The following is a 108,491-nucleotide window of genomic DNA, read 5'->3' on the forward strand; positions in this document are numbered from 1 at the left end:
TCCTGTGGCAACGTCTTTATGACCCACTTCCTCCCAAAAGCTGTCGCATTTAGTCGTGCGATGCTCATGCTGACGAAGCCTTCCTTGTCCTGTGGGCCTCAACTAACAATCAGTGGGGGATAAAGCTCCCCCACTGATTGAAGTTTCACTTTATTCGGGCAAATCCCCTGGAGAGGGGATTGCCCGAAATTTATAATAAGGGAATGATAACGGTGGAAGACCGCAATCAATATCTTAAACTCTTAAAACCGGTAAAAAGACAGCTCCTCATTCAGCTGATCATTAAGGAATTTCAGGTGTTCCTTTTAGCAGCCGCTGTCTTGGCCTGTTGTCTTATGGTTTTAGCAAGAATTTTCGTTATCCCATACTTGCAAAACTATTTTCTGCTGATTATTTTACTCTCAGCTTTTGGCGCTGCTATTCGGATTTGGAAGAAGCGGCCTGACATAATCCAGGCGGCTTCATTATATAACGGGTTTGTAGCGGAAGACAGGGTTATTACAGCCCATTCTTTCCTTTTGGATGATGCTGTTCTGGCAAGATTGCAGCTTGCAGATGCAGTAAAGCATATGAAAAAGGTACACCATCAGGTTTTAGGCAGGAAGAAGGTTTTCATCCACCCTAAACCTGTTTTAATGTGTTTGGCTTTTCTAGGCCTGGCAGTACTTTTATACATGATTCCGGGAGAGAAAATGGAATTGGCTCAAAAATGGGAGAAGGAAAACAAGTTAGTTGAAGAAGCAAAAGAGGAACTTGAGAAAAAAGCTGAAAAAGAAAAGAATCCTGAAGTAAAAAAAGCATTAGAGAAAGCGAAAGAGAAGATTGCAGAAAAAAAGTCTGCTAAGGAAGCTTTGAAGGAGCTTGCGAACCAAACAAAAAGCCTGGAATTAAAGGCAATCAAAGAAAAAGAAAAATCTCTGAGCCTGGAAAACATGAAAAACACCCTTGATAATAGCGGTTTAAAGCAATTAAGCCGAATGCTGGAGGAGAAAGATCTGGCTTCTTTCCGGGAAGAATTAGCAAAACTTGAGAAGCAGAAAAAAGAACTTAATGAAGAACAAAGCAATGCATTGAAACAGCTTACCGGCAGTGAGGGGCAGCTATCTGAAGAGGAGCTGACAAAACTTATTGAACAGATGGAGAACCTATTGCAATCAGAAGAGCTCTTAAAACAGCTGGCTGCAGCTCAAAAAGCTCTTCAGAGTTCTGGGCTATCATTACAGCAGCAAATGGCTGCGAATGGAATGCCGCCGGGGCAGCTTGCATTTGCGCCTCCCGGGAAGCAGGGGAGCGAGGCGAATAATCCTAATACATCGCCGCCTGCGCAGCAGAATAATTCAAATTCGCAAAATAATCAAAATCAGCCTGGCAATAGCCCAAACAACGGAAATGGCAGCGGCTCCGGAAGTGGTTCAGGCAGCGGCTCCGGAAGTGGTTCAGGATCTGGTTCAGGATCTGGTGCAGGCTCAGGCGCAGGGAGTGGTTCGGGCAGCGGTCTTGGTGGAGGTGCCGGACTTGGACAGGGATCCAGGGATCTGCTCACCATTCCATCTGGCATGGAAGGGAAGACGAATATTGAAAATGACAATGGCAGACTTGGTCAAGGGACTCCAGGCCAGCAATTTGACGGGGAAGGTCCTGTATTAAAGGGAACGATCAGACCTTACAGTGAGGTATTTGGAAATTATGAGGCGTCATACAGGCAGAGCACCGACCGGTATAAGCTGCCGGCTGATTTAGAGGAAATCGTTAAAAATTATTTTACAAGTATAGATCCTGACAAGGAGTGACTTCAATGTCCGTAACACAGGAAAAAGAACAGCAATTCGCACAAGCAGCAGATATTATTGCAAGAGTGAGAGATGAAATTCAATCATTTATAGTAGGCCAGGAGGAAGTAGTCGAACAAGTATTATGGAGCATTTTCTCAGGAGGCCATGTTTTGCTTGAAGGTTTGCCTGGGCTTGGTAAAACGATGCTGATTAAGACTATTGCAGAAGTGCTGGACCTGAAATTTTCCCGTATTCAATTTACCCCTGATATTATGCCATCCGATATAACCGGAACGATGCTGCTTCAGCCTGATGAAACAGGCAGGCAAACGTTCAGTTTTCATAAAGGGCCCATATTCGCCAACATCATCCTGGCAGATGAAATTAATAGGGCAACACCTAAGACACAAAGTGCCCTGCTTGAAGCTATGGGAGAAAAAACGGTTACCATTATGGGTGAAACCAAAAGAATGGAAAAGCCATTTTTTGTTCTTGCAACTCAAAACCCGATTGACATGGAAGGAACATATCCTCTGCCGGAGGCGCAAACCGACCGGTTTATTTGTAAGGTAAACGTAGCTTATCCGACGCAGGAAGAATTAAAAGAAATTGCCCGGAGAACTACAGGTGTGCAAAATACTCATTTAAATAAAGCGGCCGGGCTGAATGATGTAGTTGCTCTTCAGGAACTCACAAGAGAAATCCTCGTATCAGAGGATATCCTCGATTATGCTGTATGGCTGATCACTGCCACACACCCGGATTCAGAGGATGCACCGGAAACAGTAAAAGAATACGTCCAATATGGCAGCGGTCCCCGCGGATTCCAGAGTCTGATAAATATGGCAAGAGCAAGAGCATTGTGCTCAGGAAGGTTCCATGTTTCAATAGGTGACCTTAAAAATGTTGCCTATCCCGTTCTGCGCCACCGCCTCATTTTAAACTTTGAAGGAGAAGCAGCGGGGATTACGGCAGATTCGATTATTGAAGGTCTAATAAAAGAAAATTCCCAGGGAGCTAAGAGCTGATGAACAGCCATCAAATCCTTCTTGGAAAGCTGCAGAAGCGTAAAGTTGCGGTAAAGACCAGGAAAAGAGGGTTTCATTCAGGTTCAAGGCAATCCCATAAATTCGGATCTTCCATGGAATTTTCTGACTTCAGAGCATATCAGCCCGGAGACGATATCCGGCAAATAGATTGGAATGTCTATGGCAGAACACAAAAACATTATATTAAACGTTTCCTTGATGAGCAGGAACTGTCTATTGCTGTTTATCTGGATGCCACTTCATCAATGACCAAACTGGAAGCAAAATGGGAGTATGCCAAAGCGCTGGCTGCGGCTTTGAGCTTTATGATTCTTTCTGGTGAAGACCGGCTCCTATTTTCACCTGTTTCTTCTGCTGGCTTACAGCCTATCAAAAGAAAAGGCTCTGTTTACAGCAGGCGAACATTCATGGAAATCCAGAAAATTGAACCTTCAGCTCTGTCCAATAACTTTCTGGGCAGCTTAAAAGACACTCTTTCAAGGCACCAGCAGCTTGCTGTAATAATAGCGGATGGTTTTGAACCGCTTCAGGAATGGGAAAGCCTGTTTAGGAAGCTAAGAGGGCTGAAACAGGAGTTCTGGCTATTTCAGGTGCAGGCTGATGAAGAAATGACACCTTCATATTCTGGAGATGTAAAGTTAATTGATAGTGAAACAGGGACCGCTGTAAATGTGAGCATAAGTCCTGCCGTATTGGCCGAATATGAAAAGCGCCTAAAAAAACATAATGAACAGCTTGAGATTTTATGCAAGCGATATGGCGGCCAATATATCTTTGCCCCTGAAACAAGAGATCTTCAGACTGTTCTTTTCAGGGATCTGTATGCGAAGGGGCTGGTCAGGTGAGAACAACATGCAATTTTTAAATCCTGCTTATTTTATTTTATCCATTTTTATCGGAGCGTTTGTCTTATTTTATTTCTTTCGGAAGCAGTATGCGGAAAAGACCAATTCATCCAATTTGCTCTGGGAACAGGTACTGAATGAATGGCAGGCTTCCCCCTGGCTGAAAAAGCTTCAGCAGAATCTGTTATTTTGGCTGCAATTATTGGCACTTCTATTATTGATGCTGGCCCTTGTGCGTCCATTTTGGCTTGAAGATTCTTTAAAAGGAGAACACATAATCATCATCATTGATCCATCCGCTTCTATGTCAGCTGAAAATAGAGGGAAAAGCCGTTTTGAGATCGCAAAAGAGGAAATGCTTGATCTGGCAGGCAAGCTTAATGGCCAGCAGGTAAGCTTAATTAAAGCAGGTGAGAAAAATGAGATTCTCTTAAGCCGGGAAGATGATCTAAATGCTATTCGAAGAACCATTGAAGGGCTGGAGCTTACTTATGAACATGAGAATATGAAAAAAGCTATCTTATTGGCAGGCTCCTTATCATCAGGAAAAGACACCGCTCTTCATATTTTTTCAGATTCAGCTGGAAAGAAAGATTTAATGAAGGAATTGGCTGGTCTATATACTGTTGTACATAATATTGGGGAGAATGCAGGGAATGTGTCGCTGCAGTCGTTTGGAACAGCGGCCACCGGTGATGGTATTTCAGCGGCTGCAGTGATAGAAAACCAGTATTCTGGAAATATAGAGACAGCTTTTACAGTGAAATCTGAGGGAGAAGTCCTGTTTGAACAGAATCTATCATTAAAAGCAAATGAGGAGAAAACCGTTCAAATAAAAAATCTGCCGGAAAAACCTTACTATGAGGCAGTTATTTCCATTAGCGATGGCTATAGTGCAGATAATCATGCAGCCTCTATTTACACTGACCCAAAACCTAAGGTTTACACTTTGGGAGATGTAAATCCATTTGCGGTGAAGGGCTTTCAAACTATTGGTGCCGAATTGCTGCAGACAGATCCGTCTGCTCTAAAAGGTTTGGATATGAAAGGTGTCGTTGTGGCGGAAGGAAGCACTTTATCGGGACTCCCTGAGCTGCCGATAATCTTTTTTAATACAAGCAAAGATAAAGCAAAACTTGAAGAAGCAATCTCGGGGGATGAGGATCCTCTTTTTGAATATGCAAACTTTGAGAAGGTGTATATCAGTTCTGCATCCTCCATTCTGAAAGGAGAATGGGAGACTGTACTGAAAAGCGGGGATATTCCTTTAGTCCAAAGGGGAATGCATAATGGACAGCCAATTATTATCGTCAATTTTAATCTATCCGACACAGATTGGCCTCTTCTGCCAGGTTTTCCAATCTTTCTGTATAACTCTTACCAGTGGCTATCTCAGCAATCAGATTTCCTCGGATATTTCAGCTCCGGAGAAGAAAGATGGATAAATATCGGCAATGGAACTGGAAGCTGGGAAATTTTCAATAATAAAGACGAAAATCTATACTCTCTTGATCTAAACAAGGAAACCTTTAAAGCTCCTATAATCCCTGGAACTTACCAGGCTGTATCAGGAAATCAAATTTATTTTTTTACAGTACTTCTGGATGAAAGGGAGAAAAGTGCCGGAATAGAAGAATCCTTTACACTGAATGCTAAATCATCTGAAAAAAGCAGCATGACCCAAAGACCTAATGAAAGTCTCTGGTTCTGGCTGGCGTTCATCGCTTTAATCCTGATTGTTATCGAATGGGAGGTATATCGCCGTGGGCATAGAGGTTAAATATCCCTTCCTGTTTCTCCTCCTGATTCCTGCTGTCATAATCGTTTTTTTATTTATTCGAAATCACAGCGGAAAAGGAAATGAAAAGTTTTGGATTGCCGGTTTGAGGCTGATCATTTTCTCTTTATTAATTATTGCACTAACCGTTCCTCAGGTGGTTCTTCCGGTAAAGGGACAGACCGTCGTATTTCTGGCCGACCGTTCTGCAAGCATTGGCACGAATGACGAAGCACTTGCCTGGATAGAAAACAGCACCAGCCACAGGAAAAATGACGATCAATTTGCAGTGGCTGCTTTTGGGAAAAATGCAGTACTTGAACAGAATCTGGGCAGAAACCGTGAAGCTATAAACGAATTTAACGGAGTGGCAGAAGATTCCCAATCCAATCTCGAAGCAGGCCTGCAATTTGCCGCTTCACTCATTCCGAGGGAGTCTTCCGGCAGAATTGTCCTGATGACGGACGGGAATGAAACGGAAGGCGAAAGCCTGGAAGCTGCAGCAGTTTTAAAAAATCGGAATATCGAGATTGACCATGTGCCATTAAAAACAACAGCAGGGGACGATGTCTCAATCTCAGAATTAAACGTTCCTCCTTCACTATATTTAGGAGAAGAGGCTCCGATTACAATAGAAGTTACCAGCAACGTTGCCAAAGAAGCTGATATCAGACTATCGGTAAATCATAAAGAAGTATTAAAGGAAACTGTTCAAGTGAACGAAGGGAAAAATGTTTATACGTTTACCCACAAAGCGGATACCGCAGGATTAACGGTATATAAAGCAGAGATAGCTGCAGACCGGGATGCCTACTCTGAAAACAATGCACTTCACTCAGTTGTGAATGTGAAGAGTATCCCTAAGGTCCTGATCGTACAAGGAGAGGAAGCTGGCGGTCTTGCAAATCTTTTAAAAGGTTCAGGCCTGGAGACTGACATTGTTATTCCAGAAAAGCTACCGACCGTTCTCTCAGGTTATTTGCAATATCAATCGATTATTTTTAATAATGTCCCTGCAACTGTCATCTCAGAGCAGCAAATGATGCTGATGGAGAAGGCAGTGAAAGAATTCGGCACTGGTTTTATTATGTTTGGCGGTGAAGAAAGCTTCGGGCTGGGGGGCTATTTTAAAACTCCGATTGAGAAATTGCTGCCGGTGGATATGGATATCAAAGGCAAGAAAGAAATGCCTTCCTTAGGTCTTGTGTTAGTTATGGACCGTTCTGGAAGCATGGCAGGAAATAAAATTGAATTGGCGAAAGAGGCGGCTGCCCGTTCAGTTGAACTGCTGCGTGAAGAAGATACACTAGGATTCATTGCATTTGATGACCGTCCATGGGAAATCCTTGAAACCAAGCCTCTCAAGGATAAGCAAAAGGCAATTGGAAAAATCAAATCCATTACACCGGGCGGGGGGACAGAAATCTTTACCTCTCTGGAACGGGCATACAGTGAGCTTGAAGATTTACAGCTGCAGAGAAAGCATATCATTTTGCTGACAGATGGCCAATCTGCCACAAATGGAGACTATGAGCTTTTAATTGAAAGCGGGAAAGAGAAGAATATCACTCTCTCAACTGTTGCTCTTGGCCAGGATGCTGATAGAGGGCTGCTGGAAGAACTTGCGGGAATGGGGTCTGGGCGGTTTTACGATGTTACAGACTCTTCCGTTATACCAAGCATATTATCACGTGAAACCGTAATGGCTACGCGAACTTATATCGAGGACAAACCTTTTTACCCAAGTATCCAGCCCTACCCTGACTGGTCCTCTCTTTTTGAGAAAGGTGTGCCGGAAATGAATGCCTATATAGCTTCCACTGCTAAGCCGCGGGCACAGGTGCCGCTGTTAAGTGAAAAAAAAGACCCGGTACTTGCTGAATGGCAATATGGAATGGGGTGGACAGCGGCATTTACATCCGACATCTCAGGCAAGTGGTCGGGAGAATGGGCAAGCTGGGAAAGGTGGCCGTCCTTTATTAATCAGCTTGTTACTAAAACCCTGCCGAAGTATGAAAGTGAACCATATAGAGTTGATGTTGAGAACAAGGATGGTAATACAGTGCTCAGCCTGGAGTCTGCGGCAAGTATTTCTTTGCCTATTGAGACATCTATCGTGTCAGAAACGGGTGAACAGATAGAAGTTAATATGAGGCTTATAGCGCCAGGTAAGTATGAGGCGCTGATGCCTGAAAGTGCGGGAATGTATTTTTTAAATATTAAACAGACAGATCATAATGGGAATGTTCAGGTTCATCAGACCGGTTTTACTATTCCCTACTCTGAGGAGTATTTGCAAAAGGGAACAAATAAAGAGCATTTGAAGTCACTCTCAAAAATGACTGGAGGCAAGGAGCTCGCGAGAGGAGAAGAAGCATTCCGGCCGCTGAAAAAACCGGCAAGCACCAAACAGCCAATCAGCGAATGGCTTCTTCTCGCTGCATTCCTGCTCTTTTTTTCAGAAATCGCAGTAAGGCGTTTTGGTCTAACGGGTCTTGCAGCGGGAATTTTGAAGAAAAACAGAAAAGTAAAAGAAAAGTCAGATGCGCCACTGAAGGTATCAAAACTTAAAGCTTCCAGAAAAAAAACGTCTCCTTCCGACCGGGCGCCTGTTAAACTTCAAGGGGAAACTCCTGTCAAGGAAACACCGGAGAAAACAAAAGCAAAGAAGCCGAACCGTCCAAACCCAGCAGAACTCTCGCCGAAAGAGAGAGAGGAGCGGATGAAAAGGCTGCTGGATGCAAAAAACAGGAAAAAATAAGTAAATCAGAGTTGAATGATGCCTTTAGCGCTCACCCGGAATTAGGTACTGCCAACACTGTAAAGATATTTTCTTGACATGATGTGAAAATCTATGTAAACTTTACTTTGTAAAGGCTTTTCACTTAACAAGGGGGAATAGGGATGCTCGAAAAGACAACGAGGATGAACTACCTTTATGATTTCTATCAATCGTTGTTAACTCCTAAGCAGAGAAGCTACATGTCCCTTTACTACCTGGATGATTTTTCGCTTGGAGAGATTGCCGAGGAATATGATGTTAGCCGGCAAGCGGTTTATGACAACATTAAGAGAACAGAAGCAATGCTTGAAGAGTATGAAGAAAAGCTACTATTATTTCATAAATTTCAAGAGCGCAGCAAGCTGATTGCAGAAATAAAAGAGATGCTTCAGGAAGGCTCCCCTTCCCGGAAGGCATTGGAAGAAGCAGTGGCAGAGCTTGAGAAATTAGATTAGGAGGCGGCATATATGGCATTTGAAGGATTGGCCGACCGACTGCAAAATACAATTCAGAAGATCCGCGGAAAAGGCAAAATTAATGAAGCGGATGTAAAAGAAATGATGCGTGAAGTCCGTCTCGCCCTTTTGGAAGCGGACGTTAACTTCAAAGTTGTCAAGGAGTTCGTCAAAAAAGTCAGCGAACGCGCTGTCGGGCAGGAAGTATTAAAGAGCCTGACGCCGGGACAGCAGGTAATAAAGGTTGTTAAAGAAGAATTAACGGAACTGATGGGCGGAGAGCAAAGCAAAATTGCTGTTTCCAATCGCCCGCCGACAGTCATTATGATGGTCGGTCTTCAGGGTGCCGGTAAAACGACTACAACCGGAAAGCTTGCGAACCTGCTCCGCAAAAAGTATAACCGCAATCCGATGCTGGTTGCTGCAGACATTTACCGCCCTGCGGCGATTAAACAGCTCGAAACGCTTGGCAAACAGCTGAATATGCCTGTCTTCTCCCTTGGCGATCAGGTCAGTCCTGTTGAAATTGCAAAACAGGCGATCGCAAAGGCAAAAGAGGATCATAATGATTATGTTCTAATCGATACAGCAGGAAGACTGCATGTGGATGAAGCTTTAATGGATGAACTGAAGCAAATCAAAGAGCTTTCCAATCCAGATGAAATTTTCCTTGTTGTAGATGCCATGACTGGTCAAGATGCGGTTAATGTAGCACAAAGCTTCAATGATCTGCTGGGTCTTACAGGAGTAGTCCTGACAAAGCTGGATGGCGATACCCGAGGCGGTGCGGCTCTATCCATTAGATCCGTAACAAACACGCCGATTAAATTCGTCGGTCTGGGTGAAAAGCTGGATGCCCTTGAAGCGTTCCATCCAGAACGGATGGCATCCCGTATTTTAGGTATGGGGGATGTCTTATCCCTAATTGAAAAAGCACAGGCCAATGTGGATGAAGAAAAGGCAAAAGAGCTTGAGCAGAAGATGCGCACTGCTTCTTTCACATTTGATGACTTTTTGGATCAGCTTGGTCAGGTACGCCAAATGGGACCACTTGATGAGCTTCTGAAAATGATGCCTGGCGCCAACAAAATCAAAGGCTTGAATAATATGCAAATCGATGAGAAGCAAATCACTCACGTGGAAGCCATTATTAAGTCGATGACTAAGGAAGAGAAAACTCATCCGGAAATCATCAATTCAAGCCGCCGCAAACGGATTGCCAAGGGAAGCGGAAGAACCGTCCCTGAAGTTAACCGTCTGCTGAAGCAATTTGAAGACATGAAAAAGATGATGAAGCAAATGGCAGGCATGCAGCAAAAAGGCAAGAAAAAAGGCGGATTCAAGCTTCCTTTTAACCCTTTTTAGTAATGTCCAGCTCCAGCGCCTACCCCCTCGAGGTCACAAGCCAATCCTTCCAAAAAGGCAAAGAACGCCTTTCCGGAAGTCTCGTCTTGTGCTTGTCGGGGGTGGGCAAGGCGCTTCCGCTTTTCTAGTCATTTAAGCTTTTCATAACATGTAAAGAAAAAAACCTTTACAAACTAATTAACTATCTGATATTATACTATCTTGTGTGAAACTATTCGGAGGTGCTTATTTAAAATGGCAGTAAAAATTCGTTTAAAGCGTATGGGTGCTCATAAAAACCCTTTCTATCGTATCGTTGTAGCTGATTCACGTTCTCCTCGTGACGGACGTTTCATTGAAACAGTAGGAACTTACAATCCGGTTGCTCAACCAGCGATCGTTGAAATCAATGAAGAGTTGGCTCTTAAATGGCTTCAGACAGGTGCTAAGCCATCTGATACAGTACGTAACCTTTTCTCTAAGCAAGGCATTATGGAAAAATTCCATAACGCTAAAAACGGTAAGTAATTCATTATAAGATGAAAGAGCTTATCGAAACGATTGTTAAGCCCCTTGTTGATTTTCCGGAAGATGTTCTAGTGAATGTCCAAGAAGAGGATCAGCGCGTAACCTATCAGCTTTCTGTCAACAAGAATGACATGGGGAAAGTAATTGGGAAGCAAGGGCGCGTTGCGAAAGCAATACGGACCGTTGTTTATGCAGCAGGTTCATCAGAACAAAAGAAGATCTTTTTAGAGATCATCGAATAATTATCCTGCCATGAGCAGGATGCAGCCAAAAAAGGAGGGGTTTCCCCTCCTTTTTTTACAATCTAAAAAAGCCTGTTGTTTGGCTTTATTCTCCTCTGATTTAAACTATATTCATCCGCTGAGTTGATTGGAGCGGAGGGCACTTGATCCTCGAAAATGCTGGCACATTTCCATCGTGCGGTGTAAGTTCGAGGAAGCTTATTCAATGTCCTGCGGGAAGTGAGGGAAGTGAGAGACCCCGCAGGCGAAGCCGAGGAGGCTCTCATCTCTCCCCGCGGAAAGCAAGTGACCGGAGCGGAAATCAACGGGCAGAATATATAAATAACAAAGTGTTTCAGGTAAAGAGTAAAAATATTAACATCGCCAACTAAGAACATGACAGCAGTGTCAGTAACGCCGTTTATTCATTCGGATTATGATTTGGGAGGCGCTGTACATGAACATTATCCAAACGGTTACAGTTAAGCAGGTGCTGACAGAGAACAGCAAGCAGGAACTGCTGGAAGGCTATGCGGCCAAAAAAAAGCAGCTGCAGAAAGAAAGTGATCAGCTGAGGTTTGAACTGAAAAAGCAGGAAAAAACCAAAAAGCTGCATCCGGCCAGTCTGAAACAGCACTTTGAAAAGGAAATTCAACTGAGGCAGGAAAAAGTCCAGCTGCTGGATTTTCAAATAGAACAATTACATATGCTACCATTAGGAAGTGAATTAAAAGAAAAAGAAGTCCAGGCGATTATCGAGGTCCAAAAGGGTACCCCCTGGGAAGACATAGAAAAAGGGAAAACAATCATCATAAGAGATGGAATTGTTGATGAAATACGCTAGAGGTGATAGTGGATGCAGAAATGGTTTAACGTTGGAAAAATTGTGAACACCCATGGCATTAAAGGGGAAGCGAGAGTCATTTCAAAAACAGACTTTGCTGAAGACAGGTATAAGCCGGGAAATAAACTTTATTTGTTCATGCCTGACACAAAAGGTGATCCCATTGAGCTGACAGTGAAATCACACCGCACTCATAAATCATTTGATCTTCTTACCTTTGAAGGATACGAGAACATCAATCAGATTGAAAAAATGAAGGGCGGCATTCTGAAAATTTCAGAAGATCAGCTTGGCGATCTCGAAGAGGATGAATTTTACTACCATGAAATCATAGGCTGTACGGTTGAAACACTTGATGGAGAAGAAGTAGGCAAAATCAAAGAAATTCTATCTCCCGGAGCGAATGATGTGTGGGTAATTAAAGCAAAAGGCGGTAAGGAAATTCTAATCCCGTATATTGAAGATGTTGTTAAAGAAGTTAATGTGAAAGATAAACTTGTGAAAATTAATGCGATTGAAGGATTGCTTTCATGATGAATATTGATGTGCTCACGCTGTTTCCTGAAATGTTTGAAGGGGTCTTTGGGCATTCCATATTAAAAAAAGCCGCAGAAAATGAAGCGGTAACGTACAATGTGGTCAACTTTAGGGAGTATGCCGACAATAAGCACAAAACCGTTGATGACTACCCATATGGCGGAGGAGCGGGGATGGTTTTAAAACCGCAGCCGATATTTGATGCGGTTGAGGATCTTCGCTGTAAAAGCGGGGCGTCTCCGAGGGTGATTCTTCTGTGTCCCCAAGGGGAACGCTACACGCAAAGAAAAGCCGAAGAACTGGCAGAAGCAGATCACCTGATTTTTGTATGCGGCCATTACGAGGGGTATGATGAAAGAATACGTGAACATGTTGTGACAGATGAAATTTCAATTGGTGATTTTGTGCTGACTGGCGGAGAGCTTGGAGCGATGGTCGTAATCGACAGTGTCGTCCGATTGCTGCCCGGTGTATTAGGCAACCAGGAATCTCATATGAAAGATTCTTTTAGCACAGGATTTCTTGAACACCCTCATTACACGCGTCCTGCCGACTTCAGAGGCATTAAAGTGCCTGATGTTCTCATGTCAGGCAATCACCGCCTTGTCGAAGAATGGAGAGCCAAAGAATCCTTGAGAAGAACGTATTTAAGACGGCCTGATCTTCTTGAAGATGCAGAATTAACAACTGAACAGCAAAAATGGCTAAATGAAATAAAAAAAGAAGATAAATAACATTGAAGTTGCCGTCCAAATATGATATGATACTTTTTGTGACTTAGGCTGAACTTGTTCAGTTTACGTCTGATAAAGATGTTCCGCTGCAAACATAGGTTGTGCAAGAGCGTCTGTTGAGAGGAGTTGAAAACGATGCAAAAGTTAATTGAAGAAATCACAAAAGAACAGCTTCGTACTGACCTTCCGTCTTTCCGTCCTGGTGATACTGTACGTGTACACGTAAGTATTGTTGAGGGAACTCGTGAGCGTGTTCAGGTATACGAAGGTGTTGTGATTAAGCGTCGTGGTGGTGGAATCAGCGAAACTTTCACAGTTCGTAAGATTTCTTACGGTGTAGGCGTTGAGCGTACATTCCCTGTGCACACACCTAAGATTGCGAAGCTTGAAGTTATCCGCCGCGGTAAAGTCCGCCGTGCGAAACTTTACTACCTGCGTAACCTTCGCGGTAAAAAAGCTCGTATCAAAGAAATCCGATAATAAAATGAAAAGCGAAAGCGCCACAAATGATCGTCGACTAACAACCGCCACGTCCTGTGGCGAACGTCGACGTCAGCACATCCTGTGCAGGTCCAACAAGCATAAGTCGAATCACGCAGGAGGCGTTAGCCTCTGGAGTGATTTGGCTTATGACCTCGAGGGGCTGAGCGCTGCAGCTGGACAAATGAGAGAAAGAAGGAGCTTGTTCAATCAAGCTCCTTTTTCTTTCATGAAATAGTAAAGTACAAATAATATTACATAAATGTTAAATAATATAAAAATAAGATTCCCATCGTGTTTATTAAGAAGAATTTTTGTAAAATAAGTAAGACAACACTTTCCATAGCAGATTTGTTATGGGTTAGAAGAATGGTGGGGGATTTAATGGCAAAAAAGAAAAATGAATTGTGGGAATGGACAAAAGCTCTTGTAATCGCAGTTCTGTTAGCGGCAGTCATAAGATATTTCTTATTTGCTCCAATTGTGGTTGATGGCTTGTCCATGATGCCAACATTGCATGACCAGGACCGGATGATTGTGAATAAATTCAGCTATAAAATTGGTGAGCCGGAGCGCTTTGACATTATTGTGTTCCATGCACCTGAAAACAAAGATTACATCAAACGAGTAATTGGCCTTCCGGGAGACAAGATTGAATATAAAGATGATACTCTTTATGTTAACGGAAAAGCTTATGAGGAGCCTTATCTGGATGAATATAAGAAACAGGTAATCGATGGGCCTTTGACAGAGCCATTTACTTTAAAGGAAAAGATCGGACAGGAAACAGTTCCTGAAGGGCATTTGTTTGTAATGGGCGACAACCGACGCTTCAGCAAGGACAGCCGACATATTGGCCCTGTTGCAATGGAAGAAGTACTAGGTGATGCCGGAGTAATATACTGGCCAATAGAGGATATTCGTATCGTTGATTGACGATTGTTTGTTATATAAATACATATTGGATGGAGGTGCCGGGTGTGACAATCCAGTGGTTTCCCGGCCATATGGCGAAGGCCAGAAGGCAGGTTACAGAAAAATTAAAACTGGTTGATATCATCTTTGAGCTCGTTGATGCAAGGATTCCTTATTCATCACGAAATCCGATGATCGATGAAATCATTCAGCACAAACCCCGGCTTGTTTTGTTGAATAAAGCTGACATGGCTGATAAAGAAGCGACGAAGAAGTGGATCAGACATTTTGAAAATAAGGGCATAAGAGCGCTTGCGATAAACTCACAAGCCGGACAAGGCATGAAAGAAATCGTCTCCGCATCTCAGGAAATCCTTCAGGAGAAATTCGATCGAATGAGAGCGAAAGGTGTCAAGCCAAGGGCAATTCGGGCAATGATTGTTGGTATTCCGAACGCCGGAAAATCCACACTTATCAATCGCCTGGCCAAAAAGAATATTGCAAAGACAGGAAATACTCCCGGCGTTACAAAAGCCCAGCAGTGGATAAAGGTAGGGAAAGAGCTGGAGCTGCTCGATACCCCTGGAATTTTATGGCCAAAATTCGAAGATCAGGAAGTGGGTCTTAAGCTTGCTCTGACAGGAGCGATCAAGGATACTATCTTAAATCTCCAGGATGTTGCAATATATGCCCTGCGCTTTCTCGGCGACAGATATCCGGATCGTTTGAATGACCGCTACCATATCGAAGAAATCCCGGAAGATATCGTTGAAGTCTTTGATAAAATCGGCAGGCTGCGCGGCTGCCTGATGGGCGGCGGCGAAATTGATTATGATAAAGTAACAGAGCTGGTAATCAGGGAATTCCGTTCTGAAAAAATGGGACCAGTTACATTGGAGCTGCCGGAGGAAATGGCAGTGCGGAATGAAGCTGAATAATTTTAATGAAGACCTTCTGTTCGCAGAAGGCCTTTATTTTTTGGCAGAAATGCCGATACATAGATTAGAATGAGAAGGTGAAAAATATGGAAAAGTTAACCATTCGCCAAATAGAAGAAAAGATGAAAACAATTGAGTTAGAGGATGATCCGTTCCTTCAATCAATCAAACAGGATGACAGAAAAGGCGTGCAGCAGCTTTTGGCAAAATGGCATTCACGTCAGCTGCTACAAAAGAAAATATATGAGAAGCATAAAGAAATGACCAGGTATGAATGTCAGTACAGAAGCCAGGGTTTTCAATTAATTGCCGGAATAGATGAAGTCGGGAGAGGGCCGCTTGCGGGGCCGGTGGTAGCAGCAGCAGTTATTTTGCCTGAAAACTTTTATCTGCCGGGATTAGATGATTCAAAAAAAGTGCCTGAACAAAAAAGAGCAGAATATTATGAAATCATTAACGCTGAGGCCGAGGCGGTCAGCGTTGGGATCATCGAATCAGATGAAATCGACCGCATCAATATTTTTGAAGCGACAAAAAAGGCAATGCTGTCAGCGATTGAAGGCCTTAATCCAAAACCGGACTTCCTGCTTGTAGATGCCGTAAAACTTTTAACACCTTATCCAATGGAAGCAATCATTAAGGGAGATGGCAAAAGCGTAACGATTGCTGCAGCCTCGATCATAGCCAAGGTTACAAGAGACAGAATGATGGCTGAAATAGGCAAAGAGTTTCCACAGTATGGATTCGGGAAAAATATGGGCTATGGGACTAAGGAGCATCTTGAAGCGATAACACTTCATGGAATTACGCCTTATCACCGGAAAAGCTTTGCGCCAATAAAAGATTCTTATTGAAATAGAATAGAAGGTGAAGGTATGAAGCCGTCTGAAATAATTCAAAAAATCATAAGGCATGACCAGAGCAATGCAGGAAAGACGGCTGCGCTCAGGCCAGGGCAAATTGTCAGCGGAAAAGTAGCAAAGCTATTTCCTAATCAGACGGCAGAGGTGCAGATCGGGACACATAAAGTGATTGCGCTGCTTGAAACCCCTTTGTCAGCGGACAATAGATATTGGTTCAGAGTAGAACCTGGTGATGGACTGCTGCGCTTAAGAGTTATGGAATCTGTAAACAGCCAAAGTAAAGGAACTCCTGCTGAAAGCCTTTTAAGTCAGCTGGGAATGAAGTTGTCCCGGGAAAATCAAATGCTGATTCAATATTTTCTTAAGGAGCAGCTGCCGATTACAGGTGAAACTTTAAGAATGGCATCGGAATGGATCTATGAAAGCAAATCTGCAGCAGAAGGCCTGAGGACGGTAAAAGAGATGATATTAAGGCAGCTTCCCTTTTCGAAGGATGTTTATTCAGCTCTATCCTCAGTCTTAAACGGTGACTCTATTTCTTCGATTATGGGAGAATTACAGGATGAGTTAAAGAGAGCCGATTTATCATCCAAAGGGCAGCAAATATACTCCCTGCTGGGGGTTATGACAAAGACTTCTAGGGACAAACTTGGCCAGCAGGCAGTAGTCGGACTGTTTTCAGAGTGGCTGAATGCAAAAGATCTGGCAGGGTCCCTCTCAGCTTTTCAGCTCCTGAAAGCAGCGGGGATGTTTCCGGGTGAAGCTGACGAGGGTGCTGTCATAAAACAGCTTATTGAGGACGGCGTGCAAAATAAACCGATTATTCAAACGCTGAGTGAACTTCTGAAAACAAGCGAATCAGGGAACAGGCAGCAATTTATATTGAATTTGGCCAAACTCAATGGAGTTATCGCAGAAAGTTCGAAAAACAGAGGACAAGCTCAAGCTCTACAAAACTTACTCAATGATTTTCGAAATGGAAGTATATCTTTTCCTGCAGAAAAAAATATACTTCACACCGTTTTTAAATCGGCCCTATCTCTTACAATTAATGATGATATAGAACATTTAGTAGATGGAGACAAGTTCAGGCTGGCTGCTGTTCAGGCGGGGAAATTATTGGGCGGTGAAAAACCCTTCGCTGCAGCTGCACTCGGCCCTCAGGAAATCACAATGCTGGAAGAGATGAGAAATAGCCTTCGTCCCGAATCTCATTTCCCATATGATCAGCGTAATATACATAGTGAGTTAAAGAGAATAATCACAGCATTAGGGTTTTCTCATGAACATGACGTCCTAAAGTTATTAAAACAGAATGATGATGGAGCCGTCAAAAATCTGGATACTCTCAAACCGCTTCTGATGGGCTTCTTAACCGAAGAAGCTGCACATGCAGCTAAAGATGCAGCGGAACGGCTGCTGCATAAAATAACCGGCTTTCAGGCTCTCTCGCAGGAATCAGGGCCATTGCAGCACTTTATCTTTCAGCTGCCGGTTTCTCTATGGGGAAAGATTTCTGATATGACTATGCAGTGGAGCGGAAGGAGAACAGAAGGCGGAAATATTGATCCAAACCATTGCCGTGTTATCTTTTATTTAGATTTGGAGCACCTGAATGAAACGATTATCGACCTTCAGGTCCAAAACAGAATCATCAACATTTCAGTTATTAATGGGCATAGCGGAATAAAGGATTTAACAGCTCCATTTGCAGCTGTATTAAAAGCAAACTTATTAAAATTAAATTATAAGCTGTCCTCGGTTTCCTTCCGGGAGCCGGAGCCTGCAGGTGATTCACTTTTAGCAAGAGAAACAATGACATCAATTGTACAGGCGAATCAATTCAGCGGAGTAGATATAAAAATATGAAAAAAGAGCGTGTTGCACAAAGGAAAGAAGCGGTAGCATTAACATATGATTCTGAGAGTCATGGGGCCCCCAGGGTATCTGCAAAGGGGAAGGGCCTGACAGCTGAAAATATCCTTGAAAAGGCTAAGGAACATGGTATTCCGGTTCAGGAGGACCCTGCCCTTGTTGAGCTTCTTGGCAAGCTTAATATCAATGAAGGGATTCCGGAAGAGCTTTATCAGGCTGTTGCTGAGGTATTTGCTTTCATCTACAGGGCTGATCAGGAGGCTGGAAAGAGGGAAAATAGTAAATAATCTATTCTGGTAAACCAATAGGTTTCTCTTAAAGTAATCTTTGCTAGTAGAAAAAAACGGGATAATACTTAAATCAACTAGAATCGAAAGCTGTCGAAGGGCAGTTTTTTCTTTATTTTAATAAAATATTTTCCTGTGAGATCAGGTTCAAATCCACTATGATAACAGGGTTTTTGCACTGCCCAATATTTATAATTTTTAAAGAAATATAATATTTTAGAGTAAATGGTAGACAAGGGTTGTGTCATTTAATAAAATGAAAGCGCAGTCTATTTTTTTGAAGAGTTAGATAGGAGGATGGGAAATGAATATACATGAGTATCAAGGTAAAGAAGTCCTCAGACAATACGGGGTAGCCGTTCCGAACGGAAAAGTTGCATTTACAGTTGAAGAAGCTGTTGAAGCTGCGAAAGAACTTGGCACTGAGGTGTGTGTGGTTAAAGCGCAAATCCATGCCGGAGGACGCGGTAAAGCTGGCGGTGTAAAAGTTGCCAAAAATCTTGACGAAGTTCGTACATATGCAGGTGAAATCTTAGGAAAAACACTTGTTACACATCAAACAGGCCCGGAAGGCAAGGAAGTAAAGCGTTTACTTATTGAAGAGGGCTGTGACATTAAGAAGGAATATTATGTGGGCCTTGTACTGGACCGAGCTACATCTCGCGTAGTATTAATGGCTTCAGAAGAGGGCGGTACAGAAATCGAAGAAGTGGCTGAAAAAACGCCAGAAAAAATCTTCAAGGAAGAAATCGATCCTGTTCTTGGTTTAACAGCATTCCAGGCCCGCAGAATCGCTTTTAATATCAATATTCCATCAAAGCTTGTCGGACAAGCTGTTAAATTCATGATGGGCTTATACAGAGCTTATATTGAAAAGGATTGCTCTATTGCTGAAATCAATCCATTAGTTGTAACTGGCGACGGCAAGGTTATGGCTCTGGATGCTAAGCTGAACTTTGATGGGAATGCCCTTTACCGTCAAAAAGATATCATGGATCTACGTGACCTTGAAGAAGAGGATGCAAAGGAAATCGAAGCATCAAAATATGACCTAAGCTATATTTCCCTTGATGGAAACATCGGCTGCATGGTTAACGGTGCAGGTTTAGCGATGGCTACTATGGATATCGTTAAGCATTATGGCGGAGACCCGGCCAATTTCCTTGATGTTGGGGGCGGAGCAACAGCTGAGAAAGTAACAGAAGCCTTCAAAATCATCCTTTCTGATAAAAACGTAAAAGGTATTTTTGTAAATATCTTCGGCGGAATCATGAAGTGCGACATCATCGCCACTGGTGTAGTGGAAGCAGCGAAGCAAGTAGGCTTGAATGTGCCATTAGTTGTGCGTCTGGAAGGCACGAATGTTGAAATGGGCAAGAAAATTCTTGCTGAAGCCGATATCGATATTATCGCAGCTGAATCCATGGCTGACGGCGCACAAAAAATCGTTTCTTTAGTAGGCTAAGAATTAAAAATGAGCGGCCGTTCAGCATTAAAGGCATATAGCGGAAACCGATCTTCAGTTTTTGATTAAAGCCTATGAGCATATGACGGCACTCTTTAGACCAGGAAGGAGAATTAATGTGAGCGTATTTATTAATAAAGATACTAAAGTTATAGTTCAAGGGATTACCGGCTCAACAGCCCTCTTCCATACAAAGCAAATGCTTGAATACGGAACGCAAATTGTCGGCGGTGTAACTCCGGGGAAAGGCGGTACTGAAGTAGAGGGTGTTCCTGTCTTCAATACAGTGGAGGAAGCGGTTAAGGCAACAGGTGCAAATGCCTCCGTAATCTATGTTCCGGCTCCATTTGCTGCAGATGCTATTCTTGAGGCTGTAGATGCAGAATTGGATCTTGCAATTTGTATCACTGAGCATATTCCTGTGTTGGATATGGTTAAAGTTAAGCGTTATATGGAAGGCAAGAAGACACGCCTTGTAGGTCCTAACTGCCCGGGTGTTATCACTCCTGAAGAGTGTAAGATCGGCATTATGCCTGGTTACATCCACACTAAAGGCCATGTTGGAGTTGTGTCCCGTTCCGGAACATTGACTTATGAAGCTGTACATCAGCTGACACAGGAAGGAATCGGCCAATCTACTGCTGTTGGAATCGGCGGAGATCCGGTTAACGGAACAAACTTCATTGATGTTTTAAAAGCATTCAATGAAGATCCTGAAACTTATGCTGTCATCATGATTGGTGAAATCGGCGGAACTGCTGAAGAAGAAGCTGCAGAATGGGTTAAAGAGAACATGACCAAGCCTGTTGTAGGCTTCATCGGAGGGCGCACTGCACCTCCAGGAAAGCGTATGGGCCATGCCGGAGCAATTATTTCAGGAGGCAAAGGAACAGCTGATGAAAAAATCCGTGTAATGAATGAATGCGGAATTCAGGTAGCTGATACTCCATCCGTAATGGGTGAAACCCTGATTAAGGTTCTAAAAGAAAAAGGCCTTTATGACCAGTGTAAAACACACTAATCTTTTCGAATAACTTAAGAATAGTCCCTCTTTATGAGGGACTATTTCTGCATTGTCAAATCCGGTCATCCCCCACATACCCCCGTCTACTCTAATAACATTTCAGGAGGCTCCCATGAATGAATTTAATATGAGGCTCACCCATCTCCACCACTGCAGAGGAATGAGCTGGAAGATGATTTATTACATTCTGAAAACAGATCCCGAATTGAAATTTCTGTATAATGATGCACCCCGCCGAATTATGCCGCAGGTAATCACCACTCAGGAAGCACTTTCCAATGCACTCCAGGATCTCCATTCTGATCGAATTGAGGAACAAATTCGCCAATACTCACCAAATGGCATTAAAGCCATTACAATTTTTGACGAGGAATATCCAGTTCTGCTAAAAGAAACATACCAGCCGCCTTGGGTTTTATATGCCCGAGGCGATACCCGTCTTTTGAATAGCGGAGTTCATCTGGCCGTTGTTGGGTCCAGACAGGCAACAGAGTATGGCGAAAAAGCCATTCAGTCCATTTTCCCCAAGCTTATTGACCGTGGGGTTATTATTGTAAGCGGGCTGGCGGCCGGCATCGATGCCATTGCGCATAAGGAAGCAATAAAAAATAAAGGAAAAACAATCGGTGTCATAGCCGGGGGCCTGTTTCATATTTATCCACAGGCAAATCAGATGCTTGCTTATGAAATGATGAAAAACCATCTGGTTATATCTGAATATCCGCCAGACACAAGGCCCTCAAGATGGCAGTTTCCAATGAGAAACCGAATCATAAGCGGTATTAGCAGAGGGACACTGATTATTCAGGCGAAAAGCAAAAGCGGCTCTCTTATTACAGCTAACTATGCTGTGCAAGAAGGCCGGGAAGTGTTTGCGGTACCAGGGAATATTTTTAGCCCATTCTCATGTGGAACCAATGAGTTAATTCAGCAAGGCGCCAAACTGGTTAAATCAGCTGAAGAAATCTTAGAGGAGTTCCCTTACTGATCAGGTCAAATAAAAAAGGAGCCTTGATATAAATTAAAGGCTCCTAATCTTTCATCAGTCATAATAAATTTGTTTATTTAAAGGATTTTTTACAAAAAGGTTGAAATTCTATTAAAACTGTTATACATTTTGCAACAGGTATGAACGAAAGTAAGAGAATGCTTAGTTAGTTAATTTAGGATCTTTTCTTGGAAACGGTTGCGGAAATAATCCGATTAAGTTTGACAAACTTGAATAGAATGTAGAATAATAATGAATATTTCAATACACATGCAATTATGAGGCTGTTCTATTGATATAAATAAAGAAGACAGGCAATTTTAGCAGGTGAAAAATACCGTGTTTCAAAAAGATTTTGCCTGGATGTTTTAAAATTCCCTCTCAAGGAGGACTATTGATGTCAGAGTTTCTTGTTATCGTTGAGTCACCTGCAAAGGCAAAAACGATTGAGCGTTATTTAGGAAAAAAATATAAAGTAAAAGCTTCCATGGGACATGTCAGGGATCTTCCCAAAAGCCAAATGGGCATTGATGTGGAAAATAACTTTGAACCCAAATACATAACAATTCGCGGAAAGGGCCCTGTTTTAAAGGAGCTTAAGACAGCGGCCAAAAAAGCTAAGAAAATTTATCTCGCGGCTGACCCCGACAGAGAAGGAGAAGCTATTGCCTGGCATTTGGCACATAGCCTGGATATGGATATTAAGTCGGATTGCCGTGTTGTTTTTAATGAAATCACTAAAGATGCCATTAAAGAATCCTTTAAGCATCCAAGGCCAATCAACATGGATCTTGTTGATGCGCAGCAGGCAAGAAGGATGCTGGACAGACTGGTAGGCTATAATATCAGCCCCTTACTATGGAAGAAAGTGAAAAAAGGATTAAGTGCGGGGAGAGTCCAGTCTGTTGCAGTCCGATTGATCATCGACCGTGAAAAGGAAATTAAGGACTTTATACCAGAAGAGTACTGGTCCATTGATGGAGAGTTCCTTAAAGGAAAAACAGCCTTTGATGCATCATTTTACGGATTTAAGAATGAAAAAGTGGAATTGAAGTCGGAAAGCGAAGTTCAAAATATTTTAAGTAAAATGATGGGCAATAAATTCAAGGTGGAATCGGTCACCAAGAAGGAAAGAAAGCGGAATCCTGCAGCCCCTTTTACTACGTCATCACTTCAGCAGGAAGCTGCAAGAAAATTAAATTTCCGTGCCAAGAAAACGATGATGCTTGCACAGCAGCTATATGAAGGAATTGAACTCGGCAAGGAAGGAACTGTCGGTTTAATCACTTATATGAGAACCGACTCAACACGCATATCCGAAATTGCACAAAGTGAAGCTGCAGACTATATTCAAAGCTCTTACGGGAAAGAGTTCCTGCAGAGTGAAAAGAAAAAAGAAAAGAAAAACAGCAATGCCCAAGATGCCCATGAGGCCATCCGCCCGACAAGCACATTAAGGTCGCCTGCAAGTTTAAAAGAATACTTGTCGCGTGATCAGCTGCGATTATACAGGCTTATCTGGGAACGCTTTGTTGCAAGCCAAATGGCACCAGCGGTTATGGACACCATGAGTGTCGATCTGAAAAATGGTGAAGTGATCTTCCGGGCAACAGGCTCAAAAGTGAAATTCCCAGGATTCATGAAAGTATATGTTGAAGGCACTGATGACCAGTCGGAGGAAAAAGATAATATGCTCCCTGATCTGAAGGAAGGGGATGAAGTCCTTAAAAAAGACATCGAACCTAAACAGCACTTTACACAGCCACCTCCAAGGTATACTGAGGCAAGGCTGGTAAAAACACTTGAAGAACAGGGCATTGGGCGGCCATCCACCTTCGCACCGACACTTGATACAATCCAAAAACGGGGCTATGTTGCTCTGGATAATAAACGTTTTATTCCGACCGAACTGGGTGAAATCGTTCTAGAATTAATCATGGAATTCTTCCCTGAGATCCTTGATATCGAGTTTACCGCAAAAATGGAAAAAGATCTGGACTATGTTGAAGAAGGCAAAGTCAACTGGGTACAGATCATTGATGATTTCTATATAGATTTTGAAAAAAATCTTAAAATAGCGGAAAAGGAAATGCAGGAAGTAGAAATTAAGGATGAACCTGCCGGTGAGGATTGCGAACAATGCGGCAATCCTATGGTGTTCAAGATGGGACGCTATGGAAAGTTCATGGCCTGCAGCAATTTCCCTGACTGCCGCAATACTAAACCGATTGTCAAGGATATCGGTGTGAAATGTCCAAAGTGCGAAGAAGGTAATATCATTGAAAGAAAAAGCAAAAAACGCCGGATCTTCTACGGCTGTGACAGGTTCCCTGAATGTGACTTTATTTCTTGGGATAAGCCCCTGCCGAGAAGCTGTCCGAAATGTGATAACCTGCTGGTTGAGAAAAAACTCAAAAAAGGTGTTCAGGTTCAGTGTGTTGAATGCGACTATAAGGAAGAAAAGCAAAGTTAAGGGTGAGCTTAAATGCTCACTCTTTTCTATTGAGGGATGAGCATCCAAAATACTTCCAGTCTGGCTATTTTCAAAGAAATTAGTACATGAAACTTTTTTATTTTTAAATCGTATTGTAAAATGGCAAAATGAATAAGAACAGGGTAAAGTAAGAGAGACTGTTTTTAATAAATATAAATTATTCATGATATCGTCATCATAAGTATATATGGAGGTTCAATTTATGAAAGATACAGCAGTGAATGTAATTGGCGCAGGATTGGCAGGCAGTGAGGCTGCTTGGCAGCTTGCCAGCAGGGGAATAAAGGTAAATCTATATGAAATGAGGCCTGTAAGGCAGACTCCTGCTCATCACACTGATAAATTTGCAGAACTTGTCTGCAGCAACTCCCTGCGTGCAAATACTTTAACAAATGCAGTCGGGGTATTAAAAGAAGAAATGAGAAAGCTGAATTCTGTCATTATCCATTCAGCTGACAGCAGTGCAGTTCCTGCCGGAGGCGCATTGGCAGTTGACCGCCATGATTTTGCTGCCCGTGTAACCGAACAAGTCAAAAACCATCCGAACGTAACAGTAATAAACGAAGAAGTGACAGATATTCCGGAAGGGCCAACTGTTATTGCCACTGGACCGCTCACAAGTGAAGCTTTATCCGCAAAATTAAAGGAGCTGTCCGGGGAAGATTATTTATATTTTTATGATGCGGCTGCTCCAATTCTCGAAAAAGATTCAATCGATATGAATAAAGTTTATTTGAAATCACGTTATGATAAGGGAGAAGCGGCATATCTGAATTGTCCAATGACAGAAGAAGAATTTGACCGCTTTTATGAGGCTCTTACCTCAGCGGAAACAGTTCCATTAAAGGAATTTGAAAAGGAAATCTTTTTCGAGGGCTGTATGCCAATAGAAGTGATGGCAAACAGGGGGAAGAAAACCATGCTTTTCGGCCCGATGAAACCTGTTGGTTTAGAAGATCCTAAAACAGGAAAAAGGCCATATGCAGTTGTCCAGCTTCGCCAGGATGATGCAGCAGGAACTCTTTACAATATAGTAGGTTTTCAGACACATCTGAAATGGGGTCCTCAAAAAGAAGTAATCCGATTGATTCCTGGTCTTGAAAATGCTGAGATAGTAAGATATGGTGTTATGCACCGGAATACATTCATCAATTCTCCAAAAGTCCTTCGTGCAACATATCAGTTCAAGAATAGGGATGATTTATTCTTTGCAGGACAAATGACCGGAGTTGAAGGGTATGTGGAATCTGCAGCCAGCGGACTTGTGGCAGGCATCAATGCTGCAAGGCTTGTTGCAGGAGAAGATCCAATAGAGTTTCCTCATGAAACGGCGATTGGAAGTATGGCTCGATATATTACTACAGCAAACCCGAAGAGTTTCCAGCCTATGAATGCTAATTTTGGTTTATTCCCAGATCTTCCTGAAAAAATTAGAGGAAAAAAAGAAAGAAATGAAAAACATGCAGAAAGAGCATTGGGAACAATTCAGAACTTTGTGAAAAATTTGTAAATTATGTTGCGTGGGCTGCTGAGTTGTGATACTATTTAGTAGCCCATGCCGAGGTGAACAATTGATGTCTGAAAATGTGAACGTTTCTTTAAAGTTGTTTATTGAATATTTACAAATCGAGAAAAATTATTCACAATATACTATTGAACATTACCAGCATGATATAAGTGATTTCTTTATGTTCATGTCTGAACAAGCCATTTCAGATTTAACAAAAGTCGAGTATCAGGATGTCAGGATATATCTTACTAATCTTTTCGAAAGAAAGATGTCACGCAAGTCTGTTGCCAGAAAGATATCAAGCCTAAGGAGTTTTTTTAAATTTTTGCTAAGAGAAGAGATAGTCGCTGAGAATCCTTTCGCACTTGTTTCCATTCCGAAAGCACAGAAAAAGCTGCCGGAATTTTTCTATGAAGAGGAAATGAAACAGCTTTTTGATGCTTGTGAATCCAGCACTCCTCTTGGGCAAAGAAATAAAGCCCTTCTTGAATTATTATATGCAACGGGCATCCGTGTAAGTGAGTGCAGTCAAATCCGCTTAAAAGATCTGGATATGCATTTATCAACTGTTCTTGTACGGGGAAAGGGCAGCAAAGAACGGTATGTTCCTTTCGGCAGCTTCGCCCAGGACGCAATTGACACATACATAAACCATGGCCGTAAAGAATTGCTTGCAAATGGGAACATGCAGGAAAATTTGTTTTTGAACGCCCGTGGCGGTCCTCTTACAGCAAGGGGAATCAGGACTATTCTTGACCGGATCATAGAGAAATCATCCTTAACAGGCAAAATTCACCCCCACATGCTTCGCCACACATTTGCGACGCATTTAATGGCTAATGGGGCTGATATGAGAACAGTCCAGGAATTGCTTGGACACGCATTTCTATCTTCGACCCAGGTATATACACATGTAACGAATGAATACTTGAAAAAAACTTATATGGCCCATCATCCGCGGGCGTAGCGGAAAACAGCCATTAACGAATAGTCTGCAGAAAAAAATCAAAGGCAATATGCTCCAAAGGAGGAGTCTTTCATGTCCGAATTTCATGCAACAACAATATTTGCTGTGCATCATAATGGAGAATGTGCAATGTCTGGCGACGGCCAGGTTACCTTTGGAAATGCAGTTGTAATGAAACACACTGCAAGAAAAGTCAGAAAGCTTTTTAATGGGAAGGTGCTTGCTGGATTTGCAGGCTCAGTTGCCGATGCATTTACGTTATTCGAAATGTTTGAAGGAAAGCTTGAAGAGTATAATGGCAACCTTGAGAGAGCAGCTGTGGAGCTAGCAAAAGAATGGAGAAGCGACAAGGTTTTGCGCAAGCTTGAAGCAATGCTTATCGTTATGAACAAGGATAGTCTGCTGCTAATCTCCGGTACAGGTGAAGTTATTGAGCCGGATGATGGAATTCTGGCTATTGGATCAGGAGGCAATTATGCTCTTGCAGCCGGACGATCTTTAAAAAGATTCGCAGGCGAACACTTGTCAGCAAGAGGAATTGCCAAGGCCTCACTTGAAATGGCTGCCGAAATATGTGTATATACAAACCACAATATCATTGTGGAAGAACTCTAATAAAGGAGTGCTGTTGAATGGGTAAAGGAACAAGCTTAACTCCGCGCCAAATTGTTGAGCGCTTGGATCAATATATCATTGGTCAAAAGGATGCAAAAAAAGCAGTTGCGGTAGCTCTTCGAAATCGTTATCGCCGAAGCTTGCTGGAAGAAAAATTGCGGGAAGAAGTAAATCCTAAAAATATATTGATGATCGGCCCAACTGGTGTTGGAAAAACTGAAATTGCGCGCAGAATGGCTAAATTGGTAGGCGCACCATTTGTTAAAGTGGAGGCAACCAAATTCACTGAAGTAGGATATGTGGGCAGGGATGTTGAATCTATGGTCAGAGATCTTGTGGAAACATCCGTCCGTCTGGTAAAAGAAGAGAAGATGGCCAGTGTAAAGGAAAGAGCAGAAGAAAGTGCCAACCGCCGCATACTTGAACTGCTTGTACCTGGTGCCAAAAAGGCCGCTAATTATAAAAATCCACTTGAAATGCTATTTGGCGGAGGTAATGATCAGCAGCAGGATACGTATCAGACAGAAGATTTAAACCTCCAGGAAAAGCGCAAGATTGTAAAAGAAAAGCTTGCACTTGGCGAATTGGAAAATGAAGTGATTACAGTTGAGGTGGAAGAGCAGCAGCCTTCCATGTTTGACATGCTGCAGGGCTCTGGGATGGAGCAAATGGGCATGAATATGCAGGATGCCCTCAGCAGCCTTATGCCAAAGAAAAGGAAAAAAAGAAAACTGACTGTAAGAGAAGCCAGAAAGATCTTGACAAATGAAGAAGCCCAAAAGCTGATTGATATGGATGAAGTCAGTCAGGAGGCTGTATTCCGTGCTGAACAGTCAGGAATAATATTCATTGATGAGATCGATAAAATTGCCAGCAAAAACAGCGGCGGTTCATCAGCGGATGTCTCAAGGGAAGGGGTTCAAAGAGATATTTTGCCGGTGGTGGAAGGTTCAACAGTAGTAACCAAATACGGTTCTGTTAAAACGGACCATGTATTGTTTATTGCTGCAGGAGCTTTCCATATGGCAAAGCCTTCTGACCTTATTCCTGAATTGCAGGGGCGTTTTCCGATCCGTGTGGAGCTTACAAAGCTAACTGTTGAAGATTTCTACAAAATACTTGTGGAACCCGACAATGCATTAATTAAACAATATGAAGCATTATTGGTAACTGAAGGTATACAAATTGAATTTTCTGACGATGCTATTCGTAGGATTGCTCAATTTGCTTTCGAAGTTAATCAAAATACAGATAATATCGGTGCAAGGCGTCTTCATACAATCATGGAAAAGCTGCTCGAAGATTTATCATTTGAAGCACCGGACATCACCATGGAAAAAATCACGATTACCCCTCAGTATGTTGAGGAAAAGCTCGGAGCCATTTCCCGCAATAAGGATTTAAGCCAGTTTATACTATGACCTCATAGTTTAAAGGCTAAGGTCAAAGGGTAACGGAAAGTGAATCCTGAAAAAAGTCAAAATGACGTTTGATTCAAACAGAAGCAATAAGATATTAAATTTTAACAAAATATATGTTTATGGGTTGCAGCAAATAGGAGGAAATACAATGGATTTATTAACAAAAACAAGAAAGATTAATGCAATGCTTCAAAGAGCAGCCGGAAAGCCGGTTAACTTCAAAGAAATGTCAGAAACACTTAGTGATGTAATCGAAGCAAATATCTTCGTAGTAAGCCGCAGAGGCAAACTGCTTGGATTTGCAGTAAACCAGCAAATCGAAAATGAGCGCATGAAGCAAATGCTTGAAGATCGTCAGTTTCCTGAAGAATATACGAAAAACTTATTTAACATCCAGGAAACTTCATCAAACCTTGATATGGAAAGCGAATATACTGCATTCCCAGTTGAAAACAAGGACCTTTTTGCTAGTGGATTGACTACAATTGTTCCAATCATCGGCGGCGGTGAGCGTCTCGGCACACTTATTCTTGCGAGATTACAGGAACAGTTCCATGATGATGATTTAATTCTTGCTGAATATGGCGCTACTGTAGTTGGCATGGAAATTCTGCGTGAAAAAGCGGAAGAAATTGAAGAAGAAGCTCGCAGCAAAGCTGTTGTACAAATGGCAATCAGTTCTCTTTCTTACAGCGAGCTTGAAGCGATCGAGCATATTTTTGAAGAGCTTAACGGCAACGAAGGACTTCTTGTTGCGTCAAAAATTGCTGATCGTGTAGGAATTACCCGCTCTGTAATCGTAAATGCCCTAAGAAAACTGGAAAGTGCAGGAGTTATTGAGTCCCGTTCTTTAGGAATGAAGGGTACTTATATCAAAGTCCTAAATGACAAGTTCCTGGTTGAATTGGAAAAGCTTAAATCAAACTAATATAATCTGTAACCCGTCCCTCAGTGGCGGGTTTTTTTTGTTACAAAATTATTACGATTAAAATTGGTAAATTTATGAATTTTAAACAAAATTTATAAGTTCATTAGTCATAGACTACATAATTTTCAAGTGGAACATTTAAAATTATAGTCCATAAGAACTAGAATAGGGGAAGCGAGAAAAATTCAGAAGGAATAAAGAATAAACTGGTTATGGAAATTATTACAAAATAACTTGTGTAACTTTCAGCATATTTAAAAGATTTGTCGAAAATAGGCCAAAAGAATCATTAAAATTAACCTTATGTACATAGACATATTATTTCATATTCATTACAATAATGTTTATGATGACATATTTTGTCCATTATCACCAAATTTCTACAATAATTACCATGTAAAAATTTTGTTTTTATTCGAGGTGTTATGATTGAAGCTGTTTTCCGGCACTATATCAACATTAGAACAAGCATTGAATTATTCTTCTCTTAAACAAAAAGTAATTTCACAAAATATTGGAAATGCTGATACTCCAAACTATAAAGCAAAAGATGCTAGCTTTAAAGCTGCTTTCAAGAGCGCTTTAAATGATTCAATGGATGCGAACAAAAGTGATTATAGACATTACGATTTTAAAAATGTTTCATCCTCAGGGCAAGGGATAGTGACCATACCTGATACTTCTTACAATCATAATGGCAATAGTGTGGATTTAGATAAGGAAATGGCGGATCTGGCTACAAATCAGATTTACTATAATGCAGTTATTGAACGGGTAAGCGGCAAGTTTTCCAGTCTGCAGAATGTATTGCGGGGAGGCAAGTAGTAATGTCTATGTTTCATAGTATGAACAACACAGCATCGGCACTAACTGCCCAAAGGCTCCGCATGGATGTGATTTCTTCAAATATGGCCAATGCGGATTCTACAAGAAGTATAAATGGAGATGGACCCTACAGAAGGAAATCAGTAGTACTGGAACCGAAAGAAGGGCAGTTCTCATCCTTTTTAAATATGGCCATAAGCCGAAAAGGAGGAGTTTCAGCAGGTAATGGGGTAAAGGTGTCAAGAATTGTAGAAGATCGAGTGACCCCAACTAAAATGGTTTATGATCCTTCCCATGTCGATGCGAATGAAGACGGATATGTTGAAATGCCCAATGTCGACCCTTTACGAGAGATGACAGATCTTATTAGCGCCACCAGGTCATATGAAGCGAACGTAACGGTTTTTAATGCTTCTAAAGGGATGATGATGAAAGCTTTGGAAATCGGCAAATAAGGAGAACCTTAAATGAATAATGTAACTTTTATGCCAGTGAATGCTTTAAAGCCTGCTGAAAATCAAAAGACTCATACATATACATCATTCGATGGTCAGCAAAGTTTTTCGTCGGTCTTGAAGCAATCAATTGAAAAAATAAATGATGCACAGATTCAGTCAGATGCTATGACTGAAAAACTTGCCAGGGGAGAAAATATTGATCTTCACCAGGTGATGATTACTTCACAGAAAGCGAGCATTACAATGCAGGCTGGACTAGAAATCAGAAATAAAGTAATTGAAGCTTATCAGGAAGCTATGAGAATGCAGGTTTAATATTACAGCTGTTCCATTGAAAAAACTTAGAAAATTGAAAGAATCCGCTGATTGGTGGGGTTTTTTCAATTTTTTAATGAAAGAAAATGATTAAAGCTAAAAACTAGTCATGGCGGTTATTAGCTTAGACAGAATAACCGGAGGATTGTGATGAAAGAAACGCTACAGAGATATATAGGCAACTTGAAAGAATATTGGGGAAGCAGGTCTAAAAAACAAAAGACAACTATGATTAGTGCCGCTGTATTATGTTTATTGCTGATTGCAGCTGCAGCTCTCTTTAGTACCAGGACCAATCTCGTTCCCCTATACAGCAACCTGACACCTTCTGAAACTGGAACGATAAAAGAAAGTCTCGATACCAGAGGCATTGTATCTGAAATAGCAGATGGCGGAACAACCATTAAAGTACCTGAAGAGTCAGTAGATACCCTGAAAGTAGAACTGGCAGCAGAAGGAATTCCTAAATCAGGAAGCATTGATTATTCATTTTTCAGCCAAAATGCCGGAATTGGCATGACTGAAAACGAGTTCAATGTTCTGAAGCTGGAAGCAATGCAGACGGAGCTTGCGAATTTGATGAAAGGGATCGATGGAGTCAACGATGCCAAGGTAATGATTAACCTTCCGGCGAAAGGCATTTTTGTAAATGATCCTTTAGAGGAAGCCTCTGCTTCTATTGTCCTTAACACAAAACCAGGTCATCAATTTGAAGAATCGCAAATTCAGGCGCTTTATCACCTGGCTGCGAAAAGCATACCAAATCTTCCCACTGATAATATCGTCATTACCAACCAGTTCTTTGAGTATTTTGATTTAAAAAATGAACAAAATTCACCTGAAAGTACTTTTGCGGCACAGCATGAAATTAAAAAAGAAATCGAGCGTGATGTACAGCGCCAGGTGCAGAATATGCTGGGCACTTTAATGGGACAGGATAAGGTGGTTGTATCTGTAACCGCCGATATTGACTTTACCCAGGAAAACAGGGAAGAAAACCTGGTTACACCTGTTGATGAAGAAAATATGGAAGGTATTGCTATCAGTGCTCAAAAGATTACGGAAACGTTTACTGGAAACGGTGATCCTGCAGGCGGATTTACTCCTGCTGGCGGCAGCGATGAACCTGCCGGCACTGATGCTGCTACTTATCAGGAAAACGGAAATTCCAACGGGGATTATGAACGAATAGAAGAGACTATTAATAATGAAGTTAATAAAATCCGCAAAGAGATCGTTGAAAGCCCATATAAAGTCCGGGATTTAGGAATCCAGGTAATGGTGGAACCACCGACAGCGGATGATCCTGCATCACTTCCGCAGGAAAGAATAAATGATATTACACAAATCCTCGGGACTGTAGTTCGTACGACTATTAATAAAGATGCAGCAGCTGATGAATTAACTGATGAGGCAATTCAGGATAAGATTGTCGTCTCAGTACAGCCTTTCAACGGAAAAGTTGAATTTCCTGATGAGACAAGCACCAGCATTCCCTGGTGGATTTATGCAATCGGGGGAATACTGCTGTTAATTATCGCTCTATTAATCTTCCTTTTTGCAAAAGCGAGAAAGAAGCAGAAACAAGAAGAGGAGATGGAATTAGAAGCACAAGAGACATTCAGCCTTCCGAATGTTAATGATGAGCATGAAACAGAGAGTACAATGAGGCGCAAACAGCTGGAGAAAATGGCAAAGGAAAAGCCTGAAGACTTTGCGAAGCTTCTTCGCACATGGATCGCAGAAGATTAAGGAGGATGAAAAATGCCAAAAAAAGAACAAAGAGAACTCACAGGTAAGCAAAAAGCGGCTATTCTTCTTATTTCACTTGGTCCTGATGTTGCATCCTCTGTTTATAAACACTTAAGCGAGGAAGAAATTGAAAAATTGACCCTGGAAATCTCAGGGGTCCGAAAAGTTGATTCGTTTGCAAAAGAAGAAGTCCTTGAAGAATTCCATCAAATTGCCCTGGCGCAGGATTATATTACACAGGGAGGAATCGGTTACGCAAAAACAGTTCTCGAGAAAGCACTCGGTACAGAGCAGGCTTCAGTCATTATTAACAGGCTGACTTCTTCTCTTCAGGTAAGACCTTTCGATTTTGCGAGAAAGGCTGATCCGGCACAAATTCTTAATTTTATTCAAAATGAACATCCGCAGACAATCTCCTTGATATTGTCATATCTTGATCCAGCGCAGGCCGGGCAAATTCTGTCAGAGCTGCCGCAGGAAATGCAGGCGGATATTGCAAGAAGGATCGCTGTTATGGATAGTACATCTCCTGAAATTATTAATGAAGTTGAACAGATTCTTGAAAGAAAGCTGTCTTCTACTGTAACTCAGGATTATACTCAGACCGGCGGCATTGAATCGGTGGTCGATGTTCTAAATGGAGTTGACCGTGCAACAGAAAGGACTATTCTGGATGCACTGGAGATTCAGGATCCAGAGCTTGCTGAGGAAATTAAGAAGAGAATGTTTGTGTTTGAAGATATCGTTACCCTGGACAGCCGCGCTATACAGCGCGTTATCCGTGATTGTGAAACTGAGGACCTCATGCTTTCATTGAAAGTGTCGAGTGATGAAGTCAAAGAAATCGTCTTTAAAAATATGTCTTCAAGAATGGTTGAAACCTTCAAAGATGAAATGGAATATATGGGTCCTGTGAGATTAAGAGATGTTGAAGAAGCCCAGTCAAGAATAGTTGGCATTATCCGCAGATTGGAAGAATCAGGGGAGATCATCGTCGCTCGCGGCGGAGGAGATGATATTATTGTCTAGGCTAATAAAATCATACTCTCCCGCAGTGCCGAAAGAAGAAAAGAAAGTCATTTCGATCAGACTGATGCAAAGCAATTCAAACCATATTGAAGAGGCAGTGGAGCAGAGTGCGGCGAGACCCCATGAAGAGCTTCAAGCCATGCTGAACAGCGCCCGTGAGGAAGCTGAGAGGATTGTAAACGCTGCAAGAATAGATTCTGAAAATGTGGCCCGGCAAATGGACGAACAGCGCAAGGCGCTTGAACAGGAAAAACAAAAAATATTTGAAGATGCCAGAATAAAAGGGTTTGCTGCTGGAGCTGATGAAGGCAGACAAAGCGGTCACAGGGAATACAGTGAACTGATTCATATGGCAAGAGAAGTTGTAAACACTGCCAAACATGATTATCAGCTGCACATCGAATCCTCTGAACGTACCATTCTGAACCTTGGATTAAAGGTTGCAGGGAAAATACTCAGCGAAGTTCTTGAACAGAATAGTGACCAATTCCTTTCTATAGTAAAAAGGGCTTTAAAAGAAGCGAGAGAATATACTGAGATTCAGCTCCATGTACACCCAATACACTATGATTTGCTTCTATCCCATAAGGAAGAACTAATCCGGGTATTTCCTAAAGAGACAGATTTATATATTTATCCGGATGAGGAACTAAGTAATACAAGCTGCATAATTGAATCAGCCAACGGACGAATTGAAGCCAGTGTTGACAGCCAGCTTGAAGAAATAAAAAGAAAACTCTTTGAGATGCTGGAGAGTGAACCAAATTGAATTTTGAACAGCTGATCAGCGAGATAGAAAAAATTGATAGCTTTAAGCGTTTTGGCAGAGTAAAAAGAGTAGTGGGTCTGATGATTGAGTCCCAAGGCCCGGAAAGTTCTATTGGGGATGTATGCATCATTCATATCGGCAAAGGACGGACAAGAAAGATCCAGGCGGAAGTAGTCGGATTTAAGAATGAGAATGTGATACTTATGCCTTATACAGATGTACAGGATATTTCACCAGGCTCTCTTGTCGAGACAACCTCGAGACCTCTTGAGGTGAAGATAGGCCCGGCTCTAATTGGACAGGCAATAGACTCACTCGGAAAGCCTCTAGATGGGTCCATGCTCCCAAAAGGGCTGACGCCAGTCCTAACGGAACAAACTCCTCCTAATCCTCTGAATAGACCGCCGATCTCTGAACCTATTGAAGTAGGTGTAAGAATGATCGACAGTATGCTGACTGTGGGAAACGGACAGCGGGTCGGGATATTTGCAGGAAGCGGAGTTGGAAAGAGCACTCTTCTTGGAATGATAGCCCGCAATACTAATGCAGATTTAAATGTGATTGCCCTTATTGGCGAGAGGGGCAGAGAAGTAAGGGAGTTCATTGAGAGAGACCTGGGGCCGGAAGGGCTGAGAAGATCCATAGTGGTTGTAGCTACCTCTGATCAGCCGGCACTCATGAGAATCAAAGGGGCATACACAGCCACAGCAATTGCTGAATATTTCAGGGACAAAGGCTTAAATGTCATGTTAATGATGGATTCAGTAACCAGGGTGGCAATGGCTCAGCGGGAAGTCGGCCTTGCAGTCGGAGAACCGCCAACAACTAAAGGCTATACGCCATCTGTTTTTGCTGTACTACCTAAGCTGCTTGAAAGAACAGGTACAAACGAATACGGCTCTATAACGGCATTTTATACCGTACTGGTGGACGGCGACGATATGAATGAACCAATCGCGGATACTGTCAGGGGAATATTGGATGGACACTTTGTTCTTGACCGGTCATTAGCGAACAAGGGGCAGTATCCAGCTATTAATGTCTTGAAAAGTGTAAGCCGTGTAATGAATCATATAGCAGATGCATCTCATGTTAAATCAGCTGAAAAGGTAAGAGAAATGCTGAGCACATATATCAATGCAGAGGATTTAATTAATATTGGAGCCTACAAACGCGGCTCATCGATGGAAATAGATGAAGCCATAAGATTATATCCTTCGATTATCTCTTTTTTGAAACAAGAAACGAACGAAAAAATTTCTATCTTGGAAAGCATTGGCCAATTAAAGGGATTAGCTGGAAAAGGGGAATAAAAAATGCAGTACCAATTTAAATTTAATAAAATCCTGACGATTAAAGAAAGAGAAAAAGATCAGGCATTTGATGTATATAATCAGGCTGTAAAACGATTTGAAGAAACTGCAAAGAAACTGTACGATCTGCTGAAAAAGAAAGAAGATCTGGAAGAATATCAGCAATCAAGACTGGCTGAAGGACTTCCGGTTCAGGAAATCAGGCATCACCAGCATTTTGTGAGCAGCCTTGAGAAAACAATTGACCATTATCAAAAGATGGTGGCAAATGCAAGAAGCCAAATGAATTTTCAGCAGGAAAAACTAATGGAAAAAAATATTGAAGTAAAGAAGTTTGAAAAAATGCAGGAAAGAGATTTAGCAGGCTTTTTGGAAAGCATGAAGCAAGCAGAAGGAAGGCAAATGGATGATATCTCGATTCAGCTGTATATGAATCGGGGAAATTAGGTGGTTAAATGGAAAAAATACCAGAAGAACAAGAGACACGCAAAACTAGCCGGTTTCAATGGTTTATATTTGCTTTCTTAATTCCGATTCTGTTCGGAATAACCGTAGCCCTGCTGGTTTTCACGCTATCAGGAAACAATATTTTTGAAACAGCCAAAAAATATAGCCAGGAAGTGCCATTTCTAGCTTCAGTTTTTAATGATAAGAACTCCCGTTCACAGGAAGTTAAGGAAGAGCAGCTCATCGGAATGCAGGCAGAAGTTAAAGATCGGGAAGCAAGAATATCTCAGCTGGAAAGCCAGCTTGACAGCAAAGAGCAGGAAATAGAAAGGGCAGGGCTCGAAAAGCAGAGGCTGGAGGAAGAAATCAGCGAGCTTACGGCTATAAAGGAAGAGAACAAGCGGGCCTTTAAAGATATCGTAAAGACTTATGAAAACATTTCTGCTAAAAAAGCAGCACCCATTTTAAGTGAGATGAAGGATGAAGAAGCAGTAAAAATCCTTGCAAATGTTAATTCTGATACGCTGGCTGACATTATGGAAAAGATGAATCCCGAAGATGCCGCACGTTATACAGCACTCCTGACAGCTGCTAAAAAAGCAGGCGGATCAAATAATTAACAGAAATCTTGAAAGGAGGTGAAATAGGTGCAAATCGGAGGATTAGGATTCATTCAGTCACAATATTCATCCAAAGATAAATTATCTCTGCAGGATGCACCGGGCAGTGGTTTTGGAAGTCTTTTCTTCGCTTTAACCGGAACCGCCAAACCGCAAGGAGAAAGCTTAACTTCTCCAGCAGATGAAAATGAGATCGGACAGTTAAAAGAAATTATTGAATTTCTAAAAGTAAGTGAGATCACGGAAGCAGAAAACGGAAGCGAGCTGCTAGATAAGATTTCCTTTCAAAATGAAACTGACATTATTGATATCATTTCAGAGCAGCTGGATCTTTCACAGGAAGAATTGGTGCAGATGCTTGAAGGTTTTATTGAACAGGTTCTGCCGGAAGTAAAGCTTAAGGATGTATATCCCGAACAAGATATAGATGCAGAAAATAAAATCCGTTTTTTAATATCCGCAATCTCCAATTTTGAACAAAAAGAAGGCATCAACTTGCAGGGGAAAGATCTTAGCGGGGCATTGAAAGTTCTGAAATTGTATGAATTGCTTTCTGCGAAACAAGACTTTCACACTAGTAAACTAAACCTGAAAGATTTCCTGAAAGATGTTCATGTGAAAATTGAGAGTCTGATAAACAATAGAGAGGGTATTTTACAGAAGATTTTTACCCCGCTTGCAAACGAATTAAACTCTATAAAACAACAAAATAATGCTGCTAATGAACCTGCGGGTCAGACTGCTGCTAAAATCATACACAGAGCAGAAACTGGTTTACAGGGATTTATTCAGGTTCAATCCTTTTCAAAACCTGAACAGATGGCTCTCCTGAATCCTCAGGGAAAGACAGTAAGTGCAGACCAGCTTATGCAGCAATTTGAAAACATATTATCAAGGAGCAGTTTCCTCAAAACGGGAGGGACACAAAAGCTTTTTATCAAGCTGAACCCTGACCATCTTGGAGCTCTGAGGATAGAACTTATTCAAAAGGACTCAGCGATGATTGCCAGGATACTTACTTCCTCTGGAGCAGCTAAAGAAATTCTGGATTCACAAATTAACGGATTGAAGCAAGCCTTGAGTTCACAAAACATCCAGTTCGAGAGAATAGAAATCTCCCAGCAAATGACGCAGCAGGATCGGTCTTTTAACAAAGATCCCCAGCAGCAGGAACAGAGGCAGCAGCAGAACAAGGATGATCATAATCCGCAGCCTGAGAGAGAATTTAACAGCTCTTTTGAAGAAGCACTTCTTAATACAGAAGCATAGGAGTGATAGAAATTGGCAAATACAATAGATTCTTCCCTAATGCTATCAAACTACCAAAGCCAAAACCGAAAAACCGGCTCAGATATATTAGGAAAAGATGATTTCCTTAAGATTCTGATGACACAGCTGCAAAACCAGGATCCCATGAATCCGATGCAGGACAAGGACTTCATTGCGCAAATGGCAACCTTCTCGTCTTTGGAGCAGATGACCAATATGAATAAGACGATGGAGAAGTTATTGGCTTTTCAGGAGCAGAACCAGCTGATGACATACAATAACTTTCTGGGGAAAAACGTCACCTGGCATAAATTGACCGAATCAAGTGAACCAAACCAGGACCCAAGTATAGAAGAAGGAACTGGGAGAGTAGTCTCTATCCAGTATAAGAATAATTCTGCAATATTTATTTTGGATGATGGAACGGAGCTTGAACCTGCAAATATTTCTCAACTAAATGAATAAAAGGAAGTGAGTGGGTGGATAAACTTATTTTTCGTCCGATCCACACCCAGCCGGTAATTACACCAAAAGAGTATGCCGTTCAAACTTCAAAGCAATCAAAAAATACATTCTCTGCCCACCTCCAGACAGCCTTGCAGACTGAGTCCCAATTAATAGTCAGCAAGCATGCAAAACAGAGACTCCAACAGAGAGGTATAGATATTAGTGCAGAGCGATGGGGGCAAATTGAAGAGAAAGTTCAGGAAGCCAAGCATATGGGTGTTAAAGAATCCCTGGTATTGCTCAAAGATGCAGCACTTATAGTAAGTGCAAAGAATAATACAGTGATTACTGCAATGGATCGTAAAGAGGCTCAAACCCAAATATTCACAAATATCAATGGAACCATAATTCTGGATAATAACTAGGCTGGACCGTAGAAGGAGGCCTAAGCTGCTGACTGACAGAAGCAGCATAAAGAGAGGAGCAACTAACTAATGTTACGTTCAATGTATTCAGGAATAAGCGGAATGAAAAACTTTCAGACAAAGCTTGATGTTATTGGGAATAATATTGCAAATGTTAATACTTTTGGATATAAAAAGGGTCGGGTTAATTTTAAAGATATGGTGAGTCAGACTATTTCAGGTGCAACAGGAAGCGGGGCTAATTCAGGCGGTATAAATCCTAAGCAGGTTGGCCTTGGTTCCCAACTATCCTCAATTGATACAATTGATACACAGGGGAGTTTACAAACTACTGGCCGTGTATTGGATATAGGGATTCAAGGTGATGGCTATTTAATGGTTCAGCGGGGAAATAACACCTTTTACACCCGCGCTGGAAATTTGTATCTGGATGATAATGCAAATCTAGTTACAGCATCAGGAGATAAAGTTAAAGGAGCTGATGGGACAGCTATCCAGTTAAATGGAGGGAATGCTACCGTCATTAAGAGCTTAAGTATATCGAATGATGGAACTATAAACTTTTTAATAGACGGGAACGATACCCTGCAGACTGCCGGACCAATTGGAATAGCACGCTTTAATAATAATGGCGGTCTTGAAAAAATTGGAGACAATCTCTATAAGGACACTGTAAACTCAGGTGATGCAGTCCCATTGACCCCGGGAGAAGACGGTGCTGGAGTACTCGTTTCCGGTACACTGGAAATGTCAAACGTAGACCTGTCAGAAGAATTCACTGAAATGATCACAGCACAGCGCGGTTTCCAGGCAAACACACGAATCATTACAACATCAGATGAAATCCTGCAGGAGCTTGTTAATTTAAAACGTTAATCTAAAGGAGGGTCAGGGCTGAAGGTACAGGATATTTAGCCCTGAAATAAACATTGATTAAAGTATCTCGCCTGAACGGCAAAACTTTTGTATTGAATGCTTTGTACATAGAAACAGTAGAGTCTTTTCCAGATACGACAATTACGCTCACGAATGGGAAGAAGTATGTTGTAAAGGAATCTGAAGATCGAGTCATGCAATCGATTTTAAAATTCTATCAATCTGTTAATCTACTGGGGCAGCAGCTGGCGGAGGGAAATGAAAATGAAGAACAATAAGCTGTTAATGATAATGTTAATGATGCTTGTAGCAATCACGCTTATAGGAGCTATTGCCCTGGTGCTTGTAATGAAGTTTTCGGGTGATAATGAAACAAAAGAGCCGACCATTGATGAAGTGCTGGAGGCCTCTGTGGATATTCCGCAAGTTACAGCCAATTTAGCGAGTGATGATTATATCAGGATTTCTTTTAAAATCCAGACTGAAAACAAAAAAGCAAAAGAGGAATTGCAAAAAAGAGATTTTCAGGTTAAAAACCTCATCATTCAGGAATTGTCCGAAATGAAAGCAGAGGATATACAGGGGAAAGAAGGCCAAATCAAGCTGCAGGAAGATTTGAAAACCAAGATAAACGGTTTAATGCAAGAAGGAAAGATCGTTCAGGTGTACATAACTGAATCTCTCCTCCAGTGAAAACCAAATAATTTACTGCAATAAATGGAGGTGAGGATTCATGTCAGGTGAGGTCTTATCGCAGAGCGAGATTGATGCCCTGCTTTCGGCTCTCTCTACCGGAGAAATGGATGCTGATGAGCTGAAAAAGGAACAAACTGAGAAAAAAGTAAAAGTTTATGATTTTAAAAGAGCATTAAGATTTTCTAAAGATCAAATACGAAGCTTAACAAGAATTCATGAAAATTTTGCCCGGCTTTTAACCACCTTTTTTTCTGCCCAGCTGAGGACCTATGTGCAAATTTCGGTTGCTTCTGCGGACCAGATACCATATGAAGAATTTATCCGGTCCATACCGAAAATGACCATATTGAATGTAATTGAAGTGCCCCCTCTGGATGGAAGAATTCTCATGGAAGTGAACCCAAACGTCGCTTATGCCATGATGGACAGGCTGATGGGCGGCAGAGGATCAAGCATCAATAAAATTGATAATTTAACAGAAATTGAAACAAAAATCATGTCAGCTACATTTGAAAGGGCCTTTGAAAACTTAAGGGAAGCCTGGAGTACAATCGCTGACATTGATCCGATATTATCTGATTTTGAGGTAAATCCGCAATTTCTGCAAATGGTCTCTCCAAATGAAACAGTTGTCGTAATCTCACTAAATACGATCATTGGGGAAACGAGCGGAATGATTAATATATGTATACCTCACGTTGTTCTTGAGCCCATTATTCCTAAGCTGTCTGTACATTATTGGATGCAGACGGACAAAAAGGAAAGGGAGCCGGAGGTCATTGCCAGGCTAGAACGAAACATTCAGAAAGCCGAAGTTCCGGTCATATGTGAACTCGGCAGTTCTGACATAGCCATACAGGATTTCTTAACACTCGATATTGGAGATGTTATTGAGTTAAACCAGGGGATTGACCAGGCTCTTACAATAAAAGTCGGCAATATCCCGAAATTCATCGGACAGCCCGGAAAAATGAATAAAAAAATGGCAGTGCAAATTTTAGACACTGTGAAAGGGGGAGATGAGGATGATGAGTGATGATATGCTTTCGCAAGATGAAATTGATGCTCTATTAAGGGGAGCAGCTGACGACAGCGAAGAAACAGACAATTATAATGAAGCATTTTTTCAAACTGAGGATTATTTGTCCCATATGGAGCAGGACGCTCTTGGTGAAATCGGCAATATCTCATTTGGAAGCTCTGCTACAGCATTGTCTACTTTGTTAAATCAAAAAGTTGATATCACAACACCTGCTGTATCAGTTGTTTTGCGTAAAAAATTAGCTGATGAATTCCCGCATCCTTATGTAGCAATTCAGGTGAATTATACGGAAGGCTTCTTTGGAAGCAACCTGCTTGTAATACAGCAATCAGATGCAGCCATCATTGCTGACTTAATGCTTGGGGGCGATGGTACCAGCCCGGCTGACCTAATGGGGGAGATTCAGTTAAGCGCCGTTCAGGAGGCAATGAACCAGATGATGGGTTCTGCAGCCACTTCTATGTCAACCATCTTTGGTAAAAAGGTAGATATTTCACCGCCGGCAATCGATATTCTTGATTTGCCTCAGGGAGAAGGTGCCGATCGAGTCCCGGCTGATGACATGCTTGTAAGAATTTCGTTCCGTTTGAAAATTGGCAGTCTGATTGACTCGAATATTATGCAGCTGCTTCCTTTGGAATTTGGCAAAAGCCTTGTAAATGAATTATTAAATCCTGGTCAGGACCTTTCAGAAAATAGCGCTTTCTCTGAAGAGAAGCCGGCGGCGCAAACACAGCCCGATTATAAGGAAAGCCAGGTTTCTTATGATCATAAACCTGAAGTACACACAGGCGGACTAGATCAGCCTTACACTCAAACGAGTTATTCCGGAGAGCAGCCGGCATATTCGCAGCCGGTAATGAGTCAGGCAACAAACCCTCAAAGCTATCCGCCTGCTCAAAACCAGGCTCAGCATTCCGGACCGCAGCATTTCGGAGGCACTTATGCAAATGGAGTGCAGCCGAATGTACAGCCGGCGGCCTTTTCGAGTTTTGAACCATACCATATGCAGGAGACTGAAACAAAAAATTTAGATATGCTTTTGGATATACCGCTTCAGGTAACGGTCGAGCTGGGAAGGACCAAACGTTCCGTAAAGGAGATTCTTGAATTGTCTTCCGGTTCAATTATCGAACTGGATAAACTGGCAGGTGAACCTGTTGATATTCTGGTGAATAACCGTTTAATTGCACAGGGTGAAGTGGTTGTCATTGATGAAAACTTTGGTGTGAGAGTTACAGATATTATCAGCCAGAGTGACCGAATAAAAAAATTAAGATAAAAAGTGGGGGTTATTATAATGGCACATAAAATTTTAATAGTTGACGATGCAGCTTTTATGCGAATGATGATCAAAGATATTTTATCCAAGAATGGGTATGACGTAGTAGGCGAAGCTGCTGACGGTGCGCAGGCTGTTGAAAAATATAAGGAAACACAGCCTGACCTTGTCACAATGGATATAACCATGCCGGAAATGGATGGAATTACAGCTCTGAAAGAAATTAAAAAATTAAATCCAGCTGCAAAAGTCATTATGTGTTCTGCAATGGGCCAGCAGGCGATGGTTATTGATGCCATTCAGGCTGGAGCAAAGGATTTTATCGTAAAACCGTTCCAGGCTGATAGAGTACTGGAAGCAATTGGCAAAACTTTGGGCTAGTCATTATTCTTTTTAGAGGGTGCAAAATAGTGTGTAATGTAAAGAAAGTGATTTCTTTGCTGCTGTTGTTTTCAATTGTTCTGCTGGGCGTGCAGCCGCAGGCCCAGGCAGAGCAATTGAATAATAGTGTTAAAGAATGTATGAAAAATCCTGAGGAATGCGGAAAACAGGAGTTAAAAGAATCAAAGGATTCAAAGACAGCAGAAGGACAGAAACAACAGGATGAAAGCGGCAAAATTGGCCTTACTTTTTGGGATTTTATAAAGATGATTTTAGCAACAGGCTTCACGATTGGATTACTGTATGGTCTTCTAAAGTTCATCAATAAAAAAAGTAAGGTGTATAACAGGTCGCAATTGGTTGAAAACCTCGGAGGGACAGCTTTAGGTGCAAACAGGTCAATTCAGCTGATTAAAGTTGGAAAACGCATTTTGGTAGTAGGGGTAGGAGAAAATATTCAGCTGTTAAAAGAAATAGACAACTCAGAAGAGTACAGCCAGATCATCAAAGAACATAATGACAAACTTGAACAGCTTATCCGTCCAAGCGACATTGTGACAAAGGTGATGAAAAGAACACAGCAAACAGAGGAAAACAAGCAAGGCAGCCAAAACTTCAGTGCACTGCTCGGGATTCAGCTGGATGAAATGAAAAAGGGCAGAAAAAAACTGTTTGATGAATTAGAAAGAAAGGGCCAGAAGAAAGATGAATGAATTCATGGAGTTTTTTAATAGCAGCTCTCCTGAAAATGTATCTACATCTGTGAAGCTTTTTTTATTGCTGACGGTACTTTCTCTCGCACCGAGTATTCTAATATTAATGACATGCTTTACAAGGATTGTCATAGTTCTTTCCTTTGTCAGAACGGCGCTTGCTACTCAGCAAATGCCGCCGAACCAGGTTTTAATCGGCCTATCCTTATTCCTGACATTCTATATTATGGCTCCAACCATGCAGGAAGTGAACGAACAGGCTTTAACTCCTTTATTCAATGAAGAAATAAATCTGGAACAAGCGTACGAAAAAGCATCAATACCCTTCAAGGAATTTATGAGTGCCCACACAAGGCAGAAGGACTTGGCTCTATTTCTTGAATACTCCGGGGCTGAAGCGCCGGCTTCCATTGAAGATATTCCGCTTACGAGTCTTGTTCCGGCATTTGCCATAAGTGAAATTAAAACAGCTTTTCAAATTGGCTTTATGATTTTTATTCCTTTTCTGGTTATCGACATGGTTGTTGCCAGTGTGTTGATGTCCATGGGGATGATGATGCTTCCTCCGGTTATGATTTCGCTTCCGTTCAAAATATTATTATTTGTACTGGTGGACGGATGGTACTTAGTAGTTAAATCCCTTTTACAAAGCTTTTAAGCAGGTGAACATTCAGAATGACTCCAGAAACAGTTATATCCATTGCAGAAAGAGGGATCATCACTGTATTGATGATTTGCGGTCCCTTGCTAATTCTGGCACTAGTAGTCGGCTTAGTTGTCAGCATTTTTCAGGCTACAACTCAAATTCAGGAACAGACGCTGGCTTTTATTCCTAAAATTGTAGCGGTCCTTGTCGGTGTTGTATTCTTTGGTCCTTGGATGCTTAGCCACATGCTCTCGTATGCAAATGAGATTTTCTCTAATTTGACCAGGTTTGTAGGCTGATGACATGTTAGATTTTCTGCCTTCTTTTCCGGCTTTTTTACTTATTTTTGTAAGGGTGACATCTTTCTTTTTAATGATGCCCCTTTTTTCTTACAGATCCATCCCGGCATCACATAAAATTGGCCTTGGCTTCTTTTTGGCCTGGATTATGTTCCTGGGCATGGATGTTCCTGCACTTGAAATTGACGGCACATTTTTTCTTTTAATCATAAAAGAAGCATTGGTTGGGCTGATGGTTGGATTTATTGCCTATTTAATCCTTTCAGCCATTCAAATTGCCGGAGGGTTTATTGATTTTCAGATGGGTTTTGCCATTGCGAATGTGATTGATCCGCAGACAGGAGCGCAGAGCCCTTTAATGGGACAGTATTTGTATACGATCGCTCTCTTTTTTTTATTAACCGTTAATGGTCACCATCTCATGCTTGATGGAGTGTTTTACAGCTATAATTTTATCCCGCTGGATCAGGCATGGATTTCTTTCGGGGATGAAAATATGGCTGAATATGTCATTAAGGCCATGAATACGATGTTCGTTATTGCCTTTCAGATGTCCATCCCAGTTGTCGGCAGTCTGTTTCTTGTAGATATTGCGTTAGGGATTGTCGCCAGGACAGTTCCGCAGCTAAATGTTTTTGTCGTTGGACTTCCTTTGAAAATAGGCGTCAGTTTTATTGTTCTGATCGTTGTTATGAGTGTATTAATATATGCTTTTTCCCTTGCAATTGAAACGATGCTGCAGACAATGAGAGGGCTTATGGAGCTTATGGGAGGTTCATAGAATGAGGTTACTGCTTTCTTTAGATCTTCAGCTGTTTTCCGGAGAAAAAACAGAAAAAGCCACTCCGAAAAAAAGGCAGGATTCTAGAAAAAAAGGACAAGTAGCCAAAAGCCAGGATGTTAATACAGCCATCGTCCTTTTAGCTGTGTTTCTGTTTTTGCTGTTTGCCGGATCGTATTTGAAGAATATCATCCTTTATATATTTACGCATTCATTTAATGATTATATGAAGATGCCGCTGACAGAGGCGAATGTTCAGGTGATTTTTCTTGATGTACTAAAGGAACTGGTGCTTTTTTTAGGTCCTATCATGCTGATTGCTATGCTTGCGGGTGTAGCTGCAAACTTCATGCAGGTAGGCACTCTTTTTTCAACAGAAGCCATACAGCCTAAATTGGAGAAACTGGATCCGATAAAAGGCTTTAAGCGCATTTTTTCAATGAGGGCGATCGTGGAGCTGCTAAAGTCAATGCTTAAGATTGCTTTTGTCGGTGTCGCTGCGTTTACCGTTTTATGGTTAAGGATGGATGAAATATTAATTCTTTCCCAAAAATCAGTAGGAACGGCGATGGCCACAATTGCCAGCCTGACCGTTCAAATGGGTTTAATTGCTTCAGCGGCACTTCTATTTTTATCCGTCCTGGACTATCTGTATCAAAAATACGATTTTGAAAAGAACATTCGCATGTCAAAACAGGACATTAAGGATGAACACAAAAATATTGAAGGGGATCCGTTAATTAAATCCAAGATTAAGCAAAGACAGAGGGAAATGGCAATGAGAAGGATGATGCAGGAAGTCCCTAAAGCAGATGTGGTTATTACCAACCCGACACATTTTGCCATAGCCTTGAGCTATGATGAAACAAAAAGTGATGCTCCTATTGTAGTGGCGAAAGGTGTGGACTTTGTTGCCCAAAAGATTAAATTAATCGCAAAGGAGCATGATGTAATCGCTGTTGAAAACAGGCCGCTTGCCAGGGCTCTTTATAGTCAGGCAGAAATTGGCCAGGCTATCCCTGAAGAGTTTTTCAAGGCTGTTGCAGAGATTTTAGCTTATGTGTACAGAACTAAAAACAAAATTTAACCAGAGAAATATGAAATAGCTGGTCTTAGGAAGCTGTTGAATGGCTGCCAAGGCGTTTCCGCTTTTGTAAGGAGAGAGTTTCGATGCAAGTAAGAGACTTATCAGTATTGATGAGTGTAATTTTAATAGTAGCCATGCTTATTATTCCTTTTCCGCCTTGGCTTTTAAGTGTACTGATAATCATTAATATTGCGCTTGCACTTATGGTTTTGCTGACGGCCATGAATATGAAGGAAGCGCTAGAATTTTCCATTTTCCCTTCCTTAATATTGTTAATGACATTATTCAGGCTGGGATTGAATGTTTCTACAACCAGATCTATTTTATCGGAAGGGGAAGCAGGAAGGGTCGTTGAAACATTTGGTTCATTCGTAACCGGCGGTAATGTTATAGTCGGACTTGTTGTATTCTTAATCCTCATTATTATTCAATTTATCGTCATTACCAAAGGTTCTGAGAGGGTTTCTGAAGTTGCGGCGCGTTTTACACTTGACGCCATGCCGGGTAAACAGATGAGTATCGATGCAGACTTAAATGCAGGGATGATCTCTGAGCATGAAGCTCGCGAGCGACGTGAAAAAATCAGCCGTGAATCTGATTTTTACGGTTCAATGGATGGAGCCAGTAAATTTGTAAAAGGTGACGCCATTGCAGGAATCATTATAACTCTAATAAATCTTCTGTTCGGAGTAGTCATTGGGATGATGCAGCTGGGGCTGCCGTTTGGAGAGGCTGCGATGAAATATTCTACACTGACCGTCGGAGACGGAATTGTCAGTCAGATTCCGGCACTGCTAATCTCTACGGCGACGGGTATTGTCGTAACAAGAGCGGCGTCAGATGGAAATATTGGTAAAGATATTACTTCCCAGCTATTTGCTTATCCGAAAATGTTATATGTTACTGGCGGAACTATCATTCTGCTAGGGTTATTGACACCAATAGGGCTCGTTTTAACACTGCCGATTGGCGGCTTGATGATTTTTGGCGGATATACGATTGCCAAGACTCCACAGCCGGATAAGGAACAATTGCTGGAGATGGAAGAAGAAATCGAGACCGATGAAATGAAAAGTCCTGAAAGCGTGGTTAACCTATTAAATGTAGATCCGATAGAATTCGAGTTTGGCTATGGGTTAATACCTCTTGCTGATACGAATCAGGGCGGGGACCTTCTGGACAGGATTGTCATGATCAGAAGACAGCTGGCGATTGAATTGGGTCTAGTCATTCCGGTAGTTAGAATACGTGATAATATTCAGCTGCAGCCGAATGAATACAGATTGAAGATAAAAGGAAATGAAATGGCCCGCGGAGAGCTTCTGCTTGATCATTACTTGGCAATGAGTCCCGGTATTGATGATGATAGCATCGAAGGTATTGATACGATTGAGCCTTCCTTCGGCCTGCCGGCAAAATGGATAACAGAAGAAATGAAAGAGCAGGCAGAAATTTTCGGCTATACAGTCGTTGACCCTCCATCTGTTGTATCTACTCATATAACAGAGGTTATAAAAAGCAATGCACATGAGTTATTAGGACGCCAGGAAACAAAACAGCTGATTGATCATGTTAAGGAAAGCTATCCGATCCTTGTTGAAGAAGTTACACCAAATCCGTTGTCTGTCGGTGAAGTTCAAAAGGTGCTTGCAAAATTATTGAAGGAAAACATCTCGATCCGGAATTTGCCGGTTATTTTTGAAACGCTTGCCGATTTTGCCAAATCTACAAGTGATACAGATTTACTTACAGAATATGCCCGTCAGTCTTTGGCCAGACAAATCACGAACCAGTTTTCACAGCAGGGTGATTCTATAAAAGTCGTTACCCTTTCAGGGAGAGTTGAGAAAATGGTTGCAGAAGGTGTTCAGCAGACAGAACAAGGCAATTATTTATCTATGGATCCTGCGGTATCGCAGAATATTCTTGAATCGATAGCGTCCCAGGTTGAACAGCTTTCATTGATGGAGCAGACGCCAATTGTCCTTTGTTCTCCAGCAGTCAGAATGTATGTCAGACAATTAACAGAAAGGTATTTCCCGCAAATACCTATCCTTTCCTATAACGAGCTGGAAGCAAATGCGGAAGTTCAAAGTGTCGGGGTGGTGAATATAGATTGAAGGTAAAAAAGTTCATGGCAGCGTCCATGCCTGATGCGATGAAACAAATACGCGCGGAACTGGGTAAAGATGCCGTAATTTTAAATTCACGAGTAGTATATATAGGCGGGTTTTTAGGCTTTTTTAAGAAGAGAAGTATAGAAGTGATGGCAGCAGCAGATCCAAATCAGGAAATAGAGCAAAAACCCGCTGTTAAGCCTGCAGTAATCCCTGCTGCTGCAAATCATTTCAAGGAAAACACTGAAGAGTCCCCATTTACAGGATCGAAAACTTCAAATGAGCTGATTAGAGAGATTAGCAGCTTAAAACAAATGATGTCCTCATTGGCTGGTGGACAGCAGATAAGTATGGTTTACCCTGAACCGGTAAGAAAAGTCATGCATGTTCTCAAAGAACAGGAAATTGACAATTCCATTCAGGACCAAGTGCTTCAAGTATTGCTGGAAAAATGGTACCTGGGCGGTGCCAAAGCTAAAGTTACTGAAGTAGAAGCCTGGCTGCATGAAGAACTAATAAAGCAAATTGAGAATATTCCATTCAGCGGGATTTCATTCACCAAAAAATATATTAATGTAGCAGGTCCAACTGGCGTAGGGAAAACAACTACCTTGGCGAAGATGGCAGCAGAGTGTGTAATTAAACATAAAAAAAAGGCTGCATTTATCACAGCCGACACCTACAGGATCGCGGCGATCGATCAATTAAAAACATATGCAGGCATCCTGGATATACCTTTAGAAGTTTGCTATACAATAGATGACTTCAGACAGGCAGCAGAGAAGCTGAAAGATTACGACCTTGTACTAATAGATACAGCCGGACGGAATTTCAGGAACAGACAGTATGTGGAAGATTTAAAGAATGTGATTGACTTTGAGAAGGATATGGAAACCTTTTTAGTGCTCTCGCTTACCGCGAAACAAAAGGATATGGAAGATATATATAATCAGTTTTCAATTATAGACATTGATAAACTTATCTTTACAAAGGCAGATGAAACGTCAACTTACGGTGCCATGTACAACATCATTAATAAATACAAAAAAGGTGCAGCTTATATTACAAATGGCCAGGATGTTCCTGATGATATCCTGATGGCAGGGCCGGAAGCTATTGTAAAACAACTAATGGGGAATAAGAAATGAACGATCAGGCAGAAAGGCTAAGAGCAAGACTGAAAGAAGAAGACGGCCGAAGTCATCAATTTAAAACAATTGCAGTGGTAAGCGGAAAAGGGGGAGTAGGGAAAACAAATTTTTCATTGAATTTCTCTATTTCCCTATCCAAAACGGGCTACAGAGTATTGTTATTCGATTTGGATATTGGCATGGGGAATGTTGAGATTCTCATGGGAAGATCAGCTGAGTATTCAATTGCTGATTTTTTAGAAATGGATATACCTTTAAATAATATTATTTCAGAGGGGCCATATGGACTGAATTATATTGGCGGCGGGACGGGCCTTTCGCATATTGTGAAACTCGATGAAGAGCAAATTTCCAGATTTACCGGAGAACTTGCCCAGCTCATTCAAAACTATGATTATATCATTTTTGATATGGGTGCAGGCATTACAGAAGAATCGGCGAAGTTCATACTCTCTGTTCAGGAAATAGTGGTCATTACTACACCTGAACCAACGTCTATCACAGATGCATACTCAGTAATGAAGAATATACATCTTTTGGATGATAAGATTCCATTTCAATTGGTCATTAACAGGTCTGAAGGAGAACGGGAAGGGCAGGAAACATATAAAAGGATTTCTGCTGTCGCTTCAAGGTTTTTAGGGAGGGATGCTGACCTCCTGGGAATTATTCCGGATGATCGCACCATACAGCAGGCTGTTAAACGGCAGATTCCTTTCATTATTTATCATGAAAATTCAGCTGCTTCAAAAGCAATTCGGAGTATGACTGAGAAAGTTGGCGGCAGGCCTGGAGGGCCTGCTGGTGAGTATCATACTTCCCAATTTATTTCAAAGCTCAAAAAATTTCTTTTTAATAGGGGGTGAATCAGCATGAAGACTATAAAAGTGCTTGTAGTGGATGATTCAGCCTTTATGAGGAAACTGATTGCGGATCTCCTCTCTGAAGATGAGAGAATTCAAGTTGTTGGGACAGCCAGAAACGGAGAAGAAGGCTTAAGGAGAATTAAAGAATTAACTCCTGATGTGGTAACAATGGATGTTGAAATGCCGGTTCTAAACGGCCTGGAAGCTCTCAAAATAATTATGAAAAATATGCCTGTTCCTGTAGTTATGCTTTCAAGCACAACGAAGGAAGGCACTGATAATACCTTTACTGCCATGGAATATGGGGCAGTAGATTTTATAGCAAAGCCATCTGGGCCAATTTCCCTGGATCTGCATAAAATTAAAACTGAATTAACAGATAAAGTAGTGCAGGCCAGTAACGCGAATATGAAAGGTCTGGTTAATTTTTCAGGTGTTGGAAAAAAATCTGCCGGACTTCAGCGAAATTATAGTAAAATAGAACCAAGTCAATCTATTTATCTTAATCGTTCTGCTGATGAATCAAGCCTTAATGTCAAACAGCTTATCTGTATGGGAACTTCCACTGGCGGACCACGGGCACTTCAAAAAGTGCTGAAGGATCTACCGGGAGATCTTAACGCACCGATTCTAATTGTTCAGCATATGCCTGCCGGATTTACGAAGTCACTGGCAAGCAGACTAAACGGATTATCGGCGTTATCGGTTAAGGAAGCCGAAGAAGGAGATATTCTTAAAAACGGGACAGCCTATATTGCTCCTGGCGGCTTTCATTTGACAGCTTCAAGGTTAGGCAGGGATCTTGTTATACATCTGGATAAATCACCTCCAAGGAACGGACACAGACCTTCAGTTGATGTGATGTTTGAGTCTGTGGGTGAAGTTGACGGGATCAGGAAGATTGCTGTCATAATGACTGGAATGGGATCAGATGGCAAAAATGGCCTGATGGGACTGAAGAAAAGCGGTGAAGTAAAAGCCATCGCTGAATCAGAAGAATCATCCATTGTATTTGGAATGCCAAGAGCAGTGATAGAGTCAGGCCTGGCAGATGATGTGCAGCATATTGAACGTATAGCAGAATCCATATTGAAATTTGTTTAAAGCCGAGGGGGCAGGCGCATGGAGATGAACCAATATTTAGAGGTGTTTATCGAAGAAAGCAAGGAGCATTTGCAGTCGTGCAATGAACAGCTTCTTGAATTAGAGAAAAATCCTGATGATATAAAAATAGTTAATGAGATTTTCAGATCAGCTCATACGCTGAAAGGCATGTCAGCCACCATGGGTTATGAAGATCTCGCAAATCTAACTCATCAGATGGAAAATGTTCTTGATGCAATCAGAAATCAGAAGATAAAAGTAAATGCTGAAATTCTCGATGTCGTTTTTCTGGCTGTTGATGATCTTGAAGCAATGGTCCAATCAATTTCAGAAGGCGGAGACGGCAAAAGGGATGTTTCCATAGCTGTTGAAAAGCTGATGCTCATAGAAAAAGGGGAAAGCCCGGCATTATCAAAAGCAAGAGCCGAAACGGCAGCTGCTATTGCTGAACCGCAAGGACTGGCCAAGAGTACATATGATGATTTCGAGTGGACCGTGATTCAGCAATCGAAGGAGCAGGGCTTTGAGACCTATGAAATATCCATAGCCTTGCGGGCTGATTGTCTGCTGAAAGCAGCCAGAGTCTTTATGGTTTTTGAGGTCCTCGAGAAGAGCGGGGAAGTGATAAAAGCCACTCCTTCTGTTGAGCAGCTTGAAGAAGAGCAATTTGATCAGGAATTCTCTGTAACAATTGTGACCCAAGAAACACCCGAAGTTATCCGACAGAAACTTTTGAAGGTCTCAGAAGTGGACAGCATAGATATCCTGGAGGTTTCTATGGGGAATAACATCTCCCGGGAAGCTGTGAAGGAGGAAAGTAATCTGCAGCCTGAAGTGGAGGAGAAGACAGATCGTGCTTCAGATATGCCAAAAGAGGAGAAGAAGGCGCCTGCAGCAAAGCAAGTCAGCAACAAAACCATTAGGGTGAATATCGAGAGACTGGATATCCTTATGAACCTGTTTGAAGAATTGGTGATTGACAGAGGCAGACTTGAACAAATATCCAAGGAATTAAACAATCAGGAACTCCACGAAACGGTTGAGCATATGTCAAGGATCTCTGGAGATCTGCAGAATATTATTCTAAATATGCGCATGGTCCCAATAGAAACAGTATTCAATCGTTTCCCGAGAATGGTCAGACAATTAGCAAGAGATTTAAACAAAAAGATCAACCTCGAAATTGTCGGTGCAGATACCGAACTGGACCGAACGGTTATCGATGAAATTGGCGATCCGCTTGTTCACTTAATCCGAAATGCATTAGACCATGGTGTTGAAACACCGGAAGTACGTAAAGCAAATGGTAAAGGTGAAGAAGGAAATGTCATTCTAAAGGCTTATCACAGCGGCAATCATGTTTTCATTGAAATAGAGGATGATGGCGCAGGCATAAACAAGGATAAGGTTATAATGAAAGCATTAAAAAATGGCATCATTACAGAGCAAACGGCTTCAGCACTAACTGACAAACAGGCATATGAACTTATCTTTGCCTCAGGATTCTCAACTGCGGATAAAATCTCGGATGTTTCCGGACGAGGTGTAGGTCTGGATGTTGTCAAGAATACAATTGAGTCATTGGGAGGATCCGTATCCATTGATTCAAAAGTTGGACAGGGGTCCATATTCTCCATACAGCTGCCATTAACTTTATCCATTATTTCTGTCATGCTCGTTGAGATTGAAAAGGAAAAATATGCAATCCCTCTATCTTCTATTATTGAAACAGCTATTATCAGAAAAGAAGACGTCTTAAGTGCACATAATCAGAAGGTGATAGATTTCAGAGGCAAGGTTGTTCCGCTTCTTTCATTGAAGGAAATCTTTGAGGTGCCATCTGACACTCATGAAGATGAATTCATTTCCATTGTCATCGTCAGAAAAGGGGAAAAGATGGCTGGGCTTGTGGTGGATTCCTTTATCGGGCAGCAGGAAGTCGTTTTAAAATCACTAGGAAACTACTTAACAAGCGTGTTTGCCATTTCCGGAGCAACTATATTAGGAGATGGACAGGTTGCCCTGATAGTGGACTGCAATGCATTGATAAAATAATACATTTTGACGAGGAGTGAACATGTTGAGTGAGGCGGCAGCAGCGGATTTAAAATTGATTGTATTTCAGCTGAAAGATAAAGAATATGCAATTCCAGTTAATCAGGTGCGTTCCATTGAGAAAGTTGAGCACATTACCCGGGTTCCTCGAACAGTTGGTTTTGTTAAAGGAGTAATCAATTTAAGGGGTGTTGTGACACCTATTATTAGTCTGAGAAGCAGATTTAATCTTGAAGAGGCTGAATATAATGAGCATTCACGAGTCATCATCGCAGTATTGAACGATATGGAAGTCGGTTTGATTGTAGATTCTGCAAATGATGTGATTGATGTGGCGCCTGAATCAATTGAACCCCCTCCGGAGGTAATAGGCTCAGAAGATGCCGATTTTATCAAGGGTGTTACAAAGATCGAAAAACGGTTATTTATCCTGATAGATTTAAAAAAAGTTCTGAATCCTGAAGAATTGGCAGCTCAGGATGAAAAAGGATTAGCGGGATGAATTTTTTAGAAAAAAATATCAGCAGCATGCAATTGGATATTCTTAAAGAAATCGGGAATATTGGTGCGGGTCATGCGGCTACTGCATTATCAACGCTGCTTAATAAAAAAATTGATATGTCTGTTCCGGATGTGAAAATTGTTTCTTTTAATGAAATGATCGATATGGCAGGAGGCCCGGAAAATGTTGTGGCAGGGGTGTTTCTAAGGATAGAAGGAGACGCCCCTGGCAGCATGTTTTTTGTCCTGCCTCTTACACAGGCTGAAATCTTTATTCGGGAACTGCCTGGAAACATTCCTTTTTGTGCAGATGAGCTGCCATATGATGAACTTGCTCTATCCGCTCTACAGGAGCTTGGCAACATTTTATCAGGATCATATTTATCTTCGTTATCGGATTTTACTAAGCTGTCACTTTTCCCTTCAGTGCCGATGCTAAGCATTGATATGGTGGGGGCAATTATCGGAACAGGTCTCCTGGAAATTTCGCAGGTGAGCGATTATGCCATCGTAATTGATACAGCTTTAAATGATGAGCTTCAAAATACGGATGCTGTTAATGGCCATTTCTTTCTGCTGCCTGATCCTGAATCATTTCAAATAATCTTTAAGGCATTGGGAGTTCCGGATTATGAATAGTATTCAAGAAATTGTAAAAGTCGGTATAGCAGATATGAATATTGTTAAAACTCCCGGATTAATCAGGACATCAGGACTTGGTTCCTGTGTTGGTGTGGTTCTTTTTGATCTTAGTGCAGAAATTGCCGGGCTGGCACATATTATGCTGCCTGATTCATCTCTTGCAAAAAACACAAGCTTTAATTCAGCTAAATATGCTAATACTGCAATCAGGGATTTAGTGAGCCTGATGGAGAAAAAAGGTGCAAAAGCTTCACAATTAAAAGCCAAAATTGCCGGCGGAGCCCAAATGTTCCAATACTCCTCCGGAAGTGATTTAATGAGGATTGGCCCAAGGAATGTGGAAGCAGTAAAAAAGGAACTAAATTCCTTAAAGATTGCTATTTTAGGTGAAGATGTTGGCGGACATAGCGGCAGAACAATTGAATTCAATCCTCAATCAGGCGACCTGATGGTGCGGACTGTTAATAAAGGGCAAGTTGTTATTTAAACTCTCGTTCCAGGGTGAGAAGGTTCAAGCCTTATATAGATCGTCATAAAAGTCTTAAATGCTGCCGGATGATTACTGACTGCCAGCCATACAAGCTGATTTTCTCTCCGGTTAAATTATTGCTCTCTCCAATTATTTCTTCGAAAGACCCCCTTATTTTGGAAAAGAACTGAGCAGTTTAGGATGAAAGGCAATATTTTTATAGAAAAGTTTTGATATACTAACAATAAATAGTAGAAATGGAAACGTTTGAGGAGGATGGCCATGGCAGACATGATAACCGAAGAAAGCACATACTGGGCTAAATGGGTCGACTCTCGTGATGCTCAAGCGGGGAATTTTCTTGTGAAAAAATATTTGCCTCTTGTAAGCTATCATGTTCAGCGAATATCCGCTGCCCTGCCGAAGAATGTTTCAAGAGATGATATACGAAGCCTTGGACTAATGGGTTTGTATGATGCGCTGGAAAAGTTTGAGCCTGCAAGAGATTTGAAATTTGATACATATGCTTCCTTTCGAATTCGCGGTGCCATTCTAGATGGATTAAGAAAAGAAGATTGGCTTCCCCGAAGTACGAGGGATAAGGCGAAAAAAATTGAAGCTGCTACTGAGAAGCTGGAGCAGCGGCTTATGCGCAATGCAACAGTTTATGAAATTGCTGAAGAAACAGATATGCAGGAAGAAGAAGTGTATTCTGTTATGAACGAACATTTTTACGCAAACATCCTCTCAATTGATGAGCAGCCTGATTCAGAAGAAAAAGATGCCAGTTATTCAATAAAGGATGAAAAAGCAATCATTCCAGAAGAAAAGGTATTAAAAAATGAAATCTTGGAAGAAATGGCTGAAAAAATCTTACAATTGAATGAAAAAGAGCAGCTTGTGCTAAGTTTATTTTACAAAGAGGAGTTAACACTTACAGAAATTGGCGAAGTAATGGGCCTATCAACATCCCGCATATCCCAAATCCATTCAAAGTCAATTTTTAAGCTGAGACAGCTGCTGGAAAAAGTCATATAGTCTTATGCCATTTCTTTCTGCAAAGGAAGGAATCAGCATGGAAAATCTTTTTCAACTTTTAGTTGATGCTCACGGTTTATCTGCATGGATACAGCCGATAGATATTGATGAACTGAATGGAACTGTCCAGCCTGAAATGATTCATAAACTGCTTGCTGATGGAAAGGTCATTTTTGGTGTGAGCGAAGAAGTAATTCAGAGAATCTGCAAAGAACCGTTCTCAGTGGAATATCCCATACCAATAGCAAAAGGAGTTCCTGCAGAAAACGGCAGTGATGCATATCTATTAAATGAAGTCTCTTTTGACCGGAAAACGGGCAGAAAGGGATTTAATTTTATAGATGTTCTCCATATCCCATCTGTTACACAGGGACAGCTCCTGGCATCTGTTATTCCTGCTACCCCCGGTGCTTCCGGAAAGAATATTTTTGGCAAGCTGATACCGGCTAAGGATGGTAAGCCTTTAAGAGTCAAGGCAGGAAAAAGTGTTTTCGTAAATGGCGGCAAATATTATTCGCTATTAGATGGACAGGTTAGTTTCACTCAGAACAGCATTTCTGTGAATCCGGTGTTTGAGGTTAATGGAGACCTTGACTTGAAGACCGGGAATATTAATTTTGTCGGGAATGTGGTGATTCGCGGAAATGTTCCTGCCGGTTATGAGATTATAGCCGGAGGTGACATCATTGTTGCTGGTCTTGTTGAAGGTTCTTTCCTGCAGGCGGATAATAACGTGCTTGTTACTGGCGGAATTTCAGGCAGTCATAAAGGTTCAGTTATTTCAGGAGGTTCTGTTCAGGCAGCATACCTGAATCAGGCAAATGTGAAGGCAGAACAGGACGTTATTATACAAAAGTCAATCCTGCACAGCTATGTTCAAGCTGTAGGAGCCATCAGGTGCAGAGAAGCATTGGTTATTGGAGGAAAACTTCAGTCCGGGTCCGACATTGAAATCAAAGAACTGGGCAATCACTTATATACTAAGACAGAGCTTCTTGCCGGAAACGACTCCAATGTGCATAACGCCGAAGAAGATCTATTAAATGAATCAGCCAAACTTCACGAATCCTTCAAAAAGCTTGATAGTATCGAAGTCAGACTGACAGAAATGGCAAAGCTGACAGGAAAGCCGACAGATGAACAGAGAATAATTATACTCAAGCAACGGGCTACAAAAGCTCATTTGCAGAATAAATTGAGCAAATTAAATGAAGATCTGGCTGAATTGGAAAGAGAAAAAGAAGAAAAAATGAATGCTTCAATTCTTATTTACGGGCAGATCTATCCTAACACTGTAATTCACTTTGGAAAGTATTCAAAAGTAATTCAGCAAACTGTCAAATCTTTAAAGTTTCATTTCCTAAAAGGAGAAATAAAAAGTGAGCCGTTATCAGGGGTGTGATCTGGGATGAGTTTGAAATCAATAGAACTTCAGATAGCACTGCCTAGAACGTTCGAAGCAGGTAAAATTCAGGATCAGCTTCAGCAGAGGGGACAGACCATTAGCGGGTTTGCTGCCGACAGTACCCGGGAAAATGCTGAAAAGCAGCGGGAAACTGTGGTAAAACAGGAGCATAAACAAAATGTCAATCTTGGCAATGATGACAGTCAAAGACAAAAAGAGGCCGGTGGACATGATAGGAAAGAAGATCAAAAAAAAGACAGCAATGACAGACAGAACCATCCTTACAAAGGGAAGGTTATTGACTACAGCGGATAGAGGGATATCATGACAGCTTTTCTATTAGCTATAAGCCTGTTATTAAATATTGTAGCCTTATTAGCCATTATTCTGCTTTATTTGCGTCAGAATAAACTAATGGATACAGAGAAGAGACAGGAAAAAGTGCTTATTGAAATGGAAGAGGTTATATCATCGTACCTTGTTCAGATGAAAGAAGAAAACGATGATTTTATTAGCAAACTTTCGAAGGCCAATGCGAAAAACGATACTTCTATAAAAGAGAAAAGCATCCCGGGAAATTTGGACAGAAAAAATGAACTAGATATAGCTAAAGCAGATGAGAAATCAATGCCATTAGCCAGAGCATCCATTTACCAGGCATCTAAAGCCTACAAACAGATTTTGAGGGCAGCAGAGCATAAATTGAGTGAAAAAGAAAGCTTATCATCCTTAAAGGAAACTGAATCTGTCACACGGTCAGATAGCAGTCAGTCAATTAAGGAAGAAAATCCTTCATCAATAAATGATCAAGTATTTATTCTGAAAAAACAGGGAATGAGTGCGGGGGATATTGCCAAAAAATTAGGCAAAGGGAAGACAGAAGTCGAGTTAATGCTTAAATTTCGTCAAAATCAGCAAGAATAGCTTGATTGTGAAAAACACTTATGCTATATTAACAAATGGTGTTAATACACACGCTTATGGATTTAGCCGGATGGTGCTGTTCACATGCAGTTGCCGGCTGAAAATGATATAGGCGGAGGAAATAAAAACCATTAGGAGGAAACACAAATGTCAGTAATTTCAATGAAGCAATTGCTTGAAGCTGGTGTACACTTCGGACACCAAACACGCCGCTGGAACCCTAAGATGAAGAAATATATCTTCACTGAGCGTAACGGCATCTACATCATCGACCTTCAAAAGACTGTTAAGAAGGTAGAAGAAGCTTACAACTTCGTTAAGGAGCTTGCTGGAAACGGCGGTACTATCCTTTTCGTAGGAACTAAGAAACAAGCTCAAGATTCCGTTAAAGAAGAAGCTATCCGTTCTGGTATGTTCTTTGTTAACCAGCGCTGGTTGGGCGGAACTTTAACAAACTTTGAAACAATCCAAAAGCGTATTTCGCGTTTAAAGGATATCGAAAGAATGTCTGAAGATGGAACTTTCGAAGTTCTTCCTAAAAAAGAAGTTGTTCAATTGAAGAAAGAGCAAGAGCGCTTAGAGAAGTTCTTGGGCGGAATCAAAGACATGAAGAGCCTTCCAGATGCTCTATTCATCATTGACCCTCGCAAAGAGCGCATTGCTGTTGCAGAAGCACATAAATTAAACATCCCTATCGTTGGTATCGTTGATACTAACTGTGATCCGGATGAAATTGATGTTGTAATCCCTGCAAACGATGATGCTATCCGTGCTGTTAAATTATTAACAGGCAAGATGGCAGATGCTATCCTTGAAGCTAAACAAGGTGAAGAAGTTACAACTGCTTAATAGAAAAGCGGACGCGCCCTGGTGCGCTGGAGCTGTACAGCTCTAAGGTGCTTTTTTCTTGATTTTAAAGAAGGTGATAAGAGGGAGCACCCTTTATCACCTTTTTTTAAAGAAAAGGCAAAGTTTAGTTTTCTATACAGTAATAAATGGTAAAGATATTATTACATAACTCATTAAGGAGGATCTCATAATGGCAATTACTGCTCAAATGGTTAAAGAACTTCGTGAAAAAACAGGCGCAGGCATGATGGACTGCAAAAAAGCACTTCAGGAAACTGAAGGTGATATGGAAAAAGCAATCGACTTCCTTCGTGAAAAAGGAATTGCTAAAGCTGCTAAAAAAGGTGACCGTATCGCTGCAGAAGGTCTTACTTCTGTTAAGGTTGACGGAAACGAAGCCGTTATCCTTGAAGTAAACTCTGAAACAGATTTCGTTGCTAAAAACGAAGGATTCCAAACACTTGTTAAAGAAATCGCTGAGCACTTACTTTCTGCAAAGCCGGCTTCTGTAGAAGAAGCAGCTGGCCAGACATTGGCTAACGGTGCTACTTTAGAATCTCACATCAATAGTGCGATTGCTAAAATCGGAGAAAAGCTTTCTCTTCGCCGTTTTGAAATCAAAACAAAAACTGACAGCGATGCATTTGGTGCGTACCTTCACATGGGCGGACGCATTGGTGTATTAACAGTTCTTGAAGGAACAACAGACGAAAATGCAGCGAAAGATGTTGCAATGCATATTGCAGCCCTAAACCCTAAATATGTATCCCGTGATGAAGTGTCACAGGACGAAGTAGAGCGCGAGCGTCAAGTATTGACTCAGCAGGCTCTTAACGAAGGCAAGCCAGAGAACATCGTTGCAAAGATGGTTGAAGGCCGTCTAGGCAAGTATTTCGAAGATGTTTGCGTAAACGACCAGGCTTTTGTTAAAAACCCTGATCAAAAAGTTGGCAAATTCGTTGAATCTAAAGGCGGAAAAATCCGTGAGTTCGTTCGCTATGAAGTTGGAGAAGGCATCGAAAAGCGTGAAGACAACTTCGCTGAAGAAGTAATGAACCAAGTTAAGAAATAATTTTGAATAGAAATTAATCAAGTTATGACTCAGGGAACACTTTGTGTTCCCTGTTTTTCAAGAATGAGATAAAATTGTAAATGCAGCAATAGCGCCTTTAAGCGCTTGAGCTTTTTATACTACATATGGAGGTTCTTATGAGCAGCCCAAAATTCAAACGCGTGGTCTTGAAATTAAGTGGAGAAGCTTTAGCAGGAGAGCAAGGTTTCGGAATTAATCCTTCAGTGATTAAATCAATTGCTGCACAGGTGAAGGATCTGGCTGAGCTAGGTGTCGAGGTTGCTGTTGTAGTTGGCGGCGGAAACATCTGGCGAGGAAAGATCGGAGAAGAAATGGGTATGGACAGAGCAAATGCAGACTATATGGGTATGCTTGCAACTGTTATGAACTCATTGGCATTACAGGATAGCCTCGAGAATCTTGGAGTGGAGACGAGAGTTCAAACCTCAATCGAGATGAGACAGGTTGCTGAACCGTACATCCGCAGAAGAGCCATCCGCCATCTCGAGAAAAAGCGGGTTGTAATCTTTGCTGCGGGAACCGGAAATCCTTACTTCTCTACTGATACTACAGCAGCATTGCGAGCTGCAGAAATTGAAGCAGAAGTAATTCTTATGGCGAAAAACAATGTGGATGGCGTCTATTCAGCTGATCCGCGTGTTGATAAAAACGCAAAGAAATACGATGAACTTTCCTATCTTGATGTATTAAAAGAAGGATTGGCAGTAATGGATTCTACAGCATCATCTTTATGCATGGATAACAACATTCCGTTAATTGTATTTTCAATCATGGAAAAAGGCAATATTAACCGCGCCGTAATGGGTGAAACAATCGGAACAATCGTTAGGGGGAAAAAATAATGCCAAAACAAGTTATTTCAGATGCAAAAGAAAGAATGACTAAAGCAATTTCAGCTTATTCAAGGGAGCTTGCGAGCATCCGTGCAGGTAAAGCCAACGCTTCTTTGCTTGATCGCATCACTGTTGATTACTACGGTGCGCCGACTCCTGTTAACCAGCTTGCCGGGGTGTCTGCTCCTGAAGCGCGCCTTTTAGTCATAACGCCTTATGACAAAACCATTCTGGGAGAAATTGAAAAAGCCATCCTTAAATCTGATATCGGCTTAAATCCCTCAAATGACGGCAGTGTAATTAGACTGGCTATTCCGCAGCTAACAGAAGAACGCCGTAAAGAGCTTGTTAAGGTTGTTAAAAAAGAATCAGAAGAAGCAAAAGTTGCCATCCGCAATGTTCGCCGCGATGCCAATGATGACCTGAAAAAGCTTGAGAAAAATGGAGAGATCACTGAAGATGATCTCCGCGGTTTTTCTGATGATATTCAAAAACTTACTGATGACCATATCAGCAAGATTGACGAATTAACAAAAGAAAAAGAAAAAGAAATCCTTGCAGTCTAATTTATTCTATAGTTAGAACCCTCTATCAATAGGGGGTTCTTTTACTCTTTAGGGACATACATAATCTGATCAGGCGCTAAGGCGCCGACTCTGCTGTAATATACGAAGAAGGCAGATTCCTATCCTGAATTAACTTTCTGGTAACAACTCTTTTATAGAGATATATTTAATTATTTTTGGTATGATATTATCATGCGGAAAGAGGCAATATCATTATTTTACCATTAGAATAATCTCTAAAAGATACTATGACTGAATTTCAACTATCAATAAGCGGGGAAAAGCCCCTGCTGATTGAAGTTTCACACTTTGTCTTTTATCGGAGGATTAACCTATTTTAAAGGAGCAGACTTATGTTTGATAAAATGAAGTTATGGAAGTCCCAAAACAGTTCTTCCAATCTCCGAGAGAGAGTTGAAAAAATAAAAGAATTACAAATACCTGAGCATGTTGCCATCATTATGGATGGGAATGGCAGGTGGGCAAAAAAACGGGCGCTCCCAAGAGTTGCCGGCCATCATGAGGGAATGAAGGTCGTCCGAAAAATCACCAGATTTGCAAGCGATATTGGAGTGAAGACTCTAACCTTATATGCATTCTCAACTGAGAATTGGAAACGTCCTAAAATGGAAGTGGACTTTCTTATGAAGCTGCCAGAGGAGTTTCTGGGAACTTTCCTTCCGGAACTGATAGAAGAGAATGTGCAGGTAAGAATGATCGGCTATTTTGACCACCTGCCTGCTCATACGCGTAATGCAGTTTCCAAAGCGATGGAGGAGACAAAAAACAACACAGGACTGGTGCTGAACTTTGCATTAAATTATGGGAGCAGAGCAGAAATACTCGAAGCCGTCAGGCATGTCTTAAATGATTGCAAAAGTGGTATAATGAATGAAAATGAATTGAATGAAGAAAAATTCTCATCCTACCTCATGACAGGCGGGCTGAAGGATCCTGATCTGCTGATACGTACAAGCGGTGAAATCAGATTAAGCAATTTTATGCTCTGGCAGCTTGCATACACGGAATTCTGGTTTACGGATGTCTTATGGCCGGATTTCAATGAAGAGCAAATGCTTGAAGCCATCGAAGTATTCCAAAGCCGCCAGAGGCGTTTTGGAGGAGTACAATAAAGGTGTTGAAAATTGAATGAAACAGCGTATTATCACAGCCATTATATTTGGGGCAATCCTCCTGCCGATCATTATCATTGGAGGCATGCCAATCATCATCCTGGCATATTTGCTGGCATCCATTGCCCTATTTGAATTATTGAAAATGAGAAATTTAAGTTTATTCTCGATTCCAGGCATTATTTCTTTATTATTATTGTGGATTTTCCTTTTGCCTAAAGAATTTCAGTCAATCCTGGATGATATGAATTATACAAAAATTGAGGTAGCTCTTTTTGGGGTGCTTCTTTTCTTAACGTATACAGTTGCGACAAAAAACAAATTTACTTTTGATGATGTGGCTTTTTCCATTATGTCCACATTATATGTTGGCATTGGGTTTTATTATTTTATGGAAACCCGCTTCGCCGACCAAGGCCTGACCTATCTCTTTTTTGCACTTTTCCTTATTTGGGCAACAGATTCAGGTGCCTACTTTATAGGAAAAGCAATGGGAAAGAAGAAGCTTTGGCCTGAAATCAGTCCAAATAAGACCGTTGAAGGTTCGCTTGGCGGTGTAGCCTGTGCTCTTGCAGTTGCGGTGTTATTTATTATCTTTACAGATATTGATGAATCCCTGTTCGGGTTATTAGTAATTACAGCAATCCTGTCAGTGTTTGGGCAAATAGGGGATTTAGTAGAATCAGCATTAAAACGTCATTATAATGTAAAAGACTCAGGAAATATTTTGCCTGGTCATGGCGGAATTCTGGACCGTTTTGACAGTTTATTATTCGTCCTGCCATTGCTCCACTTTTTTCACCTGCTGTAAACATATTGGCTAAAGACCAGTAAACATTCGGATACTAGATAATTGTTCAGCTCCAGCGCCAGCCACCTCGAGACCATAAGCCGTTCCTGCATAAATGCAAAAGAACGCATTTAAGTGGGTGAGGCTCAACTTATGCTTGTCGGGGGTGAGCGAGGCGCTTCCGCTTTTCTTATAGATCAGAATTTAGTGATCCTTAAGTTAAATAACTGTCTAGCTCCAGCGCCTACCCCCTCGAGGTCATTGTCGGGGTGGGCAAGGCGCTTCCGCTTTTCTTATAAGGAGGAGACTATGAAACATATCAGTTTGATGGGGGCAACAGGGTCTATTGGAATACAGACCCTCGACATTATTAAGGAGCACCCCGAGGATTTTAAGCTGGCAGCCATGTCTGCCGGCAGGAATATAGATCTTGCCAGGAAGATTATATCTGACTTTCAGCCAGAACTTGTCTCACTATCAGAAAAAAGTTCCGCAGATATTCTTAAATCGGAGTTTCCCGGCATAACATTTACATATGGACATGAAGGTTTGATAGAAATTGCCGTTTACAAAAAATCAGAAATACTGGTTAATGCAGTATTAGGCAGTGTAGGCCTTAATCCTACCCTGCAGGCGATTGAGGAAAAGAAGACAATCGCCATCGCGAATAAGGAAACCCTTGTAACTGCCGGCCATCTGGTCATGGAAGCAGCAAAGCGGAATGGTGTACCCCTCCTTCCTGTAGACAGTGAACACTCTGCTATTTTTCAATCTCTGCAGGGGGAAAAAGAAAAAAATATTGAAAGGCTTATTTTAACAGCTTCTGGAGGCAGCTTCAGGGACCGCTCCCGCAAGGAACTGGAAAATGTGACTGTTCAAGAAGCGCTTAATCATCCAAATTGGTCAATGGGAGCAAAAATAACTATTGATTCTGCCACTATGATGAATAAGGGACTTGAAGTTATTGAAGCACATTGGCTTTTCTCCATGGACTACAATAAAATAGATGTTCTTCTTCATAAAGAAAGCATTATCCATTCCATGGTGGAATATCATGACAGCAGTGTAATCGCACAGCTTGGCACACCGGATATGAGAGTACCTATACAGTATGCTTTAACATATCCTGACAGGCTCCCGCTGCAAACAGCAAAACGGCTGAATCTTGCTGAAATCGGCAAGCTCCATTTTGCAGAAATGGACTTTAATCGTTTTCGCTGTCTGAAATTTGCCTATGAAGCCGGAAAAGCTGGCGGATCAATGCCAGCCGTATTGAATGCTGCGAATGAAGCTGCTGTTGCTGCATTCCTGGATGGAAAGATTACCTTCCTGCAAATAGAAGATTTCATCGAAAGAGCACTGGGCAGCCATGACATCATCTCAAATCCAAATCTGACTGAAATTCAGGAAACCGATTTGGAAACGAGGAGATTTGTAAGCTCGCTTCTATAAGCTTGTGTTCAAGTGCTAAAAGTGCGTAACAGTTGATAAATTTAATGCACTTACCAGCAGCAGTTGAACAACCTCTAAAAAAAGGTGGTTAAAACTTGAGTACAGTAATAGCCTTTATTGTTATTTTCGGGGCATTGGTATTTTTTCATGAACTCGGACATTTAATATTCGCAAAAAGAGCAGGAATACTCTGCCGGGAATTTGCCATTGGATTCGGGCCCAAGGTGTTTTCCTTTAAAAAAGATGAAACAGTATATACGATTCGTCTTCTGCCCATTGGCGGGTTTGTCCGCATGGCCGGTGAAGATCCTGAAATGGTGGAAATCAAACCAGGCTACCGCATTGGCTTGATCCTTGATAAAAACGAGGAAGTAAGCAAAATTATATTAAACAACAAAGATAAGTATCCTGATGCAAGAATCGTTGAAGTTGAAGATGCTGATATTGAGCATACCCTTGTAATAAAAGGATATGTTGAGGGAGAAGAGGATGAGTCCATCCAAATTTTCAAAGTCAGCCGTTCAGCCGTACTGGTTGAGGATGGGACCGAAACGCTCATTGCTCCGTATGATCGTCAATTTGCATCAAAGACCTTGGGTCAGAGAACAATGGCGATTTTCGCGGGCCCAATGATGAATTTTGTTCTGGCTTTTATCGTTTTTGTTCTAATAGCCTTATTGCAGGGCATTCCAACAAATGAACCTGCCCTTGGCAAGCTGACGCCTGATGGTGCAGCTTATGAAGCTGGGCTAAAGGAAGGCGATATGGTTCAAAGTGTGGATGGAGCCGAAATTTCAAGCTGGTCAGATGTAGTGGAAATCATTAGAAAGAACCCAAGTGAAGAACTTGAATTTTTAGTGGAAAGAAACGGCCAGGAACATAGTATATTGGTTACACCAAAGGTTCAAGATGTAGAAGGCGAAAAAATTGGAATTATTGGTGTTTATAGCCCGATGGAAAAATCTCCATTAAAGGCTATTACCTACGGAGCTAAGGAAACTTATTTCTGGACAAAAGAAATTTTTGTTATGCTGGGCAAGCTTGTCACTGGACAGTTTTCAATTGATGCATTATCAGGCCCGGTAGGCATTTATGTTTCAACAGATACTGTAGCCAAATCCGGCATTTACTACCTGATGAAATGGGCAGGAATTCTAAGCATAAATCTGGGGATTATGAACTTGCTTCCAATACCTGCTCTTGATGGCGGCAGATTAATGTTTTTTGCAGTTGAGGCTGTACGAGGGAAGCCGATTGACCGCCACAAAGAGGGAATGGTCCATTTTATAGGATTTGCCCTTTTAATGCTATTAATGCTAGTGGTTACTTGGAACGATATTCAGAGGTTTTTCCTGTAAAAAGTTAGTGCAGCGCAACATTCCTGCATAAAAAATTTGTGCAATATCGTTTATTTAGACGAAAAAACGGGTTCCAAAATGGAATCCGTTTTTTTCAATCACTATCTGATGCGATATGGTATAATTAAGTCCGTCTGTTTTTTAAAATACAATAAATATTCAACTTAAAATAGAAACCAAGATTATTGGATGGGAGAGAGAAAGATGAGCGAACCTTCTAGATTTCAGCTCTTGCTCCAGCAGATGCAGCTAACTGAAGATGCCTTTGTGCAGCACTTTCATGATGCCCAAATCGAAAGGGTCATAGTCGAAAGACAGTCACGGAAATGGCATTTTTATTTTGCCTTTCCAAAGATATTGCCTTGCAGTGTATACAGCCGTTTTACAGATCAGCTGGAAAAAACATTTTCCCATATCGCAGAAATTTCATATAGCATCTCCGTCAGAAATCAGGATTTTACTGAACAGCTTGTACTTGAATACTGGCATAACTGCATTAAAGAAATGGATGGCATGGCGCCGCCGCTATTAAAGCTTCTGAATGAGCAGGTTCCTTCTGTACAGGGCAACAAACTTATCATTAAAGTCCGTAATGAATTGGAAGGATTGTCTATCAAGAAAAAGTATGCCGGGACTATTTCAGATGTGTTTCAAGTTTTTGGCTTTCCGGCCTTAACAGTTGATACAGAGATTTCTGCAGATGGTTCCAATGAAGAATATGAAAAATTCATGGAAGCCAAACGCAAAGAAGACCAGGAGCGTGGTCTCCAGGCAGCAATCGAGATGCAGAAGAAAGAAGCGGAAGCTGAATCTGCAGATCACACAGCACCCAAGGGGCCTCTTACGATTGGTCTTACCATTAAAGATGATGCAGATTACCGCAAATTGATTGATATAGTAGATGAAGAACGCCGGGTAGCCATTGAAGGCTACGTGTTTGCTGCTGAGACAAGAGAGCTCCGCAGCGGCCGGACACTCTTAACTTTTAAAATTACGGATTATACCAGTTCCATTCTAGTAAAAATGTTTTCCCGGGATAAAGAGGATGCCGCTTTATACCAGCATATTCAAAAAGGGATGTGGCTAAAGGTCCGCGGAAGCATTCAAAATGATACATTTGTCCGTGATCTGGTAATGATCGGGAACGATATCAATGAGATTAAACCTATTCAAAGGCAGGATACATCGCCTGCTGAAGAAAAAAGGGTTGAACTTCATCTTCATACACCGATGAGCCAAATGGATGCTGTTTCATCTGTCAGTGCACTGGTTTCCCAGGCGAAGAAATGGGGCCATAAAGCAGTAGCCATTACAGACCATGCTGTTGCTCAGTCATTCCCTGAAGCCTATGGTGCCGGGAAAAAGAATGATATTAAGATCCTGTATGGAATTGAAGCAAATCTTGTGGATGATGGTGTGCCGATTGCTTATAACGATGCTCATCGCAAGCTTACTGAAGATACGTATGTTGTATTTGATGTTGAGACAACAGGTCTATCAGCTGTTTATGATACGATTATTGAACTTGCTGCAGTTAAGATTCATGATGGTGAAATCATTGATCGGTTTGAATCCTTTGCAAACCCTCATCACCCTTTATCCGCAACAACCATTAATTTGACTGGAATAACAGATGATCTTGTGGAGAATGCACCGGAAGTGGAAGAAGTCCTGAAGAAGTTCCATGAATGGACAGGAGATGCTGTTTTAGTAGCACATAATGCTTCATTCGACATGGGGTTCCTGAATGTCGGCTATAAAAAAATCGGTATTGGCAAGGCGCCAAATCCTGTAATAGATACTCTTGAACTTGCACGTTTTTTATATCCCGACATGAAAAATCATCGACTGAATACCCTTGCCAAAAAATTCGATGTTGAACTCACCCAGCATCACCGTGCTATCTATGATGCGGAGGCAACAGGCTATCTGCTACTTAAGATGTTAAAGGGTGCAGAAGAAAAAGGAATCGAATATCATGATCAATTCAATGATAATATGGGGCAGGGAAATGCTTATCAGCGTGCAAGGCCGGCCCATTGCACCCTGCTTGCACAAACAGAAACTGGTCTGAAGAACATCTTTAAACTCGTATCCATCTCGCATATGGAATACTTTTACAGAGTGCCTCGCATTCCCAGGTCAGTCCTTCAAAAGCATCGTGAGGGAATACTGGTTGGTTCCGGATGCGATAAAGGGGAAGTTTTTGAAGGCATGATGCAGAAATCCCCTGATGAAGTCGAAGATACAGCACAATTCTATGATTACCTTGAAGTGCATCCAAAGGCCGTTTATGCACACCTTTTAGAGCTTGAACTTGTAAGAGATGAAAAAGCGCTGGAAGAAATCATCACTAATATTGTAAAACTGGGAGACAAGCTTGGTCTGCCGGTAGTTGCAACAGGAAATGTTCATTACCTGAATCCAAATGATAAAATCTACCGGAAAATCCTTGTTAATTCACAGGGAGGAGCGAATCCGCTGAATCGCCATCAGCTTCCGGATGTTCATTTCAGGACTACCAATGAAATGCTTGACGCTTTTTCATTTCTCGGCAAAGACAAAGCGAAGGAAATTGTGGTAGAGAATACGAACAAAATAGCAGATATGATTGAAGAAATAAAGCCGATTAAAGATGATTTGTATACTCCAAAAATTGAAGGCGCAGATGAAGAGATGCGCAGCATGAGTTACGGAATGGCAAGAAGAATCTATGGTGATCCGCTTCCTGAGATTGTTGAGGCGCGCCTTGAAAAAGAACTTAAGAGTATTATCGGACATGGTTTCGCGGTTATCTATCTGATCTCTCATAAACTTGTAAAAAAATCACTGGATGATGGCTATCTGGTTGGTTCCCGTGGATCTGTGGGATCCTCCTTTGTTGCGACTATGACCGAAATAACGGAGGTAAATCCGCTGCCGCCGCATTACGTTTGCCCGGAATGCAAAACATCCGAGTTTTTCAATGACGGGTCAGTGGGCTCCGGCTTCGACCTGCCTGATAAAGATTGCCCGAGCTGTGGAGCTAAATATAAAAAGGATGGACATGATATTCCGTTTGAAACGTTCCTTGGTTTCAAGGGAGATAAGGTTCCCGACATTGACTTGAACTTCTCTGGGGAATACCAGCCTAGAGCCCATAACTATACAAAGGTGCTATTCGGCGAGGATTATGTATACCGTGCGGGAACAATCGGTACTGTTGCCGATAAGACAGCTTATGGTTACGTCAAAGCATACCAGAACGATAATAATCTGCAAATAAGGGGTGCGGAAATTGACAGGCTCGCTTCCGGCTGTACAGGGGTGAAGCGGACAACCGGACAGCACCCGGGCGGTATCATTGTTGTGCCGGATTACATGGATATTTACGACTTTTCGCCAATTCAGTTCCCTGCAGACGACCGGACATCTGAATGGAAAACAACCCATTTCGACTTCCATTCCATTCATGATAATCTATTAAAACTTGATATACTGGGTCATGATGATCCGACTGTTATTAGGATGCTTCAGGACCTGAGCGGAATTGATCCAAAAACCATTCCCACAGATGACCCTGAAGTAATGAAGATTTTCAGCGGGCCGGAATCACTTGGTGTGACTGAAGAGCAAATCATGTGTAAAACCGGAACACTCGGCATACCCGAATTTGGTACGCGCTTTGTCCGTCAGATGCTCGAAGATACGAAGCCGACCACTTTTTCAGAGCTTGTGCAGATTTCAGGTCTTTCTCATGGTACTGATGTTTGGCTCGGAAATGCCCAGGAATTAATCCATAATAATATTTGTAACCTAAGTGAAGTTATCGGCTGCCGTGATGATATAATGGTTTATTTAATCTATCAGGGCCTGGAGCCTGCTTTTGCTTTCAAAATCATGGAATCGGTCCGTAAGGGTAAAGGCCTGAGCGATGAGATGGAAGAGGAAATGAGAAAGAATGAAGTGCCTGAATGGTATATTGATTCCTGTAAAAAGATTAAATACATGTTCCCAAAAGCCCATGCAGCTGCTTACGTATTAATGGCTGTCCGGATTGCGTACTTTAAAGTGCACCATCCGCTTCTTTACTATGCAGCATATTTTACTGTCCGTGCAGAGGACTTTGATGTGGATGCAATGGTAAAAGGATCCCAGGCGATCCGTGCACGCATTGAAGAAATCAATGCAAAGGGACTTGATGCTTCAACAAAAGAAAAGAACCTGCTAACTGTAATGGAACTGGCTCTGGAAATGAATGAAAGGGGCTTTAATTTCCAAAAGGTGGACTTATACCGCTCAAGCGCAAGTGAGTTTATCATTGATGGAGATTCTTTGATACCGCCGTTTAATTCCATTCCGGGCTTGGGTACAAATGCAGCATTCAATATAGTAAAAGCAAGGGGAGAAGGGGAATTCCTCTCGAAGGAAGACCTGCAGCAGCGCGGAAAAGTGTCGAAGACGATTATCGAGTATCTCGATAACCACGGCTGCCTGGAATCCCTTCCGGAACAAAACCAGCTTTCTCTATTCTAAAAATAAGACCAGCGAATGGTCCAAACCCTTCTGCTGACAGCTATTCCATTTGCATAAAAAAATTGGTTATGGTATAGTTTTATTGGAAATACTAAGAATAACTCTCGCAAAAGGAAGAGTGGGGCAACCCACTCTTTCGTGTTGTGTACGGTTTTTTCTTAATATCGGATCTATGTTAAAACTATATGTTAATTAAGTTTAGCAGAGCCAATTTCTGATTTATTGATTGAAAAACAGCGCTTAAGATTCCAGGAAAAAGGAGGGATATGAATGAGCAAAGTGACTGAAACGGTGGAACAACTGGTCACCCCTATTGTGGATGAACTTAATTTAGAATTAGTCGACATTGAATATGTAAAAGAAGGGAAAGACTGGTTCCTTCGCGTATTTATTGATAAAGAAACTGGTGTTGATATCGAGGAATGCGGAATGGTCAGTGAAAGGCTAAGCGAAAAGCTTGATGCTGAAGATCCGATTCCATACAACTATTTCTTGGAAGTTTCATCGCCGGGAGCTGAACGCCCTCTTAAGAAAGACAGTGATTTTATTAAAGCAGTCGGCAAGAATGTTTACATTAAAACATACGAGCAAATTGATGGTGAAAAGACGTTCGAAGGTGTGTTAACCCAATTTGACGGTGAGACCGTTACGGTAGAAGTCAAAATCAAAACAAGGAAGAAAAATATTGAAATTCCTTATGAGAAGGTAGCAAATGCCCGTTTAGCCGTTGTATTTTAATAACGGCTGATTGCGGGCTTGCTTATTAAGAAAAGCTGAAGCGCCTTGCGCTATTGAAATACAAAATTCACTGCTTGTCTTAATAAGAAAGCGAATTGCTGCTTTAGAGTTGATCATTTTTTATAAGAGAAATAAAGGGGGATATAAATCTCATGAGCAGTGAACTTTTGGATGCTCTGACATTGCTTGAGAAAGAAAAAGGCATTTCTCGCGATGTGATTATCGAAGCCATTGAAGCTGCATTGGTGTCAGCCTACCGCAGAAACTTTAACCAGGCACAGAATGTGCGCATTGATTTAAACCTAGGGAACGGAACGATGAGAGTCTTTGCCCGCAAAGAGGTAGTGGATGAAGTATTTGATCCGCGTCTTGAGATCTCTGCTGAGGATGCTCAAAAAATCAATCCGAACTACCAGGTGGAAGATGTCGTTGAAATGGAAGTAACACCTAAGGACTTTGGGCGCATCGCTGCCCAGACGGCAAAACAGGTAGTTACACAGCGTGTCCGTGAAGCGGAGAGAGGCATCATTTATTCTGAATTTATCGACCGTGAAGAAGATATTATGACGGGGATTGTTCAGCGTACAGATCCTAAGTTCATCTATGTGAGCCTTGGAAAGATTGAAGCGATCCTTCCGGCGAACGAACAAATGCCAAATGAGCGTTATCAGCCCCATGACCGCATTAAAGTCTTTATTACAAAGGTAGAAAAGACAACAAAAGGTCCACAGATCTTCGTAAGCAGGACCCATCCTGGCCTGCTGAAGAGATTATTTGAGATCGAAGTTCCTGAAATCTATGATGGAACTGTAGAAATCAAATCCGTTGCGCGTGAAGCAGGGGATCGTTCCAAGATCTCGGTTCATTCTGACAATGAAGAAGTTGATCCTGTAGGTTCATGTGTAGGTCCTAAGGGCACACGTGTACAGGCGATAGTCAATGAGCTCAAGGGTGAGAAAATTGATATCGTAAAATGGTCCTCAGATCCTGTAGTATTCGTCGCAAATGCACTAAGTCCTTCAAAGGTGCTTGACGTAATCGTAAATGAAGATGACAAAGCAACAACTGTTGTAGTTCCTGATTATCAGCTTTCACTGGCAATTGGAAAGCGCGGACAGAATGCCAGACTTGCAGCAAAGCTTACAGGCTGGAAAATAGACATCAAATCAGAAACAGATGCCCGTGAAGCCGGAATTTATCCGAGGGATGAAAAACTGTTGAACTTTGATAATGATGATTATGAAAACGAAGACTATGAAAATGATGCAGACTTCGATTTTCAGGATGAACTTTTAGAGGAAAAAGAATAGGGAAGAGGTGAATGATCGTGAACAATCGTAAAAAAGTTCCTTTGCGAAAATGTGTCGCTACCGGTGAAATGAGGCCGAAAAAAGAACTCGTTCGCATCGTTCGCTCCAAAGAAGGGGAAGTCTCTGTTGACCCGACCGGAAAAAAATCAGGTCGCGGGGCTTATCTTTCCAAAGAAAAGGAAGCAATTTTGTTAGCAAAGAAGAAGAATATCTTAGCCAATCATTTAGAAGTTTCCATAGATGATGTTATCTATGAAGAACTCTTGGAGTTAATAGAGAAGGAGAAACGGCAATCCAAATGAACTCAAATCAATGGATGTCATTGCTTGGCTTAGCCAATCGGGCACGGAAAATTACTTCGGGAGAAGAGCTTGCTGTTAAAGAGATCAGAAACGGCAAAGCAAAGCTTGTTTTGCTGTCTGCAGATGCATCCGCAAATACGGCAAAAAAAGTTACAGATAAATGTAAATCATTTGGGGTTCCATATAAGCTGATTCAAAACCGGGAAATGCTCGGCAAGGCTATAGGGAAGGAAGCCCGCGTTGTGGTGGCAGTGTTAGATGCCGGATTTGCAAAAAAGCTGTTAACGTTGCTCGATTAATACTAGCGGGGGTGAAAGTATGAGTAAAATGCGCGTTTATGAATATGCGAAAAAACATAACATTTCAAGCAAGGATGTTATTACAAAATTAAAAGACATGAATATTGAGGTTTCCAATCATATGACTACGATTGAGCCGGCGGCAGTCCAGAAGCTTGACGGTATTTTTATCAAGAATGACAGCCAGGCTCAAAAGCAGAGTAAACCTCAAAATCAGCAGAAGCCGCAGGGAAATCAAAAACCGGCTTCAAATAATAGTGCCGGCAATTCCACAGCTGCTAAAAGCAAGCCTCAGAATAAATCCGGTGAAAACAGAAGCCAGGGACAGGGCAGCCAGTCCGGCAAAAACTTCTCCGGCAATAACAGAGGCAATAACAACAACAGAAACAATAATAACAATAGAAACAATAACAATAACCGAAACAACAATAAGAATAAAAACAACAAAGGCAAACAGCAGCAGACGCATGTGGCCCCAGCTCCTAAAAAAGTGAAGGAGCTTCCTTCAAAAATTACTTTCAGCGAATCACTGACAGTAGCGGAACTGGGAAAGAAGCTTCACCGCGAGCCTTCTGAAATCATTAAAAAGCTATTTATGCTTGGTGTTATGGCAACCATTAACCAGGAACTTGATAAAGATGCGATTGAGCTGATTGCAGGTGAATACGGTGTTGAAGTAGAAGAAGAGATACTGGTTGATACAACCGATCTTGAAGTATACTTCACTGAAGATGAAAATGCCCAACTGGTGGAACGTCCATCTGTTGTAACAATCATGGGACACGTTGACCATGGTAAAACAACATTGCTTGACTCCATCCGCAACACGAAAGTAACTGCGGGAGAAGCAGGCGGAATCACTCAGCATATCGGAGCTTATCAAGTTGAAGAAAACGGCAAAAAGATTACTTTCCTTGATACTCCTGGACACGCTGCGTTCACAACTATGCGTGCCCGCGGTGCGAAAATTACCGATATAACAATTCTCGTTGTAGCAGCTGATGACGGTGTTATGCCGCAAACAGTTGAAGCAATTAACCATGCGAAAGCAGCAGAAGTGCCAATCATTGTGGCTGTTAACAAAATGGATAAGGAAGCAGCAAATCCTGACCGTGTTATGCAGGAATTGACTGAACATGGCCTGGTTCCAGAAGCTTGGGGCGGAGACACGATCTTTGTTCCGATCTCAGCTATTAAAGGCGAGGGAATTGATGAACTGCTTGAAATGATTCTTCTTGTAGGTGAAGTTGAAGAATATAAAGCAAATCCTGATCGCAATGCCGTTGGTACTGTTATCGAAGCACAGCTTGACAAAGGACGCGGTTCAGTCGCGACTCTGCTTGTACAAAACGGTACATTGAAGGTAGGAGACCCTATCGTTGTCGGTAACTCATTTGGACGTGTCCGTGCAATGGTTAATGACCTTGGCCGCCGTGTGAAAACTGCCGGACCTTCAACTCCTGTTGAGATTACAGGTCTTAACGATGTTCCTCAAGCCGGTGACCGCTTCGCTGTTCTTGATGATGAAAAGACAGCCCGCCAGGTTGGTGAAGCCCGTGCCCAACAGGCATTGCAGGCGCAAAGAAATGAAAAAACACGCGTAAGTCTGGATAACTTGTTTGAACATATGAAACAAGGGGAAATGAAAGACTTAAACATCGTTGTGAAAGCGGACGTTCAAGGTTCTGCGGAAGCATTGACTGCTGCTCTTCATAAAATTGATGTAGAAGGTGTTAATGTGCGTATCCTTCATACAGGTGTAGGTGCCATTAACGAGTCTGACATCACTTTAGCTGCTGCTTTCAACGCTATTGTGATCGGATTCAATGTACGTCCTGACAATAACGCGAAACGTGCAGCAGATGCAGAAAATGTTGACATCCGCCTGCACCGCATCATTTACAAAGTAATTGAGGAAATCGAATTGGCGATGCAGGGTATGCTTGATCCTGAGTTCCAGGAAAAAATTATCGGCCAGGCTGAAGTACGCCAGACATTCAAAGTTTCCAAAATCGGTACAATTGCAGGTTCTTATGTTACGGATGGAAAAATCACCCGTGACAGCGGCGTTCGTTTAATCCGCGATGGAGTTGTAATTTTTGAAGGTGAAGTTGACGCTCTTAAGCGATTCAAAGATGACGCTAAAGAAGTAGCACAAGGCTATGAGTGCGGTATTACCATCAAAAACTTCAACGACGTCAAAGAAGGCGACGTAATCGAAGCATATATTATGGAAGAAGTGGAACGTTAATGATAATTGGGCTTGCTGCCTGTGAATGTATCATTTATGACACACATTCTTTGAAAGAAAAACGGGCAGTTTTGCAGCGTATTCTAACCCGGCTGAAACAAAGATACAATGTTTCTGTATCTGAGGTGGACTATCAGGACCTATGGCAGAGGACTAAAATTGCCATTGTGGCCGTTTCGTCCACTCAGGTTTCAACTGAGCACGAGCTGCAAAATGCGCTGAAAATGATTGATTCGTTCCCTGAAATTGAACGGACAATTACAGATTTAGAGTGGCTTTAAGAAGAGGTGATATAGAATGAGCCTTAGAGCAAATCGGGTTGGGGAACAAATGAAAAAAGAACTGGGCGAAATCATCAGCCGAAAAATCAAGGACCCGCGGGTCGGTTTTGTAACAGTCACTGATGTTCAAGTAACCGGGGATCTCCAGCAGGCAACCGTGTTTATCTCAGTTCTGGGTGATGAGGAACAAAGGGAGAATACGCTTCGCGGGCTGGCTAAAGCAAAAGGCTTTATCCGATCTGAAATCGGCCAGCGAATCCGGCTGCGGAAAACACCGGAAATCCTTTTCGAATTTGATGAATCGATCGACTACGGCAACCGCATCGAATCGTTGCTTCATCAAATCCAGGACGAAGGCCGTTCCAAAGATGAGGAACGCTCCAAAGAAGAAGAATAATGAAATGGATAGACACTTTGTCTATCCATTTTTTTCTAAATACAAATAGACAAGGTGGTACATAATATGGAAGGAATTTTGCCGCTTTTTAAACCTAAGGGAATGACTTCCCATGATTGTGTGTTCAGGCTGCGGAAGATTCTGCGAATGAAAAGAATCGGCCACACCGGAACACTGGACCCTGACGTGACAGGAGTACTTCCCATCTGCCTTGGGAGGGCAACGAAGGTGGCTGAATACATAACAGACGCAGGGAAAACTTATGAGGGAGAAGTCACAATAGGCTTTTCTACAACAACAGAAGATGCATCTGGTGAAGTCGCAGAAAGGAAAGAAGTTTCATCACCTATTTCCAGAAATCAAGTGATGAAAGTGCTTCAAAGCCTGACAGGGGAAATTACACAGACTCCTCCAATGTATTCAGCAGTAAAGGTAAATGGTAAGCGCCTTTATGAATATGCAAGACAGGGAATAGAAGTGGAACGGCCGTCCAGGAAAGTTACTATCTACTCAATCGAACTTCTCGATGAGAGAGAGATGTTTGAGGGTGAGAATCTTACCTTCCGTTTCCGTGTAGCCTGCAGCAAAGGTACATACATCCGTACGCTTGCGGTCATGATTGGGAGTGAACTGGGATATCCTGCCCATATGTCTGAACTGGTTAGAATCCAGTCGGCCTCACTGACACTTGATGATTGCCTGACTTTTGGAGAAATAGAAGACAGGGCCGAGAAGGGGACAATGGATGAGGTTCTTCGGCCTATGGAAGCCGCGCTTTCTCATTTGCCGAAATTTCATATAAATGATAAAGTAGCAGAGAAAGTAAAAAATGGGGCTGTATTAACCATCCCTGATCATTTGTATGACACTAAAGGCCCAATCGCTATAGAGGGGGAGGAAGGTCTTGTTCTGGCGATTTATGAGCATCACCCCCGCAAACCAGGGTTAATGAAGCCAGTAAAGGTGTTAAGGAATGATCAATAAGCACTCGTTAAAAAGCTGTGCATTTATATAGGTCCAGGCTCTGTAGAGAAAAGGTGAGTTATTACTATGGAAGTTATTCATATACATCATCCCCATCAAATGGATAGAAACGAAATGCCTGAATTGGCAATAGCACTTGGCTATTTTGATGGTGTTCATCTGGGTCATCAGAAAGTCATCCGTGAAGCAAAATCAATAGCTGAACAAAAAGGATTAAAAAGTGCAGTCATGACATTTGATCCGCATCCCTCGGTTGTTTTGGGGAAAAGCGTTCAGCATGTGGAGTATATTACACCTCTTGAGGATAAAATTGGTATCATAGCTGATCTAGGTATAGATTATTTGTTTGTTATCAATTTCACAAGGGAATTTGCTAATCTGCTGCCACAGGAGTTTGTGGACCAATACCTGATTGGTCTTAATGCAAAACATGTCGTGGCAGGCTTTGATTATTCCTATGGACGAATGGGACGCGGCACAATGGAAACATTGCTGTTCCATTCGAGGGATCAATTTGATTACTCGGTCGTTGCAAAGCTGGCAAAAGAAGACGAAAAAATCAGCTCTACACTAATAAGGAAATATATTCGTGAAGGGAAAACGGCTGAGCTTCCCGGCCTTTTAGGAAGATATTATAAAACATCCGGAATCGTTATCCATGGTGACAAGAGAGGCCGGACAATCGGCTTTCCTACAGCGAATGTAGACGTTTCTGATGACTGCATCATTCCCCCTCCCGGTGTATATGCTGTAAGATTCTCAGTAGATGGCAGCTGGTATGAAGGTGTCTGTAATGTCGGATACAAACCTACTTTTAATCAGGAAAAAGGGGACAGGCCATCAGTTGAAGTCCATATTTTTGATTTCTCTTCAGATATTTATGGCAGGAAGGTTACCGTTGAATGGCATAAACATCTTAGAAGCGAGAAGAGATTTGCCGGCGTTCAGGAGTTAATTGCGCAAATTGAAAAGGATAAACAACAGACTGAGCAATATTTTGAGAAAAACAGGGTTTAGCCTTGCTTTTTGTCATAAAAAGTTGTATTCTAATTAACGTACCAAATGAACCTTTGCTTGGCAAGTCGAGTCACCGACGCTTGCTCAGTAACAGGGGATTGAAAATTTAGGAGGTGAACCGGATGGCAATCACTAAAGAACGTAAAAATGAGCTAATCAATGAGTTCAAAACTCATGAGAGCGACACTGGATCTCCAGAAGTTCAAATCGCTGTCCTTACTGAAGAAATCAACAATTTGAACGACCATTTACGTACTCACAAGAAAGACCACCATTCACGTCGCGGTCTTTTGAAAATGGTTGGTAAGCGCCGTAACCTATTAACTTACCTTCGCAACAAAGACGTTGCACGCTACCGTGAGTTAATCAATAAGCTTGGCTTACGTCGATAATCAACAGAAGCGGGATTTTTTCCCGCTTTTTTATTAGCTTTAAAAACTTGAATTTTGTTCCTGATCATGTACATACATAACTTATCCTATTTTAGCAAACGGGAAAATTGTGCATACTATAAGATGCCTAATTTTATTATGATTAACGAGCATTTCATGCTTTTATATAAAACTGGACTGCTGGCAATGCAAAGCTTATGAGCTTCTGCTGCCTTCGCAGGAACGCCTGCTGAATAAAGCAGGAAATTAACCAATTAAACGGACCAGGCATTGACGCCTGTCCTTAAGTGAATGCAGAGAGGGGTACAATTATGGGACAAGATAAACATGTCTACAGCCTTGATTGGGCTGGGCGCAAATTGACCGTAGAGATTGGCCAGCTGGCAAAACAGGCTAACGGTGCAGTTTTAGTGCGCTATGGTGATACTGTAGTTTTAAGTACAGCTACAGCATCAAAAGAACCGAAAAATCTGGATTTCTTTCCTCTGACAGTTAACTATGAAGAACGTTTGTATGCTGTTGGTAAGATTCCGGGCGGTTTTATTAAGAGAGAGGGCCGTCCAAGTGAAAAAGCGATTTTGGCAAGCCGTTTAATTGACAGGCCAATTCGTCCATTATTCGCTGATGGTTTCAGAAATGATGTACAGGTTGTAAGCATGGTGATGAGTGTGGATCAAAACTGCTCATCAGAAATGGCTGCAATGTTTGGTTCATCATTAGCTCTTTCTGTGTCGGATATTCCATTTGGCGGACCGATTGCTGGAGTCAGCGTAGGCCGCATCGATGGAGAATTCATCATAAATCCATCTGTAGACCAGGCTGAAAAAAGCGATATCAGCCTTGTTGTAGCGGGTACAAAAGATGCGATTAACATGGTTGAAGCAGGTGCAGAGGAAGTGCCCGAGGAAACTATGCTGGAAGCAATTATGTTTGGTCATGAGGAAATTAAACGCCTTATTGCTTTCCAGGAAGAAATTGCATCTGAAATCGGGAAAGAAAAAATGGAAATTGTTTTATACCAGGTTGACCAGAACTTAGAAGCAGAAGTTCGCGGCATCTGTGAGAAGGATATGATTCAAGCTATCCAGGTGCAGGAGAAACATGCACGTGAAGCTGCCATAAAAGCAGTTAAAGAAGAAATCACAGCTAAATATGAAGGTGAAGAAGCAGACGACGACAAGCTTAAGCAAATTAAGCAGATCCTTGATAAAATTGTTAAAGCAGAAGTTCGCCGTTTAATTACAGAAGATAAAGTTCGTCCGGATGGACGCGGATTGGATGTCATCCGCCCGCTGTCCTCGGAAGTAGACCTTCTGCCGCGCACACATGGTTCAGGTTTGTTTACACGCGGACAAACTCAGGCATTGAGCATTTGTACATTAGGAGCTCTTGGCGATGTACAGATTCTGGACGGGCTGGGAATTGAAGAAGAAAAAAGATTCATGCACCATTACAACTTCCCTAATTTCAGTGTAGGTGAAACTGGGCCAATCAGAGGGCCGGGCCGCCGTGAAATCGGGCATGGTGCTCTTGGAGAACGTGCTCTTGAGCCGATTATTCCTTCTGAAAAGGATTTCCCTTATACGATTCGTCTTGTATCTGAGGTGCTGGAATCAAATGGTTCAACATCACAGGCAAGTATTTGTGCAAGTACTTTGGCTATGATGGATGCAGGTGTGCCTATTAAAGCGCCGGTTGCCGGTATAGCAATGGGCCTAATTAAATCAGGCGAGCATTATTCAATCCTGACAGACATTCAGGGTATGGAAGATCACCTTGGCGATATGGACTTTAAAGTGGCGGGTACCTCTAAGGGAGTTACAGCTCTTCAAATGGATATTAAAATTGAAGGTCTTTCCCGTGAGATTCTGGAAGAAGCACTGCAGCAGGCGAAGAAAGGCCGCATGCAAATTCTTGATTCCATGCTGAGCACTATTGAGCAGCCAAGAAAAGAGCTGTCTGAATATGCTCCTAAGATTCTGATGATGTCAATCAACCCTGACAAAATCCGTGATGTTATTGGGCCGAGCGGAAAGCAGATCAATAAGATTATCGAAGAAACAGGCGTTAAGATCGATATTGAACAAGATGGAACAGTATTCATCTCATCTGTAAATGAAGAAATGAATCAAAAAGCGAAGAAAATCATTGAAGATATCGTACGTGAAGTGGAAGTTGGACAAATGTATCTGGGCAAGGTAAAACGGATTGAAAAATTTGGTGCATTTGTTGAAATCTTCTCTGGTAAAGATGGATTAGTTCACATTTCAGAACTTGCTGAAGAGCGTGTAGGGAAAGTGGAAGATGTGCTATCCATTGGGGACGAACTTCTGGTAAAAGTTACTGAAATCGATAAACAAGGCCGCGTAAATCTTTCCCGCAAAGCCGTATTGCGTGAACAGCGTGAGCAAAAGGAAAAAGCACAGCAATAATACTAACCTCTATTTAAAAGAGAAGCATTTTGCGTTGCGAATTTTCCTAAAAGCCAGGGGAAACCCTGGCTTTTTACATATACGAATTTTCATGGGCTTTTGCCCTATACTGCATACCTTTGTTACTCGGTTCCGTTCTACCTTGTCCCTTCAAATCATACTATGAATTGAAGGAGGCATGAAGAATGAGAAAGTTTATCCATATTACGATCATGTTTGTGCTGGCACTTGTTTTTATCAATAATCCTTTAACTGATCAGTATGTTTCAGGCCTGAAACAAGAAACAGATGCCATAACTGTTTTCAAGCAAAAGGATTCACTATATGAAGAAATTACAGCAAAAAAAGAAGAATTCAGCATTCCTCCACAGGATGCAAAAATAGACCCTGTATGGAAAGCCATTCCTGGTCTTAACGGAATTGAAGTAGATGTTGAGGCATCGTATAGAAAGATGAAGTCAGGTAAAAAGTTCAATGAAGATAAACTTGTATTTAAACAAATTGAACCGAAAGTGAAGTTAAAGGACCTGCCGCCGTCACCTATCTATAAAGGCCATCCCGATAAACCAATGGTCAGCTTCATCATTAATGTGGCGTGGGGGAATGAATATTTATCCGGTATGCTGGCCACTTTAAAGGAACATAATGTGTCAGCAAGTTTTTTTCTTGAAGGAAGATGGGTAAAGAATAATCCGGAACTCGCCAGAATGATTATGGATGCAGGCCATGAAGTAGGCAACCATTCGTACACCCATCCTGACATGAAAGTGATCTCTTCTGCAAAGACAAGGGAAGAAATCCAAAAGACAAATGATGTGATTGAAGCCACAATGGATGAAAAGCTGAGTAAGCCTATTACATGGTTCGCTCCTCCAAGCGGCAGCTATAGAGATGAAACAGTGAAGATTGCTGCCGAGAAAAACCTTGGCACCGTCATGTGGACTGTTGATACAGTGGATTGGAGAAAACCCTCCCCGGATGTGCTGATAAACAGAGTGTTATCAAAGGTCCATAATGGAGCACTTATTCTGATGCATCCTACGGAATCCACCGAAAAGTCACTTGATAGACTTATAACAGGGCTTAAGTATAAGAACCTGGAGATTGGAACAGTATCCGAGCTGTTAAGCGAGAAGAGAATCCAGTATAGAGAAAATAAAAATCAGGATTTTGGAAAAAATAACAATAATAATATAAACTAATGTAAACATATGTCTTTGGGGTTCAGAACAGGAGGAATTTATTTGATTAAGAAATATACATGCCAAAACGGAGTAAGAGTCGTACTAGAAAATATTCCAACCGTCCGTTCTGTAGCGATAGGGGTATGGATCGGAACAGGTTCAAGAAATGAAGTTCCAGAGAATAATGGAATTTCTCATTTTCTTGAGCATATGTTCTTCAAAGGAACGAAAACGAGATCAGCCCGTGAAATTGCTGAGAGCTTTGATAGCATTGGCGGGCAGGTGAACGCCTTCACTTCAAAAGAATATACATGCTACTATGCAAAAGTATTAGATACCCATTCTGATTTTGCTCTTGAAGTGCTTTCTGATATGTTTTTTAACTCCACGTTTGTGGATGAGGAACTGAACAAAGAAAAGAATGTTGTTTACGAAGAAATCAAAATGTATGAAGACACGCCTGATGATATCGTTCATGATCTTTTGAGCAAAGCAATCTATGAGAATCACTCACTTGGTTATCCGATTCTTGGTACTGAAGGAACGCTGGCTACGTTTAATGGCGAAACATTAAAACAGTATATGCATGAAACATACACGCCTGAAAATGTTGTAATCTCGATTGCCGGAAATATTGAGGAATCTTTCATCAAAGAAGTTGAAAAATACTTTGGATCCTACGAAGGCGGTAAGAGAGAACGCACAGAGCAGAAGCCTGAGTTTCATTCGAACCATCTTGCCCGTAAAAAGGATACCGAGCAGGCTCATCTTTGCTTAGGGTTCGAAGGTCTGCAGGTAGGGCATGAGGAAATATACAATCTGATTGTTTTAAATAATATTTTGGGTGGAAGCATGAGCAGCCGCTTATTCCAGGATGTCAGGGAACAAAAAGGATTGGCTTATTCTGTTTTCTCTTATCATTCTGCCTTCCAGGACAGCGGTATTGTGACGCTTTACGGTGGTACGGGAGCTAAACAGCTGGATGTTCTTTTTGATACGATTCAGGAAACCCTTGCCACACTTAAAAAAGAAGGCATCACAGATAAAGAGCTGAATAACAGTAAAGAACAGCTCAAAGGAAGCTTAATGCTAAGCCTTGAAAGCACAAACAGCAGGATGAGCCGCAATGGCAAAAATGAACTGCTTCTGGGCCGCCATCGGTCTATGGATGAAATCGTGGATGAAATCGATGCAGTTTCCATGCAGGGCGTGAATAATATGGCGAATGCCATTTTCACAGATCACTATTCAGTAGCATTAATAAGTCCGGATGGAGAACTTCCGAAAAATCTTTAATATTTATTCCAATTGCAAAATTGGTGAAACAGCCTGTATCATGCAGGCTGTTTTCTTTTTGGCCTGAACTTCTAAAACTCCAGGCTGAACGATAAGAATATAGAGAAGAGAAAAGGAGGGCATAAGATGAGATTAAGTGAGCTGAGCGGAAAGGAAATTGTGGATGTGAAGCGTGCAGAAAGGCTGGGAGTACTTGGGCAGACAGACCTTGAAATAAATGAGAAAAGTGGACAGATTCAGGCATTGCTCATCCCTTCATTAAAGTGGTTCGGCTTCATGCGCCAGGGAGATGAAATCCGGGTTTCATGGCAGCATATCAGGAAGATAGGAAATGACATGATCATTATTGATATCCCGGAATCTGAAGATCAGCAGGAATAGTTTTGAAGGAAGGGCCGGTTAGGTCCTTTTTGTTTTTACCGGGAAGCTAATCTCCTCAATCCCTTTATAAATCCCTTCCAACTTTGACCCATTTTCTTTTAAGTGGAAAACTCACCTATTGCCCCGTTCATACATAAGATGTTGAAGTAGTTCATTACAACAATTCCCTTATGATTATTAATTGATTTGCCGGCCCAATTTTAACGCCATTTCGTTTAAAGATAAAACTGCTTGCAATTGCTGTCTTGTGCAACTGCTTAGTAAAGCGGCGTTGCCGGTGCGAGGATACTTTTTACCAGGAGTCATGAAGTTGTTGGCTTCAAAAATAAATGCTTTCTTAAAAAGAAAGAAAAAAGAAGGTGAGTGTTGCATGCTGACAGGAACCCAAATTGCAGTCATCGGCGGTGATGCAAGGCAGCTCGAAATCATCCGTAAACTGACCGAGCTTGATGCAAAGCTCGCATTAATTGGTTTTGAGCAGCTTGATCACGCGTTCTCAGGTGCGGTAAAAGAAAAAATAGATGAAGTGGACTTTACCAATATAGACGCAATTATCCTGCCTGTGCCCGGAACGGGCCTGGAGGGTCAGATTGAAACGATTTTCTCTAATGAAAAAGTGATTTTTGAAGAGGAAATCCTCGCCCAGACTCCAGCGCACTGTACAGTTTATTCCGGCATAACCAATTCATATTTAACCGGAGTAACCAAATCGGCGGACCGCCGTCTTGTTCAATTATTTGAACGGGATGATGTAGCTATCTATAATTCCATCCCAACAGTTGAAGGAACCATTATGATGGCAATCCAGCATACAGATTTCACCATACATGGTTCGAATATAGCTGTAATAGGCCTTGGCAGAGTTGGAATGAGTGTAGCAAGAACCTTTCATGCACTGGGTGCAAAAGTAAAGGTGGGGGCGAGAAAAAGTGAGCACATCGCCAGGATAACGGAAATGGGCTTAACCCCATTTAACCTGAAGGAAATTGAGGATGCGGTAAAAGATGTTGATATTTGCATAAACACAGCTCCCCATTTAGTTGTAACAGCGTCCGTCATATCGAAGATGCCGACACATACGCTCATCATTGACCTGGCTTCCAAGCCCGGAGGTACCGATTTCCGCTACGCAGAAAAACGGGGAGTAAAAGCACTGCTCGCCCCTGGCCTGCCTGGAATCGTTGCTCCGAAAACAGCCGGACAAATTCTGGCGAATGTTCTTTCTCAATTGATTAAGGAAGATTTGCAAAAGAGAAAGGGGAATACAATATGAGTTTGAAAGGGAAAAGAATCGGTTTCGGATTAACAGGATCGCATTGCACATATGATGCAGTGTTCCCTGAAATAGAAAGACTTGTTCTCGCAGGGGCTGAAGTGCTTCCGGTCGTCACCTTTACGGTAAAGAGCACTGAGACCAGATTTGGAAAAGGAGAAGACTGGGTTCAAAGAATTGAAGATCTGACTGGACATAAAGTGATTGATTCAATTGTGAAAGCGGAACCGCTGGGACCTAAAATCCCCCTTGATTGCATGGTGATTGCCCCGCTTACCGGAAATACGATGAGCAAATTCGCCAATGCGATGACCGACTCGCCTGTCCTGATGGCAGCAAAGGCAACTTTAAGAAACGGTAAACCAGTCGTGCTGGGAATATCTACAAATGATGCATTGGGTTTAAATGGAGTAAACTTAATGAGACTAATGGCAACGAAGAATATTTATTTTATTCCATATGGCCAGGATGATCCTGTGAAGAAACCGAACTCAATGGTGGCAAGAATGACAGCATTATCTGATACAGTACTTCATGCCATGGAAGGTAAACAGCTTCAGCCGGTTTTAGTGGAAAGATACAAAGACGACAATTAGCCCCCTATTTTTTCTAGCAAAAATTTTAGTCCTTTAGTGAACGAATATGTTAGAATAAAGATTATTAAGATAACCAACCTCCAAGGTCTGTTTAAAATAATATTAACCTCTTGGAGTATAGACAATATGCTGATAATATAAATGGAAGCCTGCCATCTTTATAATCAGGCAGGAAAACGGCTGCCAATTGACTTTGGCTGCCGTTCTATTGAATTTTGGGCTATTGTTTTTCACTAAAAACTAACTTTGCTAGAAAAATATAATGGTATTGGAAGGGGAAAAGAAATTTGGAACAGAAAAAAGGATTTCATGTCGCGGTAGTTGGGGCAACTGGTGCAGTTGGCCAGCAAATGATTCAAACACTTGAAAATAGAGATTTTCCGATCTCTCAATTAACCCTCTTATCATCTGCCCGTTCTGCCGGATCAAAGGTAGCATTCAAGGGCCAGGAGTATACAGTTCAGGAAGCGAAGCCAGAGAGCTTTAAAGGCGTGGACATCGCACTATTCAGCGCGGGAGGAAGCGTTTCACAGGAACTGGCTCCACATGCTGTCGAACATGGTGCCATTGTGGTAGACAACACAAGTGCTTTCCGTATGGATCCAAATGTGCCTCTTGTCGTACCTGAAGTAAATGAAGATGACCTTCATAAGCATAATGGCATTATCGCCAATCCAAACTGTTCAACAATCCAAATGGTTGTTGCACTAAAGCCGGTAAAAGAGAAATTCGGCTTGAAAAAAGTAATTGTTTCTACTTACCAGGCTGTTTCAGGTTCTGGAGCAGCTGCTGTTCAAGAGCTTAATGAGCAGACAAAAGCCATTTTAAATAACGAAGAGTATGAGCCGTCAATTCTTCCTGTAAAGAGCGATAAAAAACATTATCAAATTGCATTCAATGCGATCCCGCAAATTGATAAATTTCAGGATAATGGCTACACGTTTGAAGAAATGAAAATGATCAATGAGACAAAGAAAATCATGCATATGCCAGAGCTGCAAGTGGCTGCTACATGCGTGCGTCTCCCAGTGGCAACCGGACACTCAGAGTCCCTTTATTTTGAAGTGGAATCAGACAGCGTTACGGCAAATGAAGTAAAGAGCCTTCTGGAAAATGCACCTGGAGTTGTCCTGCAGGATGATCCGGAAAATCAAATTTACCCTATGCCTGCTGATTGTGTCGGTAAAAATGATGTGTTCGTCGGCCGTATCCGTAAAGATCTGGATGAAGATAAAGGCTTTCATATGTGGGTAGTTTCTGATAATCTTCTTAAAGGGGCGGCATGGAATTCCGTGCAGATCGCCGAAAGTTTAATTAATCTGGGAATAGTGAAATAGTTATCGTATTCTCTTCATGTTGAGAGGTTAGAGGTGTTTTAATGAATATCATCGTTCAAAAATATGGAGGCACATCAGTCCGCGACGAGAGTAGCCGCGAGCATGCAGCTAAGCATATCAAAAAAGCGCTGGCAGATGGATACAAGGTTGTTGTCGTTGTTTCGGCAATGGGCCGAAAAGGAGATCCATATGCAACCGACACACTGCTTTCGCTGGTAGAAGGCAATAATACCAAAATCAGCAAACGCGAAACGGATCTGCTCTTATCCTGCGGTGAAGTCATCTCAAGTGTTGTATTTTCAAACATGCTAAAAGAACATGGGATAACAGCAGCAGCTCTGACTGGGGCACAGGCAGGATTTAGAACGAATAATGATCATACTAACGCAAAAATTATCGATATGAAATGCGACAGGCTTTTGAAAGAACTTGAAAATCATGATGTTATCGTGGTTGCAGGATTTCAGGGATCATCAAAAACCGGTGATGTCACAACGATCGGCAGGGGCGGCAGTGATACCTCTGCAGCCGCTCTTGGAGCAGCCCTTAATGCGGAGTGGATAGATATCTTTACTGATGTGGAAGGCATTATGACCGCTGATCCGCGCATTGCTGAAAATGCGCGCCCATTATCAGTGGTCACTTACACAGAGGTCTGCAATATGGCGTATCAGGGTGCTAAGGTCATCCACCCCCGGGCAGTCGAAATAGCCATGCAGGCAAAAATTCCGATCAGAATCCGTTCAACATACTCCGACAGTCTCGGAACACTTGTCACAACCTTGAATAAGAACAGACGCGGAACGGATATTAAAGAGCGTTCGGTAACTGGAATAGCCCATGTTTCCAATGTGACACAAATAAAGGTCCTTGCGAAGAAAGACCAGTACGATCTACAGTCTGAGGTCTTTAAAGCCATGGCTAACCAGGGAATCAGTGTTGACTTTATCAATATATATCCTAATGGCGTCAACTACACCGTAACGGAGGAAATGACTGATAAAGCGATTAGTATTTTAAAGGGCCTTGGTCATGATCCGCTGGTTGAAAGAGAGTGTGCAAAGGTTTCGGTTGTCGGAGCTGGGATGCAGGGTGTACCCGGAGTAGCCTCGCGGATCGTTACGGCATTGTCGGAGCAGGGAATCCGTATTCTGCAGTCAGCAGACAGCCATACAACAATCTGGGTTCTGGTAAAGCAGGCAGATTTGATAAAGTCTGTTAATGCATTGCACGATGCTTTCCGCCTGGAAGAAGATTTAGCGGAATATGAGAGAACAGACATTTAAAAATTTTGAAAATAACATGTTTAAAAAGAGGAAGAAAGCCATTCAGCGGTTAACGACGGATTTGTATCCAATGCGGCAGATCCGCCCGTTTCTTCCCGATCTTTTAAACATCTGCAAGGAGTGTAAACATGGTTCTATTTGGCCGAGTATCAACAGCTATGGTAACACCATTTGATAATAAGGGACATATTGATTTCCCTAAGACGACACAGCTAATCAATCATCTTATTGAAAACGGTACAGATTCTTTAGTCGTTGCCGGGACAACAGGGGAGTCGCCAACACTAACAAAAGAGGAAAAGCTGGCATTATTCAAACATGCAGTGAAAGCAGCTGACAAACGGGTGCCTGTCATTGCCGGCACCGGAAGCAATAATACGTATGAATCCATTGAATTAACGAAAAAAGCAGAGCAAATTGGTGTCGATGCGATCATGATCGTAGCACCATATTACAATAAGCCAAATCAGGAAGGGCTTTATCGTCATTTCAAGGCTATTGCGGAAAGCACGAGCCTCCCGGTAATGGTTTATAATATTCCGGGACGCTCTTCCGTGAATATTCTGCCTGAAACGATTATCCGACTTTCGGAAATCTCTAATATCGCGGCAGTGAAAGAAGCAAGCGGAGATTTGAATGCAATGGCCAAAATTATTGCTAATACGGATGATGACTTCATGCTATACAGCGGTGATGACGGACTTACTCTTCCATGTATGGCAATAGGCGGGACTGGAATTGTTTCTGTTGCTTCGCATGTAATAGGGAATGAAATGCAGGAAATGATCACAGCTTACCTGAATGGTGAAAATGAAAAAGCTGCAAAAATCCATCAAAAAATTCTTCCGATCATGGAAGGGCTTTTTGCTGCCCCAAGCCCAGTGCCTGTAAAAACAGCGCTGCAGCTTAAAGGGCTGGATGTCGGATCCGTCCGTCTTCCAATGGTCCCATTAACAGAACAGGAACGCAGTGCAGTTGCTGCCCTATTTAAATAATTCTTTGCTTGCCAACCAGTGCTTTGCTGGTTGGTTTTATTTTTATAACGCCCAAAACCTAGAGACTATTTTTATAAAAAGCCTCAGGAACGCTCAAATAAGCCCATGTATAAATTTGGTTGTCATGGTTTTATGACTTCAAGTATAATATGGATAACTGATCTTGATCGGCTGAACATGCATGGGAGGACAATACATTGAAAAAGAGACAAAATGAAAGCATCAAGCTGGCAGCACTCGGAGGAGTCGGAGAACTTGGGAAAAATATGTATTTGGCAGAGGTGGACGAGGATATATATGTCATCGATGCCGGATTAATGTTCCCTGAAAATGAAATGCTCGGAATTGATATCGTGATACCGGATGTTACATACCTAGTTCAAAACAAGGAAAGAGTAAAAGGAATTTTTCTGACACATGGACACGAGGATCATATTGGAGGCCTGTCTTATGTGCTTGCAAAGGTTAATGTACCTGTTTATGGAACAAAGCTGACTCTAGCGCTGGCTAAAGCCAAAATGAAGGAACAGGAATACAAAGGCAAAGTACAGTTTATTGAAATCAATTCAGATACCAGGGTTGAATTTGATTCGGCAGATGTAACTTTTTTTAGAACGAGCCATAGCATACCGGATAGTGTCGGAGTTGCCATACATACATCAGAGGGTGCAATTGTGTATACCGGCGACTTTAAATTCGATCAGGCAGCGACTGACTTATACAAACCTGAAATCGGCAAAATGGCGCGCTTAGGGGAAGAAGGAGTTCTTTGCCTTCTATCTGACAGTACCGAAGCAGAAAAGCCAGGCTACACAAGCTCAGAATCGAAAGTGGCCAGAGAGATGACAGCTGCATTTTTCGCTGCTAAGGGGAGAGTCATTGCGGCTTCCTTTGCATCTGACTTAATTCGAATACAGCATATTTTTGATGCAGCGAACGAAACGGGCAGGAAAGTGGCAGTGGTCGGCAAAAGTCTGCAGAGAATCTATGACATTGCTCTGCAGCTCGGATATTTGCAAATAGGAGAAGATGTGATTATTCCTGTTGCTGAGATCGGCAAATACAGTGATGACCAAATCGTGGTTCTTACCACGGGTACACAGGGAGAGCCGATCGAAGCCCTCCAAAAAATGGCGAAGCAGTCCCACAGACAGGTCAATATAAAACACGGAGATACCGTTTTGCTTGCTGCATCACCCTTAAGAGGCACTGAGGTATTTATTTTCAAAACGATTGATATGCTGTTTAGAGCAGGTGCTGAGGTAATCCCAGGAAAGGGAACCTTTAATACCTCGAGCCATGGCAGCCAGGAAGAACTTAAATTTATGATTAATCTGATGAGTCCCAAATTCTTCATCCCGGTTCATGGGGAGTACCGAATGCTGAAAGCCCATGCAAAAATTGCTTTGGAGTGCGGATTATCAAGTGAACAAATTTTTATTCCGGATAAAGGCGATGTAGCAGAAATCAAGGATGGTGCAATCGTACCCGGAGGAAAAATCCCATCAGGTAATGTTCTGATTGACGGAATTGGTGTCGGCGATGTCGGGAATATTGTTTTAAGAGACCGGAAGCTGCTTTCTCAGGATGGTGTTTTATTGGTTGTAGTTACTCTTAATAAAAAAGAAAAGAAAATCTCAGCTGGCCCTGAAATCATTACAAGAGGATTTGTGTATGTCAGGGAATCTGAAAAGCTTCTTGAGGAAGCTGTAAAAATAGTAAGAGAAACGGTAGAACAGAACCTTGCAAAAGAAGCATTTGACTGGTCAGGAATTAAGCAGGATATGCGTGACAGCCTGAATCAGTATCTTTATGAAAAAACAAAACGCAGACCAATGATCCTTCCGATTCTTATGGAAGGATAGCAGTCAGAACACAGCCCGCATCGATTGCCGGGCTGTTTTTTGCTCTTGCCCTTCAGGCAATAATGCGCATGAAAAATGATCACGCGTTCATACTAACAATATATTGCTTGAAGGGAGAAATAAGGATGGAAAACGATTTGAAAAATACCCGCAATGAGGGCGGAGAAGGGCAAGAACAGCCGAAAGAGGATAAACCTTCTGCCCTTATGGAAAAAATTCAGCAGCTTGGACAAACAAATGTGCCGCAGCTGTCTCAGGATTCCAAAATTCACTGCTTGACCATTGTCGGACAGGTGGAAGGGCATCTTCAGCTTCCGCCGCAAAATAAGACAACAAAATATGAGCATTTAATCCCTCAGATTGTTGCGATTGAGCAAAACCCAAAAATAGAAGGTCTTCTGGTTATCTTGAATACTGTTGGCGGCGATGTGGAGGCCGGGCTGGCAATATCAGAAATGCTTGCCTCATTGTCTAAGCCAACAGTCTCCATTGTCCTTGGAGGCGGCCATTCCATTGGTGTTCCTATTGCGGTATCATGCGATTATTCCTTTATTGCAGAAACAGCTACGATGACCATCCACCCTATCAGACTGACCGGCCTGGTAATCGGTGTGCCGCAAACGTTTGAGTATATGGATAAAATGCAGGATCGGGTAATTAATTTTGTAACAAAGCATTCCAATATATCCGAACAGAAATTTAAAGACCTGATGTTTGATAAGGGCAACCTGACCAGGGATATAGGGACGAATGTGGTCGGCAGGGATGCTGTTGAATATGGACTGATTGATGAAGTAGGCGGGGTCGGGCCTGCGCTTGCAAAGCTGAATGAGCTGATTGATATGAATAAACCAAAAGAAGAAGTGATGGTCCAATGATCCTCTATACTATGATGCCGCAAGAACTCATTTACCAAAATGAACAGGACGATTTCGGCAAGCAGAAGATTGTCTCATATGAAGGAATCCCTCTCCTTGTTGAAATGAATGCAGGACAGGAATGCCGCATTTTAAGAATTATGAGCAGTGATCCTACCCATTATATGGATGAAAGGTACACTCCTGGATCCATGATCACTTTAACGCAGTTAAGCTGATAAAACCTTTCAAAAAACAACTTAATTTAGAATCGTTATGATATAATAAAAGTAACTTTAGAAGCAGCCAAAAAATGGCTGCTTCTTCTTTCATAACAGACATGATGTATTACATAATGGAATTTTGATGATGCTTTTAATAAGAACAATGATAAGGTGATAATATGGCCAAAAGAAAGAAAAGAAAGTCTAAAAAGAACGAAACATTGAAACGGACGATGAAATTTGAACTAATTGCCCTGATTCTGCTGGCACTTGCGGTAATATCAATTGCCAGGCTCGGAGCGGTCGGGAATGCAACGGTGCTTTTTTTCCGTTTCTTTATGGGAGAATGGTACATGCTCAGCCTGATTGGACTCGTAATCTTTTCAGGTTATCTGATGTGGAAGAGGGCACTCCCTTACCTGTTCCATACTAAATTAATCGGTATTTATCTTATCATCAGCTCCCTTCTGCTGTTGAGTCATGTAACTTTATTTCAGCTTCTCTCAAATGGAGGGAAGTTTGATGATCCGAGTGTAATAGCCAATACGTGGGAACTATTCCGGATGGAAGTCCGTGGAGAAACAAGCACAACCGATTTAGGCGGCGGAATGCTTGGGGCTATTTTTTTCGCCCTCTTTTATTATCTTTTTGATGAAGCAGGTTCAAAAATTGTAGCCTTTTTATTAATTATTATCGGTTTTGTTCTTATGACAGGAAAAACCTTCGGAGATGCTGCAGGGAAAATGATGGCCGCAATTCTTAATTTCTTCAAGAAACAATGGGCTGCTTTTATAGATGATATGAAAGAATGGAAACAAAAAGGCAGAGAAAGACGAGAAGAAAGGCAGTCAAGAAGAGAAGAAGAACAGCGCGCTCTTCAGTATGAAGAAGAACCTGAGACAGTGATAACGATCAATAATTCTTCTGAACCGGTATCTGAACCAACCCCCGAACCCATTATATCAAGCTTTGCCGAAAGAGCTTATCAGGAGGATCCCCGGGAAGCGGCTTCTGATCAGCCTCAGGAAACGGGAGTCACAGAGCCGGAGGATGAAAATGCGCCGCCTATCACGTTTACAGAAGTGGAAAACAAAGACTACGAGCTGCCTCCTATCAGGCTTTTAAAACTGCCCAGGCAAACTGATCAAAGCGGTGAGTATGAGCTAATCCACGCGAATGCTGCTAAGCTCGAAAGAACATTTCAGAGTTTTGGGGTAAAAGCAAGGGTGACACAGGTTCATTTAGGCCCGGCTGTTACCAAGTATGAGGTGCATCCTGATGTTGGGGTAAAGGTAAGCAAAATCGTTAGTCTGAATGATGATTTGGCACTGGCACTGGCAGCAAAGGATATCCGAATCGAAGCACCTATCCCGGGTAAATCGGCTATTGGAATAGAAGTCCCTAACTCTGAAGTGGCGATGGTTTCTCTAAGGGAAGTAATTGAATCCAAACAAAATGACAAGCCGGACTCCAAGCTTATGATCGGGCTTGGCCGTGATATAACCGGAGAAGCTGTCCTCGCAGAACTTAACAAAATGCCACATCTTCTTGTTGCAGGAGCGACAGGAAGCGGTAAGAGTGTTTGTATTAACGGAATCATTACCAGCATTTTGATGAGGGCAAAACCACATGAAGTAAAATTAATGATGATTGACCCTAAAATGGTGGAATTGAATGTTTACAATGGGGTGCCTCATTTACTGGCGCCGGTTGTGACAAATCCGAAGAAAGCTGCTCAGGCGCTGCAGAAAGTTGTAAGTGAGATGGAAAGGCGCTATGAGCTGTTCTCACATACTGGCACAAGGAATATCGAAGGCTACAATGAGTATGTAAAAAGGCATAATGCCGAAGAGGAAGCACAGCAGCCCCTCCTGCCGTATATTGTTGTTATAGTGGACGAGCTTGCAGACTTAATGATGGTGGCATCCTCCGATGTTGAAGACGCAATCACTCGCCTTGCGCAAATGGCACGGGCAGCAGGCATTCATTTAATCATCGCAACTCAGCGTCCGTCAGTGGATGTTATCACAGGTGTAATTAAAGCAAATATACCTTCAAGAATTGCGTTTGCTGTTTCATCAATGACAGATTCAAGGACCATCCTGGATATGGGTGGAGCGGAAAAACTTCTGGGAAGAGGAGATATGCTCTTCCTTCCTGTTGGTGCTTCAAAACCAGTCCGTGTACAGGGTGCCTTTCTGTCAGATGAAGAAGTTGAAGAAATAGTGGACTTCGTCATCGGCCAGCAGAAGGCACAATATCAGGAAGAAATGATTCCAGAGGATATCCCGGAAGCTGCAGGAGAAGTGGATGATGATCTTTATGAAGAAGCTGTTGAATTGATATTGGAAATGCAGACTGCTTCTGTATCCATGCTTCAGAGGAGATTCAGGATTGGCTATACCAGAGCGGCAAGGCTGATTGATGAAATGGAAGCAAGGGGGATTGTCGGACCATATGAAGGCAGCAAGCCAAGATCTGTGCTCCAGGGCAAGCCTTCGGAAGAAGCAAGTTCTTAAAATTAATAAGCATGACACATTTAAAAAATGGCCTGTCTGCGGACGGCCATTTTTTAATGTATCAGGAAGATATATGCGTAAAATAAGGACAATAAAAAAATACAGTTCAATATGCCATACTACTAAAAGCGCTTACATAAAATGAAAGAGGTATGGTACTTTCAACTCATTACAAAATTGGGTTTATAAACTGGTGCATTTTTAGCAGGAAACTTAAATGTAATCGTTTTCAAAGAAGTATTATACCAGAAAAAAAGAATTGGTACAGAAGGATTCACAAACATTTTTTTCTTTTCACCTTTTTTCGACAAATTGATAAATTTCTATTTCTTTATTGGGTAAAAAGTGTTATAGTATTTTCGATTAGTAGGAATGATTGAACATCAGAGGTCTGATGTCTTGAGAACTGAAGTTGGAGGAACCCTGCATGTCTATTAAGTCAGATAACCGGCATTTATATTTGCAAGTCATCGATCGATTAAAACAAGACATTGAAGATGGAGTGTATAAAGAAAAAGAAAAGCTTCCGTCCGAATTTGATCTTGCCAAACAGCTTGGTGTCAGCAGAGCCACACTGCGGGAGGCGCTGCGCATTCTTGAAGAAGAAAACGTCATCATCCGCCGTCACGGTGTAGGCACCTTTGTCAATGCAAAGCCGCTATTTACATCCGGCATCGAACAGCTTAATAGTGTCACAAACATGATTTTGCAGGCAGGGATGAAACCGGGAACTGTTTTCTTGAGTTCTGTAACTTTGGGACCGACTGAAGATGATATCCGCAGATTCTCATGTGCTTTAGACCAGGAAATTGCCGTGATTGAGCGGGTTAGAACAGCCAATGGTGAACCGGTCGTTTATTGTGTGGATAAAGTTCCTGAGAATATTCTTCCGGACACATTTTCCCACGAACAGGAGTCGATTCTTAAAATGCTTGAAGAAGAGGCAAACCGGAAAATCACTTATGCTGTTGCCCAAATAGAGCCTATTGGCTATCACGAAAAAATTTCCCCAATTCTGGAATGTGACCCGGAAACTGCACTGCTTGTATTAAAGCAGATGCATTTCGATGAAGCGGATACTCCGATTCTTTATTCGGTCAATTATTTTAGAGCTGATAAGTTCAGTTTTCATGTCCTCAGAAAGAGAATCTAGCTTTTGGGGATGCAAGAAAACACATCATTCATTCCGCTAATGCAAAAACAATTTCTTAGGGGGTACCAACCTTGAAAAAGCGTAAATTTGGATTGGCGCTATCTTTAGTTCTTGCTGCTGGAACAATTCTGGGTGCTTGCGGTAAAAGTGAAGAAAAAGGCGGAGAAACAGCTGGCGGAGACGATAAAGAAAAAGCATTCTCTGTAGCGATGGTAACAGATGTCGGCGGTGTAGATGATAAATCATTTAACCAATCTGCTTGGGAAGGTTTAAAAGCATTTGGTGACGAAAATGGACTTGAAAAAGGAAAAGGCGGATTTGACTATCTTCAATCACAGTCAGATGCTGACTATTCTACAAACCTTAATACATTAGCACGTCAGGACTTTGATCTTGTTTTTGGAATCGGTTTCTTAATGGAAGGTGCAATCAATGAGATTGCTCAGCAGCAAAAAGATTCTCATTTCGGCATCGTTGACGCGGTCGTAGATCAGCCGAACGTAGCAAGCATTATGTTTAAAGAGCAGGAAGCTGCATTCCTTGCAGGTGTTGCTGCAGCAAATGCAACTAAAGAAAACAAAATCGGTTTCATCGGCGGTATGGAAATTCCGGTTATCGAGCGTTTTGAGTCTGGATTCCTTGCTGGTGTTCAAGCGGTAAACCCTGATATTAAAGTAGAAGTTCAATATGCTGGAGCATTTGATAAAGCTGAATTAGGTCAGACAATTGCTTCTAAAATGTACTCTTCTGGCGTAGATGTAATCTTCCACGCTGCCGGCGGAACTGGAAACGGCCTTTTCAAGGAAGCTCGTGACCTTAAAAAGAAAGACCCGGCAAGAGAACTTTGGGCAATCGGTGTTGACTCAGATCAGACAGCTGAAGGTGTAGTAGAAATCGATGGCAAAGAGCACAATGTAATCCTTACATCTGCTCTTAAGCGTGTAGACAATGCTGTTAAGGACCTTTCTACAAAGGCTAAAGACGGCAGCTTCCCTGGTGGAGAAACAACTACTTACGGATTGGCTGAAGACGGTGTAGGCCTTGCTCCTATCAACCCGGAAGTATCTGCGAAAGCAGAAATCGAAGGTGCAGTTAAAGAATGGCAGGAAAAGATCAAGAATGGTGATCTGACTGTTCCATCTTCAAAAGATGAACTGGCTTCTTTCTCAGTTGAATAAATAATTTTAAGGAATAAGCAGGTTGCACTGCGGCCTCTTATTCCTTTTTTAAAAGTTTAATTGAAGGACAGAATAAAAGGACAGAATAAATTCTGTATTTCACTTAGATTTTTAATGAAATAATTCTAATTTCATATTACTTAGAAACTTGGCTTTATGGCCAGGTTTTTCTAAGAAATGCCAAGGTCTGACCTCTAACTACTAATGATTTCCTTATATTTTGAGCAAGGAGTGAAACAAATGGATTATGTTATTGAAATGCTCAACATTCGCAAGGAGTTTCCTGGAATCGTTGCAAATGATAATATCACGCTTCAGCTGAAACCAGGTGAAATTCATGCGCTGCTTGGCGAAAATGGTGCAGGCAAGTCAACGTTAATGAACGTCCTTTTTGGCCTGTATCAGCCTGAAAAGGGTGAAATCAAAGTTAAAGGAAAACCGGTGCGCATTACCGATCCTAATATAGCAAACGACTTGGGCATCGGGATGGTCCACCAGCATTTCATGCTTGTTGACCGTTTCACTGTCACTGAAAATATTATTCTGGGAAAAGAAACAACCAAAGGCGGAAAAATAGATATTAAAAAGGCTGAGAAGGAAGTCAGGGAGATTTCCGAGCGATATGGACTTGCGGTCGACCCTCAGGCGAAAATTTCCGATATTTCAGTAGGAATGCAGCAGCGAGTGGAGATCTTAAAGACTCTATATCGGGGCGCTGAAATCCTTATTTTTGATGAGCCTACTGCTGTTCTGACTCCGCAGGAAATTAAAGAGTTAATTCAGATTATGAAAACTTTAATTCAGGAAGGCAAATCTATTATTCTTATCACTCACAAGCTGAAGGAAATCATGGAAGTGTGTGATCGGGTAACGGTTATCCGCAAAGGAGTTGGAATCGGTACTGTTAATGTCACTGAAACGAACCCGAATGAACTTGCCAGCTTAATGGTGGGAAGGGAAGTCACTTTTAAAACGGATAAAACAGACTCGAAGCCGCAGGAGCAGGTGCTTGAGATTCATGACTTAAATGTGAAAGATTCACGGGGCCTTGGTGTTGTTAATAACCTTAACCTCAATGTACGGGCAGGTGAAATTGTCGGTATTGCCGGTGTAGACGGGAATGGACAGTCAGAATTAATTGAAGCGATCACTGGCTTAAGGAAGTCTGAAAGCGGTTCAATTAAATTGAATGGCAAAGAAATTGTGAATATGTCTCCTCGTAAAGTTACGGAGACTGGTGTAGGGCATATCCCACAGGACCGTCATAAGCATGGACTTGTCCTTGATTTTCCAATCGGAGAAAATATGGTTCTGCAAACCTATTACAAAGCGCCATTCTCAAAAAAAGGTGTTCTAAACTTTAAAGAAATATATAGTAAAGCAACAAAGCTGATTAAAGAATTTGACGTCAGAACCCCAAGTGAATATACACTTGCAAGGGCACTTTCCGGCGGTAACCAGCAGAAAGCCATAATCGGACGTGAAATTGACCGCAACCCGGATCTCCTGATCGCTGCTCAGCCGACACGGGGCCTGGATGTTGGAGCAATTGAATACATTCACAAGCGTCTGATTGAACAGCGTGACCAGGGGAAAGCAGTGCTGCTTATTTCATTCGAATTGGATGAAATTATGAATGTCAGCGACCGGATCGCTGTTATTTATGAGGGTGAAATTGTAGCAGTAGTTGACCCTAAACAAACAACTGAACAAGAATTAGGTTTATTGATGGCTGGTTCTAAACGGAAGGAAGCGGGTGGCGAAAACCATGTCTAATCGCATGAAGAACATTGTCGTACCTCTAGTTGCCGTTCTGCTCGGGGTATTAGTAGGTACAATCATTATGATAGCAACTGGTTATAATGCCGGATCTGCATTTATTGCATTATGGAACGGTGCTTTTGGTGAAATCTACTACACTGGTGAAGTAGTCAGACAGGTCACACCTTATATTCTGGCCGGTTTGGCAGTTGCATTTGCTTTCCGTACAGGCTTATTTAATATCGGTGTTGAAGGACAGCTGATCGTCGGATGGCTTGCAGCTGTTTGGGTAGGGGTTGCATTTGAACTTCCAAAATTCATTCATCTCCCGCTGGCGGTTCTCGCAGCAGCAGCGGCTGGCGCGCTTTGGGCATTCATACCGGGCCTTTTGAAAGCAAAGTTCAAAGTGCATGAAGTAATTGTCACGATCATGATGAACTATGTGGCCTTGCATGTAACCAACTATATTATCCGTACGGTTCTTTCAGAAAAAAGTGACCGGACCGAGATGATTGCAGAATCTGCATCATTGCGTTCTCCGTTTCTTGAGGGATTAACTGATTATTCTCGTCTGCATTGGGGAATTTTAATTGCTTTAGCATGTGTGTTTATTATGTGGTTCCTATTAGAAAAAACATCGAAGGGATACGAATTGCGCGCTGTAGGCTTTAACCAGCATGCATCTGAATATGCGGGCATGAGCGTAAGCAAAAATATCATTCTATCAATGGTCATCTCAGGAGCATTTGCAGGACTTGCCGGTGCGATGGAAGCATTGGGTACATTCGGCTATGCAGCCATTAAGGGTGGCTTTACCGGAGTAGGTTTTGACGGTATTGCGGTAGCACTCTTAGGCGGGAATGGGCCAATTGGAATTATTTTTGCAGCATTGCTATTCGGAAGCTTGAAGGTCGGCGCCTTAAACATGCCGCTTGAAGCTGGAGTTCCTAATGAACTTGTTGATATTATCATTGCACTTATCGTGTTCTTTGTTGCAGCAAGCTATATGATTCGCATCTTTATTGACCGTATCAGCAAAAAGGGGGTGAAGTAAGTGGGCTTAATGGAGATCTTATTAATTATTATTCCATCAACTTTGCTTTGGGCAGCCCCGCTTATTTTCACTGGATTGGGCGGAAACTTCTCAGAGAGCTCCGGTGTTGTAAATATTGGTTTAGAAGGCTTAATGGTAATTGGAGCATTCACTGCCATTGTTTTTAACCTTACGTTTGTTGATGTATTTGGCAGCATGACTCCGTGGGTTGCATTACTCGCAGCTATGGTTGTTGGAGCTCTATTATCCATCCTGCATGCCGTTGCATCTATTACGTTTAGAGCTGACCAGGTTGTGTCAGGGGTTGCGATTAACCTTCTGGCAATTGGTGCAGCACTGTTCCTGGTTAAATTCATTTATGGAAAAGGTCAGACAGATATCATTCAAAAAGGATTCAGCAAAGTGGATATTCCATTTTTGAGTGACATACCTGTTATCGGTAAATTGTTCTTCTCAAACACTTATTATACTTCATTCGCTGCCATTGCCGTTGCATTTCTAGCCTGGTTTGTGATGTTTAAGACTCCATTCGGGCTAAGGCTTCGGGCGGTTGGTGAACACCCAATGGCTGCGGATACAATGGGTATCAATGTAACAAGGATGAGATACATTGGGGTATTAATCTCAGGAGCCCTTGCAGGAATAGGCGGCGGCGTGTATGCACAATCGATTTCTTCAGACTTCGGGCATGCGACCATCAGCGGCCAGGGCTTTATGGCTCTGGCAGCACTGATCTTTGGTAAGTGGCATCCGCTTGGTGTTATGGGTGCGGCTTTGTTCTTCGGATTTGCACAAAGCTTGAGCATCATCGGCTCCAGCCTTCCATTCCTTGAGAATATTCCAAATGTCTATCTTCTCATTGCACCATATGTTTTAACGATTCTGGCATTAACGGGTTTCATCGGACGCGCGGATGCTCCAAAAGCATCTGGTACTCCTTATATAAAAGGAAAACGTTAACACAAATAGCCTCATTTCTTTTCGGAAATGGGGCTTTTTATTGTTCAGATTCTTATTGAAAACCATTTAGTCATCCCTAATTCAAGGACAAGCGGCTATCATTTATAAAAAATATATAAACCTTCCAATACAGCCAATAACTTGAAATAAAGAAATAGGGCAAGGTATAGTAAGAATATGATTTATTACAAAGGATATTATAGAAGATATCAGCAAAGTGTTTACATACAGGGGATGCTCCCTCTTTTTACTATTGACCGTACTTTGGACTCATCAATCTACTGACAGGAGGAAAAGACATGGCCGTAATCTCTGAATCCGTAAAAGCCATGAATGGCTATAAGCTTCACGTGGTTAAAACAGAGAAATATAAAACCAATACCCTGGTTTGGAAAATGAAAGCCCCGCTTGAAAAGAGTACAGTTACATTAAGATCCCTATTGCCTCATGTATTGCAGAGCAGCAGTTCGTCCTACCCTTCAACCGGAAAGCTGCGGGCTTACCTTGATGAATTATATGGTGCAACGCTTTTCGTCGATTTGGCGAAAAAGGGCGAGTATCATGTCATTACCATTTCAGTTGAAATCGCAAACGAAAAATTTCTTTCAGATCCAACTCCTCTTTTGAAAAAAGCGTTCCAGTTTTTAGCGGAAATCCTGACAAAGCCAAATGTGCATGAAGGCGCTTTTGACGAGGATACAGTTGAAAAAGAAAAAAGGACGCTTAAACAGCGAATTCAATCAGTTTACGATGATAAAATGCGCTATTCCAATTTCCGGCTTGTTCAGGAAATGTGCAAAGATGAGCCTTATGCACTGCATGTGCATGGCGAGAAAGATGATGTGGACAATATCACTCCTCAAAGACTTTATGAATATTATCAGCAGGCATTGGCGCAGGATGAGCTTGATTTATATGTTATAGGTGATGTGGAAGAGGCAGATGCCGAATCCTATGCAGGTGAGCTTTTAACTTTTGAAAAGAGATCACCTCAGACAGCGCCAGCATCCTCTGGTAGAACGAAGGAATCTGTAAACGAAGTCCGGGAAGAACAGGATGTGAAGCAGGGGAAACTCAATATCGGCTACCGGACAAATGTCGTGTACGGTGATCCGGAATATTATGCGCTTCAGGTATTCAATGGAATCTTCGGAGGTTTTTCTCATTCAAAACTGTTTTTGAATGTCCGGGAAAAAGCCAGTCTCGCATACTATGTAGCCAGCCGCCTGGAAAGCCATAAAGGGTTAATGATGGTGATGTCCGGAATCGATAACAGCAACTATGATCAGGCAGTGAGTATTATTAAAGAACAACTGGAAGCTATGAAGAATGGTGACTTTACAGAACAGGAAATGGAACAGACCAAAGCAGTCATAAAAAATCAGCTTCTGGAGACTGTTGATACAGCACGCGGAATTGTCGAAGTCCTTTACCATAATGTTGTGTCAGGAAAAGAAATTACCCTTCAAACCTGGATGGATGAAATGGATAAAGTAACAAAAGAGGAAATTGCCGCGACAGCCAAGAAGGTCAGTTTGGACACTGTGTATTTTCTGACAGGAAAGGAGGCGGGCAAGTAATGGATAAAATCACTTTTGACCAGCTTCAGGAAGAGCTGTATTATGAAAAACTTGAAAATGGGCTGGATGTATATATCTTGCCTAAAAAGGGATTTAACAAGACTTATGCCACTTTTACGACGAAATATGGTTCAATTGACAATCATTTCCTGCCTCCCGGAAAAGAAGAGTATGTAAAAGTTCCGGATGGGATTGCCCATTTTTTGGAGCATAAGCTTTTTGAGAAAGAAGACGGGGATGTGTTCCAGCAATTCAGCAAGCAGGGAGCATCAGCTAATGCTTTTACATCTTTCACCAGGACAGCTTATCTTTTTTCCAGCACGTCCAATGTAGAGATGAACCTTGAAACGCTGATTGATTTTGTGCAGGACCCTTATTTTACAGAAAAGACTGTTGAAAAAGAGAAAGGAATCATCGGACAGGAAATCACCATGTATGATGACAATCCTGACTGGCGCTTATATTTTGGCCTGATCGAAAATATGTTCAAAAACCATCCTGTTAAAATCGATATCGCAGGTACGATCGAATCCATTTCCGATATCACGAAAGATATGCTGTATGAATGCTATGAAACTTTCTACCACCCAAGCAATATGCTGCTGTTCATAGTCGGACCCGTTGATCCGGATCAGATTATGACTCAGGTGAGAGATAACCAAAGCAAGAAGGATTATAAAGAGATACCGGAAATCAAACGCCAATTCGAAGGAGAGCCTTCTGAAGCGGCCAAAAAGAAAAAAGTTCTTGAGATGAATGTCCAGACCTCAAAGTGCCTGGTCGGGATAAAGAGCAGTACTGCAAATCAGTCAGGCAAAGAAATGCTTAAAAATGAGCTTAGTCTGAATGTGCTGCTGGATATCTTGTTCGGTAAAAGCTCTGAGCATTACAGCACACTGTACAGTGAAGGATTAATTGATGACACATTCTCCTTTGATTATACACAGGAGCAGGGTTTTGGATTTGCCATGGTGGGCGGGGACACAAACGATCCTGACCGTTTGGCTGAAACACTGCAAAAGATGCTCCTGGATGCAAGGGAAAAGGGAGCTATTTCACAGGAAACACTTGATCGGACAAAAAAGAAGAAAATAGGTGCATTCCTGCGGGCTGTCAATTCACCGGAATATATCGCCAATCAATTTACCCGGTATGCTTTTAATGAAATGGATTTATTTGATGTTGTGCCGACCCTTGAAAGCATCACACTTGAGGATGTGGAAAAAGCGGCTGGTAATTTGATAAGTGAAGAACGTTTTACGGTTTGCCAGGTTGTCCCTAAGAAATAACAAGCAGTTTCAGCAGAGCGCCATTAAATGGCGCTTTGCTTTTTTCGGGAGGATATGAAATGAAGAAATTTGCATTAATAACTGGAGCGAGCGGAGGAATCGGCCAGGCAGTCAGCGTTAAACTGGCAGAAGAAGGCTATTCGCTTTATTTGCATTACAATCATAATCGGGAGGGAATTACCAGGCTTCTGGACCGCCTGCAAAAGTTTGGCGGAGAATATATTCCGATCCAGGCAGACTTGTCTGTACCAGGCGGGTATAAAAAAATTATTCCTGACATATTTTCACTTGATGCCATTATTCATAATAGCGGAACAGCTCAATATGGACTTCTTACTGAAATACAGCAAGCGGAAATGGAAGCTCTAATGAACCTCCATGTGACCTCGCCGCTTCTCCTGACGAAAGAGCTTTTGCCGAAACTTTTAACAAAGGGGGGCGGTAATATTATAGTCGTTTCTTCGATATGGGGCCAAACGGGTGCCGCTTGTGAAGTTGCATACTCGGCTGCAAAGGGTGCACAAATTGCTTTTGCAAAGGCTTTAAGCAAGGAGGTTGCCCTTAACGGGGTAAGGGTTAATGCTATTGCCCCGGGTGCCGTTGAGACGGCCATGCTAAAGGACTTTACAGAAGAAGAGCTTAATGCTGTGAAAAGTGAAATTCCTATGGGCAGGCTTGCCTTGCCGGCTGACATAGCCAACGCCATTTCCTTTCTTCTTTCGGAAAAGGCATCGTATATTACCGGGCAGGTTATGGCAGTGAATGGCGGCTGGTATACGTAACTGCCAATCGTTCAAAGAAGTGTCACATATTTTTTGAGTCATGTCTAAGTGCATGCATATTTTATTCAGCGCCTAAGCACAATATAATTGTACAACATTTAAAGGAGGCAAAATTATGTCTGTACTAGATAACTGGCAGCAATGGAAAGATTTCCTTGGCGATCGTCTTCACCAGGGAATGGATCAGGGAATGAATAAGGAAACAGTAACTGACCTTGCTTATCAAATCGGCGATTATTTAGCCAAGCAAGTGGAGCCAAAGAATGACCAGGAAAAAATCCTGGCTGATCTCTGGTCTGTAGCAAGTCCTGATGAGCAGCATGCCATAGCTAATATGATGGTAAAGCTTGTTCAGAACGACGGTACCCGCTAAGAAAAGAATAGTAACCAGCGAAAAGAGAGGGTTGCCTCTCTTTTCATTTTTCCCCCAAAACATTTCCTTCCCGCCCAAACGGGTTTTTCCTTTCATATTGGCAAAAAATCATATATTATAGAACCTAGATGAAAATTTAGGATAAGTTTAATAAAATTTTACATACCAAAATGAGTTGCATATACATATAAAATGCGCAAATATATGCGCATCATGCAGGAGGAGGTTTTCCGGTGAAGAAAACAGAATGGTATTTGGAATATGAAATCCAAAAGAATCGTCCCGGCTTGCTTGGTGACATTTCTTCCCTTCTGGGTATGCTTTCCATTAATATTGTCACGATCAATGGTGTCGATGAAGGCCGCAGAGGCTTGCTGATTTTGGCTAAAGACCATGAACAGATTGAACGCCTAAAGTCCATTCTTAATACGATGGACACGATTAAAGTGATTAAGCTCCGGGAGCCTAAGCTCCGGGACCGGCTGGCCGTGCGCCATGGAAGATATATACAAAGGGATGCCGATGATAAGAAAACGTTCAGGTTCGTCAGGGACGAGCTTGGGCTGTTGGTTGATTTCATGGCCGAATTATTTAAACAGGAAGGGCACAAGCTAATAGGGATCAGGGGAATGCCAAGGGTTGGAAAAACAGAATCCATAGTTGCTTCAAGTGTCTGTGCGAACAAACGCTGGCTATTTGTTTCATCCACGCTGCTAAAGCAGACGATACGAAATCAGCTGATTGAGGATGAATATAATGAAGACAATTTGTTCATAATAGACGGAATTGTCTCAACTAGACGTGCAAACGAACGGCACTGGCAGCTCGTCCGGGAAATTATGCGCCTCCCGGCAGTCAAGGTAGTAGAGCATCCCGATATTTTTGTGCAAAATACTGAATACTCTCTTAATGATTTTGATTATATTATTGAGCTTCGTCACGACCATGATGAAGAGATAACATATGATGTGGTAGAGAAGAACAATATGTTCTCTGAATCTGACTTTGGAGGCTTTGATTTTTAGTAAGTTGGAAGGTGTTGTAAATTGACAGAACTAGGCAATCGATTAAAAGAAGCGCGGCTGGCTAAAGATATGAGCCTTGACGATCTGCAGAAGGTCACAAAAATACAAAAACGCTATTTGGTGGGAATTGAAGAGGGCGATTATAGCATGATGCCCGGAAAGTTTTATGTCAGGGCATTTATTAAACAGTATGCTGAAGCGGTTGGAATTGAACCGGAAGAAATTTTCGAACAGTATAAAGATGATATTCCGGCACAGGTAAATGATGATATTCCGGAAAAGCTATCGCGCGTTCAGTCCAGGAAAGATCTTTCTGGCAGGACTTCAAAAGTATTTGATATTCTTCCAAAGGTTCTCATTGGCGTCTTCATTGTTGGTCTCATTGCAGTCCTATACAATTTTCTCGGGGCCAAAGATCAGGCGGATAATGAAGAGAAGCCCTCAGATCTGACTGATGAACAAACAGTTATAGAAGAGTCTGAAAACCTCGCCGAAAATAAAAAAGATGAACCAGCAGGAAAGAAAGAAGAATCTGCTGACAAAGATGCTGCTGAGGAAAATGACAAGGACCAGGAAGCCGAGGAAAAGCCAAAGCAGGAGGTTGCTGTTGTTCAATCCAGTGGAAATGGAACGGTTTATGAATTGAAAAATGCGGACAAGTTTGAACTGGAGGTTTTGTCTACAGGAGAAACTTGGGTGAATATTAAGAACGGCAAAGGGGATTCCCTCTTCCAGGGAATGCTGACTGCGGATGGCACGAAAAGCCAGAAGGTAGACTTTTCAAAGGAAACAGAAGCTTCCATTGTAGTCGGAAATTCGACTCAAACTGAAATCTATGTAAACGGCGAAAAAATTGAGTACAAAGTGCCGCCTTCACAATCCGTCAAGCAGGATATAACGATAAAGTACGCGCCGAAGACCGAATAGTCATCTTTAGATGACTATTTTCGCTTTTTATGTAAAAATTATCAGTAAAAGGATTGCAGCAAATGTCTTAGACTTTTTCTGCAAGAAGCTTCATTTATCGCAGTCTAACGGGCAGTAAGACCCCCGCTTCAAGACTCAGTGGAATCAAAGGGGGATAAATGGGGGTCAAACTGCCCGTAAAGGCCCGAAAAGAAGAACAAAG

Annotated in this window: 105 protein-coding genes; all 105 read left to right on the top strand. The window is 41.9% G+C overall.

What is annotated here, in order from left to right:
* Positions 1 to 179: 179 nt before the first annotated feature.
* The 105 genes from CE058_RS22180 to CE058_RS22700 all read left to right on the top strand — a co-directional run bounded on the left by CE058_RS22180 (position 180) and on the right by CE058_RS22700 (position 108,289).
* The gene (locus CE058_RS22180; RefSeq protein ID WP_163145081.1) at positions 180 to 1,790 is read left to right on the top strand and encodes a hypothetical protein; all 1,611 of its coding nucleotides are present in this window, start codon (positions 180 to 182) and stop codon (positions 1,788 to 1,790) included.
* Between the two features lie 5 nt (positions 1,791 to 1,795).
* Positions 1,796 to 2,800: an AAA family ATPase gene (locus CE058_RS22185; protein ID WP_163145082.1), complete on the top strand. Its 1,005-nt coding sequence runs from the start codon at positions 1,796 to 1,798 to the stop codon at positions 2,798 to 2,800.
* Positions 2,800 to 3,666: a DUF58 domain-containing protein gene (locus tag CE058_RS22190; RefSeq protein ID WP_163145083.1), complete on the top strand. Its 867-nt coding sequence runs from the start codon at positions 2,800 to 2,802 to the stop codon at positions 3,664 to 3,666. The genes CE058_RS22185 and CE058_RS22190 overlap by 1 nt, the downstream gene beginning before the upstream one ends.
* 7 nt (positions 3,667 to 3,673) lie before the next feature.
* A complete protein-coding gene (locus tag CE058_RS22195; RefSeq protein ID WP_163145084.1) occupies positions 3,674 to 5,446 on the top strand; it encodes a vWA domain-containing protein in 1,773 nt (590 codons plus the stop codon).
* The gene (locus tag CE058_RS22200; protein ID WP_163145085.1) at positions 5,430 to 8,204 is read left to right on the top strand and encodes a VWA domain-containing protein; all 2,775 of its coding nucleotides are present in this window, start codon (positions 5,430 to 5,432) and stop codon (positions 8,202 to 8,204) included. The genes CE058_RS22195 and CE058_RS22200 overlap by 17 nt, the downstream gene beginning before the upstream one ends.
* Before the next feature lie 143 nt (positions 8,205 to 8,347).
* Positions 8,348 to 8,680, top strand: coding sequence for a putative DNA-binding protein (locus tag CE058_RS22205; protein ID WP_048009046.1), 333 nt, complete (start codon positions 8,348 to 8,350; stop codon positions 8,678 to 8,680).
* Positions 8,681 to 8,692: 12 nt separating this feature from the next.
* Positions 8,693 to 10,045, top strand: a complete 1,353-nt coding sequence (gene ffh, locus CE058_RS22210; RefSeq protein WP_035328920.1) for a signal recognition particle protein — start codon at positions 8,693 to 8,695, stop codon at positions 10,043 to 10,045.
* 234 nt (positions 10,046 to 10,279) lie between these two features.
* The gene (gene rpsP, locus CE058_RS22215; protein ID WP_009330784.1) at positions 10,280 to 10,552 is read left to right on the top strand and encodes a 30S ribosomal protein S16; all 273 of its coding nucleotides are present in this window, start codon (positions 10,280 to 10,282) and stop codon (positions 10,550 to 10,552) included.
* Between the two features lie 11 nt (positions 10,553 to 10,563).
* Positions 10,564 to 10,794 carry a KH domain-containing protein gene (locus tag CE058_RS22220; protein ID WP_048009045.1) on the top strand — a complete coding sequence of 77 codons (231 nt, stop codon included), beginning with the start codon at positions 10,564 to 10,566 and terminating at the stop codon, positions 10,792 to 10,794.
* 436 nt (positions 10,795 to 11,230) lie between these two features.
* A complete protein-coding gene (locus CE058_RS22225) occupies positions 11,231 to 11,617 on the top strand; it encodes a YlqD family protein (RefSeq protein WP_048009044.1) in 387 nt (128 codons plus the stop codon).
* A gap of 12 nt (positions 11,618 to 11,629) precedes the next feature.
* On the top strand, positions 11,630 to 12,151 hold the full coding sequence (gene rimM, locus CE058_RS22230) for a ribosome maturation factor RimM (RefSeq protein ID WP_048009043.1): 522 nt from the start codon (positions 11,630 to 11,632) through the stop codon (positions 12,149 to 12,151).
* Entirely contained in the window at positions 12,151 to 12,888 is a 738-nt protein-coding gene (trmD, locus tag CE058_RS22235; protein ID WP_204260570.1) for a tRNA (guanosine(37)-N1)-methyltransferase TrmD, read from the top strand. The genes rimM and trmD overlap by 1 nt, the downstream gene beginning before the upstream one ends.
* A gap of 135 nt (positions 12,889 to 13,023) precedes the next feature.
* A complete protein-coding gene (rplS, locus tag CE058_RS22240) occupies positions 13,024 to 13,368 on the top strand; it encodes a 50S ribosomal protein L19 (RefSeq protein WP_009330779.1) in 345 nt (114 codons plus the stop codon).
* Positions 13,369 to 13,752: 384 nt separating this feature from the next.
* Entirely contained in the window at positions 13,753 to 14,304 is a 552-nt protein-coding gene (gene lepB / locus CE058_RS22245; protein ID WP_035328928.1) for a signal peptidase I, read from the top strand.
* A 44-nt stretch (positions 14,305 to 14,348) separates the two neighbouring features.
* Entirely contained in the window at positions 14,349 to 15,221 is an 873-nt protein-coding gene (ylqF, locus tag CE058_RS22250; RefSeq protein ID WP_163145087.1) for a ribosome biogenesis GTPase YlqF, read from the top strand.
* Between the two features lie 86 nt (positions 15,222 to 15,307).
* Positions 15,308 to 16,075 carry a ribonuclease HII gene (locus CE058_RS22255; protein WP_163145088.1) on the top strand — a complete coding sequence of 256 codons (768 nt, stop codon included), beginning with the start codon at positions 15,308 to 15,310 and terminating at the stop codon, positions 16,073 to 16,075.
* A 21-nt stretch (positions 16,076 to 16,096) separates the two neighbouring features.
* Positions 16,097 to 17,953 (top strand): hypothetical protein, encoded by a 1,857-nt coding sequence (locus tag CE058_RS22260; RefSeq protein ID WP_163145089.1) that lies wholly within the window; start codon positions 16,097 to 16,099, stop codon positions 17,951 to 17,953.
* Positions 17,950 to 18,246, top strand: a complete 297-nt coding sequence (locus CE058_RS22265) for an EscU/YscU/HrcU family type III secretion system export apparatus switch protein (RefSeq protein ID WP_048009039.1) — start codon at positions 17,950 to 17,952, stop codon at positions 18,244 to 18,246. Before CE058_RS22260 ends, CE058_RS22265 begins: the two co-directional genes overlap by 4 nt.
* 304 nt (positions 18,247 to 18,550) lie before the next feature.
* Positions 18,551 to 19,711 (top strand): ADP-forming succinate--CoA ligase subunit beta, encoded by a 1,161-nt coding sequence (sucC, locus tag CE058_RS22270; protein WP_048009038.1) that lies wholly within the window; start codon positions 18,551 to 18,553, stop codon positions 19,709 to 19,711.
* 118 nt (positions 19,712 to 19,829) lie between these two features.
* The gene (sucD, locus tag CE058_RS22275; RefSeq protein ID WP_035328940.1) at positions 19,830 to 20,732 is read left to right on the top strand and encodes a succinate--CoA ligase subunit alpha; all 903 of its coding nucleotides are present in this window, start codon (positions 19,830 to 19,832) and stop codon (positions 20,730 to 20,732) included.
* A 115-nt stretch (positions 20,733 to 20,847) separates the two neighbouring features.
* The gene (gene dprA / locus CE058_RS22280; RefSeq protein WP_048009037.1) at positions 20,848 to 21,723 is read left to right on the top strand and encodes a DNA-processing protein DprA; all 876 of its coding nucleotides are present in this window, start codon (positions 20,848 to 20,850) and stop codon (positions 21,721 to 21,723) included.
* 397 nt (positions 21,724 to 22,120) lie between these two features.
* The gene (gene topA / locus CE058_RS22285; protein ID WP_048009036.1) at positions 22,121 to 24,196 is read left to right on the top strand and encodes a type I DNA topoisomerase; all 2,076 of its coding nucleotides are present in this window, start codon (positions 22,121 to 22,123) and stop codon (positions 24,194 to 24,196) included.
* A gap of 223 nt (positions 24,197 to 24,419) precedes the next feature.
* A complete protein-coding gene (gene trmFO / locus CE058_RS22290) occupies positions 24,420 to 25,727 on the top strand; it encodes an FADH(2)-oxidizing methylenetetrahydrofolate--tRNA-(uracil(54)-C(5))-methyltransferase TrmFO (protein ID WP_048009035.1) in 1,308 nt (435 codons plus the stop codon).
* Positions 25,728 to 25,791: 64 nt separating this feature from the next.
* Positions 25,792 to 26,694: a tyrosine recombinase XerC gene (gene xerC, locus CE058_RS22295; protein ID WP_048009034.1), complete on the top strand. Its 903-nt coding sequence runs from the start codon at positions 25,792 to 25,794 to the stop codon at positions 26,692 to 26,694.
* 72 nt (positions 26,695 to 26,766) lie between these two features.
* Complete coding sequence (gene hslV, locus CE058_RS22300) at positions 26,767 to 27,309, top strand: ATP-dependent protease subunit HslV (RefSeq protein ID WP_048009033.1); 543 nt, start codon at positions 26,767 to 26,769, stop codon at positions 27,307 to 27,309.
* Positions 27,310 to 27,326: 17 nt separating this feature from the next.
* A complete protein-coding gene (hslU, locus tag CE058_RS22305; RefSeq protein WP_048009032.1) occupies positions 27,327 to 28,730 on the top strand; it encodes an ATP-dependent protease ATPase subunit HslU in 1,404 nt (467 codons plus the stop codon).
* 148 nt (positions 28,731 to 28,878) lie between these two features.
* A complete protein-coding gene (codY, locus tag CE058_RS22310; RefSeq protein ID WP_035328947.1) occupies positions 28,879 to 29,658 on the top strand; it encodes a GTP-sensing pleiotropic transcriptional regulator CodY in 780 nt (259 codons plus the stop codon).
* A gap of 429 nt (positions 29,659 to 30,087) precedes the next feature.
* Positions 30,088 to 30,483, top strand: a complete 396-nt coding sequence (gene flgB / locus CE058_RS22315) for a flagellar basal body rod protein FlgB (RefSeq protein ID WP_163145090.1) — start codon at positions 30,088 to 30,090, stop codon at positions 30,481 to 30,483.
* Positions 30,484 to 30,485: 2 nt separating this feature from the next.
* Positions 30,486 to 30,938 carry a flagellar basal body rod protein FlgC gene (gene flgC / locus CE058_RS22320; RefSeq protein ID WP_048009030.1) on the top strand — a complete coding sequence of 151 codons (453 nt, stop codon included), beginning with the start codon at positions 30,486 to 30,488 and terminating at the stop codon, positions 30,936 to 30,938.
* Positions 30,939 to 30,950: 12 nt separating this feature from the next.
* Entirely contained in the window at positions 30,951 to 31,256 is a 306-nt protein-coding gene (fliE, locus tag CE058_RS22325) for a flagellar hook-basal body complex protein FliE (protein WP_048009029.1), read from the top strand.
* Positions 31,257 to 31,406: 150 nt separating this feature from the next.
* The gene (gene fliF, locus CE058_RS22330; protein ID WP_163145091.1) at positions 31,407 to 33,008 is read left to right on the top strand and encodes a flagellar basal-body MS-ring/collar protein FliF; all 1,602 of its coding nucleotides are present in this window, start codon (positions 31,407 to 31,409) and stop codon (positions 33,006 to 33,008) included.
* A 12-nt stretch (positions 33,009 to 33,020) separates the two neighbouring features.
* Positions 33,021 to 34,037, top strand: a complete 1,017-nt coding sequence (gene fliG, locus CE058_RS22335) for a flagellar motor switch protein FliG (protein WP_163145092.1) — start codon at positions 33,021 to 33,023, stop codon at positions 34,035 to 34,037.
* Positions 34,021 to 34,806: a flagellar assembly protein FliH gene (fliH, locus tag CE058_RS22340; RefSeq protein ID WP_163145093.1), complete on the top strand. Its 786-nt coding sequence runs from the start codon at positions 34,021 to 34,023 to the stop codon at positions 34,804 to 34,806. The genes fliG and fliH overlap by 17 nt, the downstream gene beginning before the upstream one ends.
* A complete protein-coding gene (fliI, locus tag CE058_RS22345; RefSeq protein ID WP_163145094.1) occupies positions 34,803 to 36,119 on the top strand; it encodes a flagellar protein export ATPase FliI in 1,317 nt (438 codons plus the stop codon). Before fliH ends, fliI begins: the two co-directional genes overlap by 4 nt.
* Before the next feature lie 3 nt (positions 36,120 to 36,122).
* Entirely contained in the window at positions 36,123 to 36,566 is a 444-nt protein-coding gene (gene fliJ, locus CE058_RS22350) for a flagellar export protein FliJ (RefSeq protein ID WP_048009024.1), read from the top strand.
* Positions 36,567 to 36,574: 8 nt separating this feature from the next.
* Entirely contained in the window at positions 36,575 to 37,186 is a 612-nt protein-coding gene (locus CE058_RS22355) for a MotE family protein (protein WP_163145095.1), read from the top strand.
* Between the two features lie 27 nt (positions 37,187 to 37,213).
* Entirely contained in the window at positions 37,214 to 38,455 is a 1,242-nt protein-coding gene (locus CE058_RS22360) for a flagellar hook-length control protein FliK (RefSeq protein WP_163145096.1), read from the top strand.
* Between the two features lie 12 nt (positions 38,456 to 38,467).
* Positions 38,468 to 38,920 carry a flagellar hook assembly protein FlgD gene (gene flgD, locus CE058_RS22365; protein ID WP_048009021.1) on the top strand — a complete coding sequence of 151 codons (453 nt, stop codon included), beginning with the start codon at positions 38,468 to 38,470 and terminating at the stop codon, positions 38,918 to 38,920.
* A 14-nt stretch (positions 38,921 to 38,934) separates the two neighbouring features.
* Positions 38,935 to 39,327, top strand: a complete 393-nt coding sequence (locus CE058_RS22370) for a TIGR02530 family flagellar biosynthesis protein (protein WP_048009020.1) — start codon at positions 38,935 to 38,937, stop codon at positions 39,325 to 39,327.
* A gap of 69 nt (positions 39,328 to 39,396) precedes the next feature.
* A complete protein-coding gene (gene flgG, locus CE058_RS22375; RefSeq protein ID WP_048009019.1) occupies positions 39,397 to 40,203 on the top strand; it encodes a flagellar basal body rod protein FlgG in 807 nt (268 codons plus the stop codon).
* 53 nt (positions 40,204 to 40,256) lie between these two features.
* A complete protein-coding gene (locus CE058_RS22380) occupies positions 40,257 to 40,481 on the top strand; it encodes a flagellar FlbD family protein (protein WP_048009018.1) in 225 nt (74 codons plus the stop codon).
* Positions 40,468 to 40,896 (top strand): flagellar basal body-associated protein FliL, encoded by a 429-nt coding sequence (gene fliL, locus CE058_RS22385; protein WP_048009017.1) that lies wholly within the window; start codon positions 40,468 to 40,470, stop codon positions 40,894 to 40,896. The genes CE058_RS22380 and fliL overlap by 14 nt, the downstream gene beginning before the upstream one ends.
* 40 nt (positions 40,897 to 40,936) lie before the next feature.
* The gene (gene fliM / locus CE058_RS22390; protein ID WP_048009016.1) at positions 40,937 to 41,935 is read left to right on the top strand and encodes a flagellar motor switch protein FliM; all 999 of its coding nucleotides are present in this window, start codon (positions 40,937 to 40,939) and stop codon (positions 41,933 to 41,935) included.
* Entirely contained in the window at positions 41,925 to 43,223 is a 1,299-nt protein-coding gene (gene fliY, locus CE058_RS22395; RefSeq protein ID WP_048009015.1) for a flagellar motor switch phosphatase FliY, read from the top strand. The genes fliM and fliY overlap by 11 nt, the downstream gene beginning before the upstream one ends.
* Before the next feature lie 18 nt (positions 43,224 to 43,241).
* On the top strand, positions 43,242 to 43,604 hold the full coding sequence (locus CE058_RS22400; RefSeq protein ID WP_048009014.1) for a response regulator: 363 nt from the start codon (positions 43,242 to 43,244) through the stop codon (positions 43,602 to 43,604).
* Between the two features lie 29 nt (positions 43,605 to 43,633).
* Positions 43,634 to 44,317, top strand: a complete 684-nt coding sequence (locus CE058_RS22405) for a flagellar biosynthetic protein FliO (RefSeq protein ID WP_227886714.1) — start codon at positions 43,634 to 43,636, stop codon at positions 44,315 to 44,317.
* Positions 44,310 to 44,975 (top strand): flagellar type III secretion system pore protein FliP, encoded by a 666-nt coding sequence (fliP, locus tag CE058_RS22410; protein WP_163145097.1) that lies wholly within the window; start codon positions 44,310 to 44,312, stop codon positions 44,973 to 44,975. The genes CE058_RS22405 and fliP overlap by 8 nt, the downstream gene beginning before the upstream one ends.
* 17 nt (positions 44,976 to 44,992) lie before the next feature.
* Complete coding sequence (gene fliQ / locus CE058_RS22415; protein WP_009330744.1) at positions 44,993 to 45,262, top strand: flagellar biosynthesis protein FliQ; 270 nt, start codon at positions 44,993 to 44,995, stop codon at positions 45,260 to 45,262.
* A 4-nt stretch (positions 45,263 to 45,266) separates the two neighbouring features.
* Positions 45,267 to 46,043, top strand: coding sequence for a flagellar biosynthetic protein FliR (fliR, locus tag CE058_RS22420; protein ID WP_048009012.1), 777 nt, complete (start codon positions 45,267 to 45,269; stop codon positions 46,041 to 46,043).
* A 1-nt stretch (position 46,044) separates the two neighbouring features.
* On the top strand, positions 46,045 to 47,130 hold the full coding sequence (gene flhB, locus CE058_RS22425; protein WP_048009011.1) for a flagellar biosynthesis protein FlhB: 1,086 nt from the start codon (positions 46,045 to 46,047) through the stop codon (positions 47,128 to 47,130).
* A gap of 83 nt (positions 47,131 to 47,213) precedes the next feature.
* Complete coding sequence (flhA, locus tag CE058_RS22430; RefSeq protein WP_163145098.1) at positions 47,214 to 49,250, top strand: flagellar biosynthesis protein FlhA; 2,037 nt, start codon at positions 47,214 to 47,216, stop codon at positions 49,248 to 49,250.
* Positions 49,247 to 50,395 carry a flagellar biosynthesis GTPase FlhF gene (flhF, locus tag CE058_RS22435; protein ID WP_048009009.1) on the top strand — a complete coding sequence of 383 codons (1,149 nt, stop codon included), beginning with the start codon at positions 49,247 to 49,249 and terminating at the stop codon, positions 50,393 to 50,395. Before flhA ends, flhF begins: the two co-directional genes overlap by 4 nt.
* The gene (locus CE058_RS22440; protein ID WP_048009008.1) at positions 50,392 to 51,264 is read left to right on the top strand and encodes a MinD/ParA family protein; all 873 of its coding nucleotides are present in this window, start codon (positions 50,392 to 50,394) and stop codon (positions 51,262 to 51,264) included. Before flhF ends, CE058_RS22440 begins: the two co-directional genes overlap by 4 nt.
* Positions 51,265 to 51,270: 6 nt before the next feature.
* Positions 51,271 to 52,368 (top strand): protein-glutamate methylesterase/protein-glutamine glutaminase, encoded by a 1,098-nt coding sequence (locus tag CE058_RS22445; protein ID WP_163145099.1) that lies wholly within the window; start codon positions 51,271 to 51,273, stop codon positions 52,366 to 52,368.
* Positions 52,369 to 52,386: 18 nt separating this feature from the next.
* Entirely contained in the window at positions 52,387 to 54,423 is a 2,037-nt protein-coding gene (locus tag CE058_RS22450) for a chemotaxis protein CheA (protein ID WP_163145100.1), read from the top strand.
* 22 nt (positions 54,424 to 54,445) lie between these two features.
* Positions 54,446 to 54,925: a chemotaxis protein CheW gene (locus CE058_RS22455; protein ID WP_197087616.1), complete on the top strand. Its 480-nt coding sequence runs from the start codon at positions 54,446 to 54,448 to the stop codon at positions 54,923 to 54,925.
* Complete coding sequence (locus CE058_RS22460) at positions 54,922 to 55,563, top strand: chemotaxis protein CheC (protein WP_163145101.1); 642 nt, start codon at positions 54,922 to 54,924, stop codon at positions 55,561 to 55,563. The genes CE058_RS22455 and CE058_RS22460 overlap by 4 nt, the downstream gene beginning before the upstream one ends.
* The gene (locus tag CE058_RS22465; RefSeq protein ID WP_048009003.1) at positions 55,556 to 56,053 is read left to right on the top strand and encodes a chemotaxis protein CheD; all 498 of its coding nucleotides are present in this window, start codon (positions 55,556 to 55,558) and stop codon (positions 56,051 to 56,053) included. The genes CE058_RS22460 and CE058_RS22465 overlap by 8 nt, the downstream gene beginning before the upstream one ends.
* A 264-nt stretch (positions 56,054 to 56,317) precedes the next feature.
* Positions 56,318 to 57,073, top strand: coding sequence for a FliA/WhiG family RNA polymerase sigma factor (locus CE058_RS22470; protein ID WP_048009002.1), 756 nt, complete (start codon positions 56,318 to 56,320; stop codon positions 57,071 to 57,073).
* A 37-nt stretch (positions 57,074 to 57,110) separates the two neighbouring features.
* Positions 57,111 to 58,475 carry a flagellar assembly protein A gene (locus CE058_RS22475; RefSeq protein WP_163145102.1) on the top strand — a complete coding sequence of 455 codons (1,365 nt, stop codon included), beginning with the start codon at positions 57,111 to 57,113 and terminating at the stop codon, positions 58,473 to 58,475.
* 6 nt (positions 58,476 to 58,481) lie between these two features.
* Complete coding sequence (locus tag CE058_RS22480; protein ID WP_048009000.1) at positions 58,482 to 58,793, top strand: hypothetical protein; 312 nt, start codon at positions 58,482 to 58,484, stop codon at positions 58,791 to 58,793.
* 9 nt (positions 58,794 to 58,802) lie between these two features.
* On the top strand, positions 58,803 to 59,402 hold the full coding sequence (locus tag CE058_RS22485) for a DUF6115 domain-containing protein (protein WP_048008999.1): 600 nt from the start codon (positions 58,803 to 58,805) through the stop codon (positions 59,400 to 59,402).
* Between the two features lie 147 nt (positions 59,403 to 59,549).
* Positions 59,550 to 60,251 (top strand): 30S ribosomal protein S2, encoded by a 702-nt coding sequence (rpsB, locus tag CE058_RS22490; RefSeq protein WP_048008998.1) that lies wholly within the window; start codon positions 59,550 to 59,552, stop codon positions 60,249 to 60,251.
* Positions 60,252 to 60,441: 190 nt separating this feature from the next.
* Positions 60,442 to 61,323: a translation elongation factor Ts gene (gene tsf / locus CE058_RS22495; RefSeq protein WP_163145103.1), complete on the top strand. Its 882-nt coding sequence runs from the start codon at positions 60,442 to 60,444 to the stop codon at positions 61,321 to 61,323.
* Between the two features lie 137 nt (positions 61,324 to 61,460).
* Positions 61,461 to 62,186 carry a UMP kinase gene (pyrH, locus tag CE058_RS22500; RefSeq protein ID WP_163145104.1) on the top strand — a complete coding sequence of 242 codons (726 nt, stop codon included), beginning with the start codon at positions 61,461 to 61,463 and terminating at the stop codon, positions 62,184 to 62,186.
* A complete protein-coding gene (frr, locus tag CE058_RS22505) occupies positions 62,186 to 62,743 on the top strand; it encodes a ribosome recycling factor (RefSeq protein WP_048008995.1) in 558 nt (185 codons plus the stop codon). Before pyrH ends, frr begins: the two co-directional genes overlap by 1 nt.
* A 353-nt stretch (positions 62,744 to 63,096) precedes the next feature.
* Entirely contained in the window at positions 63,097 to 63,876 is a 780-nt protein-coding gene (locus tag CE058_RS22510; RefSeq protein WP_076255831.1) for an undecaprenyl pyrophosphate synthase, read from the top strand.
* A gap of 16 nt (positions 63,877 to 63,892) precedes the next feature.
* Positions 63,893 to 64,687 carry a phosphatidate cytidylyltransferase gene (locus CE058_RS22515; protein WP_163145105.1) on the top strand — a complete coding sequence of 265 codons (795 nt, stop codon included), beginning with the start codon at positions 63,893 to 63,895 and terminating at the stop codon, positions 64,685 to 64,687.
* A gap of 288 nt (positions 64,688 to 64,975) precedes the next feature.
* A complete protein-coding gene (gene dxr / locus CE058_RS22520) occupies positions 64,976 to 66,118 on the top strand; it encodes a 1-deoxy-D-xylulose-5-phosphate reductoisomerase (RefSeq protein ID WP_163145106.1) in 1,143 nt (380 codons plus the stop codon).
* Between the two features lie 95 nt (positions 66,119 to 66,213).
* The gene (rseP, locus tag CE058_RS22525; RefSeq protein WP_048008991.1) at positions 66,214 to 67,476 is read left to right on the top strand and encodes an RIP metalloprotease RseP; all 1,263 of its coding nucleotides are present in this window, start codon (positions 66,214 to 66,216) and stop codon (positions 67,474 to 67,476) included.
* 204 nt (positions 67,477 to 67,680) lie between these two features.
* Complete coding sequence (locus CE058_RS22530) at positions 67,681 to 71,991, top strand: PolC-type DNA polymerase III (protein ID WP_163145107.1); 4,311 nt, start codon at positions 67,681 to 67,683, stop codon at positions 71,989 to 71,991.
* A gap of 270 nt (positions 71,992 to 72,261) precedes the next feature.
* On the top strand, positions 72,262 to 72,729 hold the full coding sequence (gene rimP / locus CE058_RS22535) for a ribosome maturation factor RimP (RefSeq protein ID WP_163145108.1): 468 nt from the start codon (positions 72,262 to 72,264) through the stop codon (positions 72,727 to 72,729).
* Between the two features lie 152 nt (positions 72,730 to 72,881).
* On the top strand, positions 72,882 to 74,039 hold the full coding sequence (gene nusA, locus CE058_RS22540) for a transcription termination factor NusA (RefSeq protein WP_048008988.1): 1,158 nt from the start codon (positions 72,882 to 72,884) through the stop codon (positions 74,037 to 74,039).
* Positions 74,040 to 74,056: 17 nt separating this feature from the next.
* Positions 74,057 to 74,341, top strand: coding sequence for an RNase P modulator RnpM (gene rnpM / locus CE058_RS22545; RefSeq protein WP_048008987.1), 285 nt, complete (start codon positions 74,057 to 74,059; stop codon positions 74,339 to 74,341).
* The gene (locus CE058_RS22550) at positions 74,338 to 74,640 is read left to right on the top strand and encodes a YlxQ family RNA-binding protein (RefSeq protein WP_009330704.1); all 303 of its coding nucleotides are present in this window, start codon (positions 74,338 to 74,340) and stop codon (positions 74,638 to 74,640) included. Before rnpM ends, CE058_RS22550 begins: the two co-directional genes overlap by 4 nt.
* A gap of 19 nt (positions 74,641 to 74,659) precedes the next feature.
* The gene (gene infB, locus CE058_RS22555; RefSeq protein WP_048008986.1) at positions 74,660 to 76,891 is read left to right on the top strand and encodes a translation initiation factor IF-2; all 2,232 of its coding nucleotides are present in this window, start codon (positions 74,660 to 74,662) and stop codon (positions 76,889 to 76,891) included.
* Positions 76,891 to 77,172, top strand: a complete 282-nt coding sequence (locus CE058_RS22560; RefSeq protein WP_009330702.1) for a DUF503 domain-containing protein — start codon at positions 76,891 to 76,893, stop codon at positions 77,170 to 77,172. The genes infB and CE058_RS22560 overlap by 1 nt, the downstream gene beginning before the upstream one ends.
* Before the next feature lie 16 nt (positions 77,173 to 77,188).
* Complete coding sequence (gene rbfA, locus CE058_RS22565) at positions 77,189 to 77,569, top strand: 30S ribosome-binding factor RbfA (RefSeq protein WP_035329043.1); 381 nt, start codon at positions 77,189 to 77,191, stop codon at positions 77,567 to 77,569.
* Positions 77,570 to 77,635: 66 nt separating this feature from the next.
* A complete protein-coding gene (gene truB, locus CE058_RS22570; RefSeq protein WP_163145109.1) occupies positions 77,636 to 78,553 on the top strand; it encodes a tRNA pseudouridine(55) synthase TruB in 918 nt (305 codons plus the stop codon).
* A 66-nt stretch (positions 78,554 to 78,619) separates the two neighbouring features.
* Complete coding sequence (gene ribF / locus CE058_RS22575) at positions 78,620 to 79,570, top strand: bifunctional riboflavin kinase/FAD synthetase (protein ID WP_163145110.1); 951 nt, start codon at positions 78,620 to 78,622, stop codon at positions 79,568 to 79,570.
* A 122-nt stretch (positions 79,571 to 79,692) separates the two neighbouring features.
* Positions 79,693 to 79,962 carry a 30S ribosomal protein S15 gene (gene rpsO / locus CE058_RS22580; protein ID WP_009330698.1) on the top strand — a complete coding sequence of 90 codons (270 nt, stop codon included), beginning with the start codon at positions 79,693 to 79,695 and terminating at the stop codon, positions 79,960 to 79,962.
* Between the two features lie 311 nt (positions 79,963 to 80,273).
* A complete protein-coding gene (gene pnp, locus CE058_RS22585; protein ID WP_048008983.1) occupies positions 80,274 to 82,394 on the top strand; it encodes a polyribonucleotide nucleotidyltransferase in 2,121 nt (706 codons plus the stop codon).
* Positions 82,395 to 82,579: 185 nt separating this feature from the next.
* On the top strand, positions 82,580 to 83,596 hold the full coding sequence (locus CE058_RS22590) for a polysaccharide deacetylase family protein (RefSeq protein WP_163145111.1): 1,017 nt from the start codon (positions 82,580 to 82,582) through the stop codon (positions 83,594 to 83,596).
* Positions 83,597 to 83,638: 42 nt separating this feature from the next.
* Complete coding sequence (locus CE058_RS22595) at positions 83,639 to 84,874, top strand: M16 family metallopeptidase (RefSeq protein WP_163145112.1); 1,236 nt, start codon at positions 83,639 to 83,641, stop codon at positions 84,872 to 84,874.
* A 126-nt stretch (positions 84,875 to 85,000) separates the two neighbouring features.
* Positions 85,001 to 85,255, top strand: a complete 255-nt coding sequence (locus CE058_RS22600) for a YlmC/YmxH family sporulation protein (RefSeq protein WP_048008980.1) — start codon at positions 85,001 to 85,003, stop codon at positions 85,253 to 85,255.
* A 370-nt stretch (positions 85,256 to 85,625) separates the two neighbouring features.
* Positions 85,626 to 86,528 carry a dipicolinic acid synthetase subunit A gene (gene dpaA, locus CE058_RS22605; RefSeq protein WP_076256224.1) on the top strand — a complete coding sequence of 301 codons (903 nt, stop codon included), beginning with the start codon at positions 85,626 to 85,628 and terminating at the stop codon, positions 86,526 to 86,528.
* Positions 86,525 to 87,124 (top strand): dipicolinate synthase subunit B, encoded by a 600-nt coding sequence (dpaB, locus tag CE058_RS22610; protein WP_048008979.1) that lies wholly within the window; start codon positions 86,525 to 86,527, stop codon positions 87,122 to 87,124. Before dpaA ends, dpaB begins: the two co-directional genes overlap by 4 nt.
* A gap of 287 nt (positions 87,125 to 87,411) precedes the next feature.
* Positions 87,412 to 88,461, top strand: a complete 1,050-nt coding sequence (gene asd / locus CE058_RS22615; RefSeq protein WP_163145113.1) for an aspartate-semialdehyde dehydrogenase — start codon at positions 87,412 to 87,414, stop codon at positions 88,459 to 88,461.
* Between the two features lie 41 nt (positions 88,462 to 88,502).
* Positions 88,503 to 89,747 (top strand): aspartate kinase, encoded by a 1,245-nt coding sequence (dapG, locus tag CE058_RS22620; RefSeq protein ID WP_163145114.1) that lies wholly within the window; start codon positions 88,503 to 88,505, stop codon positions 89,745 to 89,747.
* A 128-nt stretch (positions 89,748 to 89,875) separates the two neighbouring features.
* Positions 89,876 to 90,742 (top strand): 4-hydroxy-tetrahydrodipicolinate synthase, encoded by an 867-nt coding sequence (gene dapA, locus CE058_RS22625; RefSeq protein ID WP_048008976.1) that lies wholly within the window; start codon positions 89,876 to 89,878, stop codon positions 90,740 to 90,742.
* 197 nt (positions 90,743 to 90,939) lie between these two features.
* Complete coding sequence (locus CE058_RS22630; RefSeq protein ID WP_163145115.1) at positions 90,940 to 92,607, top strand: ribonuclease J; 1,668 nt, start codon at positions 90,940 to 90,942, stop codon at positions 92,605 to 92,607.
* A 125-nt stretch (positions 92,608 to 92,732) separates the two neighbouring features.
* On the top strand, positions 92,733 to 93,485 hold the full coding sequence (locus tag CE058_RS22635; protein WP_076255864.1) for a ClpP family protease: 753 nt from the start codon (positions 92,733 to 92,735) through the stop codon (positions 93,483 to 93,485).
* Positions 93,482 to 93,703: a YlzJ-like family protein gene (locus tag CE058_RS22640; protein ID WP_009330685.1), complete on the top strand. Its 222-nt coding sequence runs from the start codon at positions 93,482 to 93,484 to the stop codon at positions 93,701 to 93,703. Before CE058_RS22635 ends, CE058_RS22640 begins: the two co-directional genes overlap by 4 nt.
* Positions 93,704 to 93,867: 164 nt before the next feature.
* Positions 93,868 to 96,207, top strand: a complete 2,340-nt coding sequence (locus CE058_RS22645; protein ID WP_163145116.1) for a DNA translocase FtsK — start codon at positions 93,868 to 93,870, stop codon at positions 96,205 to 96,207.
* Between the two features lie 427 nt (positions 96,208 to 96,634).
* On the top strand, positions 96,635 to 97,360 hold the full coding sequence (locus tag CE058_RS22650; protein WP_048008972.1) for a GntR family transcriptional regulator: 726 nt from the start codon (positions 96,635 to 96,637) through the stop codon (positions 97,358 to 97,360).
* Positions 97,361 to 97,431: 71 nt separating this feature from the next.
* Positions 97,432 to 98,538 carry a BMP family lipoprotein gene (locus tag CE058_RS22655; protein WP_048008971.1) on the top strand — a complete coding sequence of 369 codons (1,107 nt, stop codon included), beginning with the start codon at positions 97,432 to 97,434 and terminating at the stop codon, positions 98,536 to 98,538.
* A gap of 240 nt (positions 98,539 to 98,778) precedes the next feature.
* Positions 98,779 to 100,314, top strand: coding sequence for an ABC transporter ATP-binding protein (locus CE058_RS22660; RefSeq protein WP_048008970.1), 1,536 nt, complete (start codon positions 98,779 to 98,781; stop codon positions 100,312 to 100,314).
* A complete protein-coding gene (locus CE058_RS22665; RefSeq protein ID WP_048008969.1) occupies positions 100,307 to 101,353 on the top strand; it encodes an ABC transporter permease in 1,047 nt (348 codons plus the stop codon). The genes CE058_RS22660 and CE058_RS22665 overlap by 8 nt, the downstream gene beginning before the upstream one ends.
* Complete coding sequence (locus tag CE058_RS22670; protein WP_009330679.1) at positions 101,354 to 102,313, top strand: ABC transporter permease; 960 nt, start codon at positions 101,354 to 101,356, stop codon at positions 102,311 to 102,313.
* A 299-nt stretch (positions 102,314 to 102,612) separates the two neighbouring features.
* Positions 102,613 to 103,893, top strand: a complete 1,281-nt coding sequence (yfmF, locus tag CE058_RS22675) for an EF-P 5-aminopentanol modification-associated protein YfmF (RefSeq protein ID WP_048008968.1) — start codon at positions 102,613 to 102,615, stop codon at positions 103,891 to 103,893.
* Positions 103,893 to 105,182, top strand: coding sequence for an EF-P 5-aminopentanol modification-associated protein YfmH (yfmH, locus tag CE058_RS22680; RefSeq protein ID WP_163145117.1), 1,290 nt, complete (start codon positions 103,893 to 103,895; stop codon positions 105,180 to 105,182). The genes yfmF and yfmH overlap by 1 nt, the downstream gene beginning before the upstream one ends.
* Before the next feature lie 59 nt (positions 105,183 to 105,241).
* Complete coding sequence (gene ymfI, locus CE058_RS22685; protein WP_163145118.1) at positions 105,242 to 105,964, top strand: elongation factor P 5-aminopentanone reductase; 723 nt, start codon at positions 105,242 to 105,244, stop codon at positions 105,962 to 105,964.
* A gap of 115 nt (positions 105,965 to 106,079) precedes the next feature.
* Positions 106,080 to 106,337: a DUF3243 domain-containing protein gene (locus tag CE058_RS22690; protein ID WP_163145119.1), complete on the top strand. Its 258-nt coding sequence runs from the start codon at positions 106,080 to 106,082 to the stop codon at positions 106,335 to 106,337.
* A 233-nt stretch (positions 106,338 to 106,570) separates the two neighbouring features.
* Complete coding sequence (locus tag CE058_RS22695; RefSeq protein ID WP_163145120.1) at positions 106,571 to 107,362, top strand: YmfK family protein; 792 nt, start codon at positions 106,571 to 106,573, stop codon at positions 107,360 to 107,362.
* Positions 107,363 to 107,383: 21 nt separating this feature from the next.
* Positions 107,384 to 108,289, top strand: coding sequence for a helix-turn-helix domain-containing protein (locus tag CE058_RS22700; RefSeq protein WP_163145121.1), 906 nt, complete (start codon positions 107,384 to 107,386; stop codon positions 108,287 to 108,289).
* Positions 108,290 to 108,491 lie beyond the last annotated feature (202 nt).

The sequence above is a fragment of the Bacillus sp. 22-7 genome (genome assembly GCF_010628845.1).
In the GTDB taxonomy this organism is placed as follows: Bacteria; Bacillota; Bacilli; order Bacillales; family Cytobacillaceae; genus Cytobacillus; species Cytobacillus firmus_B.

What these genes read in the sequence shown, in the direction of transcription:
- CE058_RS22265 (WP_048009039.1), top strand. Translation starts at nt 17,950, where the DNA reads ATGAAAAAAGAGCGTGTTGCACAAAGGAAAGAAGCGGTAGCATTAACA.
- fliF (WP_163145091.1), top strand. Translation starts at nt 31,407, where the DNA reads ATGAAAGAAACGCTACAGAGATATATAGGCAACTTGAAAGAATATTGG.
- fliQ (WP_009330744.1), top strand. Translation starts at nt 44,993, where the DNA reads ATGACTCCAGAAACAGTTATATCCATTGCAGAAAGAGGGATCATCACT.
- CE058_RS22485 (WP_048008999.1), top strand. Translation starts at nt 58,803, where the DNA reads ATGACAGCTTTTCTATTAGCTATAAGCCTGTTATTAAATATTGTAGCC.
- ribF (WP_163145110.1), top strand. Translation starts at nt 78,620, where the DNA reads ATGGAAGTTATTCATATACATCATCCCCATCAAATGGATAGAAACGAA.
- CE058_RS22460 (WP_163145101.1), top strand. Translation starts at nt 54,922, where the DNA reads ATGAATTTTTTAGAAAAAAATATCAGCAGCATGCAATTGGATATTCTT.
- rbfA (WP_035329043.1), top strand. Translation starts at nt 77,189, where the DNA reads ATGAGCCTTAGAGCAAATCGGGTTGGGGAACAAATGAAAAAAGAACTG.
- CE058_RS22660 (WP_048008970.1), top strand. Translation starts at nt 98,779, where the DNA reads ATGGATTATGTTATTGAAATGCTCAACATTCGCAAGGAGTTTCCTGGA.
- lepB (WP_035328928.1), top strand. Translation starts at nt 13,753, where the DNA reads ATGGCAAAAAAGAAAAATGAATTGTGGGAATGGACAAAAGCTCTTGTA.
- CE058_RS22515 (WP_163145105.1), top strand. Translation starts at nt 63,893, where the DNA reads ATGAAACAGCGTATTATCACAGCCATTATATTTGGGGCAATCCTCCTG.
- ymfI (WP_163145118.1), top strand. Translation starts at nt 105,242, where the DNA reads ATGAAGAAATTTGCATTAATAACTGGAGCGAGCGGAGGAATCGGCCAG.
- rpsO (WP_009330698.1), top strand. Translation starts at nt 79,693, where the DNA reads ATGGCAATCACTAAAGAACGTAAAAATGAGCTAATCAATGAGTTCAAA.
- dapG (WP_163145114.1), top strand. Translation starts at nt 88,503, where the DNA reads ATGAATATCATCGTTCAAAAATATGGAGGCACATCAGTCCGCGACGAG.
- CE058_RS22530 (WP_163145107.1), top strand. Translation starts at nt 67,681, where the DNA reads ATGAGCGAACCTTCTAGATTTCAGCTCTTGCTCCAGCAGATGCAGCTA.
- pnp (WP_048008983.1), top strand. Translation starts at nt 80,274, where the DNA reads ATGGGACAAGATAAACATGTCTACAGCCTTGATTGGGCTGGGCGCAAA.
- CE058_RS22640 (WP_009330685.1), top strand. Translation starts at nt 93,482, where the DNA reads ATGATCCTCTATACTATGATGCCGCAAGAACTCATTTACCAAAATGAA.
- CE058_RS22445 (WP_163145099.1), top strand. Translation starts at nt 51,271, where the DNA reads ATGAAGACTATAAAAGTGCTTGTAGTGGATGATTCAGCCTTTATGAGG.
- hslU (WP_048009032.1), top strand. Translation starts at nt 27,327, where the DNA reads ATGGGTAAAGGAACAAGCTTAACTCCGCGCCAAATTGTTGAGCGCTTG.
- CE058_RS22355 (WP_163145095.1), top strand. Translation starts at nt 36,575, where the DNA reads ATGGAAAAAATACCAGAAGAACAAGAGACACGCAAAACTAGCCGGTTT.
- frr (WP_048008995.1), top strand. Translation starts at nt 62,186, where the DNA reads ATGCCAAAACAAGTTATTTCAGATGCAAAAGAAAGAATGACTAAAGCA.
- hslV (WP_048009033.1), top strand. Translation starts at nt 26,767, where the DNA reads ATGTCCGAATTTCATGCAACAACAATATTTGCTGTGCATCATAATGGA.
- nusA (WP_048008988.1), top strand. Translation starts at nt 72,882, where the DNA reads ATGAGCAGTGAACTTTTGGATGCTCTGACATTGCTTGAGAAAGAAAAA.
- flhB (WP_048009011.1), top strand. Translation starts at nt 46,045, where the DNA reads ATGAGGTTACTGCTTTCTTTAGATCTTCAGCTGTTTTCCGGAGAAAAA.
- CE058_RS22255 (WP_163145088.1), top strand. Translation starts at nt 15,308, where the DNA reads ATGGAAAAGTTAACCATTCGCCAAATAGAAGAAAAGATGAAAACAATT.
- CE058_RS22510 (WP_076255831.1), top strand. Translation starts at nt 63,097, where the DNA reads ATGTTTGATAAAATGAAGTTATGGAAGTCCCAAAACAGTTCTTCCAAT.
- yfmF (WP_048008968.1), top strand. Translation starts at nt 102,613, where the DNA reads ATGGCCGTAATCTCTGAATCCGTAAAAGCCATGAATGGCTATAAGCTT.
- yfmH (WP_163145117.1), top strand. Translation starts at nt 103,893, where the DNA reads ATGGATAAAATCACTTTTGACCAGCTTCAGGAAGAGCTGTATTATGAA.
- fliH (WP_163145093.1), top strand. Translation starts at nt 34,021, where the DNA reads ATGATATTATTGTCTAGGCTAATAAAATCATACTCTCCCGCAGTGCCG.
- CE058_RS22205 (WP_048009046.1), top strand. Translation starts at nt 8,348, where the DNA reads ATGCTCGAAAAGACAACGAGGATGAACTACCTTTATGATTTCTATCAA.
- CE058_RS22190 (WP_163145083.1), top strand. Translation starts at nt 2,800, where the DNA reads ATGAACAGCCATCAAATCCTTCTTGGAAAGCTGCAGAAGCGTAAAGTT.
- CE058_RS22225 (WP_048009044.1), top strand. Translation starts at nt 11,231, where the DNA reads ATGAACATTATCCAAACGGTTACAGTTAAGCAGGTGCTGACAGAGAAC.
- CE058_RS22470 (WP_048009002.1), top strand. Translation starts at nt 56,318, where the DNA reads ATGGCAGACATGATAACCGAAGAAAGCACATACTGGGCTAAATGGGTC.
- fliR (WP_048009012.1), top strand. Translation starts at nt 45,267, where the DNA reads ATGTTAGATTTTCTGCCTTCTTTTCCGGCTTTTTTACTTATTTTTGTA.
- CE058_RS22645 (WP_163145116.1), top strand. Translation starts at nt 93,868, where the DNA reads ATGGCCAAAAGAAAGAAAAGAAAGTCTAAAAAGAACGAAACATTGAAA.
- infB (WP_048008986.1), top strand. Translation starts at nt 74,660, where the DNA reads ATGAGTAAAATGCGCGTTTATGAATATGCGAAAAAACATAACATTTCA.
- rpsB (WP_048008998.1), top strand. Translation starts at nt 59,550, where the DNA reads ATGTCAGTAATTTCAATGAAGCAATTGCTTGAAGCTGGTGTACACTTC.
- flhA (WP_163145098.1), top strand. Translation starts at nt 47,214, where the DNA reads ATGCAAGTAAGAGACTTATCAGTATTGATGAGTGTAATTTTAATAGTA.
- pyrH (WP_163145104.1), top strand. Translation starts at nt 61,461, where the DNA reads ATGAGCAGCCCAAAATTCAAACGCGTGGTCTTGAAATTAAGTGGAGAA.
- topA (WP_048009036.1), top strand. Translation starts at nt 22,121, where the DNA reads ATGTCAGAGTTTCTTGTTATCGTTGAGTCACCTGCAAAGGCAAAAACG.
- CE058_RS22635 (WP_076255864.1), top strand. Translation starts at nt 92,733, where the DNA reads ATGGAAAACGATTTGAAAAATACCCGCAATGAGGGCGGAGAAGGGCAA.
- trmD (WP_204260570.1), top strand. Translation starts at nt 12,151, where the DNA reads ATGAATATTGATGTGCTCACGCTGTTTCCTGAAATGTTTGAAGGGGTC.
- fliE (WP_048009029.1), top strand. Translation starts at nt 30,951, where the DNA reads ATGAATAATGTAACTTTTATGCCAGTGAATGCTTTAAAGCCTGCTGAA.
- CE058_RS22690 (WP_163145119.1), top strand. Translation starts at nt 106,080, where the DNA reads ATGTCTGTACTAGATAACTGGCAGCAATGGAAAGATTTCCTTGGCGAT.
- fliY (WP_048009015.1), top strand. Translation starts at nt 41,925, where the DNA reads ATGATGAGTGATGATATGCTTTCGCAAGATGAAATTGATGCTCTATTA.
- CE058_RS22600 (WP_048008980.1), top strand. Translation starts at nt 85,001, where the DNA reads ATGAGATTAAGTGAGCTGAGCGGAAAGGAAATTGTGGATGTGAAGCGT.
- CE058_RS22465 (WP_048009003.1), top strand. Translation starts at nt 55,556, where the DNA reads ATGAATAGTATTCAAGAAATTGTAAAAGTCGGTATAGCAGATATGAAT.
- CE058_RS22400 (WP_048009014.1), top strand. Translation starts at nt 43,242, where the DNA reads ATGGCACATAAAATTTTAATAGTTGACGATGCAGCTTTTATGCGAATG.
- CE058_RS22440 (WP_048009008.1), top strand. Translation starts at nt 50,392, where the DNA reads ATGAACGATCAGGCAGAAAGGCTAAGAGCAAGACTGAAAGAAGAAGAC.
- tsf (WP_163145103.1), top strand. Translation starts at nt 60,442, where the DNA reads ATGGCAATTACTGCTCAAATGGTTAAAGAACTTCGTGAAAAAACAGGC.
- dxr (WP_163145106.1), top strand. Translation starts at nt 64,976, where the DNA reads ATGAAACATATCAGTTTGATGGGGGCAACAGGGTCTATTGGAATACAG.
- dapA (WP_048008976.1), top strand. Translation starts at nt 89,876, where the DNA reads ATGGTTCTATTTGGCCGAGTATCAACAGCTATGGTAACACCATTTGAT.
- dpaB (WP_048008979.1), top strand. Translation starts at nt 86,525, where the DNA reads ATGAGTTTGAAAGGGAAAAGAATCGGTTTCGGATTAACAGGATCGCAT.
- CE058_RS22665 (WP_048008969.1), top strand. Translation starts at nt 100,307, where the DNA reads ATGTCTAATCGCATGAAGAACATTGTCGTACCTCTAGTTGCCGTTCTG.
- trmFO (WP_048009035.1), top strand. Translation starts at nt 24,420, where the DNA reads ATGAAAGATACAGCAGTGAATGTAATTGGCGCAGGATTGGCAGGCAGT.
- rimP (WP_163145108.1), top strand. Translation starts at nt 72,262, where the DNA reads ATGAGCAAAGTGACTGAAACGGTGGAACAACTGGTCACCCCTATTGTG.
- CE058_RS22590 (WP_163145111.1), top strand. Translation starts at nt 82,580, where the DNA reads ATGAGAAAGTTTATCCATATTACGATCATGTTTGTGCTGGCACTTGTT.
- rplS (WP_009330779.1), top strand. Translation starts at nt 13,024, where the DNA reads ATGCAAAAGTTAATTGAAGAAATCACAAAAGAACAGCTTCGTACTGAC.
- xerC (WP_048009034.1), top strand. Translation starts at nt 25,792, where the DNA reads ATGTCTGAAAATGTGAACGTTTCTTTAAAGTTGTTTATTGAATATTTA.
- CE058_RS22455 (WP_197087616.1), top strand. Translation starts at nt 54,446, where the DNA reads ATGTTGAGTGAGGCGGCAGCAGCGGATTTAAAATTGATTGTATTTCAG.
- fliG (WP_163145092.1), top strand. Translation starts at nt 33,021, where the DNA reads ATGCCAAAAAAAGAACAAAGAGAACTCACAGGTAAGCAAAAAGCGGCT.
- ffh (WP_035328920.1), top strand. Translation starts at nt 8,693, where the DNA reads ATGGCATTTGAAGGATTGGCCGACCGACTGCAAAATACAATTCAGAAG.
- fliM (WP_048009016.1), top strand. Translation starts at nt 40,937, where the DNA reads ATGTCAGGTGAGGTCTTATCGCAGAGCGAGATTGATGCCCTGCTTTCG.
- CE058_RS22475 (WP_163145102.1), top strand. Translation starts at nt 57,111, where the DNA reads ATGGAAAATCTTTTTCAACTTTTAGTTGATGCTCACGGTTTATCTGCA.
- CE058_RS22185 (WP_163145082.1), top strand. Translation starts at nt 1,796, where the DNA reads ATGTCCGTAACACAGGAAAAAGAACAGCAATTCGCACAAGCAGCAGAT.
- sucC (WP_048009038.1), top strand. Translation starts at nt 18,551, where the DNA reads ATGAATATACATGAGTATCAAGGTAAAGAAGTCCTCAGACAATACGGG.
- codY (WP_035328947.1), top strand. Translation starts at nt 28,879, where the DNA reads ATGGATTTATTAACAAAAACAAGAAAGATTAATGCAATGCTTCAAAGA.
- fliP (WP_163145097.1), top strand. Translation starts at nt 44,310, where the DNA reads ATGAATGAATTCATGGAGTTTTTTAATAGCAGCTCTCCTGAAAATGTA.
- CE058_RS22195 (WP_163145084.1), top strand. Translation starts at nt 3,674, where the DNA reads ATGCAATTTTTAAATCCTGCTTATTTTATTTTATCCATTTTTATCGGA.
- dpaA (WP_076256224.1), top strand. Translation starts at nt 85,626, where the DNA reads ATGCTGACAGGAACCCAAATTGCAGTCATCGGCGGTGATGCAAGGCAG.
- rimM (WP_048009043.1), top strand. Translation starts at nt 11,630, where the DNA reads ATGCAGAAATGGTTTAACGTTGGAAAAATTGTGAACACCCATGGCATT.
- flgG (WP_048009019.1), top strand. Translation starts at nt 39,397, where the DNA reads ATGTTACGTTCAATGTATTCAGGAATAAGCGGAATGAAAAACTTTCAG.
- rpsP (WP_009330784.1), top strand. Translation starts at nt 10,280, where the DNA reads ATGGCAGTAAAAATTCGTTTAAAGCGTATGGGTGCTCATAAAAACCCT.
- CE058_RS22450 (WP_163145100.1), top strand. Translation starts at nt 52,387, where the DNA reads ATGGAGATGAACCAATATTTAGAGGTGTTTATCGAAGAAAGCAAGGAG.
- dprA (WP_048009037.1), top strand. Translation starts at nt 20,848, where the DNA reads ATGAATGAATTTAATATGAGGCTCACCCATCTCCACCACTGCAGAGGA.
- fliL (WP_048009017.1), top strand. Translation starts at nt 40,468, where the DNA reads ATGAAGAACAATAAGCTGTTAATGATAATGTTAATGATGCTTGTAGCA.
- fliJ (WP_048009024.1), top strand. Translation starts at nt 36,123, where the DNA reads ATGCAGTACCAATTTAAATTTAATAAAATCCTGACGATTAAAGAAAGA.
- CE058_RS22560 (WP_009330702.1), top strand. Translation starts at nt 76,891, where the DNA reads ATGATAATTGGGCTTGCTGCCTGTGAATGTATCATTTATGACACACAT.
- CE058_RS22220 (WP_048009045.1), top strand. Translation starts at nt 10,564, where the DNA reads ATGAAAGAGCTTATCGAAACGATTGTTAAGCCCCTTGTTGATTTTCCG.
- CE058_RS22650 (WP_048008972.1), top strand. Translation starts at nt 96,635, where the DNA reads ATGTCTATTAAGTCAGATAACCGGCATTTATATTTGCAAGTCATCGAT.
- CE058_RS22550 (WP_009330704.1), top strand. Translation starts at nt 74,338, where the DNA reads ATGAACTCAAATCAATGGATGTCATTGCTTGGCTTAGCCAATCGGGCA.
- flgC (WP_048009030.1), top strand. Translation starts at nt 30,486, where the DNA reads ATGTCTATGTTTCATAGTATGAACAACACAGCATCGGCACTAACTGCC.
- truB (WP_163145109.1), top strand. Translation starts at nt 77,636, where the DNA reads ATGGAAGGAATTTTGCCGCTTTTTAAACCTAAGGGAATGACTTCCCAT.
- CE058_RS22480 (WP_048009000.1), top strand. Translation starts at nt 58,482, where the DNA reads ATGAGTTTGAAATCAATAGAACTTCAGATAGCACTGCCTAGAACGTTC.
- CE058_RS22260 (WP_163145089.1), top strand. Translation starts at nt 16,097, where the DNA reads ATGAAGCCGTCTGAAATAATTCAAAAAATCATAAGGCATGACCAGAGC.